We start from the raw sequence: 115,343 nt of genomic DNA, 5'->3' as shown, positions 1-115,343 counted from the left end.
GCACCGGTGAGTGGAGCTACACCCTGGCCGATAACGCCCTGGTCGATGCCCTCGCCCAAGGCGAGACCCATGAGGAGACCTTCCTGGTCACCGTCACCGACGAGCACGGTGCCTACAGCACCCAGCTGGTCACGGTCACCGTTACCGGTACCAACGATATTCCGGTCATCACCTCGAACATTGAAGCCGCCACCGGTAGCGTACTGGAAGCGGGCGTCATGGATGGTGGTAACGTGCCTGAGCCTGGCAGCCTGGTCACCGGCGGCACCTTAACCGCAGCAGATGTGGACAACGGCGCCAGCTGGACCTGGAGCGGTGTGCCTCAGGTCAGCGATTACGGTACCTTCAGCATCAACGCCAGCACCGGTGAGTGGAGCTACACCCTGGCCGATAACGCCCTGGTCAATGCCCTCGCCCAAGGCGAGACCCATGAGGAGACCTTCCTGGTCACCGTCACCGACGAGCACGGTGCCTACAGCACCCAGCTGGTCACGGTCACCGTTACCGGTACCAACGATATTCCGGTCATCACCTCAAACATTGAAGCCGCCACCGGTAGCGTACTGGAAGCCGGCGTCATGGATGGTGGTAACGTGCCTGAGCCTGGCAGCCTGGTCACCGGCGGCACCTTAACCGCAGCAGATGTGGACAACGGCGCCAGCTGGACCTGGAGCGGTGTGCCTCAGGTCAGCGACTACGGTACCTTCAGCATCAACGCCAGCACCGGGGAGTGGAGCTACACCCTGGCCGATAACGCCCTGGTCAATGCCCTCGCCCAAGGCGAGACCCATGAAGAGACCTTCCTGGTCACCGTCACCGACGAGCACGGTGCCTACAGCACCCAGCTGGTCACGGTCACCGTTACCGGTACCAACGATATTCCGGTCATCACCTCGAACATTGAAGCCGCCACCGGTAGCGTACTGGAAGCGGGCGTCATGGATGGTGGTAACGTGCCTGAGCCTGGCAGCCTGGTCACCGGCGGCACCTTAACCGCAGCAGATGTGGACAACGGCGCCAGCTGGACCTGGAGCGGTGTGCCTCAGGTCAGCGACTACGGTACCTTCAGCATCAACGCCAGCACCGGGGAGTGGAGCTACACCCTGGCCGATAACGCCCTGGTCAATGCCCTCGCCCAAGGCGAAACCCATGAGGAGACCTTCCTGGTCACCGTCACCGACGAGCACGGTGCCTACAGCACCCAGCTGGTCACGGTCACCGTTACCGGTACCAACGATATTCCGGTCATCACCTCGAACATTGAAGCCGCCACCGGTAGCGTACTGGAAGCGGGCGTCATGGATGGTGGTAACGTGCCTGAGCCTGGCAGCCTGGTCACCGGCGGCACCTTAACCGCAGCAGATGTGGACAACGGCGCCAGCTGGACCTGGAGCGGTGTGCCTCAGGTCAGCGACTACGGTACCTTCAGCATCAACGCCAGCACCGGGGAGTGGAGCTACACCCTGGCCGATAACGCCCTGGTCAATGCCCTCGCCCAAGGCGAGACCCATGAAGAGACCTTCCTGGTCACCGTCACCGACGAGCACGGTGCCTACAGCACCCAGCTGGTCACGGTCACCGTTACCGGTACCAACGATATTCCGGTCATCACCTCGAACATTGAAGCCGCCACCGGTAGCGTACTGGAAGCGGGCGTCATGGATGGTGGTAACGTGCCTGAGCCTGGCAGCCTGGTCACCGGCGGCACCTTAACCGCAGCAGATGTGGACAACGGCGCCAGCTGGACCTGGAGCGGTGTGCCTCAGGTCAGCGATTACGGTACCTTCAGCATCAACGCCAGCACCGGTGAGTGGAGCTACACCCTGGCCGATAACGCCCTGGTCAATGCCCTCGCCCAAGGCGAAACCCATGAGGAGACCTTCCTGGTCACCGTCACCGACGAGCACGGTGCCTACAGCACCCAGCTGGTCACGGTCACCGTTACCGGTACCAACGATATTCCGGTCATCACCTCGAACATTGAAGCCGCCACCGGTAGCGTACTGGAAGCGGGCGTCATGGATGGTGGTAACGTGCCTGAGCCTGGCAGCCTGGTCACCGGCGGCACCTTAACCGCAGCAGATGTGGACAACGGCGCCAGCTGGACCTGGAGCGGTGTGCCTCAGGTCAGCGACTACGGTACCTTCAGCATCAACGCCAGCACCGGGGAGTGGAGCTACACCCTGGCCGATAACGCCCTGGTCAATGCCCTCGCCCAAGGCGAGACCCATGAAGAGACCTTCCTGGTCACCGTCACCGACGAGCACGGTGCCTACAGCACCCAGCTGGTCACGGTCACCGTTACCGGTACCAACGATATTCCGGTCATCACCTCGAACATTGAAGCCGCCACCGGTAGCGTACTGGAAGCGGGCGTCATGGATGGTGGTAACGTGCCTGAGCCTGGCAGCCTGGTCACCGGCGGCACCTTAACCGCAGCAGATGTGGACAACGGCGCCAGCTGGACCTGGAGCGGTGTGCCTCAGGTCAGCGATTACGGTACCTTCAGCATCAACGCCAGCACCGGTGAGTGGAGCTACACCCTGGCCGATAACGCCCTGGTCAATGCCCTCGCCCAAGGCGAAACCCATGAGGAGACCTTCCTGGTCACCGTCACCGACGAGCACGGTGCCTACAGCACCCAGCTGGTCACGGTCACCGTTACCGGTACCAACGATATTCCGGTGCTTACGATTGATAAGACAAGTGGCTTGGTCACCGAAGATGACTCAGACCCAATGTTGACCGATACAGGAACGTTAAGTTTTACAGATGTAGACGATGAGTATTTACCAGAATATGTAGGCCATGATCTGTCTGCTAGTTATGTCGCTAACAGCTTAATGTGGAGTGGAGGCGATATAACAGACGTCCTGAGCGCCGATCAAATTCAAGCGCTCATCGACGGATTTAGCGTTTATCAAGATCATTGGGATTACTCAATTCTCAACTCACTAGTGCAGTTCCTAGCAGCCAATGAAACCATTACTCTTAGCTTCGATGTCACAGTGACAGACAAGCATGGGGCTTACGATACCCAAACGGTCACTATCACCATTAATGGTAATAATGATCCGATTGAGGGTGAGTTTGCTAAAGAGATCTGGGTACCCGCCTCACTTGCAGAAATAGCCATACCTTATCTAGATGGTTATCCGCTTGGTATCGATGTGCCAACGGATCAGGACTATAACGATGTCATTACCATTACTGGATTAAGTCTATCCTTCGTTGATCCCGACGAAACAGCCGACATAGGTGAGATCTGGTACGTCGATGACGATACGGGCGTATTAACCCTGTATGACTTCGATAATCCAGTCGTGCTTTCTGCTTCAGAGCTAGGTAGCCTGGTGTATGTCCCAGGAGATAATGCAGGCATTGAAGATCAACTGGATATCAATCTAACCTTCACGGTCAACTCAGGTTCCGACAGCGTCGATGGCAACTTTGTCATACATACGGTTCCAGCAAATAGCCTGGGCGGAAATACCGTACTAATCGGTGATGGCTCATCACCATTGACGTCAGGTAATGACCAAGATGCTTATCTGACTGTCAGCAGTGCATTTGCCAGCGCCATTAACTTAGATCCAAGCAGCGGTGCTTTAGACCTATTTACCGATTTCCAAAAATCACCTTTCGACATCCCAATTCCTAACGGCGAGATTGGTGGACAGACTGGCATTGAAAGGGAGGAAGAAGTATCTGTAAGGCTGACCATTAACGGTATCACCTTTATTGTGATAGCGGCAGCAAATGGCGTAACGGATTGGTTTTATGACGCTAATTCCGGTTTGATGAGTGCTCACATATCTTATACAAACATTCTAATGGAATCTGACAATAGCATCACCCTGGCCGATTATCTCGGTGCCAATCCTGTCGATCCAGGTGATGTTTGGACCATTACTTACTTGGATAATGATGGCGGCTCTTATCAGGCACGCTTTGTTCAGGCAACCTTTACCCATGAATTGCTCCCTGATACCGCAGTTACGGTCACAGGAACTGATAATGTAGATAACCTCATTTTCGGTACTACAGAAGGAGACTCATTAACTGGGGCAAACCTTGATGACGAAATTTATGGTCGAGAAGGTAACGACTCCATATTCGGATTGGAAGGCGACGATCAACTCATCGGTGGCTCTGGTGACGATCTGATCGAAGGCGGAAGTGGTAATGACATCATCTTAGGAGGCCTAGGAAACGACACTATCGATGGCGGCATAGGCGCCGATATACTCATTGGTGGTGCGGGCAGCGACACCATAAATGCAGGTATAGATAGCGATATAGATACCTTTGTTTGGGATGTTGGGTCCGATGACAACAGCATAGATACTGTGCTCAACTTCGATATCAGTATGGATAAGCTAGATTTGTCTGCCATATTGGTTGATGAAGAGAGTGGTGTATATGCTTTAGATCAATACTTAGCGTTCAATTTCAGTGGTGGTAACACTGAGATCTCTGTTGATGCCAACCATGATGGAGTGGTGGATCTCACTATAGTATTGAACAATGTTGACTTAACCAATAACAACACCTTAAGTGATGCTCAGATCATCAACAACCTACTCGGTAACGAAAATTTGGTAATTGATACAATTCCATAACAGCTGACATTATCGCGACACCCTGTAAGGCCAAGCCCTAACAATTAGTGGTTTGGCCTTTTTATTTGTCAATCTTAAGCATTACAAACTGAGAGTATGCCTTAGCTTTAGCATTATTTGTGCGTCAAAAAATTGACCACTGTACAGACTATTGATAACATTCGATACTTGGCGAAAAAACGCGCTAACAGTTGCAACATCAAAAATCAAGTTGTGTCATTTAATTCTGCGGGGGCAGGTATGAAATCGTTAGTTACAACCAAAAATGGACAAGTAATAGATGTGAAAGGAAAGGTTTCTTTAGTCACAGAAACCGAGCAAAAAGAAGTAACTATCGGTGAAATGATTCCCGAAGGAAGCACTATTCTCATTGCTGAACAAGCTGATTTAGAACTAGCGTTTGCCGATGGCACCTCATTTACAAGCCAAAGTCTCAATGAAACTTCGGCCGCTGAAGCTGATGCATTAAATGAAATAGAACAACTTCAAGCGCTCATCGCCTCTGGAGAAGATCCAACAGCTGAATTACCAGAAACCGCAGCCGGCAACACTGCCGCCAGTGAAGGCGACTCTGGCTTTATATCGGTAAGCAGAACTGGCGCCCAAACACTCGCTGGCGCCGGATATACTACATCTGGATTTTCTGTCGAACAGCCAACCGTCCAAGCGTTTACCGTTAGCAGTGATGACGCCCCTACCATTACCGCTAATGACACAAATACCATCGCAGAAGATGGCGTGGCAACTGGCAACGTTTTAGACAATGATGTTGATTTCGATACCGAATTGTCAGTCGTTACCTTTACTGTCGACGGTCAAACCGTCACTGCGGGCACTACAGTCGAAGTGGAAGGCGGCAGCCTGGTGATCAACGCCGATGGCTCTTACACCTTTACGCCAAACGACAACTGGAACGGCAGCGTACCGGTTATCACCTACACCACCAATACTGGGGAAAGTGCGACGCTAACCATCAACGTCACCCCGGTAGATGACCCATCGATACTGGCCAACGACAGCAACACGATTGCAGAGGACACCGTCGCCACCGGCAACGTATTAGAAAACGACAGCGATATCGACAGCGAGCTATCAGTTGTGAGCTTCAGCGTCGACGGTCAAACCGTCACTGCGGGCACTACAGTTGAAGTGGAAGGCGGCAGCCTGGTGATCAACGCCGATGGCTCTTACACCTTTACGCCAAACCAAGATTGGAACGGCAGCGTACCGGTCATCACCTACACCACCAATACCGGTGAGAGTGCGACCCTGACCATTAACGTCACCCCGGTAGATGACCCATCGATACTGGCCAACGACAGCAACACGGTTGCTGAGGACACAATCGCTACCGGCAACGTACTCGACAACGATAGCGATATCGACAGCGAACTATCAGTCGTGAGCTTCAGCGTCGACGGTCAAACCGTCACCGCGGGCACTACAGTTGAAGTGGAAGGCGGCAGCCTGGTGATCAACGCCGATGGCTCTTACACCTTTACGCCAAACGACAACTGGAACGGCAGCGTACCGGTCATCACCTACACCACCAATACTGGTGAAAGTGCAACCCTGACCATCAACGTCACCCCGGTAGATGATACCACCAACGCCGTCAACGACTTCAACACAGTGGCCGAAGATACGATTGCCAGCGGCAACGTTCTCGACAACGACAGTGATGTGGATGACACGCTGTCTGTGGTCAGCTTCGAAATCGATGGCAATAGCTATATCGCTGGCAACGTCGCCACGCTCGACGGCGGTATTTTCTTCCTTAACGCCGACGGCTCGTACAGCTTCGTTCCGAACGAAAACTGGAACGGCAACGTGCCCGTAGTGACCTATATTACCAATACAGGTGCCACCGCCACTCTGACCATCGTCGTTACCCCAGTGGACGATGCCACAAGTGCCGTGGATGACTACATCAACGTACCTGAAGATACCGTGGCCAGCGGTAACGTACTTGACAACGACAGTGATGTAGATGACGAACTGTCCGTGGTCAGCTTCGAAGTGAATGGAAACAGCTATACAGCAGGTAGCAGCGTCGTACTCGACGGTGGCACTCTGGTGCTTAATGCTGATGGTTCTTACAGCTTTACTCCCAATGCCGACTGGAATGGCTACGTACCTGAGGTGACCTATACTACTAACACCGGTGCCACCGCTATCCTGACTATCTACGTTGACCCTGTGGACGATGCCACCAACGCCGTCAACGACTTCAACACAGTGGCCGAAGATACGATTGCCAGCGGCAACGTTCTCGACAACGACAGTGATGTGGATGACACGCTGTCTGTGGTCAGCTTCGAAATCGATGGCAATAGCTATATCGCTGGCAACGTCGCCACGCTCGACGGCGGTATTTTCTTCCTTAACGCCGACGGCTCGTACAGCTTCGTTCCGAACGAAAACTGGAACGGCAACGTGCCCGTAGTGACCTATATTACCAATACAGGTGCCACCGCCACTCTGACCATCGTCGTTACCCCAGTGGACGATGCCACAAGTGCCGTGGATGACTACATCAACGTACCTGAAGATACCGTGGCCAGCGGTAACGTACTTGACAACGACAGTGATGTAGATGACGAACTGTCCGTGGTCAGCTTCGAAGTGAATGGAAACAGCTATACAGCAGGTAGCAGCGTCGTACTCGACGGTGGCACTCTGGTGCTTAATGCTGATGGTTCTTACAGCTTTACTCCCAATGCCGACTGGAATGGCTACGTACCTGAGGTGACCTATACTACTAACACCGGTGCCACCGCTATCCTGACTATCTACGTTGACCCTGTGGACGATGCCACCAACGCCGTCAACGACTTCAACACAGTGGCCGAAGATACGATTGCCAGCGGCAACGTTCTCGACAACGACAGTGATGTGGATGACACGCTGTCTGTGGTCAGCTTCGAAATCGATGGCAATAGCTATATCGCTGGCAACGTCGCCACGCTCGACGGCGGTATTTTCTTCCTTAACGCCGACGGCTCGTACAGCTTCGTTCCGAACGAAAACTGGAACGGCAACGTGCCCGTAGTGACCTATATTACCAATACAGGTGCCACCGCCACTCTGACCATCGTCGTTACCCCAGTGGACGATGCCACAAACGCGGTCAATGACTTTAACACCATAGCCGAGGACACTGTTGCTAGCGGCAACGTACTAGATAACGACAGCGATATCGACAACGAACTGTCAGTAGCCACTTTCACTGTCGACGGTGAAGACACCGTCTACAACGCTGGTGAAAGTGTGGAGCTCGAAGGTGGTATCCTGGTACTAAACGCCGACGGCTCTTACACATTTACGCCAAACGACAACTGGAACGGCAGCGTACCTGTCGTCACCTACACCACTAATACTGGTGATAGTGCGACTCTGACCATTAATGTCACCCCGGTCAACGATGACTTCACCGATGACAACGAAGTCATTAACGTCAATGAAGACAGCGGCGCCACCACAGGTAATGTGATTGATGGCACCAGCGTCGATGGCGAGCTGAGCGTGCAGAGCTTCAGCATCGACGGCGTTGACGGCCCATTCACCCTGGGTCAGGCGGTTAACATCAATGGCGTCGGCAGCTTCACCCTGAACGCTGACGGCAGCTACAGCTTTACCCCGGCCGCCAACTACAACGGTCCGGTACCAGTGATCACCTATGTGCTCACCGACGGCTCAAGCACCGACACCTCAACCCTGACCATCACGGTTGATCCGGTCAACGATGACTTCACCGATGACAACGAAGTCATTAACGTCAATGAAGACAGCGGCGCCACCACAGGTAATGTGATTGATGGCACCAGCGTCGATGGCGAGCTGAGCGTGCAGAGCTTCAGCATCGACGGCGTTACCGGCCCATTCACCCTGGGTCAGGCGGTTAACATCAATGGCGTCGGCAGCTTCACCCTGAACGCTGACGGCAGCTACAGCTTTACCCCGGCCGCCAACTACAACGGTCCGGTACCAGTGATCACCTATGTGCTCACCGACGGCTCAAGCACCGACACCTCAACCCTGACCATCACGGTTGATCCGGTCAACGATGACTTCACCGATGACAACGAAGTCATTAACGTCAATGAAGACAGCGGCGCCACCACAGGTAATGTGATTGATGGCACCAGCGTCGATGGCGAGCTGAGCGTGCAGAGCTTCAGCATCGACGGCGTTACCGGCCCATTCACCCTGGGTCAGGCGGTTAACATCAATGGCGTCGGCAGCTTCACCCTGAACGCTGACGGCAGCTACAGCTTTACCCCGGCCGCCAACTACAACGGTCCGGTACCAGTGATCACCTATGTGCTCACCGACGGCTCAAGCACCGACACCTCAACCCTGACCATCACGGTTGATCCGGTCAACGATGACTTCACCGATGACAACGAAGTCATTAACGTCAATGAAGACAGCGGCGCCACCACAGGTAATGTGATTGATGGCACCAGCGTCGATGGCGAGCTGAGCGTGCAGAGCTTCAGCATCGACGGCGTTGACGGCCCATTCACCCTGGGTCAGGCGGTTAACATCAATGGCGTCGGCAGCTTCACTCTGAATGCTGACGGCAGCTACAGCTTTACCCCGGCCGCCAACTACAACGGTCCGGTACCAGTGATCACCTATGTGCTCACCGACGGCTCAAGCACCGACACCTCAACCCTGACCATCACGGTTGATCCGGTCAACGATGACTTCACCGATGACAACGAAGTCATTAACGTCAATGAAGACAGCGGCGCCACCACAGGTAATGTGATTGATGGCACCAGCGTCGATGGCGAGCTGAGCGTGCAGAGCTTCAGCATCGACGGCGTTGACGGCCCATTCACCCTGGGTCAGGCGGTTAACATCAATGGCGTCGGCAGCTTCACCCTGAACGCTGACGGCAGCTACAGCTTTACCCCGGCCGCCAACTACAACGGTCCGGTACCAGTGATCACCTATGTGCTCACCGACGGCTCAAGCACCGACACCTCAACCCTGACCATCACGGTTGATCCGGTCAACGATGACTTCACCGATGACAACGAAGTCATTAACGTCAATGAAGACAGCGGTGCCACCACAGGTAATGTGATTGATGGCACCAGCGTCGATGGCGAGCTGAGCGTGCAGAGCTTCAGCATCGACGGCGTTACCGGCCCATTCACCCTGGGTCAGGCGGTTAACATCAATGGCGTCGGCAGCTTCACCCTGAACGCTGACGGCAGCTACAGCTTTACCCCGGCCGCCAACTACAACGGTCCGGTACCAGTGATCACCTATGTGCTCACCGACGGCTCAAGCACCGACACCTCAACCCTGACCATCACGGTTGATCCGGTCAACGATGACTTCACCGATGACAACGAAGTCATTAACGTCAATGAAGACAGCGGTGCCACCACAGGTAATGTGATTGATGGCACCAGCGTCGATGGCGAGCTGAGCGTGCAGAGCTTCAGCATCGACGGCGTTACCGGCCCATTCACCCTGGGTCAGGCGGTTAACATCAATGGCGTCGGCAGCTTCACCCTGAACGCTGACGGCAGCTACAGCTTTACCCCGGCCGCCAACTACAACGGTCCGGTACCAGTGATCACCTATGTGCTCACCGACGGCTCAAGCACCGACACCTCAACCCTGACCATCACGGTTGATCCGGTCAACGATGACTTCACCGATGACAACGAAGTCATTAACGTCAATGAAGACAGCGGCGCCACCACAGGTAATGTGATTGATGGCACCAGCGTCGATGGCGAGCTGAGCGTGCAGAGCTTCAGCATCGACGGCGTTACCGGCCCATTCACCCTGGGTCAGGCGGTTAACATCAATGGCGTCGGCAGCTTCACCCTGAACGCTGACGGCAGCTACAGCTTTACCCCGGCCGCCAACTACAACGGTCCGGTACCAGTGATCACCTATGTGCTCACCGACGGCTCAAGCACCGACACCTCAACCCTGACCATCACGGTTGATCCGGTCAACGATGACTTCACCGATGACAACGAAGTCATTAACGTCAATGAAGACAGCGGTGCCACCACAGGTAATGTGATTGATGGCACCAGCGTCGATGGCGAGCTGAGCGTGCAGAGCTTCAGCATCGACGGCGTTACCGGCCCATTCACCCTGGGTCAGGCGGTTAACATCAATGGCGTCGGCAGCTTCACTTTGAACGCTGACGGCAGCTACAGCTTTACCCCGGCCGCCAACTACAACGGTCCGGTACCAGTGATCACCTATGTGCTCACCGACGGCTCAAGCACCGACACCTCAACCCTGACCATCACGGTTGATCCGGTCAACGATGACTTCACCGATGACAACGAAGTCATTAACGTCAATGAAGACAGCGGTGCCACCACAGGTAATGTGATTGATGGCACCAGCGTCGATGGCGAGCTGAGCGTGCAGAGCTTCAGCATCGACGGCGTTACCGGCCCATTCACCCTGGGTCAGGCGGTTAACATCAATGGTGTCGGCAGCTTCACTCTGAATGCTGACGGCAGCTACAGCTTTACCCCGGCCGCCAACTACAACGGTCCGGTACCAGTGATCACCTATGTGCTCACCGACGGCTCAAGCACCGACACCTCAACCCTGACCATCACGGTTGATCCGGTCAACGATGACTTCACTGATGACAACGAAGTCATTAACGTCAATGAAGACAGCGGCGCCACCACAGGTAATGTGATTGATGGCACCAGCGTCGATGGCGAGCTGAGCGTGCAGAGCTTCAGCATCGATGGCGTTACCGGCCCATTCACCCTGGGTCAGGCGGTTAACATCAATGGCGTCGGCAGCTTCACCCTGAACGCTGACGGCAGCTACAGCTTTACCCCGGCCGCCAACTACAACGGTCCGGTACCAGTGATCACCTATGTGCTCACCGACGGCTCAAGCACCGACACCTCAACCCTGACCATCACGGTTGATCCGGTCAACGATGACTTCACCGATGACAACGAAGTCATTAACGTCAATGAAGACAGCGGCGCCACCACAGGTAATGTGATTGATGGCACCAGCGTCGATGGCGAGCTGAGCGTGCAGAGCTTCAGCATCGACGGCGTTACCGGCCCATTCACCCTGGGTCAGGCGGTTAACATCAATGGCGTCGGCAGCTTCACCCTGAACGCTGACGGCAGCTACAGCTTTACCCCGGCCGCCAACTACAACGGTCCGGTACCAGTGATCACCTATGTGCTCACCGACGGCTCAAGCACCGACACCTCAACCCTGACCATCACGGTTGATCCGGTCAACGATGACTTCACCGATGACAACGAAGTCATTAACGTCAATGAAGACAGCGGCGCCACCACAGGTAATGTGATTGATGGCACCAGCGTCGATGGCGAGCTGAGCGTGCAGAGCTTCAGCATCGATGGCGTTACCGGCCCATTCACCCTGGGTCAGGCGGTTAACATCAATGGCGTCGGCAGCTTCACCCTGAACGCTGACGGCAGCTACAGCTTTACCCCGGCCGCCAACTACAACGGTCCGGTACCAGTGATCACCTATGTGCTCACCGACGGCTCAAGCACCGACACCTCAACCCTGACCATCACGGTCACCCCAGACAACACCGATGTGGCCAACGATGCGATCACCGTGGCAGAAGACACTGTTGCCAGCGGCAATGTGCTGAGCAACGATGAGGCCGGTAACACCAGCGTGGTCAGCTTCACCCTCGACACCGACGGCAACGGCTCACAAGAGAGCTTCACAGCCGGTGACAGCGTCACCCTGGCGGGCGGCGTACTGATGGTTAACAGCAATGGTAGCTACAGCTTCACGCCAAACCAAGATTGGAACGGCAGCGTACCGGTTGTCACCTACACCACCAACACCGGTGAGACGGCGACCCTGACCATCACGGTCACCCCAGACAACACCGATGTGGCCAACGATGCGATCACCGTGGCAGAAGACACGGTTGCCAGCGGCAACGTGCTGAGCAACGATGAGGCCGGTAACACCAGCGTGGTCAGCATCACCCTCGATACCGACGGCAACGGCTCACAAGAGAGCTTCACTGCCGGTGACAGCGTCACCCTGGCGGGTGGTGTACTGGTGGTTAACAGCAATGGTAGCTACAGCTTCACGCCAAACCAGGATTGGAACGGCAGCGTACCGGTTGTCACCTACACCACCAACACCGGTGAGACGGCGACCCTGACCATCACGGTCACCCCAGACAACACCGATGTGGCCAACGATGCGATCACCGTGGCAGAAGACACTGTTGCCAGCGGCAACGTGCTGAGCAACGATGAGGCCGGCAACACCAGCGTGGTCAGCTTCACCCTCGACACCGACGGCAACGGCTCACAAGAGAGCTTCACTGCCGGTGACAGCGTCACCCTGGCGGGCGGCGTACTGGTGGTTAACAGCAATGGTAGCTACAGCTTCACACCAAACCAGGATTGGAACGGCAGCGTACCGGTTGTCACCTACACCACCAACACCGGTGAGACGGCGACCCTGACTATCACGGTCACCCCAGGTGTCGACGGCGGCAGCAATGTTGACCTTATAGTCGATGATGCCAACACCCAAGGCACTGCAACCGACAGCGACAGCGCAGGTTTGAGCTTCACTGCAGGTGCTTATGATGTAACAGGTTTTGCTTTTGGAAACATTGGCGATATCAATGTCAGCGGCCTTGATGCAAACATTAGCTGGAGCCTAGATAGCTCGGGTAACCTGATCGGCAAAATCGATGGCAATGCGGTACTTCAACTTAGCCTATCGGGTAGTAACATCAGCGCAGGCGCAACAGGTACTGTTACCGTCTCAGTGACTCTGCTAGACAACTTACCGCATGGAACCAGTGTTGATGAACTTGTGATTAACGGCATTACAGTCGTTGCGACTGATGCCGCCAATGACACAGCTACAGGCACAGTATCAGTGAAGGTTATCGATGATGGCGTCACGGTCAATCCAATAGACCTTGCCGGCGATAACGCCGCAGGTATCTATGATGGTGTGATAAATGTAGACGGCGCAGATCAAGGCTTTAGCGCCGATCTCTCAGGCAACATTTCGGGGGCAGGCACCTTCTCTGACTCAGGCATTACGGCAGGTGGATTAACCGTGTTCTACTATGTAGATCCGGCCAACCCAAGCATGCTCATTGCCTATTCGGATACCAGTGGTACTCCTTCGGCATATGATTCGGGCAATAGCGCACAATCGGTGATCTTTACTCTATCTATCGATCCTAATGGCGGTACCTATCAGCTAGACCTGAAACATGCCATCGATGAACTCAGCACAGTTACCGTTGCCAACATGAGTGGCGGTAAGGGCGGTAATACGCCTGCTGTGTATGTCACTTTCGACGGTACTAACTACATCATCGACAACGACATCAATGACGTAGATCCAAATAACGCTATGGTGTTCTCGCTCACATCGACTGTTGGCAATATCTCCAGTACGGTAAACGGCAACACCAACGGATTCGGTGTAGCGAATGCCTTCGTCGATCAGGGTGAAAATCTGATTATTGACTATGCCAATGATGTGGCTTCGGCTTCAGTCAGCTTTGACGGCGCCACCTATATTCATTTCAAGGCCTATGATGCCGATGGCAATCTGCTTGGTGAAGGCGATATAACCAACGGGCAGACCATTGGAAACCTTGGTGAAATCAGTTATATCGAGATCTCTACCAGCTCGTTGGACAATCATTCCAACTTCCAGTTTACTGGTACTTCGGCGGAAAACATCGTCAGCTCAACCGTGGATGTAGATCTCGACTTTGTGGTCGATGTAACCGACAGCGACGGTGATACCTCAACAGGTTCTATCCATGTCGATCTTGATGCACCAGGCAGCACGACTACGGCTCCAACGGCGCTGACTTCAAATGCTGTATCTATGCTGAGCGAAGCCGATCTTTACAAAGATGGCACCGAGTCAGACTCACAGTCGCTGCGCTTCAAGTCTGGCAGTGAGTCGATTACGGCATTCCAGTTTGGCGATACGGATAACATTCATGTTTCTGGCGTCAATGCGAAGATTAGCTGGTCATTTAACGATGAAGGACAGCTCATCGGCACCTTCATGGGTAAAGAGGCTATCCGTCTCACCTTAAATGGTGACCGTATCGAAAGTGGTGAAGAGGGAAGCGTTAGCGTTACTGCCGAACTTTTGGCCTCCTTCCCACATAATGTGTCGACCGAGAATCTAGTGATTAGCGGCATCAACATTGTCGGCGTCGATGCTCTGGGGCAGAAGGCTGTTTCCACTATCACCGTCTCTGTCAGTGACTATGCAGAAGCGGTAAATGATAGTGTTCGCGGAACAGAAGATCATGACCTATCAGGTAATCTGCTCACCAATGATATCGATCCTGATGACGAGTTATCTATCGTTAGCTTTAAGCTATCAGGAAATACATATCAGGCAGATGGCAGCGCCATTAACCTTGCTGAAGGCAAACTGAGTATCCACGCAGATGGTCGCTTTACGTTCGAACCAAACCTGCATTGGAGTGGCACGCTGCCACAGATTGAATATCTCACCAATACGGGTGACACGGCTATTCTCGATCTGAATGTCGTAGCCGTCGCCGATGCACCTATACTGAGCGCAAGTACTGGTGACGTAGTCCAAGGCGAAGTCGCCCTGGATATAAACGTGGCACTCGTCGACAGAGATGGTAGTGAGTCACTGACAGACGTAACCATTCAAGGCGTTCCAAGTGGCGTCTCGCTATCCGCCGGCACACTCAACGCTGATGGCAGCTGGACAGTCGCAGTTAACCAACTGGGCAACCTCAGCATCAAGGCGGACGATAGCTACAATGGCGATCTGGAATTCACCTTGGCCATTAAGGCGAGCTCAGTTGAACAAAGCAACTCTGATAGCGCGTCTAGCCAGACTACTCTGGATGTTTCGCTGAGAAACTACCACTATGACAACGGCACCGATGGCGACAACGTGATCAATGGTGGCGAAGATAATGATGTCATCGTCAGTGACACAACTGGCATACAGGTAGTACAGGGCGAAAACTACAATGTTGCGTTTATCCTGGATTCGTCAGGAAGTATGGGCTCGAACCGAATTGAGTCGGCTAAAGACCAACTACTGCAGGTCTTCAATACCCTGAAGGCCAGCGTTGGCGCTGCGACTTCCGGTACAGTGAACGTATTACTTGTCGACTTCAATAGCGGCACTAAGGCACATGTGGCCGTTAATCTAGCCGATTCAGATGCTATTTCTAAGTTAGAGAGCGTATTGAAGGAAATCAGCAGCGACAATGGCAGAACCAACTATGAGGCGGCATTTGAGACGGTTATTGATTGGTTTAGCCATGGCTCGGCCGCATCGAATACAGGCACAAACCTCACCTACTTCATCACAGACGGTGAAACCAACAACTACAACGTTGATGCCGATCCTGAAGATGTGTGGGTTTATTATACCGATAATTACAGAAGCGGAGACGATAGAACCCTATCAGATCTTCTTAATGATTATATTCCAGGAAAAGAGTTAACTTATCGCGGAAAAGTGATAATTGACGAATACGGCAACATCAACTATTGGTCGGGCTATTCAAGATACGATATGGATGGTCGCCAAATTGGCTCTATCAGAGTAGACGAAAATGGCGACTACTATGTCGCGAAGATCGCCTCTGGATACAGTAATGGTAATGGTACAGACGTCACGGCAGAGTCTGAAGCATTGGCTGCCTTCCAAGTGCTAAATACGCTGTCTAACGTGGAAGCTATTGGCATAGGCAGCGGTATCAGTCTAAACAAGCTTACCCCTTATGATTCAGATGGTAACGTAGCCACCAATATCAATGTGAGTGACCTGGCGAGCATAATCTTAGGTTCTAAGGAGATGCTACTTCAGGGTGATGACACTGTTAACGCTGGTGAAGGTAATGACATCGTCTTTGGCGATCTCGTACAGTTTGATGGCATCGACGGTCAGGGCTACGCAGCACTGCAAAAATATGTAGCATTGCAGCTGGGTGAAGATGCTTCAACCGTTACAATCCAAGATGTTCACGAGTTCGTAGCAGCCAACCCTGCGCTATTCGACACCTCACGCGACCATGACGGCGACGACATTCTTGCCGGCAACCAAGGAGATGATATCCTCTTCGGTCAAGGCGGTGATGATGAGCTTCATGGCGGTAGCGGCGATGATATGCTGCTTGGCGGTCACGGCAGCGACATGCTGATCGGCGGCGCCGGCGAAGATATCCTCATCGGCGGCCTGGGCGATGACACTCTAACCGGTGGCACAGGTAAGGCCGATGGCGAAGCTGATACCTTCGTTTGGCAGCAAGGTGATACGGGTACCGACCACATTACCGATTTCGATATCAACCAGGACAAACTGGATCTGAGCGATCTGCTCCAGGGAGAGAATGGCGGTAACTTGGAAGACTACCTGCACTTCACCGTTGATAATGGTTCAACCACCATCGAGATTGATGCCAATAATGATGGTCATGTGGATCAGACGATCGTCCTCGACGGCGTCGACCTGAGCCATCTTGGCACAACCGATGGTCAAATCATCAACGGTTTATTGGGCTCAGAGGGGAACGGTGCATTAATCGTAGATAATGCCAACGTGAACCAGGCGGCTTCGAGCTTTGCAGTACCGACAACCCAAGACGATGATGGTCAGATCCAGCATCTAGTACCTTAATAAAGGTCAGTAACAAATGGCACCAACTAGTTTCGGCTAATTGGTGTCATTTTTACTTTGGTGATGTTTTGGTATTACTTCTATAATTGTTCTACGATAATTTTATAATAAAATCTTAAGGATAAGCTTTTAAGGTGCAAGCTTCAGCGTCTCCCAAAACTGAACAATGGACAGTTTCAGCCTCCCAAAGAGTGACTGTCGATCCCTTGTTAGACAGTTTAGTGTTATTGACAGAATACTTCGGCAGCCCCTGCTCCAGCGAGTCATTAGCCGCTGGCCTACCGCTGTCGGGGAGCATTTTGACACCAGAACTTGTGCCTCAGGCTGCCGGTCGAGCCGGTTTAGCAGCCAAGCTCACCCGTAAGGGACTGGATCAGATCTCGCCTATTCTTCTGCCTTGTATCTTGCTCCTCAAAGATAAGAATGCCTGTCTATTAAGAGAGATCGACATTGACAAAGACAGGGCCGTCATTCAGCTACCGGAAACCGGTGGTGAGGAAGAGCTCAGCATAGAGGCGCTCGAGGCCATGTATGTCGGCTATCTGTTCCTCGTGAAGCAGCAATACCGTGGCGACATGGGCTTAGATCTGCATCTACACGACAGTCGCACTCACTGGCTTATTCAGACCCTGAAAGATTCGGCGCCCATCTACCGCGACGCCCTAATCGCCTCAGTGCTGGTCAACCTTTTCGCCCTGGTGTCACCGCTGTTTATCATGAATGTGTATGACAAGGTGGTGCCTAACCTCGCCTTCGAGTCCCTATGGGTGCTCGCCATTGGCGCCGGCATCGCCTATATCTTCGACTTAGTCATGCGGCAACTCAGGGCCTACCTGATCGACGTCGCTGGCAAGAAAGTCGATATCATAGTGTCATCGCGGCTTTTCGCTAAGGCTATCGGCATTCCGCTAGAGAAGCGTTCCCCCAGCATAGGCGGCATGGCGCGGCAACTAGGCGAGTTCGACAGCATACGCGAGATCTTAACCTCGGCAACCATCACCACCTTGGTCGATCTGCCGTTCGCGCTATTTTTCATGTTGATCATCTATATCGTCGCCGGCGACCTGGCCATCATTCCTGTGATCGGCGGCTGTATCATTATCGGCTATACCCTATTGATGCAACCCAGGCTTAAGGCGGCCATCGAAGAGAGCAACAAGTTCTCCAGCCTGAAACACGGCCATCTTATCGAATCCCTGGCCTCCATCGAGTCGATTAAATCCAGTGGCGCCGAAGGCTTAGTGCAGAAGAGCTGGCAGCAGATGATAGGTCATACCGCCAACTGGCAGTTGAAGGTAAAGAAGATCTCTACCTCAGTCACTAACGTAGCCAATTTTACCGTGCAGCTTTCTGTGGTCTGCGTGGTGATCTTAGGGGTCTATCGTGTCGCCGATAACGATATCTCCATGGGCGGCATTATCGCCGCGGTTATCCTGTCGAGCAGGGCTATCTCACCCATGGCGCAGTTGGCAGGCCTAATGACCCGAGGCAACCATACCGCCAGCGCCCTCAGACAGCTTGATCAGATCATGACCCAAGAGGACGAGTTTGAAAATAAAGGCCATCTAGTCAGCAAACATCGCCTTAAAGGGCAGATCAATGCCGATCATGTCAGCTTTAATTATCCAGGCTCAGAGCGACCCGTGCTACACCCCATGTCGCTGTCGATCGCCCCGGGTGAGCGCATCGCCATCATAGGACGCAACGGCTCGGGCAAGAGTACCCTGGCCAAGCTACTGGTAGGCCTATATCAACCGACCAAAGGTAGCCTGCGCTATGACGGATTGGATTCGGCACAGATCCATCCGACGGATCTGCGTAGAAACTTCGGTTACCTGCCACAGGACATCACACTGTTCCACGGCACGATTCGCGACAACATACTGTTCGGTACCCGTCAGGTCACCGAGCATCAGCTGATCCGTGCGGTGCAGCTCTCTGGCGTCAACCAGTTTACCGATATCGAGACCGAAGGCTTAGATCAACAGGTCGGCGAGGGTGGACAATCCCTCTCCCGCGGTCAACGCCAAACCATCGCGCTGGCGCGGGCCACCTTGAATGACCCACCGGTACTCCTGATGGATGAGCCGACCGCCAGCCTGGATGCCCGCGCCGAGAAGCAGTTTATCCGCGCCATGAGAAATGTCTCTAAGGAGCGAACCCTGCTGCTGATCACCCATAAGATGCACCTGCTCAACTTGGTGGACCGCATCCTGGTATTAGATCGTGGCCATCTGGTGGCCGACGGTCCGAAGGAGCAGGTGCTCAACCAGCTCGCCAAAGGGCTGTTATCGGGAGGGCCGAAGAGTGAGTAAGCACTTAACTACTCAAGACCTCGAGATGGTCGATGACGTCTATGGCGCTATGATGACAGATGCGCCCACCAGTCACAGGCTGATCATCTGGGCCCTGGCCGCCCTCGCCTTCAGCTTCCTGGTGTGGGCCTACTTTGCCGAGCTCGACCGGGTGACCACAGGCACAGGTAAGGTGATCCCCTCGTCTCAGGTGCAGGTGATTCAGAGTCTGGATGGCGGCATTATGAAAGAGCTCTATGTCCGCGAAGGCATGACGGTCACCAAGGGCCAACCCTTGGTTCGCATAGATGACACCCGTTTCCGCTCAGACTTCGCTCAGCAGGAGCAGGAGGTCTACAGCCTGCAGGCCAACGTTATTCGTCTGCGCGCCGAGCTTAACAGCATCACCATCTCAGATGTCGCCGCCGACTGGCGCGAGCAGGTAAAGATCGCCAAGCAGCCGCTACAGTTCCCACCAGAACTGATCGAGAGTGAACACGACTTAATCGAGCGTCAGCGCGACGAGTACTCGGGCAGACTTGACAACCTGAGCAACCAGCTGGAGATCCTGGCACGCCAGATCCAGCAGAAACAACAGGAAACCGAAGAGCTGGCCTCTAAGATCAACACCCTGACAACCAGCTTCCAGCTGGTAACCCGCGAGCTCGAGCTAACCCGCCCGCTGGCCGACAAAGGGATTGTGCCCGAAGTTGAACTACTTAAGCTTGAACGTAACGTCAACGACATTCGCGGCGAGCTGAGTTCTCTCAGGCTACTCAGGCCTAAGCTCAAGGCATCACAGGATGAAGCGATCCTGAAGCGCCGCGAGGCCGTGTTCGTCTACGCCGCCGAGGCCCGCACCCAGCTCAATGAGATGCAGACACGTCTGTCGCGCATCAACGAGGCCCAGGTGGGCGCACGTGATAAGGTGAGCAAGGCCGAGATAGTGTCGCCGGTAAATGGCACCATTAAGACAGTTCATATCAACACATTAGGTGGTGTTGTACAACCTGGCATCGACATCATAGAGATAGTGCCATCGGAAGATCAGCTGCTGATCGAAACCAAGATCATTCCGAAAGATATCGCATTTTTACATCCTGGCTTACCCGCCGTTGTTAAAGTTACCGCCTACGATTTCACGCGTTACGGTGGCCTCAATGGCGTTGTGGAGCACATCAGTGCCGATACAACACAGGACGAAGAGGGAAACAGTTTCTATCTTGTAAGGGTTAGAACTGAACTATCAAGTTTGACGAAAGACGACGGCACCCTGATGCCCATCATACCTGGCATGTTAACCACGGTAGATGTCATCACTGGGCAAAGATCCGTTCTGGAGTACATACTTAATCCAATTTTGAGAGCAAGAGACACTGCTCTGCGTGAACGTTAAGTTCACAACAATAACCAGGGGGGTTAACCAAATGAGTAAGCAAACCATGCATCAACTAAAGCGCAGTGCCATGGCACTCGCCATTAGTGCGATGTTGATACCGGGCGCAGCCTCTAGCCAAACGCTAGAACAGGCTGTGGCCCATACGCTGGATACCAATCCAGATATTCGCATCGCATTTAATCGCTTCAAGGCGCGTGAAGAGCAGGTCAATCAGGCTATCGCCGGTTACATGCCTACTGTTGATATCAGTGGTGGCTATGGCTGGGAACAGACAAACAGTCCATCTACCCGACGCCGTGCAGGCCAGGGCGATGTTGACAAGGATGGCGTCATCGAATTGATGCGTGGTGAAGTCGGTTTTAGCATCAAGCAGATGCTATTCGATGGTTTCTACACCTCGAGCGAAGTGGATCGCTTCAGCTTCGAAGCCAGCGCCGACCAATGGGCCCTGTTTGCCGCGGCCGAAGATATCGCGCTAGATGTGGCCAAGGTCTACGTTAACTATATCCGCAGTGAGCAGGTTCTGACTTTGGCAGAGAAAAACCTGCAGAGTCACAAAGACATCTACGATCAGATTAAGCAGCGTACCGATTCAGGCCTAGGCTCAGTCGCCGACCTGTCTCAGATCACCGGTCGTCTGGCACGTGCCAACGCCAACGTAATCGCGGCAAAGAATAACTTCTTCGATGCCAAGGCGCAGTTTATCCGTATCGTCGAGAAAGAGCCGGAAAACCTAATCGTCCCGGTACCCGATGACGATATGCTGCCGACCAACCTCACCGACGGTCTCAAGGTTGCCCAGGAAAACCATCCTATCCTGAAATCGGCCGCGAGTGATATCTCGGCGGCAGAGAACGAGCGTTCATCTGCCCAGTCCAACTACTATCCTAAGCTGTCGCTAGAGTTAGGTGGTAACTGGAACGATAACCTGGATGGTGAAGATGGCTACTCGGCCTTCGCCTCACAAAATGTTGGCGGTCATAACAATGACCTTATCGCTATGGTACGAGTGAAGTACAACCTGTTCGCCGGTGGTAAAGACTTAGCCCGCGAGAAGGAAGCAGCCTACAAGATCGGCGAGGCGAAAGAGATTCGTCAACGTGCCTACCGTCAGGTCGTCGAAGGGGTCAACCTGGCCTGGAACGCCTACGAGATGCTTGAGCCGCAGAAGCTGTATATCCGCGATCACGTCATCGCCGCCAAGGATACTCAAGTCGCCTATAGCCAACAGTTTAACTTGGGCCAGCGCACCTTATTGGATTTGCTGGATACCGAAAACGAACTGTTTGAAGCGCGTAAGGATTACCTCGATGCCGAATACGACGAGATCATCTCCGAATATCGCATCCTTAACGCTACGGGTAGACTACTGGAATCGCTTCGTGTGACTCGCCCAGAGGTTTGGAAGGGTGAGCGCGAATACGAAGGGGGAGTTAAATAATGAAAGCCTTACTGATTATTCTAAGCGTCGCCTTACTGGGCGGCTGCGCTTCACGCGACATAGTAACCATGGATACCCCGACCAATCAGGTATTCGATCTTAACGACAAAGATAAAGATGGCGTCATCGTCGCCCGTGAACGCTGTAACGACACAGTGCTAGGTGCCACCATAGACAACTACGGCTGTGGTAAGATTAAGCCTATCAATGAGCGTCAGGAACTTAAGATATTGTTTGCCAACGATTCTTACTACATAGATCCTCAGTACTATGATCAGGTAGAAGTGGTTGCGACTTTCATGAGACAGTACCCAAACACTAAGGTGACCATCGAAGGTCACTGTAGTAAGACGGGTAGTTATGAGCACAACCTAACGCTGTCGCAAAACCGCGCCGACGCCGTGACCTCGCTGTTGTCAGAGCGATTCGGTATCGCCAGCGATCGTCTGACCGCCATAGGCTACAGCTACGACAGACCGGTAGATCCTACTCATACCAAGATGGCACACACCCGTAACCGCCGCGTGATCGCAGAGGTTACGGGTGAAGATACCAAGGCCGATATGAAGTGGACCATCTACACAGTTGATGAACAAGTAAAATAAAAAATAGTCGGAGAAGATGAAAGCCAAAATTGGCAGGCAAAAACGCTTTCAAAGGGTCTGCCAACTTTGCGTTGTGGCAACGGCCCTGGGGTTTTCTTGCCTATACGCTTCTCCGACGCAAACACTCGACGCCAACTACATTAAGTCCACCCTAGAAGCCCGATACGGTGAGCGCGCAGGTATGCGCGTCGCCGCCTGGTTTAAGGTACTGGATGAATCGCAGGGCCTGAGTGAACAAGAGAAGATCACCAAGGTAAATAACTTTTTTAATCTGTTTAGGTTTGTCGACGACATCAAGTTGTGGGGCGTCAGTAACTACTGGGCCACACCGATGGAGTTTATCGGGGTAAATGGTGGCGATTGTGAAGATTTCTCCATCGCCAAATATTTCACCCTGCTGCAGCTGGGGGTGCCCGATGACAAGCTGCGGATCACTATGGTTAAGGCCACCTCCGTCAATCAGTACCATATGGTGTTGGCCTACTATGACACGCCCGGCTCCATCCCCTTGGTATTGGATAACCTGGACAGACAGATTAAACCAGCCACCCAGAGACAAGATCTGATCCCCGTATACAGCTTTAACGGTCGTCAGTTGTGGCTAAACAAAGAAAAAGGTCGCGGTGTGCTGGCAGGCTCATCGGAACGCCTTGAAAAATGGAATGATCTCAAAAATAGATTAGGTGTTGAGCGACTCAAAATGCCTAAGTTAAGATTGGAGTAGCGAAAACAATGACACTGTTTCGACAGATATACTCACTGCTTTTTGGCCTGTTCTTGGTCGTTGTCATCAGCCTGGCTTATGTCCAATTTACCGAGACCCAAAGCTTTCTGACCAAGCAGATGGAGTCCGATCTCAATAACACCAGCCACAGCCTCGGGATCATGCTGGTTCCCGATCTGGAAGCGGGTGACATTGTCGGCGCCGAGACGCTGATCAACGTCATCTTCGAAGGCGGCTATTACCAACAGGTGAAGCTCACCTGGCTGGTCGACGGCAAACAACAGGTGTGGGAAAACGACGTTAAGATCGAGGGCGTTCCCCAATGGTTTATCGACCTGGGATTCTTCGAAACCATTAAACGCGAAAGTACCATCACCTCGGGTTGGATCCAGTTAGCCAACCTAGAGATCACCGCCCACCCAGGCTTTGGTTACAACGAGCTATGGCGCACCCTAACCAACGCCATCATAGTCATCTCTATCCTGTTTTTACTCGCCATCATGCTGGCACGCTTCGGGCTAACCTGGATCCTGAGACCACTGCATGAAATAGCCGAGCACGCGGCCGAGATCGCCCAGCGCAAGTTTGGCCCTGACATGGCGATCCCTAAGACCTCGGAGCTCAAGTCAGTGGTCGAGGCCTTTAACAGCATGTCTCATCAGCTCAAGCAGATCTTCAGCTCACTAGACGAAGAGGTGACTGAGCTGCGCAAAAAGAACCTGGTGGATCAGGTCTCTAAGTTGCCGAATAGACAGTATATGATGGGCCGCCTCAACAGCTGGTTAAGCGAACCCAACAATGGCTCGCTGATGATGGCCAAGTTCGACTGGCTCGAAGAGGTACACAGCAAGTATGGTTATCAGGTACGTGATGAGACCATACGCCTGCTGTCCGAGAAGATGCAGGAGCAACTGGACGAGATCGCTCCGTCTGTCATCGCCCGTATCGCCGCCTACGAATTTGCCTTCCTGATCACCAGCGCCGAACAGGAGCAGAGCAGCAAGTATCTGCATACCCTGATCAGAACCGTGAATCAGGAGATCTCTAAGGCGGGCTGTAAGCCTAACGAGCAGTTTGCCATAGGTATCGCCCAGCGCACCGACAACATGACGGTATCGGACATCCTGGCGCAGACAGATAATGCATTGCAGAAGGCGATCGCCGACAACAAGGTGTTCCACTGGTTCGAGAGCAACGAGAAGCAGCTCTACACCCGTGAGCAGTGGCGAGAGCATTTGAGTGCCGCCATCAGCAGCAAGCAGTTCCAGTTCAAATGGCAGCCTGTCTATCACACCAATAAGGATGAGGTGGTGCAGCGCGAGCTCTACTGTCAGCTCACCATTGGCGATAAAGAGATCCACGCAGGCCAGTTTATGCCCTATGTGGAGCTGCTCTCACTGGGCTCTATGCTGGACAGATGCCTGATCGAGACCATAGTGGATAACGGCCTGCTTGAGCGTAACTATGAGCCTATCGCCATCAACCTGACCTTCAACAGTCTGAGCGATACGACCTTCCATCAGTGGCTCAACAAGTTCCTGCGCAATACGCCGCTCGCCCAGCGAATCGTGTTCGACATCCCTGAAGCCGGCGTCTATAGCGATCCCGATGCCTGCCAGGCGCTGTGCAACATCATTCGCGACAATGGCGCTCACTTCGGTATCGACCACTTCGGCCGTCAGTTTGGCTCTATGTCTTACCTGCAAAATCTAAGACCTAGCTACGTCAAGCTGGATCAGTCCTTCGCCTACTATGACGAGAATGAGCACAACAGCGAGCTATGCCGCGCCCTGGTGAACGTCGCCAGAGGCCTGGATATCCAGATCATCGTCACCGGCATTCAGGAGCAGCCGCAGTTGGCACGCTTCGAGCCTCTCAAGGCCAACGCCTACATGGGTTATATCTACCCACCCACCCGCGTCGAGCTATAAACGACAAAGCTGCCCACAGGGGCAGCTTTTTTTTACCTTGATGGCGCGTCTTATTCGGTAAAGACAAACATTAGGAAATAACAGACGGGCAAAGAAAAAGCCCCTCGATGACTCGAGGGGCTTATCTAGGATTGGTCGGTGATAGAGGATTCGAACCTCTGACCCTCTGGTCCCAAACCAGATGCGCTACCGGACTGCGCTAATCACCGAAAATCTTTTTTATCAGCCAGCGATGCTTGATACATCACTCACTTGGAAACTGGTCGGTGATAGAGGATTCGAACCTCTGACCCTCTGGTCCCAAACCAGATGCGCTACCGGACTGCGCTAATCACCGAAACAAGGGATATTTTACGAGGTGCCGCCTCGCTTCACTATATCAAGGAAAAGAATGACTCGTGAAGTCTATTGCAAGAAGAAGTGGGGTGACTGATGGGACTTGAACCCACGACAACCGGAATCACAATCCGGGGCTCTACCAACTGAGCTACAATCACCACTGATATTGACTTCTTAACGCTAACTTGACCCTCATCCAACTGGTGCACCCAGAAGGATTCGAACCCTCGGCCTCACCCTCCGGAGGGGTGCGCTCTATCCAGCTGAGCTATGGGTGCCTGCCTTGTTAGCGCCGCATATAGTATGGATTATTTTACTGCGCGTCTATAGCAAACACGTATTTTTTTACGCGTTTGCTCAAGTTTTAGCATATTTAAGGTGATATTAAGCTGACAACGTCAAAATAATGACTTGGTGGTGCTGCTTTTTTATGCTATCAATAACCATTACCCCAAATCCTAGCGAAAAAATATAACTACTTGTGATTGGCGGAACCATGTTTAGGGATAAAACAGACCAGCATTCACCCCGTGAAGTTGGGCGTTTATATAAAAGGATATCTCGCTTAAAGAGCCTGGCTCGGAAGTACAAGCGTTCTGAGATCGTCCAAAATACGCTATTGGATATCTCCAATCTTGCCGCTCGAGTCGAGCGCGCCGAAGACTTCTATGCTGGTATCCAAACCAATCTCAATCGCCTGCTCCCCGCAGACAACTTCTTCATCGCCATCCTCAACAGAGAAACCAACAAATTAGGCGTGCCTTTCTTCGTCGATGAGAAGGACCAGCACCCAAGCCAGCTATACCCCAGTGAAGAGTTATCTACCACACTCAACAGCGGCCTCACCGGCTATGTGCTGCGCAGCCAGCAACCCCTGCTGTGTGATGACGACAAGTTTGAGCAGCTGCTCGCCAGCGGCGAGATAGTCAGTCGGGGATCCAGCTGCCACCAGTGGCTAGGGGTCCCAATTTTCAGCAGCGATCAGACCATAGGGGTGATCGCGGTGCAGAGCTACGATGCCAATATCACCTATGGCGAGATAGAGGTCGAGCTGATGACCTTCATCAGCCAACATATCTCGGGCGTTATCGAGCGGGTACAGTACCAACACAATCTCGAGGCCGCAATTGAGCACAGAACCAAGGAACTGAGCGTCGCCTACGATAAGCTCAAGCAGGAGGTCACAGAGCGGCGACGGGCGGAAAACCTGCAGAAGTCGCTGTTTGAGATAGCCGAGCTATCCAATGCGACCATAGACCACCAGAGCTTCTATCGCGAGCTACACAGGGTGATCAGCCACCTACTACCGGCCAACAACTGTTATATCGCCCTGCTGGAAGACAATGGCCGTGAGCTGCATTTTCCCTTTTATGTCTCTCAGCTCAACGTAGGCGCGCCGCAAAGGCGCCCTCTGGCCGATGGCCTGACAGAGTTTATTCTCAAACATAAGCGCCCTTTGCTGCTCGATGGCAGCGACATCAAGGCGCTGATCAAGGCGGGGCAGCTCTACGCCAAGGCGCCGCAGCTCAACTATGCCGAGACCATACATCAGTGGATAGGTGTGCCCCTGTTTATCCAGGGCATAGTCAAAGGCGCGCTCACCATCTACAGCTTCACCCCGTCGCAGACCTACCAGGAGAAAGATCTGGATCTGCTTACCTTCGTCTCGCAGCATATCGCCGCGGCGATCGAGCGTAAGCTATCGGCGGAGTCCCTGAAACAGAGCTATGAACAGCTGGAAGAGAAAGTCGCCCAACGCACCCGCGCCCTGGCGATGCTCAACCAGGATCTCGAAAAGGAGATCGCCCAGCGCCGCAAGGTCGAGCAGCAGCTGGTGCACGATGCCAGCCACGACACACTGACAGGCCTGCCCAATCGTGCCATGTTCATGGAGCGCCTGGCCCAGGCGGTGAAGCATGTCAGGCGCCACGCCAGAGACAGGTTTGCCCTGCTGTTTATCGACCTCGACCGCTTTAAGCTGATCAACGATACCCTGGGCCATCTACAGGGTGACCGTTTCCTGATCGAAACCGCCCGTCGCCTCAACCTCTGCATCAGGAGTAACGACACCTTAGGGCGTATCGGCGGCGATGAGTTTGTGATCCTGCTAGACAGCATCAACACCAATAGCGACGCCATCGAGGTGGCCGAGCGTATCTTAGGCGAGTTGAGCGAGCCTTATCAGCTATCGAATCAGAGCTTCACCTCGGGCGCCAGTATCGGCATCGCCTTCAGCGGCCACAGCAGCGGCGACACCAGCGAGTCGCTGTTGAAGGACGCCGATGCCGCCATGTATCAGGCCAAGTCCAACGGCAAGGGTTGCTTCGTCATCTTCGATCACAACACCAGCCATCAGCAGAGCCATGACATCACCCTGGAGATAGAGCTCAGAGAGGCGATCGCCAAACAAGAGTTGGCGCTGCAGTATTTCCCCGTGATGGCTTTGGCGACCCAGGAGGTTCTCGCCCTCGAACCTAGGCTCTACTGGCAGCATGAACAGCTGGGCAAGATCAAACAGGATCAGCTCAGCAATATCGCCGAGCACTGCAACCTGACCAAGGAGCTGGATCTCTATCTCTTCGATCAGCTCAACAGCGACTTTGACAAGGTGATGCAGCAGGTCGACGGCAAGGTGCAGCTGCACATCAAACTCGCCAGTCAGCACCTCAAACATAAACATGCGGTGCGCAAGCTGAAAAATCGCATCAAGCAGAGCTACTATAAAGCTGGCGATATCTGGGTATTCTTCAACGAGAAGGCCTTTGTCGCCGACAGCGACAGCCATATTCAGGCGTTCGACCTCCTGGCTAAACTGGCCATTAACTTAGGCCTGTGCGCCTACGGTAGCGCCCACACGGCACTGAGCAGCCTCAGCTTCCTGCCCTTGAGCGGCCTGAAACTAGACCCTAGCTATATCAGTCATCTGAATAATCCGCAGCAAAAACGCCTGCTTAAGGCGCATCAGCTGACCGCCTCGGCGCTCGAGCTGACGCTATTTGTGGAAGGGGTTAAGACAGATCTGCATAGGCAGCAGCTGGTCAGCCTAGGCTTCGATCAGGGTCAGGGCCAGGCCTTGGGTGAGTCTATCGATCCCAGCAAGCTGCCCGAGCCCAGAAAGCGGCCGAGCGGCTGCATCTCCGCCTAATCACCATAGGTGAGCGCCGCCTTAGCAATTTACTTCTTCAGCATATCCCGAATGTTGGCGATGTTGGCCCGGCCCGACTGCACTCTTTGCTGCTCGGACTGAGGCGGCTTGCGATTTTCCCAGATCAGATCGTCCTGAGGCAGCTCCATCAGGAAACGGCTGGGTTCACAGCGCATCACCTCACCAAACTGACGCCGCTCGCGGCAAATCATGAACCACAGCTCCCTCTGCGCCCGGGTGATCCCCACATAGGCCAGGCGGCGCTCCTCCTCGACGTTGTCTTCATCTATGCTGGTCTGGTGCGGCAAGATGCGCTCCTCCACTCCCACCATGAAGACATAGGGGAACTCCAGGCCCTTAGAGGCGTGCAGCGTCATCAGTTGCACCTGATCCCCCGCCTCATCCTCGCTGTTGCGCTCCATCATGTCTCTCAGAGTCAGACGGGTCACCACTTCCGGCAGTGTCATCCCTTCGTCCAGTTCATCGCCCTCGAGCATCTCGGTCACCCAGCGATAGAGCTCGGAGATGTTCTTCATCCGCATCTCGGCGGCCTTGGCACTGGTACTGGTCTCGTACAGATAGTCTTCGTAGTTGATGTGGCGGATCAGCTGTTTCACCGCCTCAACCGGTTCGCCGCGGGTCGCCGCCTCGCCGGTATCGACGATAAACTTGCCAAACTGATACAGGGCCGACATGGCCGCCGGCGGCAGATGGTGATTAAGCTCGCTCTGGAATATCGCCTCGAACATGGAGATATGCTGCTCGTTGGCATAGTTACCCAAGCGCTCAAGGGTTGCAGGACCGATGCCGCGTTTGGGCAGGTTAACTACCCGCAGAAAGGCGTTATCGTCGTCGGGATTCACCACCAGACGCAGGTAGGCCATGATGTCTTTAATCTCGGCGCGGCCGAAGAAAGAGGTGCCGCCGCTGAGCTTATAGGGGATGCGGTTGGTCATCAGGGCGCGCTCGAGCAGGCGCGACTGATGGTTGCCCCGATAGAGGATGGCATAATCGCCAAACTGGGTCTTGCCGACAAACTTGTGGCGGATCATCTCGGCCACCACACGCTCGGCCTCCTGTTCCTCGTTGGCGGCGATCAGCACCCGCAGCGGCTCACCATAGGCCAACTCGCTGAACAGTGACTTGTCGTAGACGTGGGGGTTATTGGCGATCAATATGTTAGCCGCCCGCAAAATACGCTGACTGGAGCGGTAGTTCTGTTCGAGTTTAATCAACTTAAGATTGGGAAAGTCCTTCCCCAAAAGCACCAGGTTCTGCGGCTTGGCCCCACGCCAGGAGTAGATAGATTGATCGTCATCCCCTACCACGGTAAAGCGGGCGCGCTCACCCACCAGCAGCTTAACCAACTCATACTGGCTGGTGTTGGTATCCTGATACTCATCCACCAGCAGGTATTGAATGCGTTTCTGCCAGCGCTCGCGTACCTCCTGCTTGTGCCGCAGCAGCAAGGTAGGCAGCAGGATAAGATCGTCGAAATCCAGCGCGTTATAGGCCTTCATATGCTGAGCATATCGCTGGTAAAGCAAGGCAAATAACTGTGACTGCTCGTCTCTGGCGGTTTTGATGGCGCCGTCTGGCGTCATCAGGTCGCCCTTCCAGTTGGAGATGGCCGTCATCAGCATGCGCAGCAGATCTTTATCGCCGTCAAACTCCTTCTCGGTCAGCTCTTTCAGCAGCGCCAGGGTATCTTGGTCGTCAAACAGGGAGAAGCCGGGCTTAAGGCCGACCACCTTATATTCGCGCTTGATGATCTCAAGCCCCAGGGTGTGGAAGGTTGAGATCCACAGCCCTCTGGCTTCTTTGCGTCCCATCGACTGGGCCACACGCTCCTTCATCTCCCGCGCCGCCTTATTGGTAAAGGTCACAGCGGCGATGTTGCGCGCCTGATAACCACACTTCTGTACCAGATAGGCAATTTTATTGATGATCACACGCGTCTTACCACTGCCCGCGCCGGCAAGCACCAGACAGGGACCAGAGACATAGTGAACAGCATCATTTTGACCGGGATTGAGCTTCATTGACTAACGGCTACCAACTAGAGAATTCGTGAGATCGGCCAGGGATCATACCAGAATCTTCGCCATAGCTCAGACAAAAATATCCAGGTGGTCATCTAAGCTTAAGCGCGTGCGACCGATAAGCTACCGACGTGAGCCTGCCCTCAACCTGGTGTCAGGCGACCGGTTTTTAGTTGTCATCCCAGTAGGCTTAGGTACAATTCGGGCATAGCATTAAATGGCCAATGGCGGACAGAAAAGATGATTAACCCCAAAAAGATCGAAGAAGTAGCTAAGCAGCTAAGCGATAACCTCCCCAGCGGGCTTAAGCAGTTTGCCGGTGAGTTTGAAGAGAAGAGCAAACAGGTTCTGCAAAACCAGCTGATGAAGCTAGATCTTGTCTCGCGCGAAGAGTTCGATGTGCAGCAGCACGTGCTGTTGAAGACCCGCGAGAAGCTCGAAGCCCTACAGGCTCAGGTCGATGCCCTGGAAGCCAAACTCAGACAGCAAGACGAGGCTTAAATCGCACTAAGCCGCGTAAGCGACCTCCATCCATGAAAAAGAGCGCCCGGCGCTCTTTTTTGTTGGCTGTTTTATTCTCTTCTTATCACTCGCCTATCACCTCATACAACATCGGCAATTGCCCCCGTTTTGCCACAATTGGTCATCGCTATGCCCGCCTGTTTGGCGCGACTTGTGATGTAATGGCGCAATACACCAAGACCGTCATTGAGAGGGATTTTTATGTTAAGTCGGTTACCCCTGGCCAACAGCCCACTGAGCAAGAAACTGATCTTCATCGCCATCCTTACCCTAGTGGCTATGATCCCCTTGGGTCTCATCGAGAGCCTCACCTCTGACAGGCAGCATCTGTATCACGGCGTGGTCAACGAGATAGGCCGCTCCTGGGGCGAGCAGCAGACCATTGCCGGACCTGCGCTGGTGATCCCCTACACCTACGAGGTGGTGCAGGAGAGCATCAGCGACACGGGCAAGATGACCAAGGCGAGGCACACCTACGACAGCGAACTCATTGTGCTGCCGGAGCAGCTCAACCTCGCCGTCTCGCTCAAACATAGCTTCCTCTCCCGCGGCATCTTCCGCTCTCTGGTCTATCAGTCTCAGGTCACCGGCTCGGCGCAGTTTCGCCTCGAAGCTTACACCTTACCCAACCTGGTCAGCCTGCATCCCGACCAGGCCAGGCTGGTGTTTGGCATCTCCGCCAACCAAGCCATCGACAAGATCAACCGCTTCACAGCCAAGGCCGACCAGCAAGCGGCCGCACCGCAAAGACTCATGCCCGGCACCAGACTTGAGCAGCTCAGGGGGCTCGACCGCGGCTTTCATCAGCCGATCGCCCTGAGTCCCGACAGTGAGCAACTCACGGTCAACTTCGACATAAGCCTACGGGGCTCTCAAGGTATCTCAGTGCTGCCCATAGGACAGCAGACTGAGGTTACCCTGTCGGCAGACTGGCCGCATCCAAGCTTTCACGGTCTGCTACCGACCGAGCGACAGATCACCGCCCAGGGCTTCAGCGCCCAATGGGACGTGAGCCACCTGACCCGCAACTATCCTCAGGTATTTACCAAGACCCAGGAGGTCAATCTGCAGGAGATCGCAGCCCAGGCCACCCTGTTTGAGCCTGTAACCCACTACGGCAAGATAGAGCGCGCGGTCAAATATGGTCTGCTGTTTATCATGCTCACCAGCATCATGCTGCTGATCTTCGAGCTGGGGCAACAACAGGTCTTAAGCTCGATTCAGTATCTGCTGGTCGCCAGCGCCATGTCGCTCTTCTATCTGCTGCTCCTCTCCCTGTCGGAGCATATCAGCTTCGGTTATGCCTACCTGCTGGCGGCATCTGTGCCACTACTGTCTGTCTCGGCCTATATTGCCAGCGTGACCGCCAGTCGCAGGCGCGGAGCCTTCATGGCAATCATCTTGCTGGCGCTCTACAGCGTGCTTTACTCCATCCTGAAGCTGGAAGACTATGCGCTGCTGATGGGCTCTGGCCTGCTGATGATGGTGCTGCTGATCCTCATGTACCTGACTCGCCACCAGCTCGAAGCGCCTTCAACCCCACGGCAAGAGTAAATAACACCTCAGGCGCTGGCCAGACTAGCCAGCGCCGCCTAAGCGGGTTAGCCTAGCGCTTTTCAATAACCGTATTTTTCAAAGCCCGGTTTTTCAAAGACTCATTTTTCAAACTGGCAGGTTTAAGAGCACATCTATGAGATCGAATCCCCCCACCAATCTCTATTTTTCCGTGGTGTTACTCTGGAGCGGTCTGACACTGATCCCCGCCGCGATCTACTTAGGCGAACTAAGCCTGTTTCCCTGGCTCGAGCTCAGCTCCGCCGAGGCGCAGATACTCTACGGCCTAACCAGCTCGGGGACGGCGCCCTATGGTGTGCTCACCGTGCTGGCCCTGCTGCTCGCCTGCTATCTGTTGCTGCCACGCAAACAGCTTGCGCCACTGCTGTTTAGCGTCTGCCTCGCCATGGGGCTCAGCCTAGGGCTAAATCACTTTCTCAAGCCGTACTTCGGCCACCCCAGACCCAATGTGCAATTCTTGGCAGAGACCCAAGGGCTCTCGCTTAGCGGTTTCTATCAGGCCAGTCAGCCGACGCGACGCGCCTTGATGGCACAGGAGATTGCCAAGCTATCTCTGGAGATCAAGCTATCACAGGAAACCAAGCTATCCCTCTCCCCCAAGATAGCCCAGCACTGGCAAGATGAAGTGGGCTACTCGTTTCCCTCGGGTCACACTCTGTTTGCGGTGACGCTCGCCCTAGTCGTCGGCTATTTTTTGTTAGCGGCGCAAAGGTTTTTAGTCGCCGCTCTGTTATGCTTATGGGCGCTGGCCATGGGGTTTAGCCGCATGTTACTGGGCATGCACTGGCCTCAAGATGTCTTGGCGGCATCCTTACTCGGCGGCCTTATCGCCCTGCTCGCCTTGCTGATCACCGAGAAATGGCGCGCCATCGGCCAAGGCTAGTGCCTAACTGGGCTAACGTTTTACTGAGCTAATGTTTTACTGAGCTAATGTTTTACTGAAACAGTATTATACTTCCACAAGGGTTTACTCTTACCCGGCGACTGACATGACAAGACTACAACTCGACAAGACCGACATTCAGATCCTCAAGTTACTGCAGGCCCAGGGACGCATGGCCAACCAAGATCTGGCCGCAAGCGTCGGCCTGTCGCCCTCCCCTTGCTCGCGCCGGGTCAAGGCGATGGAGGAGGCGGGCATCATCGCCGGATACGCCGCCCTAGTGGATGCCCCCTACTTTCAGTTAACCCTGACCGCCTACGTGCAGGTGCGGCTGGAAAAACACACCCAAGCGATACTCGATGCGTTCGAGCAGGCCATCGACGGCTATGACGAGGTACTCGAATGCGCCCTGCTGACAGGCAGTGACGCCGATTACCAGCTCAAGGTTTTGGTCAGAGACATGGATGCCTTCAAACATTTCCTGTTGGAGAAGCTCACCAGCAATCTACATATCGCTGGCATACGCTCAAGCTTCGTGCTCAAACAGGTCAAGAGCCGCACCGCCATTCCCCTACCTGAACTCGGCACTCAAGACGATAAAGCTTGATAAATCACACAGATTCTCATTTTTTCAGCCGCGCAATCCTATCGCGTCGACGCCAGTCTCAATGCGACCATCGCAATAATTTCGCCAATAAAGTCAGAAAGCGAAATTAGTTTTCAATAAATAATAGCATGCTGCAATAACAACAAAGCCTTAACCTTAATCCACGCCATTTACCACCCTTGACCGACTATAATAAAGGACTATGATGCGCCCTCTTTAACACTGAGGTAAGGAATAGATGAGCGCAAAAGATTTAGGGCATTTCAGCTCACGCATAGGCTTTATCATGGCGGCTGCTGGCTCGGCCGTCGGTGTCGGTAACATCTGGGGATTTCCCACTCAAGCGGCAACCCATGGTGGCGGCGCCTTCCTCTTGGTGTATCTGGTGCTCATCTTCCTGCTGGGTTATCCCATGCTGGTCGCCGAACTCATGATTGGCCGCCACGGCCAGACCAACCCTGCCGACGCCATGGCCAAGCTGGGCAGCAGCAAGCTGAGTCGCAACCTGGGCAAGACCATAGGTTTCGCCTCTATCATTACCGCCACCCTGATCTGCACCTTCTACAGCATCCTATCTGGCTGGTTTGTCAGCTTCACCCTGGCTCCAATCGCCAGGCTAGCGGGAATGCAAGAGATTGCGCTCTGGTTAACCAGCTTCTCGCTGGAGCGTAACCTACTCTTTACCCTAATCTTTATCCTCATGGTGGTCTTAGTGATCCGCCAGGGGGTACAGCAGGGGATCGAGGCTTGGTCCAAGCGACTGATGCCGCTGCTGTTGGCAATCTTGATACTGGGCGTGGCCTATATTCTGACTCAACCCGGTGCAAGCCAGGGGCTAAACGCCCTGCTGGTGCCGGATTTCAGCCGCATTTGGGAACCTCAGGTGCTTATCGGCGCCTTGGGCCAGACCTTCTTCTCACTCACCGTGGGTACAGGCGCCATGATGGTCTACGGCGCCTACCTGAATCGGCAGGAAAACCTGGCCAAGCTGACTGCATACGTCACCCTGACCGACACCAGCGTCGCCTTCCTCGCCGCCCTGATGATCATTCCCGCCATGTATGTAGCCCAGCATAACGGCGTTCAGATCTTCGCCGCCGATGGCAGCCTGCTCAATGCAGATACCTTGGTGTTCACCGTACTGCCGGCGCTGTTCGATAGCTTGGACGGCTTAGCTGGGCAGCTGATCGCCATCGTCTTCTTCATCCTGATGACCATAGCCGGGCTGACATCGGCCATCTCGATCGTGGAAGTGCCCACCAGCTATATGGTAGAGAAGACAGAGATTCAGCGTCACAGCGCCACCTATCTGGTGGGCGGTGGCATCGCCCTGCTGGCGACTATCATGGTGTTTAATTTCGATGCCCTATTCGGGTTAGTTATTACCCTGACCACGGAGCGTGCCCAGCCCTTTATCGCCTTAGGTATCGCCCTTTACACTGGCTGGGTATGGCATAGAAACAGCCTGCTCAAGGCGATCGCCGCCCAGGAAGGCGCCAAGCTCGACGGCCTCTTCTGGCGCATCTGGCCTGTATACGTGAAATATGTTTGCCCAGTGCTGATCCTCGCCATCATATTGCAGCTGCTGACCGCCTGAGGCTTAGCGAGTAAGTCGACCTGAGGAGAGCATAAAAGGTCGGTCTAAAGCTCAGATACACAAAAGCCTAGTCATTGGGATATGACTAGGCTTTCTATTTGGGCAAACACCAATGGCTGGGGGCTAGCCCTAGGTATATTGCTTGATGATCATCTCGACCACAGTTTGGGTGATCTCATCGAGCTTGGCCTGGCTAGGCAGAGGCTCACCCTGGATCAACTGAGGCCAGAAGCAGTAGGCCTTGATCACCGCGGTAAACTGAACCACTAGGATCTCGCTATCCTTCGCCTTCAACGCACCGGCGGCGATCGCCTGATTGAACCAGTTCGCCAGTGGCGACTCCTGCTTACTGAACTCCGACATGGCGTCTTGAATCAGCTCCGGCTTGTGGATCGCCTCGGCGATAATCACCCTGGCCGTATCGATAAACCCCTTAGCACTTAACAGCTTAATCTCGTGCTGTACCAATTGGGTCAACTGTGAGGCCAGGCTCTCCTCGGCGCTGAAGGGTAAAGATTCGAAGGCACACAGCATCTCCATCATCTCGAGCATGATGGCACTAAACAACGCCTCTTTGCTGGGGAAATGGTTGTACACGGTGCGCTTGGACACATCGGCACGTTTGGCAATGTCATCCATACTCGCCAGGCTAAATCCCTTATTTTGAAACTCCACACTGGCTGCCTCGACGATGGCCGCACGTTTCAGCTCCGAGCGAGTTAATTTTTTCTCTATCATTTTAAATAACTTATTAGGTTTACCTTGGCGAATTGCAATTATTTTACACTTATTAGTTTACTTTTTAAACTAAGATCATCTAAACTACACTGACTAGTTTACATTTGGTGATTGCAATGAAACGCAAATATCTCATCTCACTTGGCATTATACTCGGAGGCGGCATGCTGACATCTAACCTAATCAACTCCTCTTCGGCGCCGCAAGCCCTGGCCTCAGGTGATCAACTTGCCAGCAGAGAGTCTGCCGCACACCACAGGTCAGATGGCGGCTTTCAAAATACCGCCGCCAATCTCACTCAGAACAGCGGCATGGGCGCCATCCTGATACGTTACCTCACAGAGACGCGAGTCGATGCCAGTCCTTCGAAGGCAATCCCCTTGATGCCACTGACCCGCGATGGCATCGCCGCGCTGCCTGACTCTCAAGACAGCGTGATCCGCCTGGGCCACTCGAGCATCTTACTCAAGATAGCGGGCCAAACCTGGTTGATCGATCCCGTTTTTAGCGACCGGGCCTCGCCCTTTACCTTTATCGGCCCTAAACGCTTCCATCAACCACCGATTACCCTCGAGCAGCTTCCCGAGATCGATGGCGTGTTGATCAGTCACGACCATTACGATCACCTGGACGAAGAGAGCATCAAGCGACTCCACCACAAGGTGAAACGTTTCATCGTCCCTCTGGGTGTGGAGCAACATCTGCTTCGTTGGGGCGTCGCCAAAGATAAGGTGCAACCGCTGGACTGGTGGCAGAGCCTGACGCTTGGCGAACTCAGCATCACGGCAACGCCGACACAGCACTTTTCCGGCCGGGGACTTTTCGACAAGAATCAGACCCTCTGGGCCAGCTATGTCATTCAATCTGACAGGAGCAAGCTGTACTTCAGCGGCGACTCGGGATACTTCGACGGCTTCAAGGCCATAGGCGAGCGGTTCGGTCCCTTCGACCTCACCATGATAGAGACGGGCGCCTATGACAAAGACTGGCCCAGCATCCATATGACACCAGAGCAGAGCCTGCAGGCCCATCTGGATCTGGGCGGACGTCAGATGATGCCGATCCACAACGGTACCTTCGACCTGGCCTTTCACAGCTGGTACGAGCCACTGGAACGCATCGCCGCCCTGGCCGCCGATGCAAATACACAGCTCATCACGCCAATCGTGGGACAGGTACTGGATATTCATAACACGCCAGAGAGTGTTGCCTGGTGGCGGGAACTCGCCGAGTGGCCTGCTCTGGCTCTCAATCTGCAAAGTAACTAATAGAAAAGGCGCCCAACTGGGCGCCTTTGATTCACATTCGATTGACTTGCTATAGCTGTTAACACACCTCACTTGCTACTCATGAAAGTCGACTTTCACCTTCTTAGCATCTTGCTGCAACTCGGCAGGTTTTGGCACATGAATGGCGAGCACGCCCTTCTTGTACTTAGCGGTGATCTGGTCGGCGTCAATGTTGAAACCTAAAGGGATCTGCCGCTGGAATGAGCCGAATGAGCGCTCTCTCAGGTGATAGCCTTTCTCATCTTTCTCCTGCTCATGACGCTTCTCACCGCTGATGGTGAGATAATTACCGCGGATGTCGACGTCGATGTCCTTCTCTTCCATATCGGGCAATTCAGCCTTGATCTCGACATATTCGGCACATTCTTTGACATCAATGGCAGGCATCACGCCCAACTCGGCGCGAGTGTTAGGCCAAGTGGTTAGCCAGTCTTTAGCAAAATCATCGAATACATTGTCTAGCCGCGAATGCAGAGCGGTTCGCGGATCATCTTTATGAAAGATTGAGGGGAAGAAAGATCGCATAACAAGCTCCTTTGTTGGTTGAATCTCCATAAGGCAAGATTCAGAGGATTTACGAACAGCCCAAAGCGCAAGCCCTCCGGGCTCCTTACTTTAATTTTAGTCCCTTAGTCCCGCTTTTTACGGACCGCAAGGGGCTATCTAGCGCTAGGTTAATCCAGATCAAATCGAGGCGAAAAATCACTTGTCTTGGCAGTGTTCAGGCACAAAATATGCCCTTGCTTCCATGTAAAAACGCCTTCAGTTCAATGCAAAACAAAGGCAATATTATTATGAGGTTATAGCAGTTTTAACCATGTCTGAGTCGGCCACATTTTTAAAGACAGCGGGCAGAGACTTAGGTATGCTCTGAATGACACTATTTATCGAAAGGAATCGTTCATGGACACTGCATCCATCGACAGCGCGCCAGCGCCGACACCAACAACACAGGCGCCTGCCCAAGCTAGCCCGCAGGAGCCCACCCAACCCGCTATCCAGCCAGAGTTTAAACACTCGGGCCTGGGCATCGCCGCCTTTACCCTGAGTATCATCGCAACCCTGTTAATCTTTGGCATAGTCACAGTGGCGGGCGTCATGGAGGCCACCACACCCGGTGGCATAGATGAGACATCGCCCGAGGCAATCGTCGTCGGCATGCTGATCTTTGCCTTCATCGGCCTGGCCTTGGTAGCCCTAGGGCTGGGAATTGGCGGCCTGGTGCAGAAACAACGCAAGAAGATCTTCGCCATACTCGGCACCATATTCTCCTCGGTCGCCATTCTGGCCACCCTGGCACTCATCGCTTATGGCACCACGATAGACTAAATCAAAGGTTTTTCCTCTAAACAGGGAGGCGCTAACAACAAAAAAGGGGCCTAAGCCCCTTTTTTAGATTTGCAGTTGGTTTAACGCAGCACTTCCTCTAACGCTCTTAGGCAGAGGGCCACATTCTCGCGCCGAGCACCGAAGCCCATCAGGCCGATACGCCAAGCCTTACCTGCCAAAGCACCCAGACCGGCACCTATCTCCAGGTTATAGTTTTCGAGCAATTGCTTACGCACGGCGCCATCGTCTACTCCCTCAGGAATATAAACTGCGTTGAGCTGTGGCAGACGCGAGCCCTCCGCAACCACAAACTTAAGCCCCAGATTTTCCAGTCCGTCACGCAGTAATGCGTGCATAGACTGATGGCGGGCCCAGGCATTTTCAAGCCCCTCTTCGGCCAGCAGGCGTAGCGACTCATGTAGGGCATACAGGGCATTGACCGGCGCCGTATGGTGATAGCTGCGCTTACCGCCCGCCCCCTGATCGCCACTCCAGTAACCCATGACCAGGCTCTGATCCAGGAACCAGCTCTGCACCGGCGTCTTACGCGCCTTGAGCTTCTCTACCGCCGCAGGCGAGAAAGAGACAGGCGACAGCCCCGGCACACAGGAGAGACACTTCTGGCTACCCGAATAGATGGCATCTATGCCCCACTCATCGACCCTGAGCTCCACGCCGCCGAGGGAAGTCACCGCATCGACGATCGACAGACAGTCATGGGCCTTGGCCAGCTGACACAGCCCCTTGGCGTCCGACAGCGCACCGGTTGAGGTCTCGGCATGCACGAAGGCGAGAAACTTGGCATCGGGATGAGCCTTTAGCGCCGCCTCGACATCGCTCAGTGATACCGGCGTGCCCCACTCGTTGTCCACCACCACGGCAGTCGCGCCAACACGCTCGACATTCTGGCGCATGCGCTCGCCAAATACGCCGTTACGGCAGACGATCACCTTCTCACCCGGCTCCACCAGGTTAACGAAACAGGTTTCCATGCCGGCACTGCCAGGCGCCGAGACCGCCAGCGTCATGGCATTTTCGGTCTGAAACGCATATTGAATAAGCGACTTAAGCTCATCCATCATGCCGACAAACAGGGGATCCAGGTGGCCTATGGTCGGCCTTGCCTGCGCCGCCAGAACCTCGGGATAGACATCCGACGGGCCCGGGCCCATCAAGACTCGGCGTGGGGGATTAAAAGGAGTAACTTTGGGTGCTGCTAACATCTCATGTCCTCTATCAAGCCTTAGCTTGAGAAGTTAGGGTTAAGGCTAACTGTCGTTTTGTTTTGATGACGAAGGCTTTACGCTCCATCATCACCCTACGGATGAACAGTTACTTTCGTGCCATAATACCAATCGTAGTAAATAACTGATCATGCTAGCTTGTTAAAACGTCCGATAACGGCGTTACTATTTTTGATTGTAGAATAACTACTTATCGAAAAATTCTGCCTTGTTCTCGACCGTTTTTCCTGTGCTATTTCTGATCACTTACTTACCGTGATTGGTATAACTGGCATCTTATTGCTTTGAATCTGTTGCAAGATAACATAAAAAAAGGCGCCATCGCGCCCCTTTAACGTTAAAGTTTGTCTCCACTCGCGAAAGCAAAAAACATTAGTCGCGATTATCCAGAAACAGCTTATAGGCCGGGCTTTGGGTCTCTTCTTGATAGACGAAGCCCAGCTCGGTAAGAAACTGCTGGAAGGCGACGCTATCGCTCTCGGGCACCTCGAAACCGGCCAACACCCGCCCGTAGGCCGCGCCATGGTTGCGGTAGTGAAACAGGCTGATGTTCCACTTGCTGCGCAGGGTAGTGAGAAACTTAAACAGGGCGCCAGGATGCTCGGGAAACTCGAAGCTAAACAGACGCTCCTGCAGCGGCTCGGGCGGCAGACCGCCGACCATGTAGCGCACGTGCAGCTTGGCCGTCTCGTCGTGAGACAGATCCTGCACCTCGAAGCCGTCGCCCTCGAGCCGCGCCACTATCTCATCAAGCTCCGCCTGACCGTGAGACAGGCGAATACCGGCAAACACCACCGCCTTCTCGCGGCTGGAAAAGCGATAGTTAAACTCTGTCATGGCGCGCTTTTCAAGCAGCTCACAGAAGCGCAAGAAGATCCCCGGACGCTCCGGCACCTTCACCGCCAGAATCGCCTCCTTCTGTTCACCCAATTCGCAACGCTCGGACACATAACGCAGGCTATGGAAGTTGACATTGGCGCCGCTAAGAATGGCCGCCACCTTCTGCCCCTTGCCCTCGTCGCCGATATATTTCTTTAGCCCCGCCAGTGACAACGCCCCCGCCGGTTCGGCAATGGCGCGGGTGTCCTCGAAGATATCCTTCACCGCGGCGCAGATCTCATCTGAGGTGACGGTCACCACCTGATCCACATACTCGCGGGCCAACCTGAAGGGCTCGGCGCCGATCTGCTTTACCGCCACGCCGTCGGCAAACAAGCCCACCTGAGACAGCACCACCCGCTCGTCAGCCTCCAGAGCCGCCTTGAGGCAGGCCGAGTCTTCTGGCTCGACGCCGATGATCTTCACCTGTGGCATCACCGCCTTATAGTAGGCCGCGATCCCGGCGATCAGGCCGCCACCGCCCACAGGCACAAACACCATCTCGAGATCTCGCTGCTGTTGCAGCATCTCCTGGGCGACCGTGCCTTGTCCGGCAATCACCGCCTCATCGTCAAACGGTGCCACATAGATACGTCCCTCATCGCGGGCAAGCTGCTGAGCATGCTCGTTGGCCATGTCGAAGGACTGGCCATGTAGCACCACAGTGCCACCGAGGCGACGCACCGCATCCACCTTGATATCCGGCGTAGTCTGGGGCATGACGATCACCGCGCTCACCCCGCGCGCCGAGGCCGACATGGCGACCCCCTGGGCATGGTTTCCCGCCGAGGCGCACACCACGCCCCGCTGACACTCCTCCTGACTCAGCTCGGCGATACGGTTGTAGGCGCCGCGCAGCTTAAAGGAGTGTACCGGCTGCATATCTTCACGCTTGAGAAATACCTGACAGCCGAGGCGTGCCGACAGCTTATTGAGGCTGGAAAGCGGCGTCACCTTGGCGACATCATAAACCGACGACAGCAAGATCTTCTGCAGATAATAGTGAGCGAGATCCAGCTGAGACTGAGAGGCAAGGGCCAACATACTAATCCTCCAGCTTACTGACGTCGCGCACCGCGCCCTTATCGGCACTGGTGGCGAGCATGGCATAGGCTTTCAGCGCCAGCGACACGCTGCGCTCACGATTAACCGGCTTCCAGGCCTGCTTGCCACGGGCCTGCATGGCTTGGCGACGAGTCTCGAGCACCTCGTCGCTCACCGCCAGGGTGATAGAGCGTGCAGGGATATCGATCTCGATACGATCGCCGGTTTCCACCAATGCGATAGTGCCTCCGGCCGCGGCCTCAGGCGATACATGGCCGATGGACAAACCTGAGGTACCACCTGAGAAGCGCCCATCGGTGATCAGGGCACAAGAGGTGCCCAGCCCTTTAGATTTCAGGTAACTGGTGGGATAGAGCATCTCCTGCATGCCGGGACCGCCTTTAGGGCCTTCGTAACGGATCACTACCACATCACCGGCAACCACCTCGCCACCTAAGATCCCAGCCACGGCGTCGTCCTGGCTCTCATACACGCGGGCATGGCCGACGAAGGTATGGTTAGCCTCATCGACCCCGGCAGTCTTCACGATACAGCCATCGGCCGCGATGTTGCCGGACAGTACCGCCAGGCCGCCCTCCTGGCTGAAGGCAAATTCACGGGTGCGGATACAGCCCTCCTGGCGATCCACATCCAGGCTCGGCCAGCGACAGCTCTGGCTGAAGGCCTTAGTTGTGGGGATGCCGGCAGGGCCGGCGGCATAAAACTGCTGTACCGCCTCATCCTGGGTCTGGACCAGGTCATACTGGGCCAGCACCGCCTTGAGGTTCTCGCCGGCCACATGGCTGACATCCGTATGCAGCAGGCCTGCTCTGTCCAGCTCACCTAAGATGCCCATCACGCCACCGGCGCGGTGCACATCTTCCATATGATATTTAGGGGTCGACGGCGCCACCTTACACAGATGTGGCACCTGGCGGGACAGGCGGTCGATATCGGCCATGGTGAAGTCCACCTTGGCCTCTTGGGCCGCGGCCAAAAGGTGTAACACGGTATTGGACGAGCCGCCCATGGCGATATCCAGTGCCATGGCATTCTCGAACGCCTTGAAGCTGGCGATATTGCGTGGCAGCACCGACTCGTCATCATCGCGGTAGTAACGGTTGGCCAGCGCCATCACCCGGCGACCGGCCTCTAAGAAGAGTTCGCGGCGATCGCTGTGGGTCGCCAGCAGCGAGCCATTGCCCGGCAGCGACAAGCCTAAGGCCTCGGTCAGGCAGTTCATCGAGTTGGCGGTAAACATACCTGAGCAGGAACCACAGGTCGGGCAGGCACTACGCTCTATCTTCTCGCTGTCTTCGTCCGAGACGCGATCATCGGCCGCGGCCACCATGGCATCCACCAGATCCAGTTTTATCAGCTTGTCCGACAGCTTAGTCTTACCCGCCTCCATGGGGCCGCCTGAGACAAACACCACGGGGATGTTGAGTCTGAGCGCCGCCATCAGCATGCCTGGGGTGATCTTGTCGCAGTTGGAGATACACACCAGGGCGTCGGCGCAGTGGGCATTGACCATATACTCGACGCTGTCGGCGATCAGCTCACGCGATGGCAGAGAGTAGAGCATACCGCCGTGGCCCATGGCGATGCCGTCATCCACGGCGATAGTATTGAATTCTTTGGCGATACCGCCCGCCTCTTCGATGGCACCAGCCACCAGCGAGCCCATGTCCTTGAGGTGCACGTGCCCCGGCACAAACTGGGTAAAGGAGTTGGCAATGGCGACAATCGGCTTACCAAAATCACTGTCTTTTACCCCGGTCGCCCGCCAGAGGGCACGGGCTCCGGCCATGTTGCGCCCTTGAGTACTGGTAGCTGAACGTAGTTTTGCCATGACACTTTCCTTCTGTTGCGTTGGCGGCCTGGCCACCTGAGCTAAATTGGAGCCTCGACGGCAAATCCACCGCCGAGGTTTTAATCTTATCTTAATTGCTGTGGTTTGCGCCTTAAAGCGGCTCTAACCAACCCCACTTATCCCGAGTCTCACCATTAAACAGGCCAAAGAAGCTCGCCTGCAAGGCCTGGGTCACTGGGCCGCGGCCACCGGCGCCCACCTCGATGCGATCGACGCTGCGCACCGGCACTATCTCGGCGGCGGTTCCCGTCATAAAGATCTCGTCTGCCAGGTAGAGAAACTCGCGCGACATAGGCTCTTCGACCACCTCATACCCCAGGTCTCTCGCCAGAGTAATGATGGTGTCTCGGGTGATCCCCAGCAAGATGGCGGCCGTGGCTGGCGGGGTATAGAGCTTGTTCTTCTTCACCACAAACAGGTTGGCACCGGCGCCTTCGCTCACCAGGCCGTTGACGTCCAGGGCGATCCCCTCATCGAAGCCGTTACGCTTGGCCTCGGTAGAGATCTGTAACGAGGAGAGATAGTTACCGCCCGCCTTGGCACCGGTAGGAATGGTATTCGGCGCCAGACGGTTCCAGGAGGTCACGGCCACATCGACGCCGCGCTCCATGCTGCCCTCACCCAGGTAGGCACCCCAAGAGAAGGCGGCCACCATGAGATCGCACTTCGCATCCTTAGGCGGAGTGATCCCCATGCCTACGTCGCCAAAAAACACCAGGGGACGAATGTAGGCGGCGTCTAGCTTGTTGCTCTTTACTATGTCGCGGCAGGCCTGCATGGTCTCATCGAAACGATAGGGCACTGGCATGCGATAGATCTTGGCCGAGTCATACAGGCGCTGCACGTGGTCGGTTAGGCGAAATCCCGCCGGTCCCTGTGGCGTGTCGTAGACGCGGATCCCCTCGAACACCGAGGTGCCGTAATGCAAGGCGTGCGACATCACGTGTACCTTGGCATCCCCCCAAGGCATGATCTCTCCATTAAACCAAATCAACTCTGCTGTTTTTGCGGCCATCTTCTCTCACCTGTCTGTTTCGCGTCTTAGGCGCTTGCGTGTTGGGGGTATCTTGTCGCGGCGGGCTTGGCCGAAAGGACCTCGCACTCGGTGACATCGATCAGTTTGTTCAGCTGATGGCTCAGAAGCTCGAGCGCGCGCTCGCTCTCCACCACCATGCCGAGCCGGGTGGTACCATTGTCACCCAGGTGCATAGCCATCTCGGTGACCTTAAATCCACGGTGACGAGTGACTCGCAGGACACGTTCTACCACCTCGGGTTGCTGGGCTAGGGTTAAGGCTAGGTTATAGATCATGTCTGCTTCTCCATCTCATCCATCATGTCGCGGTTACTGGCGCCGGGCGGCACCAAAGGCCAAACGTTGTGGGCTTCGTCGATTCTTACGTGCAGTAAGAAGGGCCCCTTTGCATCGAGCATCTCATCGAGCGCCGACTCCACCTCACCCGCCTGGGTAATGGTGCGTCCCGGGATATCGAAGGCCGAGGCCATGGTGACAAAGTCCGGGTTGTCGGAAAGGTCTGTCTCGCTGAAACGCTCTTCGAAAAATAGCTGTTGCCACTGCTTCACCATCCCCAGTTTCTGGTTATCGATCAGCAGGATCTTGAGCGGGATTTGACGTCGCTTGATGGTGGTCAGCTCCTGCACATTCATCATGAAAGAACCATCGCCTGAGACGGCCACCACACAGGCGTCGGGTCTGGCGACCTTGGCGCCGATCGCCGCCGGCAGACCAAACCCCATGGTACCCAGACCTGCGCTTGAAAGGTGATCTTCCGGGCGTCTGAACCACATATGCTGGGCGACCCACATCTGATGCTGGCCGACGTCGCAGGCCACCACGCTATCCTCGGGCAATTTAGCCGCCAGACGGTTGAGCAGCTTAGGCGCGAAGATCAGCTCGCCGGGTCTGTCGTAGCTCCAGGCATGCTGGGCTTTCAATCTGGCCACCTCGGCCAGCCAAGGCGCTATATCCAGCGGCTGCGCCAACGCTGGCAAGATCTCACGCAGATCCCCTGCGATGGCCACATCCGGGCGTCTAAGCTTACCCAGCTCGGCAATATCGATATCCAGGTGCACCACCTTGGCATGCTCGGCAAAGCTAGCCAGACGACCGGTGACCCTGTCGTCGAAACGGGCGCCGACCACCAGCAGCAGATCGCACTCCTGCACCGCCAGGTTGGCCGCCTTACCACCGTGCATGCCCAACATGCCCAGATAACCTGGGTGGTCATGGGCTATACTGCCGAGTCCCTTGAGGGTCGCGACCGAGGGCATGCCGCTCTGTTTGATGAAGTCGCGCAGCTGCTCGACCGCGCCCGCCATGCCGACACCACCGCCCACGTAGAGCATGGGGCGCTGGGCCTGGGCGATCAAATTCTTAGCAGACTCGATCAGGCTAGGGTCGACTTGGGGTTCGGGCTGTATCGCTTGGAGCGGCGCCTTGTAGTCCAGCAGGGCGATCTGGATATCTTTGGGTATGTCCACCAGCACAGGGCCGGGGCGGCCAGAGGCGGCGATTTCGAAGGCGCGGTACAGGGTAGGCACTAGCTCCTCGACATCTGTCACCATGAAGCTGTGTTTGGTGCAGGAGAGCGACATGCCCAGCACGTCGATCTCCTGAAAGGCATCGGTACCGATCACCGCAGTAGAGACCTGGCCCGTGATGGCTACCAAGGGCACGGAATCGAGAAGGGCATCGGCCAGGGCGGTCACCAGATTGGTCGCTCCTGGGCCCGAGGTCGCGAAGCAGACACCCGTCTTACCGCTGGCTCTGGCATATCCTACGGCGGCGAAGGCGGCACCCTGTTCATGACGACTGAGCAGATGTTCAACCGGCGCACCGACCAGGGCATCGTAGATGGGCATGATGGCGCCACCTGGATAACCAAATACCGTGGTCACGCCGTGCGCGGCCAATGCCTTGATGACGGCGTCTGCGCCTCTGATCTTCTGCCCTTGTTCCATCTGCCCTATCCTGCGTAATTAAGTGTTTTTCTGGGTTAAGCAAGTCATGAGTGCTAAAAACAAAAAACCCCCGGTCCTTTCGGAGCGGGGGTTCTTGTTGCAATCTTGACCTGATTAGGTGTGTCGACGCGCCATGCGATGCCCCCGCTGTGATTTAATAATCACTACGGTAATAATCTCAATAATGAGGAGGGCAGCTTGGTTAAACATGGTGTCTTTCTGTTTCCTAATCTTTGTTTGCTTAAATTCTGTATCTCGGTCGACTCAATTTAGCCGACCTTTTAATCAATACCACAAAGCCAACGAATAACACAACCAAAACCTGCGACTATCTGTAAAAAGCCTGTTCACAGGCGTCTTGGGCAGCGCTAGCAAGCCAATCAAGACCAGATATTTCCCTACTCATGTGACTCTTGGGTTTGACTCTTGGGCCGGCCCAGGTCCGACAATTCGAAACTGAGAAAACACGGCCCAACCACTACAAATCCGTAGATTAATGTATTGATAATTAAGCTTCTTCTACGATGCGCTTCATCTCGGTCATGTAACCGCGAAGCTCGGCGCCTATGTACTCAACCGCAGTGTGACGGATAGCATCGTTCACCTCGATCAGACGCAGGTTGTCGACGCCGTTGCCGCTTTCTTTCAGGCCGCCGCCCAGGTACTCGGGAGACATCTGATTCACATAATCACGCAGCAATGGTACGGCGGCGTGGTTAAACAGGTAACAGCCATATTCGGCGGTATCTGAGATCACCACGTTCATCTCGTAAAGACGCTTACGGGCGATGGTGTTGGCGATAAGCGGTGTCTCATGCAGCGACTCATAGTAGGCCGACTCTTCGACGATACCGGCTGAAACCATGGTATCGAAGGCCAGCTCCACACCCGCCTTGATCATGGCGACCAGGAAGATCCCCTTATCGAAGTAGGTCTGCTCGTCGATCGCCTCATCGCATGCTGGGGCATTCTCGAAGCCGGTCTCGTTGGTCTCGGCGCGCCATCTCAGCAAGTTGGCATCGTCGTTGGCCCAGTCTTCCATCATGGTCTTAGAGAACTCACCGCTGATGATGTCGTCCATGTGCTTCTCAAACAGTGGCTGCAGAATCGCTTTGAGCTCCTCAGCCATCTCGAATGCCTTGATCTTGGCAGGGTTTGAGAGGCGATCCATCATGTGAGTGATACCACCATGCTTAAGCGCTTCGGTAGTGGTCTCCCAACCTTGCTGGATAAGTTTGGCGGCGTAGCCTGGCTCGATACCGTCGGCCACCATCTTCTCATAGCCCAGAATGGCACCGGTTTGCAGCATGCCACACAAGATGGTCTGCTCGCCCATCAGATCCGACTTCACCTCGGCGATGAAAGAGGAGTGCAGCACGCCGGCGCGATCGCCACCGGTAGCGCTGGCATAGGCCTTGGCCACTTCCAGGCCATCGCCCTTAGGATCGTTTTCAGGGTGCACGGCGATCAGGGTAGGTACACCGAAACCACGCTTGTATTCCTCACGCACCTCCGTACCCGGGCACTTAGGTGCCACCATGATGACTGTGATGTCGGGACGCACCTGCATTCCCTCTTCCACTATGTTGAAACCGTGAGAGTAAGAGAGTACCGCGCCCTGCTTCATCAGCGGCATCACGGCGTTTACGGCATCCGTGTGTTGCTTATCTGGGGTCAGGTTAAGCACCAAATCCGCATCAGGGATCAGCTCTTCGAAGGTGCCAACACGGAAACCGTTGCCAGTGGCTTTCTGGTAGGAAGGACGCTGCTCGGCAATCGCCTGCTCGCGCAGGGCAAAGGAGATATTCAGGCCCGAATCGCGCATGTTAAGGCCCTGGTTAAGGCCTTGGGCGCCACAGCCCAAGATGACGATATTCCAGCCCTTGATAAAGTCACAGCCTTGACTAAATTCGCTGCGGTCCATAAAACGACACTGGCCAAGCTGCTCTAATTGTTGGCGTAAATTCAGAGAGTTAAAGTAATTAGCCATCAGATTCCCTACCTTTAAACGAAACCGTTGAAAATGGGCTCAACCGCCTTGGCCAAGCTGTGAATGAGATCAACTATAGCCCATGTCTTTTATTGCTTAAAATGATATATTCGAAACATCACGTTGCACTTTTTGCAATACAACAAGGGTCGGTTTCACTCTCGAATCAAGCTGAAAAAGTAAGGCGACGCCATGGATATTCGTACCATCAAACTCTATCTGCACCTGAGCAACAGTCTGCACTTTGCCCGCACCGCCCAGCAGATGCATGTCAGCCCCTCTACCCTGAGCCGCGCCATGCAGCGCCTGGAGGAAGAAGTAGGTGCCAAGCTGTTCGAGCGCGACAATCGCAGTGTGACCCTCACCAATGCCGGGGTGGAGTATCGCCACTTTGCCGAGCAGACTCTGGATAACTGGAGCAAACTGAAACACAGGCTGGATCCCAAACAGGATCTACTGCGCGGCCGCCTCAACATCTACTGTTCGGTCACCGCCGCCTATAGTCATCTGCCGGCGCTGCTGGATCGCTTTCGTAACGAACATCCCCTGGTGGAGATCGCCCTCACCACGGGAGATGCCGCCAATGCGGTAGAGATGGTGCGGCAGAACCGCGCCGACATCAGCATCGCCGCCAAGCCCGAGTCCCTGCCGGAATCCTTGCATTTCATCAAGATAGATAATGTGCCCCTGGTGATCATCGCCCCCACCTTCAAATGCGCCGTGCAGGAGCTGCTGACCGAGCCCTATATTCCCTGGGATCGCCTGCCCTTCATCCTGCCGGAACATGGCCCTGGGCGACTGAGAATCGAGAACTGGTTCAAGCAGCTGGGGCTCAGTGCCAATGTCTATGCCCAGGTCTCGGGACAGGAGGCGATCGCCTCCATGGTGGCACTGGGCTGTGGGGTGAGCATCACCCCCGAGGTGGTGATTCAAAACAGCCCGGTGAAAGACAGGATCCAGCAACTTAGCTCGCCGGTCGCCATTCCCCCCTTCGAGCTGGGCTGTTGCAGCAAGAAAAGCCGTGAAGATGAGCCGGTGATCGCCGCCTTCGTCAAAGAACTCAATGCGGTCAACTAGCAAAAAACTTGCTTAAAGCAGGCCTCTGCTATACTGATTTCATCGAAGAATTTTCAAGAGGTTAGCTATGGTGTCATGGGGACGCTTGGCCACTCGCTTATGCTGTGGCTTCGCCTTGTTATTCTCGGCCCTTCCCGCCCTGGCCACGGCCTCTGTCACCATATGCGTCGAAAACACCGAGTTTCCTCCCTTCAACTATTTCGACCGTAACCAGAGCGTGGAGCCCCGCAGCATTGGCTACGACATCGACATACTCAACCTTACCTTCGGTCAGAGCGTGCTGAGCCATAAGGTGATCGCCCTGCCCTGGAATCGTTGCCTCAAGGAGGTCAAACAGGGCACGGTCGATGCGGCCATGAGCGCGTCGCTTAACAGCGAGCGTCGCCGTGACTATCTGATCTCCGCCCCCTACTATTATCTGACCCCCAGCTACTACTACCTCAAGTCAGACTTTCCCAAGGGGGTAGAAGTGCAGCGCCTCGAAGAGCTCAACCACTACGGCAGCGTGTGCGGTATCAAGAACTTCAACTATGAAAACTTCGGCCTCAAGCCCGACTTTCACCTGTTTCAGATCCGCAGTCTGGCTCACCTGCCCGAGATGCTCACCAAGAAGCGCTGCCAGTTCTTCCTCGCCCGTAAGGAGACACTCAGCGGCACCTTGGCCATCAACAAAATGGAAGACTTCTACACCCGACTTGCCGGCATCACAGCCCCCAACGCCAAGCCAGAACCCTTCTATATGCTGATCTCTAAAAACTCGCCGCACAAAGAGACCATCAAGCAGCTGTTCGATGCCAAGGTCGACAGCCTCAACAAACAGGGCAAGTTACGTCCCCTGCTTGAGCATCACCTGCAGCTACTGAGTCAAACCTATTGAGCCAAACCTTTTGAGTCACGCCTACAGTGCCAAACCTATAGCACTAAATTTATTGCCTCGGCGATGAGATAAACCGGGCGGCCACCTACCTTGTAGCCAACTTAGCCTATACTTAATACCGACATCTCAGCCACAAGACTTTCAAGCAGTTGGCGAACCCGACGTGACCTTTACTCCAAAACTAAGTCGACACGTCCATGCCAAGGAATGACACACTCAACGCCAATGCGCCGAAAGGGGGAGACATGACCGCCTTTGCCATTTTTATCGTATTGATCGGTTTGATGGGACTGCTCGCATCACTCATTCCTACCTATCAGATCTGCCAGCTGAAACCGCCACAGACCCAAGGCTGGCACCTGCTGCTATTTATGATTGGCATGTTTATTTTCGGCTACCTGGGATTTCTGTGGATGCTACTCAATCGGGAAACCGGCCCGCTGGAAACCGTGGTGTCTCTGGTGTTTTCCGCCGGCGGCGCCTTCGTCTGGTTGGTGGTCAAGATGAGCATGAAGACCATAGTCAAGCTGCAAGACACGCTGGAAGATAAACACTATCAGGCCTATCACGATTCGTTGACCGATCTGCCCAACCGCCACATGCTGTATGAAACCATGGAGCGGCTGATCAAGGAAAACGGTTCTCCCTTCGGCTTCATCATGATGGATCTCAACGACTTCAAGATGATCAACGATAACCTGGGCCACGATGCCGGTGACAAGGTGCTGGAGATCATCGCCTACCGTATCGAGCGCATCATGCCGCCCCAGGCACTACCGGTGCGATTGGGCGGCGATGAGTTTGCGGTGCTCTTGCCCAAGAGCGAGCTTGGCCAGGCGCAGCGTCTGGCTAAGCAGATACAAAAGGCGGTGATAGAGGATATCCACTGCGAGGGCCATCTGCTCGCCGTCGGCATCAGCATAGGCATAGCCCTCTATCCCCAGGATGGCGATGACAGGAAGACCCTGATGAAGCATGCCGACATCGCCATGTATCGCAGTAAACAGAATAACAGTGACTATGAGACCTTCTCACAGGTAAGCGACATACCTGCGCCTCTGGGGCAGTTCAGCCCCTGAGATTGTCTAGCAGCTGTCACACGGCTTATTACTGCTCGACTGCCGCCACTAGGGGCGCGTCGCCTCGGCGGGGATGCGCGTCACCAGCAGCTGGTCCACCTTATAGGCATCGATATCCACCACCTCAAACTTGTAGCCACCGAAATTCACAAAATCGGTGCGCTTGGGGATCTTACGCAGCATGAACATCATGAAGCCGGCGATAGTCTCGTAGTTCTGACTCTGGGGGAAGGCCTCGATACCGAAGGCGCGCATCACATCGGTAATGGGCGTCACACCATCCACCAGCCAGGAATCTTTATCCCGGGCGATGATCTGCTCCTCGCTCTCATGGAGTGACCAGGCGCCCATCACGGCGCTCTGTAGATCATTGGTGGTGACTATGCCGACCACCAGGGCATATTCGTTCATCACCACGGCAAAATCGGCCCTGTGATTCTTAAAATATTCCATCGATTCCGACAGGCTCAGGCTGTCTGGGATGATCAGACAGTTGTGTACCAGGGTACTGTCCTTGAGGGTGATGCTCTGGCCATTGATCACCCGAATCAACAACTCTTTGGCGTCGACAACCCCCTTGATGATGTCCAGCTGACCATCGCACACCAAAAACTTGGTATGGGGATCTTCGGCGATCTTACGTTTGATCACCTCCTCATCGTCCTGCAGCAGGAAGTAGACCAGGCTCTCCCGCGCCGTCATGGCCGCCGTGACAGGTACCGTCTGCATCTCGAACACGTTCTCGATCATCTGCTGCTCATCCTTGTCCAGCACGCCCGCCTCGGCGCCGGCATCCATCACAGCATAGATGTCGTCAGAGGTCACCTGGTCGTTACGGGCCGTGGGGATCTGCAGCAGACGAAAGATGGCATTGGCCAGACCGTTGAACACCCACACCAGGGGCGTCAACAGGCGGATACAGAAGGTCATGGGCCCCACCAGCACCAGCGCCACCCGCTCGGGCATCGCCATGGCCGCTCGCTTAGGCATCAGGTCGGCGATCAGGATAAACAGGCTGGTCACTATGATGAATGACAACACGAAGCTGAGCTGGCTGAGCCAGGGATCGGCCACCCAGGACTCTAGCCCCGCCCTGATATAAGGGGTAAAGGCCGACTCACCGACGATACCGCCCATGATCGCCACCGCGTTTAGCCCTATCTGCACCACGGTAAAGAAGCTGCCGGGATGGGCCTGCAGCTGCAACACCCTTTCCGCGCGAGGATCTCCCTCGTCGGCCAGCTGACGCAGACGGATCTTACGTGCCGCCGCCAGGGCGATCTCCGACATGGAGAAAAAACAACTGGTGCCGATTAACAGCAAAATAATCAACATGTTATCTAGTAGACTCATTTTAAACCTAACCTAAAGCTCAGACAGGCCTGCAACGGCCAAGCGCTCCCCAGGGATGGGGACTAAGAGACATTAACCCTAAATGATGTATGCAGTGTGAAGACGCCGACAATTATAGTGACTTACGCCTTCATAAGACGTGATTGAGATACCACCTCAAGATGCCGAATTGGGGGAAAAGTGCCGCAATAAGAGACGGCTGAGAATATGGAGCACCTTTTATCAGAAATTGGCCAATAGGCAACTAAATTTTGTACAGAACGCCTAAAAAACGTATTCCTGCTACACTTTCTTTCAGGTTTAATAACAAAAACAAAAGGATTTGTTTATGGCCATCGCCTGCGTCACCACGCGCGCCAGCCTGGGCGTGGCAGCTCCCGAAGTCACGGTCGAAGTGCATCTCAGCAATGGCCTGCCCGCCTTCAGCCTGGTGGGACTCCCTGAAACCTCGGTCAAGGAAGCCAAGGAGCGGGTGCGCAGCGCCCTGATCAATGCCGGGTTTGAATTTCCTCAACGCAGAATAACCGTCAATCTGGCTCCTGCGGATCTGCCCAAACAGGGGGGCCGCTACGATCTCCCCATCGCCATCGGTATACTGGCCGCCTCCAAGCAGGTGCCCGATACCCATTTGGCGGATCATGAGTTCATCGGCGAGTTGGCCCTCTCCGGGCAGATAAGACCCTGCAGCGGCATCTTGCCGGTGATTATCGACGCCCGTAAACAGGACAAGACCTTAGTCCTCCCCTTGGAGAATCGAGGCGACGCCGAGCTGGTCGGTTATCGAAAGTGCTTCTTCGCCGCCCACCTGCAAGGCTTAGCCCAGTACCTGCACGGTCAGACTTCGCTGCCCGGCCTGACCCAAGATCTGCAGTGGCTGGATACTCAGGCTGACACCGACCACAAGTGCCTCAGCGATGTGATCGGCCAGTACCAGGCCAAACGCGCACTGGAGATCGCCGCCGCCGGCAATCATAACCTGTTGTTTCTCGGCCCTCCTGGGACGGGCAAGACGATGCTGGCCAGCCGGATGATGCAGCTGCTGCCGCCACTGGACTATGACGAGGCGTTAGAGGTCGCCGCCATTCACTCGGTAGCGGGGCTCAGCATTCCCATGCAGGCCTTTTATCGGCGCCCCTTTCGCAGCCCTCACCACACCAGCTCGGCCATCTCACTGGTGGGTGGTGGCAGCCATCCCAAGCCGGGCGAGATCTCCCTGGCCCATCGGGGCGTGCTCTTCCTCGACGAGGTGGCCGAGTTTCCCCGCAAGGTACTCGACTGCCTGCGAGAGCCGATGGAGACAGGCGAGGTAGTGATCTCCCGCGCCGCCGCCAAGCTCACCTTCGCCAGCCGCTTTCAGCTGATCGCCGCCATGAACCCCAGCCCCTGTGGCGACAGTGCCAACGCCAGAGCCACCCCGGATCAGATCCAGCGCTATCTCGCCAGACTCTCGGGCCCCTTCATCGATCGCTTCGATCTCACCATAGAGGTGCCCCGCCTGCCCCAAGGCACACTCACCAGCAGCAAGCAGGGGGAAACCAGCCGAGACGTTGCCCAGCGGGTGCATCAGGCCAGGGAGCGCCAGCTAAGCCGCGCCGGGGTACTCAACGCCGAGCTGAGCGGTAAACAGCTCACGCAAACCGCGGGCTTCAGCCAGCAGGATCTCGAGTTTCTCGAGCAGAGTGTCAACCAGCTCGGGCTCTCGGTGCGTAGCTATCACAGGCTGCAGAGGGTCGCCCGTACCATAGCGGATCTTGAGCAAAGCAGAGATGTCGCTCGCCACCATATCGCCCAAGCGCTTGGCTATCGCGCCATGGATCGTCTGCTCAATAGCCTGAAAACGCCTTACTGAGGCCAATTATACCCTTAATTAAAACAGGGTTATCTCGGCAAGATGAACAGGATAAGATTGAGCTAATGGGCTCAGGCGAGTAACATAGGTCTCCGAATTTTTTATGGGGGCTTTAATGGGCGCGGCGCTATCACTAATAAGAGGCAGCTTGGCATTTAGCTGTTATGTCATCAACACCCTTTTCTGGGTAATACCTATCTTATTGGTAAGTATAATAAAACTTATCCCGATCACGCCGCTACGTACCCTGTGTAGCTACCTGTTGGATCACTGCGCGACCGCCTGGATCAGCGTCAACACCTTAATCGAACGTCTGTTCCATCGGGTGGATGTTCAGGTTGAAGGCGACAGCGACCTCTCCCCCAAGGAGTGGTACATGGTGATCGCCAACCATCAATCCTGGGTCGATATCTTGGTCCTGCAGCGTATCTTCAATCATAAGATCCCTTTCCTGAAGTTCTTCCTGAAGCAGGAGCTGCTCTACGTGCCTGTGCTAGGCCTCGCCTGGTGGGCGCTAGACTTCCCCTTCATGCGCCGCTACAGCAGTGCCCAGCTACGCAAGAATCCGAAACTCAGGGGCAAAGATATCGAGATCACCCGTAAGGCCTGCGCCAAGTTTAAGACTAAGCCGGTCAGCGTGATGAACTTTGTCGAGGGCACCCGCTTCAGACCCGAAAAACACAAGAAGCAAAATTCAGAGTTTAACCATCTGCTCAAGCCGAAAGCCGGCGGCATGGCCTTCGCCCTGTCGGCGATGGGCGATCAGATCCACAAGCTAGTCGATGTCACCATCTATTATCCGGACAAGACCCCTAGCTTCTGGGACTTCATCTCGGGGCAGGTCAAACAGATCCGGGTACACATCAAGGTCAGCGATATCGCTCCCGAGATGCGCGGCGACTACCTTAACGATCGTGCCTACAAGATCAGTTTCCAGGAACAACTCAATCGCATCTGGCAAGAGAAGGATGCCATGTTAACCCAAATGGCTGAGCAATAACCGCAGAGAAGGTGTTTTAGAAAGATGCTAAATTTTTTACCCGGCCCGCTATTATTCGTGCTCAGCCTGACGCTATTGATCATCAACACCGTCATCTGGAGCAGCATCATCTGCATCGGCGGTTTGATTAAGCTGCTGTTGCCGATCACACCTCTGAGAACCGGCCTTTCGCACCTGATGAATCGCTGCATGTGGAGCTGGGCCTGCATCAACGGTGGCATATTGTTCTTGATCGCCAAGATAGAGTGGGACATCGAAGGCCTGGAAGGACTGAAGAAAGATGGCTGGTACCTGTTGATCAGCAACCACCTCAGCGGATTCGACATCGCAGCCCTCACCTATGTGCTGCGCAACAACATCCCCATGCTCAAGTTCTTCCTGAAGAAAGAGCTGCTCTATGTGCCTTTCCTCGGCCTCGGCTGCTGGGCACTGGATATGCCTTTCATGAATCGCACCAGCGCCAAGCAACTGCGTAAGAATCCGAAGCTCAAGGGCAAGGACTTAGAGACCACCCGCCGCTCCTGCGAGAAGTTTAAGACTGTCCCTACCTCTATCATCAACTATGTGGAAGGTAGTCGCTTCACCCCAGAGAAGAAAGCACGTCAGCGCTCTCCATACCGCTACCTGCTGCGCCCCAAGGCGGGCGGTATCGCCTTTACCATCTCGGCCATGGGCGAACAGTTTACCAGCCTGCTTAACGTCACCCTGGTCTATCCCGACTCGGCTGACAACACCCTATCCGAGGTGATGCACGGCAAGGTGAAACGTATCGTGGTGCGCATCGAATCTATGCCGGTGCCTGAGGTGGACGATCAGCAATATTTCAACGACGCCGAGTGTCGTGCCCAGTTCCAGCGTTGGCTCAACGGCGTCTGGCAGCAGAAAGATGAGCAGATCCACCAGATCTTGACCCGCTACAACTCAGATCAGCTGGTTAGCGAAGAGACCCGCTCCCTGGCCGAGAGCCGCTAGCCTTAGCCCCATTCGCCGCCCTCCCAGGTGGCGAATTCCTCAAGTTGTCAACAAAATCAACTAACCAAACCTGCCAAGCTTCAGTAACTCACAGAAATAACGGTTAAGAACTTGCGTTAGACTTAAGTTTTAGCCATGGATTGTTGACAATCTATGCTTGCCGCACTAATTTCATGACTCATCCAATCCCTTAATGAGCAAGCCAATGGCGTTAGATGCCTTATCCACATTAGACACAGAGACGCCCGCACTCACCCTGGCGGATAAGGCCTTACAGGCGATCCAGACCAGTATCATCAAGGGAGAGCTGGCCCCCGGCAGTAAGATCAACGAGCAGATGCTTGCCCAACGCTACGGCATCAGCCGCGGTCCCACCCGGGAAGCCCTGCTAACCCTGGAGCGTCGCCGCCTCATCGTCAGAATCCCCCATGTCGGCGCCCGTGTCGCACAGCTGTCGATAGATGAACTCAACGACCTCTACCGTCTGCGCAGCGTGTTGGAAGGCATGGCCTGCGAGCTGGCCGCAAAACACATTACGCCGACGGCACTGATGCAGCTGCAACGCCTGATGGATAGTCAGGAAGCGGCGCTGGCCAAGGGCGACACCTATTTTCAGCAAGATGGCGATGTGGATTTCCACTACCGCATCATACGCGCCAGCGGCAGTCGCCACCTGCAGGAAACGCTGATTGGTAACCTCTACCACCTGCTGCGCATGTATCGTTATCAATGCACCAGCGAGAGCCGGCCGACCAGGGCGATCGCCGAACACAGACGCATAGTCGAAGCCATTGCCGCTGGCGATGGCGAATTGGCCAGCCTATTGATGCGCCGTCATATCGAACAGGGGCGAATCAACACAGAGAAACGACTTAAGGCGCTACAGGCAGAGTAGCGCTAACCGGGTTCATGCCAGCGAACACGCGTTGGCATCGACTTGAAAAGGCCTTGCCCCTCCCTTCCGGCAAGGCCTTTTCTCTTTAAAATCAGATGTCACTCACTCTTCACGCCAAATTATTGTAAATGTCATAAAATTGACTACAAATTTTAACTAAATGTTAATATACTTGCCTGCCTGAATGACCAAACTAAATGCATAGATATGCATTGGCAGAGAGTAGTCGCTGTGAATCCAGTTCATTTTATCGCTAGACAAAAACCGTCATCGCTTTTCCGCTTACTTGCGCTATTAACCTTACCCCTATTTGTCTCAGCCTGTCAGAGCAATCTCATCGCTCAGCCAGAGAGAGACTATCTAGAGGTCACTCCAGCGCAGCTAAGCAAGTATTGGGTTATCCAAAACAACACCCTGAATTGGCAGGGATTGATCGAACAAAAACAGAAACTCAATATCAGCTTTGGCATCAATCCTTCGGGGCAGTTAGTGGATCTCGAACTCGACGATCTATCCATCTCACCCGAGCAAAAAGAAGCTCTGCTAGCTAAATTTAGCGAGCAGAGATTTAACGCCACGGTCGACAATAAGTCTGCCCAGCCGGTACGGGTCTCCGCCACCGTGATGTTCAATTAAAAAAGGCGCCTGGTAGGCGCCTTTTTCATATCAGATTCAAGAGTTAAGGCGCAACGCGCTCAACCTTTTGCATCCAGCCTTCAGGGCCCTGACACTTACCCTTCTGGATATCCGTCAGCACCTGATAGATGCGGCGGGTATGCTCGCCCACCTGACCATCGCCGACCGTCAATACTCTATGGTCTTCGAAAATATAGGAGCCCACAGGCGACACCACGGCGGCGGTACCAAAGCCACCGGCCTCGACGATCTCACCAGACTCGATATCGGCAATAAACTGGTCCAGCATGACCGTCTCTTGGCGCACCTCACAGCCGAGCGCTTCTCCCAGCTCCATGATGGATTGCGAGGTAATAGACTTCAAAATGGTGTCGGTAAATTTAGGTATGATGATGGTGCCATCTTTAAGCACGTGGAAGTGGTTCATTGCACCCACCTCTTCGATCTGCTTGTTGTTGGCATCGAGATACAATACCTGGGCCGCACCATATTCCGCCGCAGCCTTACCCGCCCTGAGCGAAGCAGCATAGTTACCCGCCGCCTTTGAGGCGCCCGTACCACCCGATACCGCGCGGTGGAATCGCTCGGTGATCAGCAGGCGAATCGCCTTATCGAAGCCATCGGCATAATAGGCGCCACTCGGGCTCAACATGACACAGAAGGTGTACTGCTGGCTCGGGCTCACCGAGAGTCTGTCTTCGGTGGCAAACACGAAGGGACGAATATAGAGACAGGCCCCATCCTGCATCGGAAACCACAGCCTGTCGACGTCGATCAGGGCATTGATACCCGCCAGCTGCATCGCCTCGGGAACAGGAGGAATACAGACCACCTCGCCACTCAGGTTGAGACGCTCGGCATTCTTGTTTAAACGGAAGGTATAGATCTCACCATCGTCGTGCATGAAGGCCTTAGCCCCCTCGAAGATGGATTGCCCATAGTGCAGTGCCATGGCACCCGGTGCCATCTCGAATGGTCCGTAAGGGACTACCCTAGGATCCCGCCACTCCCCATCACGGTAATCCATCAAAAACATATGGTCAGTTCTAAGATTGCCAAAGCCAACATTGGTCTCGGGCTTAAACTGCTGTGTTCGGCGTTCAGACGCAGGTTTTAAATTATAATTTATTTGCATTGCATACCACCTTGAATACTGATCTAGCAGACTATGGACGCCCTGCTTTAAAGTCAAGCCATAAGCGGTCTGGCACGAAATTCTTCATCCTAGTCAGAGTACAGATTTTAAGACAGCAAAAGGCAAGTCGAGCAGACAAGTCACCGGGTACCTGAGTCGCTTTCGAAAAGCCCTAGGGCTCGATATCCTTAAAACTCTCTTTCTCGCCAATCTTAGCAAAGCTAAAGGTATTGGGGGCGATATAGCGCTCTAGCTGAATATCCAGCATCAGGGTCTCGTCGGCGCCAAACAGCTGGGTTAACTGCTCGGGCTCACAGCGAAACTCGGCGCTCTTGTAATGGCAAAAACCCTCGCCTGGCCTTGGGATCAGCTTAAGCCCCAGCTTGCCAGCGCGTATCTTGGAGAGCTTGTTAGCATCCAGGTAGAAGGTGATCACGTTACCGTTGACGCTGTTGCGCTGCTTATCCAGCACCATGGCGCGGGGTAACTTGGAGGCGTGATACTCATCACCCGCGAGCAGATAGCAGTCGAAGTCGGTCACCCTGTGACCCAGATTATCGAACACCCGCACCACCAGCATGCAGTAGCGCGGCGGCTTCCGGCTCGCCTCGGACGCCTCTGCCACCTGCTCTCTGAGTCGGCGATAGCTCTCTCGATCAGTAACCGCCAGGCAGTCCAGGATGTCGCCAACCACGGGCTTATTGGCGGCATTTCGCTGGGTCACAGAGTTCATGATCCCCATCTTGCGATTGCTATGACTCGCCTTAGGCACAATCCCTAAGACGCAAGGCTCAACGGCCTGGGTGAGCTCCGTTAGCGCCAGAGTTTCAGGGCACTCGCCATCGAAGCTCTCGCACAGAAGCCCGGCTTGCTGCTCCAACTTGGCGTAGACAAAGTTCATGTTGGCGGCGCACACCCGTACCACACCATCTGAGCCTACCTCGCCAGTGTAACTGTTCATATAATCGTAAAGCGCACCATCTATGGTTTCTCCGGTGAGCACGAAGGGATAGACGCCGGCGCCTAGCCAATCCTTTTGCTGCCAGCTCAGGTTGAGTTCGTGCTGTCCGTCGCTACCCAGCTCCAACCAATCCAGCACGCGCTGACCCGGCTCGACACCATCGAACCAGGCTTTGAGCCGGCTCACCCTGGATTTACCCAGCTGTGCCAATGCCGAGCCATGATTGGCAGGCGCCAGCATGATCAGGTGTTGCAGCGGCGCCGATTCAGCCTCTTTGTAGTAGCGACACAGCCAGTGGCGCATCAGGGGGCCACCGGTAGAGTGCGTTATCACAGAGAAGGGCTCATCGCCCAGCTCGGCGCGGCGGGCGGCCTCGAAGGCGATGCTGAGATCCTCAAGCGTCACCGCGTCGTTGAAGCTGATATAACGCCCTAAATAGATGTGCTGAATATCCAGGGCCAAGGCCTCGGGGGCCAGCTTAAGCAGCGCCTGGGGCAACTCGCCATAGGTCTGGGTAGTGGTGACACTCCATCCATGTACAAACACCAATTTCATGGTTTCACTCCTTTATCAAACGGCCCACTCACAGGAGTAGCCCGCTCATTTCGTCACACAAGCAATCCACCTATCGGCAAGACAAATAGAAACTAACTTGCAGATCTCATTCAGTTTTGGTTCAGCAAGGCTAACTTACTATGCCCTCAACGAAAACAACACCACCTTTTAAAAGAGAGCATATTATGACTAAGAAGACATTAGCAGTAGCCGCAGTCATCACCGCAGCATTGTCAGCGCCAACTATGGCAGCAGATTGGTTCATCGGTGGCGGTATCGGTTCACAAGAGAACAACTACAAGGCAGAGATCACCGAAGCGGTCGATCCTGGCTTCAGCAAGGGCACCTTCAAAGATTCAGATAGCGACATGATCTATGAACTACGTGGCGGTGTTTACCTCAATGACAACAACCGCGTATACGGCACTTACTCTTACAACTCAGATGACTTCGCTAAGCAGCAGAGCTTCTTGATGTCTTACGACTACCTGGTCGGCCTGGATGCGAACAACAAGTTCAACTGGTTTATCGGTGCGACAGCCGGTGTGAACCATGTGAGCCCAGACGCAGACATGCTGGAATCTAAGAACCGCTTCGTATGGGGTGGTCAAACAGGCTTCATGTACAAGATCAACGACAGCCTGAGCACAGAGATCGGCTACCGTTACCTGAAGCAAGACTATGAGAGAAGCTTCGCGTCAGACGCTGGCGACAAGGCATCATTCTCACTGGATGACAGTCAACAGGTTTACCTGTCTGTAGACTACCGCTTCTAAGCCGAGTCTTTACGAGAAAGCCCCGCAAGGGGCTTTTTTATTGGGTGATATTTATCTGTTTCTGCCACTCAATCCGCTTCCTCGACCAGCAGCCAATCACCCACGGCCTGCAAGGGGATATGATCTTGTTCGATCCAGGCCACCCAGGCCAAACGCTTAGGCGCATTATCTGCCTTAACGAGCGGCTCAATGCGCCCGCTAAAGGTGACGGTCTGTTTGTCCCAACTCTGTCCAGCCGAGCCCTGTTCAACTGATGCCTGTTTAACTGATGCCTGTTCAAGCAAGGCCTGGTCATTTAGGGGCTGGCAAGCTAACGCCGAATAACGCCTGTGGCTCAAGACCACGAAGTCTTCCACCAGGTGTTTGCCGCGGTTCTCTCCCCTACCCACTCGAGTCGTCAGCCCGCTGCCCAGCAGGGCAAGGTGCAGGGTGAGCCCTTGATTGCTGGGCAACCGGCTGTCGAAGCTGGCAGTGAACTCTTGCCCCGTTATGGTCAGGCTTAATCTGCCCACTATCGCTCGCTTATCGGACTCATCTGGCAGCAGCGCCTGCCTTCCTGCTCGCCACTCGCGGCCATTGATCACCAGCTGCGGGGTATAGACCTGGGAAATGCCCTTGTGATTGAGGTAATCATACTGGCGTTGACTGAAGGCGCGTTTAGCGAAGGGATCTTTCCAGCCGAGGTAGTTCCAGTAGGTCACATGAAACGCCAGCGGGAAATAATAGTGCCAGAGGCCGGTCTCTTGTTTGAATCCCGAGAGCCATCGCTCCATGGGCGGACAGCTGCTACAGCCTTGGGAGGTAAACAGCTCGACCACCAGAGGTTGCTGCTCACCACTGCGCTTATGAAACTGCGTCAGTGTCTGAGTCGCAAAAGTGGGATGAGCCAACAGGCTCAGCATTAACAAGAGGGCGACTTTACTCAAGCTGGCTTCTCCTCCAAGATGATATGGGTCTACTCAATAGACCCGGCGCCGCGCCATTTACGTTCATGGACGCGCGCTTTAACCTAAGGAAATCCTATGCAACCCTACCGCATCATAGACTGTCATGTTCACGACCACCTGGAGCTGGCCTGCATCAGGGGTTATCAGCTGTTAATAGAGACCTCGACAGGGGAGATTAGGGCCACCGCCATCACACTCACCACCCAGGCGGATAAGAGCGAGTATCTGACCGTGAGAAACGAGGCGGGCGAGCAGGCGATCCGCCTGGATCATATTCAGGCCATCACCCCCTTAACCCAGGGCGCGGCATTCGATCGTGTGGTGATCGCACCGGCAGACAAGTCACAAGTAGATTAACGGCAGAGCTCGCCGACGGGTCGGCTACAGGCCCTTTAAGGTAGGATGCTCGCCGCGCCGACGAAATAAACAATGTTTAATCCATATATAGATGGATTTTTAGACATTTAGCACGAATTAGCTATTCACTCAGATAGCCGCACTGATAGAATCGAAGCACCATCCAGAAACTATTAGGACCTCCCCATGAGCCTTGAACTACTGTCCAAGCTGGAGACAAAAATCCAAGCGGCACTCGAAACCATTGAGCTACTGAAAATGGAGCTTGAAGAAGAGAAGCAGAAGAACCATACCCTTAACGAACAGAACCAACAGTTGAGCCAAGATCTCACCTCTTGGAACGAGAAAGTCACCGGGCTTGTGGGTCTGCTGAACGACGAAGTTAGCGAATAACCTTAGCGAATAACCTTAGCGAATAACTTCAGAAGAGAGGCGCTTACACAAGGAGCCTAAGGCTCTATTGATAAGCGCGTTCGATGCGCGAAGACCTAAGCCGTCTTCGCCTCATTATGTTGGTGCTCAATCATTTCATTCAATTCCATGATGGCGCGTTTTACCTGAGGCAGGCTCTGACGCGGCAGCAAAAATTTTCCTTTCTCGAACTCTAATCGCCCCAGGTCTTTCACCCAGATCACCCCAGAAACAAAGATTCGGGCATGTTTGACAATCAATTTCGGCGCGTAGACAGGAAAAACTCTCATGAGACCTCCAAGCAAGACTCTGCGTTCTTATTTTTATACTTAGATTCGACAGGTCTTTTACCATGTTAGTTTCAATTTTCTGAGCATTTTTTTCGCGAAATTTGACCCGCGCGCCATAGTGCTAAAAATTTACCTTGTCTATCAGACTAATAGACTAGGTGAAATAAAAATTGGCACTTGCCAAATTTTTGACACACTGGTAGATTGGAGCAGTTACTCAGGGTAAATAGAGCTTTTTAGCTCAATAACCGTATTTCCACAGCGACCGGAAATACGGTTTTTTTTATTCTGGACAATAAAAAAGGGGCCTAAGCCCCTTTCGATAACCGACTGCCGATTACTTCAAGCTAGTCAGGTAGTATGCGATCTGTAGCAGCTCGTCGTAAGACTTAATCGCACCAGTCTCGACACGGTACTTGCCGTTAACGACCAGGGCAGGTACGCCAGACAGCTTGGCATTCTCAGTGGCACGCTTCATCTGCGCCATCTGCGCACTCACCATGAAAGAGTTCGCGGCGGCATCGAAATCTTTGCCATCTACGCCATTGGCGATGAACAGCTGACGGATATCGTCACGGCTAACGAAACGTTGCTTCTTATCATGGATAGCGGCAAATAGCGCGTGTTCCATCTTGTCTTCAACCTTCAGCTGATTCGCTACGGCGAAGGCACGAGACATCTCTGGGCCCATTTCACGACCGATAAATTCAACATGGTTCTGCTTAAACACCACGCCTTCTGGCAGGTTAGCCTTGATCTTAGGCACCTGAGTCTTGGCAAAGTTGTAGCAATGTGGGCAGTAGAAAGAGAAAAACTCGGCGATCTCAGGCTTAGCCGTAGCTGGGCCATCGTTGATCACTGTGTAATGAACTCCCTCTTTGTAGTCGGCGGCCAGTGCCGCCATAGGCGCAACTAAGAGTGCCAGTGCTACCAATAACGCTTTCTTCATTATGCTTCCTTAACAGTGCCTCAGCACCACTATGACAAAAAGATTGACCATACCTTAAAGTGGTTTGGAGTCCACCTCAAGCGGATAAGTTCATTTTTCTGTTACAAATTACAGCCAAATTAGCCCCGACTAATAGGGGATCAGGGTGATCGGCGGCTCATCTAACTTGGCCAGCTGCTCCTTGAAGGCCAGGATCTGCTGCTCCCAATATTTCTCCTCGCCATACCAAGGGAAATGCATCGGAAAGGCGGGGTCCTGCCAGCGGCGGCTCAACCAGGCGTTGTAATGCAGCATGCGCATCGCCCGCAGCGACTCGATAAGATGCAGCTGGCGATTATCGAAATCGCAAAACTCCTCGTAGGCCTCGAGCAACACCTCAAGCTGTAGGGTCTGGTGCGAGCGCTCGCCCGAGAGCATCATCCAGATATCCTGCACCGCGGGCCCCATCTTGGCATCATCCAGGTCCACGAAGCCCGGACCATCCGGGGTCCAGAGGATGTTACTGGGGTGCAGATCCCCATGCAGGCGTATCGCCTCGGTGGGATATTGATGCCAGATGGCTTTCGCCTTCTCCAGCACCTGCTCCACTATGGTGAAATAGGCAGTCTCAAGGCTGGGCGGCACATGATCTGAGCCCTTGAGCCACGCCAGAGACTCATCGCCCAGCAGCTTAGGGGTCAGTGTCTGACGATGCACAAAAGGGCGCCGCTTGGCCATCTGGTGAATACGGCCAATAAAGTGCCCCACCTCCTCGAGCTGCTCCAGGTTATCCACCTCGAAGGCGCGCCCACCCATGGAGGGAAACAGCGCGAAGCGATAGCCCTGATATTCCTGCAGTGAGCGTCCCTCGATGATCACCGGCGCCGCCACGGGGATCTCTTCCTCCACCAGCTCGGCGCAGAAGTCGTGCTCCTCCTGGATCTGCTCATTACTCCAACGCTCGGGGCGATAAAACTTCACCACATAGCGTCGCCCCAGATCGCAGCGAAACTGATAGACGCGGTTCTCATAGCTGTTCAGCGCCAGCAGGCCTGTCTCTGGGTAGATACCCACAGATTCGATGGCATCCAGGATGAGATCAGGCGTCAACGCCTGAAAATGAAACCCTGCCCCTTGCATCGACGTTGTCATAACTGTGACTCCAATAGGCTGGCCAGATAGACGAGCACCTCGACCTCATCGTCACGCTCCACCGACAGCCAGCAGACATCGCCATAAAACTCATAATTTAGCTGCAACAGGCTGCCCTCGAACTCCAGCAGCCACTGATGCCTGTCCGCGCCCCAGTGACGCTCTATCACCCGGCAATCCAGCGCCTTAACGAGCGCCTCGGCAAAAGGATCGAAGCGGTCAAAATCCACATCGGCCAGAATCGACAGGCTCTTGGCCTGGGGCTCGACTTTAATGGCGCTGATCTTCAACTCTTGATTCATAACTTACTCAGGGGTTTCCCTGCCTCTTCAAACTGATTCTTTTTGGCCCACGCGCGGTTATCTCGGCCGGCTAGCTGCTACAGGACATGATAAGTCCCTGTCCCCACTCGGGTGGGCGCTTGGCGTAGGCTTCCTTCTCTGGCTGCTCGTCGTAGGGGCGTGTCAGCAACTGGTGCAGATCGGCCAGTGGCTGGGTATTACCCTCTTCACAGGCGATAATCGCCTCCTGGGCCAGATAGTTGCGCAGCACATACTTTGGATTCACCTGTGCCCGCGCCGCCTGCCAGCCGGCCACATCACTCACCTGCCCCAGGCGCTCGCGATAGGCCTGATACCAGGTATCGAAACCGGCGAGATCGATAAAATCATCCCTGAGGGAGGAGTGTTGGCTATTCGGATCCAGCTGGGCAAAGCGGCGCCAGGTGTTGGTGTGATCCAGACGGTTAGCCTCCATCAGCTGGGTAAAGCCGCCGATCAGCTGCAGGTCCACCTCATCTTGCTCACTGCCTGCCGACTCAACCAACTTGATGCCCAGCTTATCGCGCATCAAGACCAGATAGGCCTGCACCAGGTGATGCTGGTAGGTATTGAGGGCGGCGATTAGATCGTCCGAGGCGATAATCGGCACTAAAGCCTGGGCCAGACGCTGCAGGTTCCACAGGCCGACGCCCGGCTGCTGACCGAAGGCATAGCGACCATTGGGATCCGAATGGTTACAGATAAAGTCCTCCTCGAAGGTATCGAGGAAGGCGAAGGGACCGAAATCGAAGCTGTCGCCGAGGATCGACATGTTGTCTGTGTTCATCACCCCATGGGCGAAGCCGACGGCCTGCCAGTGGGCGATCAACTTGGCGGTATCGGCCACCACACGGTTAAACCAGGCGATGTAACCGGCCTGATCACGGCTCAACTCGGGATAGTGCTGACTCAGGGTAAAGTCGAGCAGCTGCTTGAGCTTATCCTTGCTGCCCTGCTCGCTGTGGCAGAAGAACTCGAAATGACCGAAGCGGATATGGCTCTTGGCCAGACGCACGGTAATGGCCGCCGTCTCCTGAGTCTCACGCCACACGGGCAAGTCGGATCCGATCACCGCCAGGGCCCGTGTCGTGGGGATATTGAGATGATGCAGCGCCTCGGAAACCAGAAACTCGCGCACCGCGCTGCGCAATACGGCGCGGCCGTCGCCATGACGGGAATAGGGAGTCATGCCTGCTCCTTTTAGCGCCACATCCCAGTAGCCCTGTGGGCCCTCGGCCTCACCAAGAATGATGGAGCGGCCGTCGCCAAGCTGAGGCGAGTAGCCGCCAAACTGATGGCCGCTATAGACCTGGGCATAATAGCTGGCACCCGGGATAGCCTGATTGCCCGCCAGCCCCTGCAGCAACTCATCATCGGGCTGCTTAAGCCCAATTAGCGCGGCGGCATCTTCACTCCATGCCAGCCACTGAGGGCGCGGCAGCCCCTGAGGGGTCACCTGGGAATAAAACCCGCTCAGCTGGTCGAAATAATCTTGCTTAAACTTCATTGGCTAACCCTTATGCTTCACTGGCTTGCCAGAGTTTCCAGGCGTTGACACTTAAGCGCGCCCGCCTCATTGCGCTGACATAGTTCACCGCACAGATAACTGCCGCTACCCGTCTGACTCAGCTTCACCATACCGGCGCCCTTTGCCAGGCACTGATCCAGCTGCTGATAGTAGCCGCTTATGTGCTGATCCAGCTCACCTTGACTCGCCAGCACCTCGGCGGATTCACCCGGCGCCGCATCGGGATAATAGAAGAGGGTCCATTGTGGCACCTGAGTGCAAGCCGTCATAGTTAATAGTAACGCCGCGAAAGCCATCATGCTGCGCATTTTAATCTCCTGTTACCACAGATTGTCCAACCTAAACCAAGGCCAATATGGCCCTGCGACCAGAGACATAAATGTTCCGGACATAACGTCATTTTCTTTCCATCCCCGGGACTCTTACCAGTCATCCTGCGGATAGGGCATAAATGTTCCGGACATAAAAAAGGCGACACTCAGATCGCCTCTTTAGTATTGCTTGACTAGTTTACACGGCTATTCGCCGCGATGCAGTAGATTACTGCCGGGGCTAAGATCAGGCCTGCGCCTTCGCCTTGGCCTTCTCGATGCGAGTGATACGTCCCTCGAAACCGGTAACCGTACCGTCTGAGAGGCCATAACCTATAGCCGCCTGGCAGATTGCGATGGCACCATCGAAGTCACCACAGTCGTTAAGCAGGGTGGCCAGGTGCATGAAGCCGACACCCTTCTCCTTGGTAGGGGCTGGCAGTGCCGCAAACAGCGATTGATAATATGGCGACAGCGCTGCGCCATATTCGCGGTACTCTTCCTGCTTACGCTGCTTGTAACACTCGGCGATCGCCTGTAGCAGCGCCACATGCTTACCTTCGGCCTCTGGTTCGGCACGACATTGGGCTAAAGACGCGCTCAGCTTGTCATTCGCCCATGACTCGTCGGTCACCGCCAGCATCTTGAAGGCTGGCTCTGGCTCTGGCTCTGGCTCTGGCTCTGGCTCTGGCTCTGGCTCTGGCTCTTCAGCAAGCTGCTCGGGAGCTTGTTCAACCTCAAGTACTGCCTCGGTCGGTTTCTTCTCTTCGACAACTTCTACGACAGTCTCTTCGACGGCAGCTGTCTCAACAGCCTTTGTCTCAACGGGCTCGACAGGTTCGAAGGTCACGCCCTCATCGGCTGGGGTCGAAACCACCTTTTCCGCTTCTTGGTCCATTTCTTGGCTAGGCACATTCACGGCCTCGCCTGATACCACCTTCTCAACCGGTTTCTGGGTTGCTTGTTGCTCTTCCTGTGCCAGTCGCTGCGCTCGTTTGTACAGGTAAACGCCCACCGCTACCAGCAAAATAATGGCTATATATTTCATTATCATCCACCGTTGATTAATCGCGCCCAGTATCAGGCATTTTCATATCGCAAATATGTCTAGATATTAACCGATATTATTAGTCGATTCTCTTGCTATAAATCAAATATTTATACCTCTTTTTCGCTCGGGTATCAAAAACAGCCGTGAAAATCATGCTTAGGGGGTAAAAATGGCCTTTTCTGCCGTGATTTTCAGCGGCGGACGGCACCGACTAAAAGTGCCATTTTGTGCGCATCTTCATAATTTCGCCGCTTGCTTTTGTGTTCCCGTTCGCCTCGGGCTAGGCTAGCTATAACCCAGTAAAGAAGTCGGATATATCATGAGCCAAGAGATCCTAAGTGGTAAGCTGCTGCGAGAGTTTAAGACCATCGCCGCCATGGTACATATCTATTGCAAAGACCACTGCCAGGCCAAGGGCGATGTGGCCAACTGCCCAGAATGCAGCGAGTTTCTCGAGTATGCCCACACCAGGCTGGACCGCTGCCCCTATGGTCAGGACAAACCCACCTGCAACAAGTGCCCTGTGCATTGCTACAAGCCTGAGCCGAAGGCCAAGGCAAGAGAGATAATGATCTATTCCGGCCCGCGCATGCTGCTGCCCCACCCCATCATGGCGATACGTCACCTGTGGGCCGAACGCGGCCCTGTACCGGGCAAGCCCCCCGCGGCGGCGTCTAACCGTCACCTGCGTCTGGCCAAGGAGCAGAAACCCTCCTCTTAGATCTGGGTTGATTCCAGCTGAATCGGCCCGGCGTTTAGCCGCGCCAATAACGCCCAATATTCACCTTGGGTTAACCCGTTATTTCCAAGCTGAGATCAGCGCCTTAACCCTTGATGGCATTTCGAGACGAAATCCCACCTCACGCTTGCCTCGCCGGCCATTTTGCGTCAACAATGAGCACTATGGATACGCACTCTCACGGCTTGTTATTCGAAGGATACTGGTGGCTCTCATTGCTGGGTGGCCTGCACTGTATCGGCCTGGGACTCTACCTCAGATATCTGTATCGTGACCGCAACGACAACCACAAACTGCTAGGCGCCATCTTCAGCCTGCTGGCCCTCTACTTCCTCACCGGCCTGCTCAACAGAGACAACTCACCCCTGCCGCTGCAACAGCTGTTTATCCTACTGATCCCGGCCTATTTCCTGCTGATGCCCATGCTGTATCTCTATTGCTATCGCAGCCTGCACGACATCAAGGGTTCTATCGGCCTGTCACGCCACTTCATCCCCGCCATCGCCCTGGTGCTGGTGATAGGCCTCAGCGCGCTGCTGAGCGGTGAGATGCGCCAGCTGGTCTCGACCAGCAGAGTGACCCAGTTTAACCATGTCACCCTGCTGGGTACTGTGCTACCCCTGCTGCTGGTGCTGCAGACCGGTCTCTATTTCTACGCCATCTGGCGCCTGCTGCGCCGCTTCAAGGGACGCGCTCACCGCGCCCATCAGGACAGTCTCAAGGATATCAAGTTCAGATGGCTGCTGGCGCTGACGCTGGCCATGTTGACCAACTGGCTGGTGCGTATGGGATTAGTCATACTGCCCTACCTGCTGGGGGATAAGGTGAGCCTGGCGGCTCAGGCGAGCACCCGACTGTTTCTGCTCCTCAGCCTTTACCTGCTGGCCCTCTACGGCCTCAAGCAGATCACCATGTCTGCCTATCTCAGGGGCCGCCTCTTCCCAGACCTGCAAACCCAGGCGCGTCCAAACAGCAGCCGTCAGCTGCTGAACGCCGAAGAGCTCAATTATCTGCAACAACTGCTGCAATCCGACAAAAAATAATTAACTCAATTTATACCTAAGCGGTTTTGCGTTAATGTATCCGGGCTTAACCACCTCAATTAACAAGAATTACGCAAGCAATCACTAGAGAAGGGATCAAGATGGGAAGGGGATATCAACTCACCGCGTTGGCGGCGATCTGTGCGGTCGCCATGGGACTGAGCAGCGGCGTATTGGCCGCCGAGCGCACTCACCAGATCACCACGGATGACTTTTTCACCATAGGCAACATGGGCAATGTTCAGCTCAGCCCAGATGGCAAACATGCACTCTGGCTAGAATCCCGCTGGGACAAGGAGCTGGACAAGGCGCAGAAAGATCTCTGGCTTATCGATACCAAGTCACGCAAGACCAACCGCCTCACCTTCACCAACGAGAGCGAGTCCAGCCCTCAGTGGAGCCCGGACGGCAGCACCATCTACTATCTGGTCAAGCAGAGCCGCGAAGACAACAAGGCCCCCTACAACGGCAAGGCTCAGGTGTTCAGAATCAACCTGGGCAGCACAGAAGCCGTCCCTGTCACCAAGGAAGCCGAGGGAGTAAAACAGTTCCAGCTCAGCCAAGATGGCAAGAGCCTCTACTTCCTCGCCAACAAGAGCACTACAGACAAAGATATCTGGGCCAAGGTAAGAGCCAAACACGGCGCGCCTAAGTATGGTCACGGCAAGGTCACCACCAACCCCCTCTACAAGCTAGATCTCGACCACTACCAACAGAGCCTGGTGCTGGACGATGACAAGGTGGTGTGGAACTTCAGCGTCAACCAAGACGCCAGCCAGATCGCCCGTATCACCACTCAGGACAACGAACTGGTTAACCTGGAAGGCTGGTCAAACATAGAGGTATTCAACACCCAGTCACAGCAGAACAAGGTGCTGGAAGACAGCGCCTGGCGCGAACAGGCGCCCTCGCCTTACGGCTGGCTACTGGGCCTGGCCTGGCATGAAGACAACCAACGCCTGGCGTTTCGTATCGACTTCGACGGCCACCCGGGCAAGTTGTTTGTGGCCAAGCCACAGGACGACAAGGCCAAGCTAATTCAGGTGAAGACAGAGGCTGATGTCACCTTCAACTCCGGCGACATCCACTGGCGACCTGGCAGCGACGAGCTCTGTTACCGCGGCTACGACCACGCCAGGGTCAAACTCTTCTGTAGCGAGGTAGATAACCAGGGGCAAGGGGACACCCGTACCGTGCTGGCAGGCGATCTGGTAATGGGCAGCTATAGCTTCACCCACAATGGCAAGAAACTGGCCTTCAGCCACAACGGCCTGGATCATTTCAGCGACCTCTTCATCGCCGATGCCGCCAGCAAGAAGGCCAAGTACAAGCGCCTGACCAACATCAACCCTCAGGTCGACAGCTGGATCCTGCCAGAGATCTCGATAGTGAAATGGACCGCGCCGGACGGCAGCCAGGTGGAGGGGATCCTGGATCTGCCCGCAGGTTATAAGAAGAGTGACGGCCCGCTGCCGCTGATCGTGCAGATCCACGGCGGTCCGACCTCGGCCACCCCCTATGCGCTGCAACACAGATCCTACGGCCGCGCCACCTTCACCGCCAACGGCTGGGCGCTACTCTCGCCTAACTACCGCGGCTCTACCGGCTATGGCGACAAGTTCCTCACGGACCTGGTGGGCCAGGAGCATGAGATCGAGGTGGCCGACATCATGGCCGGTGTCGATCATCTGATCAAACAGGGCATAGCCGACGGTGACAAGATGGCGGTGATGGGCTGGAGTAACGGCGGCTACCTCACCAACGCCCTCATCAGCACCACCAACCGCTTCAAGGCCGCCAGCTCGGGGGCCGGCGTATTCGACCAGCGTCTGCAGTGGATGCTGGAGGACACCCCAGGCCATGTGATCAACTTCATGCAGGGCCTGCCCTGGGAGAAGCCAGAGGCCTACACCCACGGCTCGTCGCTGACCCATGCCGACAAGATCAAGACACCGACCCTGATCCACATAGGCGAAAATGATCAGCGCGTACCACTGGGTCATGCCCAGGGTCTCTACCGCGCCCTGAAGCACTACCTGAATGTACCGGTCGAGTTGGTGGTGTATCCGGGTGAGGGCCATGGTCTGAGCAAGTACCAGCACAGACAGGCCAAGATGGACTGGGACAAGCAGTGGTTCGAGCACTATGTGCTGGGTAAGCAGATGGACGAAGCTAAGTAAAAGCCTATTTGTTAGCTGAACCCGAGCTGACATCAATCGAAAAAGCGCCAGTTCTGGCGCTTTTTTCATCAATGGCCGTTTTCATTCTTAATCAGTCGAACTATGCTAAAACCATCCAAATCGATGGAGGTCATCATGCATAAGTATCTGTCTACCCTAATTCTAAGCTGTTGTGTGGCATTGGGATTATTGACGTCCCCCATGACGCTCGCCGCCGACAGCTACAGCGAAGCGATCGCCAACTTCAAGAAAGCCCCAGACACCCAGAAGTTTTTCAACTCCGCCTATGGCTACGCCATCTTTCCCACCGTCGGCAAGGGCGGCATAGGCATAGGTGCCGCCTACGGTAAGGGCCGTGTCTACAAGGGCGGTGCCCACACCGGCGACTCCAGCCTGACCCAGCTGTCCATAGGCTTCCAGCTCGGCGGACAGGCCTACAGCGAGATCATCTTCTTCAAAGATGCCAAAGCTTATCAAGAGTTTACCAGCGGCAGCTTCGAGTTTGGTGCTACCGCCTCGGCAGTCGCCATCAATGTCGGCGCCAATGCCCAGGTGGGCACCACAGGTAACTCCGCAGGCGCAGGCCACTCGGGTGCCAACAAGGCCGCCAGCGCCGCCTACATCAACGGCATGGCAATTTTCACCGCCGCCAAGGGTGGCCTGATGTATGAGGCCGCACTGGCCGGACAGTCTTTTACCTTTGAACCCAAATAAGGGGCATCTGTGGGGGAGTCAGATGGCTCCCTCCTTTCTTCCAACCTCTGGGACATCTTCGATAGTCGGCTTGATAGTGGATCAGATCGGTTCTCTAGGGGGGGATGTTCGACCTACTTAGGGATTTATAAATGGGATTTGAAGCCATAGCTTCATGGTGAACTTATTGCCTGCGGCAGGTGCAGCACTAGACTATCTAGCTGCATTTCATCGAAAAGCTTATTAACTGAGCATCAAACTCATTTTGATATTTGGAAGGTTAACATTGAACCATGGCTTCATGGTGTATAAATTGCCTGCGGCAGGCTTATGTGCAAACACATTTGTGACACGCTACGAGCACCTCCATGTGAGCTCTACCTCGGCATCCATGCCTCGGAAGGTCACAAATGTGTTTACACCTAGTTATCTGTCTCTTCGATTTAGCCGCTTTTGAACCTGACAGGAAAGTCAAAAGCAAAATCATTTTTGAACATTTCTGAGTTACGAGTTATCACAGTTGGGCACCAACAATTATTAGATCAATACTGTAACGACATGATTTGTTGTACATTGATGGCATATGCACTTGTATGCTATTTAAGGGAACTCTTATGTACATTAGAAAGGTAACGATCAACAACTATCGCAGCTTTCGCTTTTTCGAAGCACAGCTTCAACAGCTAACAGTTGTCATTGGTGAAAACGATACTGGTAAGACGAACTTTTTCACCGCACTTTCGTTACCGTTAAGCGGCAACCTAATAGACTTCAACCAGAAGCGTTTGAGTGTTTCTGATATCAACAAAGATTCCGTTATTGATTTTCTAACGTCCGTTGTCAATGATGACACCGAAGAGAATCAGCTTAAAAAGATCCCTAAAGTATCAGTAACCGTAGAGTTCGCTGATCCGAAAGATGCTTATGAAACAGCACTGTTAGCTAAGTGGATTGTTGCAGATGGAGATAACGAAACTTACAAAATCAGATACGACTTTAAGCCTAAAGACGACAAAGATTTGCTTGAGGTCGTGAAGAAATCGCTCGCTGGTAAGACTTTAGATGATATTAACTGGTTTACTCTACCCGTTGAGCTATACGACTACCAAGTCGTCTCTGTGAACAACGAAAAGCCTATCGCATACAGTGATTTAAAACACGTCAGTCTCCATAGCATCAATGCAGAGCGAGATGACTTCTCAGAAAGCAGTTCAATGAAGTCCAATAGCATTTTCACCAAATTGCTTATGAACACTCTCAACGATGACGACAAAGGTCAGATCAATACCGCCTACTCTGAGTTTTTTAGTGCTATTGAAAAGACTGAAACATTCGACAAAGTCATTGGAACTAATGACGATTTTGAGAATTACGACAGTATTATCAAACAGCTTGAGTGCACTCCTAACCTGCCCAACTTGAAGAACATCTTATCGAATATCACTTTGAAATACGGGAATGAATTTCTGTACCAAAAAGGCTTAGGACAACGAAATCTTATCTACATACTCATCCTGTTTGCTTACTACAAGTCATGTGGTGATACATTCAACTTGTGCTGTATAGAAGAACCAGAAGCACACTTGAGCGTTAACAACCTTCGTTTAGTAAGAGACTTCATTGAGAAAAGCTCAAGCAACAGTGGCTCGCTTGTACAAACTATCATTTCGACCCATAACCCATCGATCATCAACAAGCTAAAGATCTCTAATGTGTTGGCGTTTACTGGCGAGAAAGCAATTAGTCTGTCTGATACTCCAACTAAGCTAGTTGACTATCTAAGAAAGAGACCTAACTTCGACATCTTAAAGCTGCTGTTTGCAAACAAAGTCATTCTCGTAGAGGGTCCGACTGAAGAAATGCTAATCAGCACTTATCTGTCTAAACAACCAGCCCTCAACGACATTGATATTATTCCAATTGGTCAACGTGGTTACGCCACTTTCTTAGATATATGGCTAGCCTTGAACAAAGATAACCAGAACAAGAAAATTGGTGTTGTACGTGATTATGACAATTCAGATGCGGCTAAAGCCAAACATGATGCCTATGACACAGCGCATGCGAATGTCACTGTAAGAACAACAACAAACTACACACTTGAAATTGATTTAGTAGAAGCAGAAGACAACCTAGCTTTACTAAATGGTTTATTCGAAATGAAAGGCGACCTCGACGCAGTATCCAAACACATGATTAATGGTAAGACAGCAAGAATGCTTGATGTATGTGATGCGATGGTTGATGAAGAGAATCCACTGGATATCAAGTTACCAGCTCACATCGCTGAGGTTATCGAGGCTGTATCATGATAGAAGTACAGATTGCTGGTGCAGGTGCTGGAAAAACTTATGGCTTAGCAAAGACTTTGATAGAGCACATCGAAGCTTGTACTAGTCACAAAAAGACATTTGCACTGACGTACACAAACTCTGCAACAGCGAAGATAGAGCAAGAGATAATCAAACAACATGGCTTTATTCCGTCGAATCTCTGTATACAGACCGTACATAGCTTCTTGTTAAACGAAATAATCTACCCATTCTCGTCATTCACTCTCGGAGATGTGTATAACGACGCATCAATAATGATGTTACCGAGCGATGCTAGATTCAAAAACTGGCACTTAAAGCGATTAAAAGATAAAAACATCATTCATGCCGAGAGCGTCTACAACATCGCTAAACAAATTGTTGATGAAACCACCAGCAAGCACAACAACAGAGCGAAGAAAGATAAAGTCCGCAGACTTTTGGCTATTCTAGGAAGCTGTTTTGACAAGATATTCATCGACGAAGTCCAAGACTTAGATAAAGATGCACTTCGCTTTTTCGAAGTTCTAGGCAGCAACGATATTGACATATACATGATCGGAGATCCAAAACAAGCAATCAAGTTTCCCCAAGATCTTGATGCTTTCGTTCAAAAATTAGCTCAAAAAAAATACGCGACCATACTACCGATCAACAATCAAACTAGGCGAGTCCCCAGAGAGATACTAACTGTCTCAAACAGCTTCTGTTATGAAAATCAGCAACAAGAGTCACTATCAGAAATGGTTGGTGAACTCATGTACATTGAATCGACGGACGGGCGATATGACGATCTACTAACGAACTACTTAGATACAAAACAACTTGTTTGTATCGACAAAAAGAATGGTCGCTATACAACTTCATCTAAACACAAACACTCATTCCCACGAGAGATCGAGGAAATGATTCGTGATTCTAACCACAAGAAAGACAAAGCTTTGTTTGTTAAAGCAGCTTTTTCTGACTTTATGGACGATGCGATCAATGAAGATAATAAGAAAGCCATAAGTAAACTCATTGCTCGGCATTCATTGGCTCTTAATAAACAGCACTTCGCCCAATTACATGAGCTATGCAATTCATGCACTAAAAATGATGTTCAATTCAAAGTCCAAAGTATCGAATCTATCAAGGGATTGGATGCTGATGTGTGTGTAATCATACTTAGCCCTAATACCCTGAAATACTTAACTCAAAATGGTATTAGCAAAGCAAATCAATTTAATAAAGAATGGAAAAAAATCTATGTCGCTCTAACTCGTGCCAAAAAGAGGCTGGTGTTAGCTTTAGATCACGAGTTGCTCGCTAAAGAAGATATGGCGGCTGTTAGGAATGTGTTAGGTGAATTAGGGTTTGTTAATCACATCTAGTACACATCTGTCCATTAATACAGGTGGAGTCCAATAGAAGTCAGATTCAATCAATGTGTCAGATTTAATTGGCTCTATGTAAATAATCTTCTTTAATGCAGCTTGTAACTTATTTTGGGGCAGAAATAAGTTAACGCTTTACTCCCTTACCTCCTCAACGCCGCCAAATCGAAGAGACGTTTAGATACAGGTGTAAGCACGCTTTTGGCTCTCGGCGGCATGGACGCCGCCGTGAAGCCCACATGGAAGTGCTCGTGGTGTGCCAAAAGAGTGCTTGCACATAAGCCTGCCGCAGGCAATTGATGAAGGTGAAGGTACGAGCTTCAATTTGCCTTCACAAGTAACAACATCCCTGTGATCACGACATTCACACATCCATATACAGCACCCGCCGGTGCAGGCGCTAAGTATCTGAGAAGGTTCGACCTTCAAAACCCGATCAAATACCAACTCGGCCAGGCTCCAAACAAAATGCCCAGCCTTCATTGCAAGGCTACTCGTGGCCCCATGGAGTAGGCGGCAAGGCAACCGGCTTGGTCAGATCAAACGTCACCTTAAAGTCACGATTCTCCCGGGTGAGGCGATAGATAAACTGGCTTTCGGTGATCCCCATGTGCCACACATTGGTGACCGATTGGGTCAGTCCATTTTGTTTGAAGTTGTCGATAGAGTAGGCATCGACCGGGAAGGATTGCAGCTCGGCCCTGCCGCCATCTTGGGTGTCGCCGCCATACATGGTGACCTTGTCTTCGCTGCCATCTTGATGTCTGTGGTCATGCTTGAGGCGCAGCCCTGTGTCTGTCTTGGTGATCACCCAGGTACGGGAGTGATCCTCACCCACATGAAACGGCACCTTGAGCTCGCTGTCGCTACACTCGCGCACATGCATCACCAGACGCTTGCCACTGAAGGCCGAGTCGGCGCTGTTGCCCGCCGTCACCTTGCCCTCGAAGGCCTGGCCGCAATGGGCGGCAATCGCATCGAAAAATTGACTCTGCTCGGTCGTGGTCGCCATTGCAGGGGCGGCTAACAATAGGGCGGCGCTAACACCAAGTGATTTGGCGCCAAGAGATAGTGATAGGGATTTAGTCATCTTGTTTTTATGCTCCATCAAATTGAACCTTCACACTAGCACGAACAGATAAATTGAAGCTGAATAAAAAAAGCCCCCGAAGCCGAGGCGACGGGGAAAGGTTTACAGGATAACTATGTTTAGAAAAGCTATGGTTAAAACTATGCTTGGTTAATGATTCGATTCAAGGATTAGGCTTTCTCCACCCGCACCGGAATACCGTGACGGCAGTTGGCTCCAGTCCAGTAATCGTTGAGCATACTGGCGGCGCCGTTGCGGGTCGGATCCGCCGGGATCATCTGGTTAACCGCCGTGCCGCCGGCGCGATTGGCGATTCCCGCTAACTTCTCGCCGTTGATGATGCGATCGTCACCGCCGAAGCCCTCGCTATGACCAAAGCCGTGAGAGACACAGACAGCCCCCTTGGCGACCCCCACATCCGTCTGCAGGGTGCCGACGCAGGGCTTGCCATTGGCGGTTACTATGCGCACGCTATCGCCATCCTTTAGCCCCTGGGCCTTGGCGGTATCTGTGTGCATATAGACGAAGTTGGTGGGACTGATCTCACCGATCCGCTTGAAGGCCACCGCATAGTTAGAGCGCACCGTCGCCTTGTAGCTGGAGAACAGCAGCGGATATTCGCTCTGGGGCCAATGGCTCTCCCAGGTATCGCCGTTCCAGAACTTATGTTCCTGCAGGGTCGGCGTGCCTGGGTAAAACTCACCCGAGTAGGCATGACGCAGCTGCGCTACCTCCTGATGATAGATCTGCAGACATTTAGGCCCGGCGCCCTTGATGAAGTCGCCTTCATAACGGTCATCCTCCTGATAGTAGCCACCGCGTGACAGCAGGGCCTCGACCTTGGCGGCCTCGTCGGCGGTAAGTCTTGGCTTGAGCGGCTTCATGGCATAATCCAGCCCGGCCCACAGGCGATCTTCCTCGGTCACCTTAGGTAGCTGTTCACACTGCGCCGCCACGTTGGCCAGGTATCTGGCGTGCCAATCCTCGAAGGTTAACAGGTCCACCTTACGGCCATCGCTGGTCGCCAGGGCGCCCTTACCGAAGCCAGGCAAATCGAGTTTGAGGGCGATATCGATCAGCAACTGCTCCATGCAAATATGCTCACCCGCCTCATTTTTCTCGGTTCTCGGAGTCACCACAGGCGATGCCGCCACCACGCCCAGTTTATGGGCGCCCCACATGCGATCCGCCGCATATTCTTCAAGCATGGAACGGTCCGGGATCAGGTAATCGGCGTAGCGGTTGGTCTCGTTCATGTGACAGTCGATCCCCACCACCAGCGGCAAGCGCTTAGGATCGGCGATGCTGGCCACCACCTCCTGACTGATCGACGCCGCGCTGTAGAGGAAGTTGTTGCGCCAGTTGAACAACACCTTAGCGCTGTAGGGGTCGCCGTTGGCATGGCTGGTCCACTGCTCGGCCGCATTCATGGCGGGCAGCACCTCGTGCCAAGGGGTACTGGCGGGATAAGGGTTCTTGCCCTGCTCCACCTTAAGACGATATTCGGTCGAGGCCTCGTAGGCACCATCGCGACAGGCGTTGACGATACCATCCAGCGACACGCCACCTTCTATGTTGGCCAGATCATACAGACCTTCCATGCCGCCGATAGGGCCATTGCCATAGATGGCGCCGCCCTTAGCATCGTGGGAACCCGCCAGGGTATTAAGCGTCGCCCAGATCCAGCCCATCACAAAACCGTCAGATGAGTTGGTGCCGCCGTTGCCTGCCACACAGGCCTTGCGGCCATAGTGCGCCAGGTCTTTCGCTACCTGACGCATCTCTTTGATCGCAATGCCACTGCGCTTGGCATACTCCTCCATACTGGTACGTTGCGCCTCGGCCCGTAGCAGATAGAGAGAAGACATCAGCGTCACCTTACGGCCACGGCTGTCGGTGACACGTTTGCTGACAAACAGCTCGGCCTTGTCGCCTGACTCCGCCGACGCTAAGGTCTGAGTGCCCGCCTTGATGATCAGTGCCTCGTCACCACCCAAACCGAAATCTTTTGCCTTGGCAAACTTGCGATACTCTGGATGCTTAGGATCCATCACCACCAGATGACCGGCGTTGGTGTAGTTAAGCTCACCCGCGGCCTCGGCCGCCTTCTGGCTCGGATTTTCCAGGTGCGACTTGTTAAACCACTGCTCCTCGAGCATGGTACGGATCACCCCAAAGGAGAATGCCGCATCCTGACCGGGTTTGACCGGTAGCCAGGTGGCATTGGTATCGGCGGCGACCGTGGTACGCAGCAGGGGGTCGACACACACATATTTAAAGCCACGGTCCACACGGCTGCTGGCAAGACCTCGACCGACGCGGTTCAGGCTGACACCCGATGAACCAGGGCTGGTGCCCATAAACAGGCCATACTCGACGTTTTCCCAGTCGACATCGTTGAGCCATTCTTCGAATCCGGCCGCCATCCCCAGGCTATAACCCGTTGCCTGGGCGGCGCCGCAGTAGGCGTGTTTAGTCCCCAGGTTAACCGTGCCCCATGACTGCATCATGAAGCGAGAATAGAAGCTTCCGCGCAAATAATCTTCTGCGCAGAAGGTGGCAAATAGCTGATTCGCCTTGCTGCCAAATTCGCTATGGCCCGGCTTCACCTCCTGATCCAGCTGGCGAATGGCGCGCAGCCCATCCACATGGCCTTCGCCGAAGAGATCGCCCCCCTCGATGATCTCGGCAAGTGCCTGTTCATAGCTGATGGTGACCCACTCACCACCGCCGCGCTTACCCGCGCGTTTCAGCACCCGAGTCACCCGGCGCTCATCGTCAACCGAGTCGACGCAGCTGGCCCCCTTGGCACAGGTGGTGGCGCGATTCTTCAGCCCCGCCTCACCCGCCAAGGCGATAAAGCTCTGCTTCACCTCTGTGCTCAGCGGCAGTGGTGAGCCAGAGTTGTTCTCACAATAGGGGTTGCCCCCCACCTTCAAGACTCTGTCTGTCTTCTCATCCACACGCACCCTGAGGCCGCAGATGTTGTAACAACTAAAGCAGCGGGAATAGACGGTGCGCACCCCCTCAGTCTTTTGCCATTTGCCCTCGCCATCGAAGCCCCCTTCGGCAGCTACGGGATGACCGAAGCGTGAAATGTCCTGGGTCTTCTGAGGCTCAGACTCGGCATCGACTCGACTGCAGGCGGCACCTGTGATGGTCGCGGCAGATACCAGACCGGCTTGAGTTAAAAACTTACGTCTATCCATCTTTGACTCCTAGCGCTGCCAATCGAGATAATTGAGATTCAAAATGGCTTGATCATCGGTCGATGTCGGTAAGCCAATGTAGAAGATGTTGGGCGAGGTGCCAGCCTCGGACAGCATGGCGTAGACCTTGTTGTCCCGCACCAGCTTAGAGACCTGGCTGTCGGGATCGTTGAGGTCGCCAAAGGTACGGGCGCCGCCGATACAGGTCTCGACGCAGGCAGGCAACAGCCCCTGAGTGACGCGGTGAATACAGAAATTACACTTCTCGGGCGGGTTATCCAGGCTCTCATCTTTGCGGCGTGCGCCATAAGGACAGGCATCGACACACAGCTGGCAGTGAATGCACTCTTCGTGGTCGATCACCACTATGCCATCTTCCTTACGCTTGTAGGTCGCCTCCACCGGACAGACCTGAGTGCAGACAGGATTATCACACTGGTTACATTGGTTCGGCACCGCAAGGGTGGCGATGCGCTCACCTAAGCTCAGGCTAGCCTGATTGACGCGGGTACGGCATCGACCCGCATCGGTTTGATTTTCAACGGAACATGAAACGGTACAAGAGAGACAGCCGGTACAACGTCTGACGTCAAACACCATGGCATAGCGTTTTCCAAGGGTTTTCGCTTGTAGCGTGCTGGCGGGCACCAGTGAGAGCAGAGCTCCACCTGCCGCCATTTTTAATATCGAGCGCCGATCTAACATAACGAGATCCTTAACTATGTTTTTCTAAAATAAAAACATGACTTCTGGAAGGTTTCTTATTATTTAAAATACACACGCAATAATAAAACTTGCAACAGACAATAAAGCTATAAACTGAAAACTAAATAGAGATCACGATTCAAATAAAAATATAAATCCAATGAAATTATTTATAGAGAGCGGGTATAATAGAAGCGATAAAAAGACGAACATCTCATATTAAAAATAAATTTAAATTTGATGAAATAAAATCGAAAGTTCACAAATCGAACAGTTATCCCGCCCAAACAGTAGCTTAGGCGCGCCCTAGAGATAGCAAGGCCTAGCCTATAGCCCGCCTACAAGTTGTTCGTTCGTACCAGTTAGCCTGAAAGATATATAAATCCTGCAAATTTTAAATATCGCATTTTGCAAAATGCAGATATTAAAACATGAGAAGTAATGCAAACTTTAAATAATGGCCATATTAAAAGTGTGACTTTCAACACTGAACGTGTGTAGATATATATAGATGATAATAACTCAATATATTTACCCAGTTCACAACCATGAATAAGATTGACCAACTTAATTACAATCAATTAAAAGTGTTCATCGCCGTCTATGAACACGGGCAGAGTCATCAGGCTGCCAATGAACTGGGTATTACGCCTTCAGGTGTGAGCCGCACCCTAAAGATCTTAAGAGACATATTTAAAGACTCGCTCTTTATTCGTCGCTGTTCCGGTTTCGTCGCGACAGAGAAGACCCACCAGCTGATCCCTATGGCCAGAGAATTGGTGGCCCACTATCAAAAGCTCGAGATGCAACACTCGGTATTTACCCCGGCTGAATCGGGCGGCCAATATGTTATTCACGCCTACGATGAGTTCATCTACCCAGTACAACAGGTGATCCGCAACGAGATCCTCACCGAGGCGCCCAACATGAAGTTTGATGTCAGGGTGTTGACCCAAGACTGCAGCAGCGATCTCGCCAATGGCGATGTCGATTTCGTGGTGGTCTATGAAGGCTTCAACGGTAAGAACCTCAACGCCGAGATGTTTTCCGCCACCGATAATCTCTACATCCTGGCGCGCAGCGGCCATCCGATCCTCAAGCAGGAACTCACCCTGGACAACATCACCCAATATGCCTGCCTAGAGATAGACAACTATGACGACCTGAGTTGCCCGCTGCTGGTGAACCTCTGCCGCGAAGAGGAGCTGTGCATGGAGGTCGACGGCTATACCGACAGCGTGGCCACCGCCATGCGCCTACTGAGCGAATCTGATGCCATCACCTTAGTTTGCAACGAATTTACCCGCCAGTTCGTCGACATGTTACCCGCAGTGCAGTGGGTCAAGCTGCCCGAAGAGCTGGCCAAGCGTTGCCGCATTCGTCGCCGGGAAAACCGCGAGATAGGCAATTACCTCTTATATGGCAACGTCAATCAGTCGGCCGCCTTCAACTGGGTGAAGTCAAAGCTCATCTGCGGCCTGGAAAGCGCCTGGCGCAGGGCGGCAGAACGCTGACAAGGATTTTGATGGCGAGACCGACAAGCTACCTGAGGCACTCTTGCATACCCCTTTCGCAGCTGGTCTTGCCATCTTTTTAAATCGAAAAACGATAACAAAACAGGTATGCAGCGAGTCTTTGACTCACAAACATTTGAGCAATGTCTGTAAAAAGCGTCTTAAGACGCATCAAGATGGGGAACACTTATGAAAATGAACAGACGCACCTTCTTGCAAGGTGTCGGAGCCAGCTCCGTCGTCGGCTCGCTATCCGGTCTTATGCCCGGCATAGCCAGTGCAGGCGAAAAAGGCGGCGCGCCCGACAAACTCTTGAAACGCCAAGGAGAAATTAAGTACCACACCTGCCAACGTAACTGCGCCGACCGCTGTCTGTTGAAGTTCACGGTACAAAACGGCCGCATGACCTACGTGGAAGGCGCTTCAGAACTGAAGAAGATGGGCACCTCTCCCTGCGTGAAGGGCCATGCCTATGTGCAATACACCTATGCCGCCGACCGTATCCTGCACCCGATGGAGCGCGCGGGCAAGAAGGGCGAAGGCAAATGGCGCCGCATCTCCTGGGATGAGGCCTATGACAAAATAGCCAGCCGTCTGCAGCAGATCATCAAAGATCACGGCGCCGACTCTATCCTGCCCTACAGCTACTCGGGCCACGAAGGGGTTATCGGTAAATACGGCGGACCTAGCCGCTTCTTCAACGCCGTAGGTGCCCGCAAGCTCGACCGTAAGGTGTGTGTGTTCGCCGCCTATGAAGGCTTGAAGTCGGTAACTGGTACCTACCAGGGCCCGGATCCATACGACAACATCTACACCAACTGCTACATCTCTTGGGGCCAAAACGAGACGGCCACCAACGTACACGGCATCAAGTTCATCAACCAGGCTCGTGACCGAGGTGCCAAGCTGTTGGTGGTTAACCCTGTGCGCACCCCTATCGCCTCTCAGGCCGATATCTGGTTGCAGCCTAAGCCGAGTACCGACACCCACCTGGCGACAGGTATCATGAAGTACCTGATAGAGCATGACCTAGCGGATCTCGAGTTCATCAAGGCCAACACCCTTGGCTACGACCAGCTGCTCGAGCGCCTCAACACCATGAGCTACGAAGAGATCGAGCGTGTCACCGGCGTGCCTAAGGCCAAAATGTTCGAATTCGCCCGCGTCTATGGCGAGTCAGAGCTTTCTGTACTGCGCCTGGGTTACGGTATGCAGCGTAACTACAACGGCGCCCGTATGTCTCGTGCCATCGCCATGATGCACGCGGTTGCCGGCCAGTACGGCAAGATAGGTAACGGCTTCATCTATGACAACACCCAGGCCGATGACAGCCTGAACTACAGCAAGGGCCGTGCGGATCATATCCACCCGAACCCAGACACAGTTGGCCACGTCAACATGACGGAGATCGCCAAGGCGCTCGACCCAGAGAATCCAATGGCCTATGGCAAGCCGATCAAACCGATTAAGGCGGTGATCAACTACAACGGTAACTTCGTCTCGGTTGCTCCCGACTCGAATGCCTGTCGCCGCGGCGCGATGCGTGATGACCTCTTCCTGGTGGTTCACGACTTCTTGATGACAGATACCGCAGAGCTGGCAGACATTATCGTACCGGCAGCGACCCAGTTCGAGTTCCCAGACATGGGTACCGACTACAACTGCTACCACATGCAGACCTCTGAGAAGGTGATCGAGCCCCTCGGCGAGTCTAAAGACAACTGGATCTTCTTCAAGGAGCTGGGCGCCCGCATGGGACTAGACCGCTTCCCTGAGATGCGTGTGGACTATGAGCAGATCCTGCGTGACTTCCTCGACACGGAAGAGCCTGCCTTCAGACATAACAACATCACCTATGAGCAGATCATTCGCGACAAGTTTGTCACCGTCTATGACCAACGTCCTTACTTCGGCGACGGCAAATATAAGACGCCAAGCGGCAAGATCGAATTCTACTCAGAAATGATGAAAGAAGCCGGCTACCACCCGGTTATCGACTTCGGCCTGCCGGAAGATGAGATGGTACAGGAAGAGAAGACACTGCCGTTCCGTCTGCTGTCTCCTGCCATTCCGCAGCGTGCCAACAGCTCTTTCTACAACGTGAAGTACATTCGTAATTTCCCGGCCTACTTCGCCAAGATCAACGCCGAAGATGCTAAAGAGTTAGGCATTCAGAACAACGACAGGGTAAGGCTCAGCAACCAACGTGGTGAGGCCCACTTTATCGCTCAGGTCTCTACCCAGGTGGTCAGAGGGACTGTCATGGCGCCGAAGAATAACTGGCGTCGTATGGACCCACAGGGCAAAGACAGCTGTACCAACAACCTCACCACCGACACCTTGACCGATATGGGTGGATGCTCTGCGTATCATTCCACTCGCGTCGCGATTGCCAAAGCCTAAGGAGTAAACGATGTCGTTAAATAAGAAAGTGGGCTTTGTGTTCAGACAAGAAAACTGTGTCGGTTGCGGTGCCTGTACCGTTGCCTGCCAGATCCACAATGAACTGCCCGAGAACCATAGATTCCGTAAAGTCGATCGCTATGAAGTGAAGCGTGACGATGGCGCCATCGATGTCTGGCTATCTCACGCCTGCATGCACTGCGAAAACCCAGCCTGCCTCATGGTCTGTCCAGCGAAAGCCTACCATGTGCGCGATGACGGTATCGTGGTACTGGACCGTGAGAAGTGCACGGGTTGTGGCCTGTGTGCCAGCGCCTGTCCTTACGCGGCTGTCAGTATCCGCGAGGACGACGGCAAGGCAGACAAGTGCAACATGTGTGTGGAACTGCTGGACCGCGGCATGAAACCCGCGTGTGTGAGTGGCTGCCCGGTAGAGTGCCTGGATGTCGGCAATCTGCAAGAGGTGCTCAAGCGTCCATCGGCAAGCAAACAAGGCATAGGCTATGGCGATTGCATCACCAAACCTAACCTAGTGATCATTAAGGAACGCGCATAATGACAGCAGAATATGGCCCAACGGCAATGGCTTACCATGCCTTCAAATCTATGATGTTCGCGCCCTCGGATACTCAGGCTCTCGCAGGCTTAATCGCCTACCTGGAGCAGGAGTCGCCAGACAGCCCGCTACTCATAGAGGCACGCAAGTTCAGTGACGACGCATCCGAATTGGAGTTTGATTTTAATCGCATGTGTATCGGGCCATACAAGCTGTTAGTCGCCCCCTATGAATCGGTTTACCTCAGTGGCAATCATCAGATCTTCACCGAGGAAACCGTCAGGGTGGCCGAGTTCTACCAACAAATTGGTCTGGTCATCGACGATAGCTTCAACGAGCCGGCCGACTTTATCGGTAACGAACTCGAGTTCCTTTACTGCCTGCACGCCATGGCCGCCGAGCAACAAGCGCTGGAAAACAGCGAACATGTCGAGGCGCTCAATGAACTCGCGGCGGAGTTTATCCAAACCCATCTCGGGCGTTGGATCACTCCATTCTGTGAGGGCATTGCCAAACATGCGAAACAGCCTTTCTGGCCGCTGTTGGCTCACGAGCTACTGCAGTTTATCAATCAACAACTTCAAGCGGCGCCCAGCCTAGACGGCGCCGAATGATCGACGAGTCTGCCTGGCGACAGGCAGATTCCAACGCGACAAGCGATGTCGCAAGGAGTTTTCAATGAGTAAAGCAATAAGATGGTTAAGCCTTATTGTGCTCGGTCTGTTTGCATCCAGTTATGCACTGGCCGAAGAGACCGCCACCCTGCAGCCGCAGCAGTGGCAAACCATTCAGGAGCACGCCATCTCTGGTGATATTCCTGAGATCCGTGGCCTACCGACTCAGCCTGAGCTGCTGATGCCAGCGTCGATTCCACAGCAAGCCGACGAGTCGCTGCTGGGCTACCTGGGCGCGACCGATACCATCGCCTTCGCCCTGTTTGCCAGCTTGTTTGGCGTAACCGCCCTCTTCATCCTATTCGTGGTGGTGAACGGCGTCTCTAAACTGGACCATGGCTTCTCGGGTAAGCTGATCAAGCGTTGGTCAGGCCTTAGCGTCAGTGTGCACTGGCTGGGTGCCATCCCTTGCATCCTGCTGATCCTCACCGGCCTGGTGCTCGGCGGCGGCCGCTTCTACTTCGAGCCTGGCATGAACGCGGGTTCCTGGTCGGCCCTGGTGGGCCTATCCAGCAGCCTACATGAGTTGATGGCCTTCCCCTTCATCCTCGGCTATGTGCTGATGGTACTGATGTGGGCGCCTAAGCAGTTCCCCGCAAGCTATGACCTGAAATGGTTTGCCGTACTGGGCGGCTACATCAACTTCGGCAAGAAGCAGCACCCCGATGCAGGCTTTGCCAACGCGGGTGAGAAGCTGTGGTTCTGGGTATTCGCCCTGTTCGGTGGTGTCATGGTGGTCTCTGGCCTGGCGATGATGTTCCCCGAGACCTATGGCGTCACCAAGAACACGGCCAATCTGATGCTGGTATTGCATATTGCCTCAACCGTCATCATCAGCGCCTTCTCTGTGGTGCATATCTTCATGGCGACCGTGATGTCCGAAGGCGGCATGTCAAACATGACCTCTGGCTACTGTGACGAAAACTGGGCAAAACAGCATCACAACCTCTGGTTCGCCGACCTGAAGAAGGCAGGCAAGGTTTAACCAAAACCCGGCCCATGGCAGATGTCATGGGCCTATTAACTCCCTTTTTTTAAACGCCTGCGGCGCCCCTATCCTCCATCGACCTGATGGCAGGAGGGAGACTCGCATGCCTAAGAAAACCAATTGAAGGCAGAAAGCCATGAAAAACCATAAGATTATTTTTCGCACCTCAATGATCGCCGCCGCAATGGCACTCGCTTCTACTCAGGCTTATGCCGCCGAGCAGCCCTTGAGTGAACAGGTCGAGGCACTCAACCAGCGCATCGCCCAACTAGAGGCTCAGGCCGCACCATCACAGTTCAAGAATAGCGAAGTCAGCCTCTACGGCTCTATCCGTCCGACACTCAGCTACCTCGACGACAGTACAGATGAAACCTGGGATGTGAGAGACGCTCTCTCTCGGGTCGGCATCAAGGCCAGCACTGAGTTTGCCGACGGCTGGCGCGCCATCGCTCAGGGGGAATGGAGCGTCGATATCGCCAACTCAGGCAACTTCGGCAAGGCGAGACAGGCCTATGTTGCCATCGCATCCCCCTACGGCCAGCTGGGCATAGGTAAACAACGTCCGGCCCAATACAGCCTGATCGCCGAATACGTGGATATTTTCAACCACGGCAACAGCCCTTACGCCTACGACCATGAAAGTCCCTTCTTCGTCGACAACTTCGTCACCTACAAGCTGGTCACTGGCGGCTTCACCTGGATGGCCGGCGCCCAGTTTGACGGCGATAAGGGCGACACAGGCGCGGATCTGGTCAACATAGGCGTAGGTTACGATGTCGGAGCCCTGCATCTTGGCCTGGGTTATGTTACCCAAGACAGTTTGGAGAACGGCCAGGTAAACGGCGACAACCAGACTCTGGGCGGTGTGGTGGCCTATACCTTCGATAACGGCCTCTACCTGGCGGCGAGCTACCAGGACAAGCAATACAACTTCGATAATCAGGTGCAACATGGCGATCGCAGCGGCAGCACCTTAGATACCGCCCTGGCCTATCCACTGAGCAACGAGTACAAGATCAAGCTGGGCTACTTCCAGTTTAAAGACGGTATCGAGGATATCAGCTCTATGGACTATGACGGTTTCAACACCACGCTGGAATGGAACCCGCTGGCCAACGTGCGCGTACACCTGGAGTACCTGGATAAGAACTACGACAACCTAAACGACGATCGCGCCGTTACCGTCGGCTTCCGCTATGACTTCAACTTAAACTGGAAAGGCTAACCTCCCGACCAGGCTCCCTCCAGAAGAGGCCATCTCTGGCCTCTTCTATTCCACACCTCATGGAGTTAGTAATTGATGGGATTCAAGAAATCACTCGTGGCCTCCATGGTCACCCTAGTCGCCCTCTGCCTGTTGATCTCGAACTGGCTCTCCTACGTCCAGATTAAAGAGGCCACCATCGCCAGGGTTAACGACAAACTCACCGGCGTCACCCGTAACGAGTCGGCCAAGGTTGCCACCTGGTTTGGCGCCAAGGCCCAGGCAATGGATGAACTGGCCCGCCACTACCGTTTGGGGAGTTACCAGGACAACTATGTCAACACCGCGCGTCTCGCCACAGATCTCTCCGGGGTCGCCCGCATCTATTTCGGCTTCGATGACGGCAGCGCCTACTCCACCGAAACCGGCGACAAGTGGCTAAACGGCAAGGCGATCCCCGGCAAGTACGATCCCAGAACTCGCCCCTGGTATCAGCAGGGTAAGGCCACAACTCAGCTGGACGTCACCGACATCTACATAGACGACGGTACGGGCCACAAGGTGATCTCCATCCTGAAGAATCTGGGCGACGGCGTGGTCTTGGGTGACATAGAACTCACCTATCTTCATGATGTTGTCAGCGCCATAGATTATCCTGGGGCGGTCGCTCTCATCACAGATCAAACCGGCAAGGTATTGGCGTCAGAGTCCCCTACCCTGGTCAGTGGCAGCCGCTTCAGCGACTTCGGTCTGCCTCAGGTGCAGCAGAAGATCATCGGCAGCGACGAGGTGATGCAGGAATATCGCATCGACGGCGTCGATAAGCTGGGCTTCTCGAAAGCCATCCCCCTGGTTAATGGCAAGCAGTGGTTCCTCTTCATTGGCCTGGATAAGTCGAACGCCTATGCCGTGGTAGATAAGGCCCTTACCAGCGCCCTCGTTTCTTCCGCCGTCATGTTGCTGTGCGCCATCAGCATCTTGCTTGGGGTCCTGTACCTCCTCTATCGCCCTATCTTGTCGCTCAAGGCCATGGTTACCGAACTGTCTAAGGGCAACGGCGATCTCACCAAACGACTCGAGATACATAGCGAGGACGATCTGGGGCAGATCTCCATGGGGATCAATCAGTTTATAGCCAACCTGCAGGCCATGATGCGCGAGGTGCTACAGGCCTCGGCCCATATCTCTGGCAGTGTCGAGCGACTCAATGGAGAAACCGAGACCAATCGCCATATCTTGTCGGCTCACACCAAAGAGACAGAGCAGATCGTCGCCGCGGTGGAAGAGATGAGCGCCACCGCCAACGACGTCGCCCAAAATGGCAGCGAGACCGCCTCCTTTACCCAACTCACCAACGAACAGGCGCTGGCATCGAAGCAGGTAGTGGCTCAGGCCACAGAGACGGTTAACCGTCTGGTTAGGGAGGTGGAACACACCGCCGACAAGATAGGTCAGATCGATCGTGACACCATCAATATCACCCAGGTGCTCAAGGTGATTGGTGACATCGCCGACCAAACCAACCTACTGGCCCTCAACGCCGCCATCGAGGCCGCTCGAGCCGGCGAGCAGGGACGGGGATTTGCCGTGGTGGCCGACGAGGTGCGGGCCCTTGCCGCGCGCACCCAGGACAGCACGGCGGAAATTGAGGAGACACTAAGCAATCTCAGAGACGCCTCTAACAGCGCGATCCACTCGATGGAGGTCACCAAGCAGACTTGTCTGGAAACCGCCAGCACCACAGAGAGAGTCGCCACGGATCTCGACGCCATCGGCAGTTCGGTTAATCAGATCAACGATCTGAACACCCAGATCGCCACCGCCGCCGAAGAGCAAAGCTCTGTCTCGGCCGAGATCACCCGCAACATGAGCGCCATCTGCGACATGGCCAACGAACTGGCTCGCAGCGGCGAGTCGAGCCGCAACGAAACCGTTAACCTGGCCACCGCCAATCAGCAGCTGGAACAGATAGTGGGACAGTTCAAACTCGACTAAGTCTCAAGCATTAACCACTCACCGGGGCCTTCTGTCTGAAGGCCTCTTTCAACCTCTCCACTACTAAATGCAACGCAAGGGGCAACTGTTGCTGGTAGGCATGAATGGCAAACACGTCTCGCGACGGGCCGCTGTGTTCGGGTAGCACCCGCTGTAGCTTGCCCTGGGCAAGCTCAGTCTCGATAAAGATAGAGGGCACCAGGGCAATGCCGACACCTGCCATGGCGCTGTTGATGGCGCTGATGGAGGTGTTGACCTTGATCTCCTTAACCGCCTCGAAGGCCAGACCACTAGGGCCTTGCAATACCAGAGGCCGCTGCCAGGGCAAGACGATCAGGCTGTGGCCCTGCAGACTCTCCGCCGTGATGGCGGCGCTGCGGTTGATATAGCCAGGGGCGGCCACCAGGACGCTGTCGAGTCGGCCGATAGGAATCGCATGATAGCCGCTGTCTTTCTGTGGCCCGACGGAGATCGCCATGTCTAGGTTGTGCTGCAAGATATCCAGCCTCGCATCGTCATAGTGCATCTCAGGCAGCAGCTGCGGAAACTCGCGGCAGAGGTCGGCAATGATGGGAGTGAGCAGCGGCGCCTCGAAGGCCAGAGGCGCGGTAATCGCCATGCGCCCACCGGGCACCGCCTGCTGATCATGGGCCGCCTCCAGAGTTTCGGTCAGCAGGCGCCACAGCTGACGACTGCGCTGAGCCATCGCCTCCCCTTGAGTAGTGAGATGCAGCTGGCGGGTACTGCGGGTCAGCAGCTTGATGCCGAGATCTTGCTCCAGCTGACTCACATACTGGCTCACCGCCGACTTGGTATGACCGAGCGCCTCCGCCGCGGCGGTGAAGGAGCCCTGATTGACCACCTCATCGAAGACCAGCATCTGATATGCCAGCCGCTTTTGTTCGTTTTTTCTGAACATTCTTATCAACCGAGACCTAAATATCACAATAAAAAATAACAATAGACTGGCGCCTCAACAGTTTCAAGCGACTAGTCCTAACAACTAGTTCCAACGACTAATTCGAGTAGCTAATGAGGAGCCAACATGAGTCAATCTATCCGCCAAGCCGTCATGCAAGCCAGCCAAGCCTGGATTGCCGATTTCAACCGTCAGGCCTTTGCCGACTGCATCGCCCGCTATCTGCCAGAGGCGAAGATGCAGGTCTCCCCCTTCGGCCGTTTCGATGGCATTGAGGCGATCAGCCAGTTCTGGCTCGGCTTCGCCCAGCAAAATCCAGGGGAGCTGGTCTACCGCAATGTAGAGATCAAGGTGCTCAGCGACAGGCAGGCGATACTGTCGGCCAACTGGCGCATGAATATCGCCAGCGGTTTCATCAGCAAGGAGTTATGGACCCTGGCCGATGATGGCCACTGGTATCTGGAAGAGGATGATTTCAGCGTGCTGACCCAGCTGAGCGAGCCCCTGGCGCCACAGATGCGCAGCGCCCTGGTGCTGGTGGACCTGCAAAACGACTATTTTAAGGGTGGCCGCTTCGCGCTGGATAACTGCGAACAGGCGGCAGCCAACGCGGCCAAACTGCTACATCATTTTCGTGCCAATCAACTGCCGGTGATCCATGTGCAGCATATCTTCAAGGATCCCGAGGCGAGCTTCTTCAAGGCAGGCACCCAGGGCGTGGAGATCGCCGACATGGTCGCGCCCAAGGGCAATGAGCCCGTCATCATCAAACACCATGTGGACAGCTTCATCGACACTGCCCTCTCTCAGACATTGATCGAGATGGGCATAGACAAACTAGTGGTCGTCGGCGCCATGGCCCAGGCCTGTGTGCAGACTCTGTGTCGCAGCGCCGTCAAGGCAGGCTTCGAGTGCGAGGTGATAAGTGATGCCATTGCCGCCCCGAGTCTCTCTTGGGAGAGTCAGGATCTAAGCGGCGAGCAGCTGGTGGCGGCGAATCTCATCTCCCTGAGTTTTGGTGGCGCCAAGGCGGTCAGCCTAGATGACTGGCTGATCCAGGCGCGGCTGGCGGGCTAATGCAATTTAACAATCAATCTAGCTGACAATCGAAGCGTTAGTCGAACCAGGCCGAGCGCTTCTCGGCCGCCTGACGCTTCACGCTGTCATCGATATACATGCTGACCATGGCCAGCGCCGCGGCCAGGGCGCCGAGATCGTCGGAGAATCCCACCACGGGAGTGAGATCCGGTATGGCGTCCAGCGGCGTGATGAAATAAGCCAGGGCGCCGAAGATCACCGTCTTGGCCCACTTGGGCGTGTCCGGCCTTTGCGCCGCATAGTAGAGGCACAGGGCATTGTCGATCACCTCGCGCCCAGCCTGCTTGGCAAACTGCTTAACCTTGTGCCAAAAGCCCTCGTCGCTGTAGCCTTCGACTCCAGCCTCACCATTTTGGCCGCGATGTGAGTCACTCATTGGAAGCTCCTGTGCAATAAAAAAGGGAAGTGGTTAGATACTCCCCTTTTTTCATCGTTTTGACCAGCGATGCTTTAGCGTTGATGCTTAGGCGTAGTGCCCCAGGCGTTCTTCACCGGACGCTTGCCAGGCTTACCACTTGAGCCAGCCTTGCCTGCACTTGCTTTGCCCGCGCTTCCCTTACCAGAAGCGGCCTTGCCTGCCGCCTGTCCCTGAGACTTGCCCTTGCCTTGGCTCTTACCTTGAGCATTACCTTGGCCATTGCCCTTACGCTCATCGAACTGGTTAGCACTGAAACGGGTCACCGCCTTCTTACCCACAGGTGTGTTAGCTGTCTTGGCACGATAGCCCTGACGTTCCTGGCGGGTCTCCGCCGGCACCAGACAGTTCACCCCGCCGCCGATCAGATGTTCCTTACCCATCTTAATCAGGGCTTCGCGGATCATAGGCCAACCGGCCGGGTCGTGATAACGCAGCAGCGCCTTGTGCAGCTTACGCTGACGCCCGCCCTTTGGTACCTCGACAGTCTCACTGCTGTGCTTGACGTTTTTAAGCGAATTCAGCTCGGTATGATAAATCGTCGTGGCGTTCGCCATGGGTGATGGATAGAAGTTCTGTACCTGATCCAGCTTAAACTTCTCGCCCTTGAGCCAGAGCGCCAGATTCACCATATCCTCATCCGTGGTGCCCGGGTGGGCCGCGATGAAATAAGGGATCAGATACTGCTTCTTGCCCGCCTCGGCAGAGTACTTGTCGAACAGCTCCTTGAACTTATCATAGGTGCCCATGCCCGGCTTCATCATCTTGTTCAGCGGGCCCTCTTCGGTATGCTCTGGGGCGATCTTCAGGTAGCCACCCACATGGTGACTGGCCAGCTCCTTCACATAGCGCGGGTCTTCCGTGGCCAGGTCGTAACGCACGCCTGAGGCGATAAGCACCTTCTTGATACCCGGCACGTCGCGGGCCGCGCGGTAGAGATCGATTGTCGCCTGATGGTCGGTATCCAGGTGGCCGCAGATAGAGGGGAACACGCAGGAGAGTCGACGACAGGTACTCTCGGCCTTCACCGAGGTACAGCCCAGGCGATACATGTTGGCGGTCGGGCCGCCGAGATCTGAGATCACCCCGGTGAAACCTGGCACCTTGTCTTGAATGTCCTTGATCTCTTTGATGATCGAATCCTGCGAGCGGCTCTGGATGATGCGGCCCTCATGCTCGGTAATAGAGCAGAAGGAACAACCGCCGAAGCAGCCACGCATGATGTTGATCGAGGTCTTGATCATGTCATAGGCAGGGATCTTCTCCTTGCCATAAACGGGATGCGGCACACGCTTGTAGGCCAGGTCGAACACACCGTCCATCTCGTCGGTATTCAGCGGCCAGGCCGGTGGATTGACCCAGATGGCACGCTCGCCGTGGGGCTGGAACAGGGCGCGGGCACAGCCCGGGTTCTGCTCCTGGTGCAAAATGCGCGAGGCGTGGGCATAGAGATACTTGTCGCCGGCGACCTTCTCATAGCTTGGCAGCAAGACATAGGTCTTCTCCCAAGGCTTAGGTCGTGGCGGCTGCACCGAAATAGGCTTAGGCGCGTCGTTATCGAACACCTTGACGTCGCTTGGGCCGGAGAGATTCTGACAGCCCACGTCGTCGGCGCCATAAGGGTTAGGAATAGGGTCTATCTTGTGCAGCTGATCCAGCTTACGCGAGTCCATCCCCTTCCAGCCATACAGGGGCTCTTTACGGATCACTGTGGTGCCGCGCACATCATGGATGTCACCGATGCTCTCACCGGCGGCGAGACGATGGGACAGCTCCACCAGCGGGCGCTCGGCATTACCGTAAACCAAGATATCGGCCTTGGCGTCTAAGATCACCGAGCGGCGCACCTTATCTGACCAATAATCATAGTGGGCGATGCGGCGCAGGCTGGCCTCGATGCCGCCGATCACCACGGGCACCTGCTTGTAGGCTTCTTTACAGCGCTGGGTATAGACGGTCACGGCGCGATCCGGACGCTTGCCACCCACGTTACCGGCCGTGTAGGCATCGTCATGACGCAGACGGCGCTCGGCGGTGTAACGGTTGATCATCGAATCCATGTTACCCGCGGTCACACCGAAGTAGAGGTTGGGCTTACCCAACTTCATGAAATCCTCTTTGCTCGACCAATCTGGCTGAGAGATGATGCCGACCCTGAAGCCCTGAGCCTCCAGCATACGGCCGATCACCGCCATCCCGAAGCTGGGATGATCTACATAGGCGTCACCCGTGACTATGATGATGTCACAGCTATCCCAGCCCAGCTTGGCCATCTCCTTGCGCGACATAGGCAAGAAGGGCGCCGGCTTTTCATTGCGGCCCAGATACTTGGGATAGGTAAAGAGTGTGGATTCGACCTGCATGTATGATACTGCCTAACTTTCAAACCAAAGAGTAAGTGTAGTCGCCAAGCGGCGACCACTAAAAGGAGGCGGAGTATAACAGCGAAACCTGCTTAAGTGTGAACAAAAAAGCAGCAATAATGGCGATTTTCTATGCCAATATGAAATAAAACAGATTCACCACCGCCAGGGCCAGTATCACCAGCCAGCTGAGCAGCACGCCCCAGAAACGGCCGAAGTGATAGCCGCCACGTCCCTGGGTCAGACCTATGGCGTGTAAGATGCGCGCCACCAGCCAAACGGTGCCTGCCGCATGCAGATAGACGGGTGCCAAGCCGTTAAGCTCGGCGAGTAGCAACAATAGCAGCGCCATCGGGGCGTTCTCGATAAGGTTGGCATGTACCCGGTTGGCGAGGCGTAGCTCTTCGCTGCCACCTGAGCCCAGGCCTATCTTGAGTCCGCGCCTGAGGCGCACCACGCGATAGGTAAAAAACACCGCCATGATGGCCGTGAGAGCAATATAAAATCCCGAAACGCTTACCGACATATCTCTATCCTTAATGACACCAATTTAATTCACGCCAGGCTGCACCCCTGGCAAATAACAGCCTTTAGCTCTATTAGCTGAAAGCTTGGACAGGCCAGCGAAAAGTGCCTTGAAATCCTGCCCTTGGCTAACTTAACCCGAATTTAAAAAAATTCCCAAGCCATTAACCTTTTTGGTACAAGATAGGTTAAGATGCGCTCGCTTGAGCACCACCCCCAGATTTCACCATCATGGACTGTACAATTGGATAACGCAGAGTTTCTTGAAAAACGCAGATTTATCATAAAATTAGGTAAAGCCCTGCACAAGTTTGGTACCCCTGCCTACCGTCTAGAGGCCCATCTGCAATCGATCTCTAAAGTCTTAGGTATCGAGGGTTACTTTCTGATCTCGCCAACCTCCATGACCTTTGTGTTGCAACACGATACGGATCAGGAATACAACCATATGGCGCGCGTTAAGCCTGGCGAGCTGGATCTAGGCTCCCTGGCCCGTACCGACGAGTTGGTGGAAGAGGTTCTGTCTGGCAAGCGCACCCTGACCGAGGCACTAGAGCGACTCGAAGAGATCGCCAACAAGCCTAATCCCTATGGTCCGCTATTGACACTGCTGGCCTTCGGCACCTCTGCCGGTGCTTTTGCCATGTTGATGGGCACCAGCTGGAACGACGTCTTCTGGTCGGCGCTGCTCGGCTTCATGGTCTATGGCTTGGTTTACCGCGCCGAACATTCCAAGCGCATGGCCGAGACCCTTGAGCCCTTGGCCGCCATCTTGTGCGCCATCGCCGCCTGCGGCATCGCCTACTTCGACCCTTATATCAATATCCCCGTGGTGATCCTCTCGGGCATCATAGTCTTTATCCCCGGGTTGGCACTGACACTGGGACTGGCCGAGCTGGCGGCGCGGGATCTGATCTCGGGCACGGCGCGTATCATGGACGCCTCCATGTTACTGTTTAAGCTCTATTTCGGCGCCATTTTCGGCATGGTGATAGGCAACGCCATCTTTGGTGAGGCAATCTATTTCGAGCCAGAACCTCTGCCGCGCTGGGCCATCTGGTCTGCCGTGCCGCTGCTCTCCGCCGCGCTGGTGATCATCTTTAAGGCTAGGCTGAAAGACTCTCCCTGGGGGATATTCGCCGGTATCGTCGCCTTCTTCTCCGCCATGCTGGCCGGGATCTATCTGGGGGAATCTATCGGTATCTTCTTCGGCGCCCTGGCGGTGGGGATCTACTCTAACCTCTATGCCCGCTGGATGAAGTCGCCCGCCTCCATCGCCCTGCTACAGGGGATAGTGATCTTGGTGCCCGGCAGTAAGACCTATATCGGCCTCAACACTCTTATCCTCGGTGAGACCATGCTCAACCAGTCCCACATAGGCACGCAGATCTTCCTGATCTTCATGTCGCTCATCGCCGGACTCATCTTTGCCAACGTCGCCGTACCGCCGCGTCGTACCCTCTAATTGACCAGCCAAGTCCTGATGCGGCCTAGACGCCTGCATCAGGATTTGCGCAAGTAAAATCATCAGCTTATTTTATCTTCGCCGCTTGACTATTTAGCGTTGCGGGTGTGTTATTAAATTGTGTCTAACTTATAACCCCCTGAGTTCTCCTTAACGATAAAAGCAAAGATAAGGATGATCGCTATGCTGACTGGTGCGCGCTACTCTCTGCTGTTTGGCTGCCTATTGGCGAGCGGCCTGTGCGCGGCCGAGCCGCAGCAAGCAAGCGCATCAGATAAAGCGGTAGCCGCAGATGCATCGACTCAGCAGCTCAACTCGAACGGCAGCCCCGCCGACGAGGCGCAGCTCAATCAGAAGAAGTCGATCAACAAGATAGTGGTGGTCAGCAACGCCATCTTCGACGAATCGGATCCCGACGCCTTCTTTATCCATCGTTGGGCCAACTACCTGCATATCAACACGCGGGAGTCGACCATACTCAACAAACTCAGCTTCAACGATAAGGATAAGGTGTCGCAGAAGGATCTCGATGAGGCCCAGCGCATCCTGCGTTATGAGCCCTACATTCGCGATGCGAGGATCAACTTTGCCCAGCGCGATCCAGATGCCGGTGCAGAGGAGACAGGCGAAGGCGAGACCATATTGGTGGAAACCTGGGACAACTGGTCGCTGCTACCCACCTTCAGCGCTGGTCACAGCGGCGGCGAGAGCAAGTTTTCCGTCGGCATCAAAGAGGATAACCTGCTGGGGCTAGGGGTACGTACCCGCCTGAAATATAAGTCGACCGCAGATCGCACCGGCTACCAGCTGGCCTTTCGCGTGCCCACCGACTGGCTGGTGAAGCACTCGACCCTCACCGCCAACTTTTACGACAACAGCGACGGTCAGGCCACCATCTTAGACTTCACTAAGCCCTTCTATCGTCTGGATACCAAAGACATGTATTCGGGCCACTTTATCGATGATCTGCGCACCGACACCATCAGGCAGAACGGCTTCGACGTGAACGAGTTTGAACATAAGGTAGAGTACGCCAACGCCCAATATGGCTGGCGTCTGAACAAGGTGGACGACTGGCGCTCGCGCATCATAGTCGGGGTAACCCAGGACAAGCATAGCTTCGCCAATATCCCGCAGTTCCCCACCAGCGAGCTACCCCAGGACAGGGACTTCCTCTACCCCTGGGTCGCCTATCAGTTTATCGAAGACGACTATAAGGTGCTCAACAACGTCTATCTGATCAACTATAACGAAGACTTCAACCTGGGCTGGCAACACTATGTCAAACTCGGCCTGGAAACCCAGGACACGGCCGGCAGCCCCCCCCTGGGCTATCACGTCAACTGGTACTCCTCCCGTGGCTATAAGGGCGACGATCAGCTGATCTTGCTCAGAATGGATGGCGAAGGGGTATTCGCCACCAGCCAGCCCGACTACTTCAAGGTCAACGCCACCGCCGAGTACTTCTATCAGATCAATCCCAAGTGGACCGCCTACTCCAAGGTGCGCCTAAGCACCTCGAAAAACAACTACTTGGACGCCCCCTTCGCCATGGGTGACAACACAGGCGTGCGCGGCTACCCCAACGACTACCAGCATGGTGACAACCAATGGTTACTGAGCGCCGAGATTAGAAACTACCCCAACATCAACCTATATCAACTGGCCGAACTCGGCTGGGCGGTCTTTACCGATGTCGGCCAGGCCAGCGGCGGCCCGGATCAAGACAATGAAACCTCGGGCCCCATCGGCAGCGTCGGCATAGGTGCCCGCATCTACTCCTCCCGCTCCAGCTATGGCAACGTAGCCCACATAGATCTCACCCTCCCCTTTACCAGCGGCGCCGAGGTGAACAGCTGGGAATGGCGCTTCCAGGTAAAGACCCATTTTTAGCCCCAGCGCAGATCCCTGCCCAGCGACTAAACTGATAGATGTCGTGGCCATAAAGGTAGAACGCGCATCATGATCTCGCCAAAACTCAGAATATTGTTATTGATCATGCTTTTGCAGCTGCCGCTTTCGTCATGGGCCGTGGCAAGCGATCTCAATATCGTCTATCACGACTTCGCTCCCTTTAGCTATGAGGACAATCGAGGCCGGGCCCAGGGTATCTTGGTGGAACTGACCCAGGCGGTCTGCCTGCAGTGGCCTGGACGTTGCAACATCTCGATTCGTCCCTACCGCAGGGCGATGCACATGTTTTCCAGCGGCGAGGCTAAGGGGATCTTTCTCGGCTGGAACCGGGAGCGGGCCGAGTCCATGTGGTTCTCCCTGCCGCTGGTGCAGACGGAATACGGCTTCTACACCTTAAATGACTTTCCGATCACCGACCTGAGTCAGCTGGCAGGTAAGGTGATTGGCGTCTATGGCCCCTCCAACACCTACACCTCGCTCATGCGCCAACAAGAGAAACTTAAACGCCTGTCGCTGCCGCCCCTGCTCACCGACATCTATCCCCAGGGCGATGCCTTGCCGGTTCGCATGCTGCAGAAACGCAGGTTCGACGCCTACTATGTCAACAAGGATGTGGGCCGTTTCTACGCCGGACAGGTTGGCTTGAGCCAGCTGCATTATCTCAGCGCCGAAAGGGCAATTCTGTACTGTGTCGCCTTCAACAAGGCCTTCACCGACAGCGAGACGGTGCGCCAGTTTAACCACCTGTTTCTCAGGCTGTTACAGGAAGGACGCCTGGATAAGATCTACCAGAAATATCAGATGCAGCCGATCCGCTTGCCACAAACAGATTTTACACCCAAGAGCATGCCTTATTAATATTGTGAGAGAGCGGCTACGGGAAATGGGCCGTAAAAAAGAAAAGGCCCGTCTGTCATAAACAAACGGGCCTTACTAATGTGTTGAGTTGGCCGATAAGCCGGGTCCTGTCGTGGACAGTTATTCATCTAGGCCTGCAATCGCTCACAGGCTCAAGCGACCTACCCGGTTCCAACGCGAGCCACGCATTAATTCCTAAGAATAGTGGAACCCTATTTGGTCTTGCTTCGGGTAGAGTTTACCTTGCTACGGACTGTTACCAGCCGCACGGTGCGCTCTTACCGCACCCTTTCACCCTTACCAATCCGAAGATTGGCGGTCTTCTCTCTGCTGCACTTGTCGTCGGTTCACACCGCCCAGGCGTTACCTGGTACCCTGCTCTATGAAGCCCGGACTTTCCTCCCCGCTCTATTGAGCGCGGCAACTGTCTGGCCAACTCGGCGCGGATTATAGCCTAATGCGACGCGGCGCACCACCATATATTGGCGTAGTGCCTTTCGACTAGAGATCCAGCTCTAGGCCCAGCTTATAGAGGGCGTTCTTCTTCAGCCCATGGATCTGCGCCGCCAGCGCCGATGCCTTCTTCAGCGGCAATTCCTGACTCAGTAGCTTAAGCGTCTCCAGCGCCTGGGCAGGCACGCCGGCATCTTCATCTGTGCGGTGGCCGTGGCACATGAGCACGATTTCACCCTTCTGCTGGTTGGGATCCTCACTCACTTTTTCCAGCACTTCGGCGGCAGGGCCAGAGAGGAAGGTCTCGAAGGTCTTGGTGATTTCACGGGCCATCACCACCTGACGATCGCCGCCAAGCGCCGCCACGATAGAGGTTAGGCTGTGAACGATGCGATGTGGCGACTCGTAGAAGATCAGGGTACGAGGATCTTCTTTCAGCTCGGTCAGCTTATCGAGACGTCCCTTCTCCTTGGCAGGCAGAAAGCCCTCGAACGAGAAGCGATCCGACGGCAGCCCAGAGGCGCTCAGCGCCGTGATGGCCGCACAGGGGCCCGGCAGGGGCACCACCTTGAAACCGGCTTCACGCACCTGTGACACCAGATGATAGCCTGGGTCGGAGATCAGCGGCGTACCGGCATCGGAGATCAGCGCCACAGACTCACCATTGGCCAGCTTCTGGATGATCCCCTGAGCCCGGTCGCGTTCGTTGTGATCATGCAGCGCCGTCTTGCGGGTCTCTATGCCGAAATGGCTCAGCAATTTACCGCTATGGCGGGTGTCCTCACAGGCGATAAGGGAGACCTGATTCAATACCTCCAGGGCGCGGCTGCTGATGTCTCCAAGGTTACCGATTGGAGTAGGAACTATGTAAAGTGCGACCGACAGGTCCATATCTACCTCTGTAATGATTGTCACAAGACTTTCGTCAGGCGTAAGAGAAGGTTAAACTACAGCCAGCATCTTACCAGAGTGAAGTCCTGTGTTAAAAAGACTGAATACAACTAAATTAATCTCCGCCGCTGTGTTGGTCACAGTATTATTCGGTTGTGCCACGGCGCCAACCCCAGTGAAAGAAACCAGCACCCAAGTTTCTTTGGTGAATGCCACCCAAAGCCCTGCAGAGTACCTGGCGGATGCCAAGCAGGCTACCGATGCCGAGCAGAAGAATCGTCTGATGCTGCTCGCCGCCCACGCCTTTATCAATCAAGGCGACACGGGCAATGCCAGCAAGACGCTAGCGGCCGTAAAACCTAGCCTGGTCAACAAACCAGAGATCCTGGCCGAGCACAGATACCTGAGCGCCAGAGTGCTGGAGCAGACGGCCAACTATGATCAGGCCCTGGCTCAACTCAATTATCCCAGCAAGTGGCGACTCGCCAACTGGCAGATGGTCTCCTACCATCAACTCAAGGCGCGTCTGTTTCAGCTGAGCAAATCGCCAATCGAGCAAGCAAAAGAACTCACCCTGCTTGCGACTTATCTGCCGAGCACCGAGGCGAGTGAAGTCAACGACGAGATCTGGGGCATATTGCAGCCCCTGCACGAGCAGACACTGCTGGCATTCAGTCAGGATAGCAGCAACCCCATCTTTGCCGGCTGGTTGCAGCTGGCCTATATCGCCAAGCATTATGCCATAGACCCTCAGCAATTGGTGCAGCAACTGGGTAACTGGCAGCAGGACAACCCAGGCCATCCGGGCGCCAAGAAGCTGCCGACGGATCTCGAGCGCGCGCTGAATACCAAGCCTTACAAGCCGAAGAAGATTGCCGTCTTGCTGCCGCTCACCGGCCCGAGAGCCGCCATCGCCGACACGGTCAAGCAGGGGATCATCTCCAGCTACCTGACCAATCCGGACGACTCGGTATCGGTTAACTTCTTCGACACGGCCCAAGGCGCCGAGCTTGCGCAGCAGCAGGCGATTGCCGCCGGAGCCGATTTCATCATAGGCCCACTGCTACAGTCTGAGGTGGAGAGTCTGATGCAGGCGGAGGCGAAAGCCAGCCAGCAGGCCAATGGACAAATACAGCCTGGCTCTCAGGCTCAGGCTCAGGCTCAAGTACAGCCTAAGGTGCCCCAGCTGTTCCTCAACCATGTGGACAGCTTCACGCCATCGAACGACCAGTTCTTCTTCGCGCTCTCACCCACCGACGAGGCGGTAGATGCCGCGCAGAAGCTCTATAACGACGGCATAGAGAAGCCGCTGCTACTCGCCAGCGACGACGCCGTAGGCCGCCGCATGGCCGAGGCCTTTAACGGTAAGTGGCAGGAGCTCACCCATGAAGAAGCCGAGATCCACTACTACAAGCGCGGCGACGAGATGAAGGTCACTGTGCAGAAGTCTCTAGGGGTGATCGACAGTAAGGAGCGTATCGCCCGCATCAAGACGCTGCTGGGCAATAAGATCGAGGCCGACTTTAGATCCCGCCGCGATATCGACGCCATCTATATGATCGCCAGCAGCCAAGATCTGCCGCTGCTCAAACCCTTTATCGACGTGAATTTCAGCGTGTTTGCCGAGCCTGTGCCGCTATACACCACCAGCCGCAGCCGTATCGAGAGCCAATCACGCACCGCCGCCCAGGAGCTGAATAACCTGACCATCAGCGATATTCCCTGGTTGATCGAGACTAACGCCGAAACCGCCGAGGTCGCCCGTCTCTGGCCGACCTGGGGTAACAGCCAGAAACGTCTGTATGTGATGGGATTCGATGCCCTGCAACTGGTGAGTAAGCTGGCGCAGATGCGCGCTTTGCCCGGCTACCAGTACTCGGGTCGCAGCGGCCTGCTTTCCGTGTCGCCCGATGGTACGATTAACCGTCAGCTCAGCTGGGGACGTTACCAGCGAGGCAATTTGAGACCCCTATGACGAATGCCGAGCACCTCACCAAGGGTCAGCAGGCGGAAGATCGCGCGCTGGCCTATCTGGAACAACAGGGGCTCAAACTGGTCGAACGAAACGTACGCTACCCATTTGGCGAAATTGACCTCATAATGCGCCAAGGTCACAAATGGATTTTTATTGAGGTAAAATACCGCCAATCGAAACAGTTTGGCGGTGCGATACAGGCAGTTAGCCGAGGCAAGATAGCAAGGCTTAATCGAGCGGCAAGCCATTATATGCAGCTCAATCAGATAGATGCGCAGTGTCGCTTCGATCTTCTGGCCATAGATGGCGATGACATTCAGTGGATCACCAACGCCTTTTAGTGCTCCACTCAGCCACCACTATGCAAGTGAAGGCTTGTTAAACAGTTTTATTTTTGAAGGATAATTCCATGTTAGAACGTATTAAAGACAGTTTTACCCACTCTATCCAGACCAAGATCGATGCGGCTGAGGCACTCCCTGAGTCTATTGAGAAAGCGGCCGAGATGATGGTGCAGTGTCTGCTTGGCGGCAACAAGATCTTAGCCTGTGGTAACGGTGGCAGCGCCGGCGATGCCCAGCATTTCTCTGCTGAGCTGCTGAACCGCTACGAGATCGAGCGTCCGCCACTACCGGCCATCGCCCTGACAACCGACACCTCGACCATCACCGCGATTGGTAACGACTACAGCTATGACGAGATCTTCTCTAAGCAGATCCTGGCACTGGGTCAACCTGGCGACATCTTGCTGGCCATCTCGACCAGTGGTAACTCGGGTAACGTGATCAAGGCGATGGAAGCGGCGCTGAGCCGTGACATGACAATCGTGGCCCTCACGGGTAAGGATGGCGGCGCCATGGCCGGCCTGATGGGCACAAACGACGTAGAGGTGCGCGTGCCTTCAAACGTCACCGCGCGTATTCAAGAAGTACATCTGTTAGTGATCCACTGCCTGTGCGACAACATCGACCGCACCCTCTTCCCCCAGGATGACCAGGCATGAGAGCTCTGCTCCCAATCCTAGCCGTACTCTTGCTGTTACAAGGCTGCGCCGGGGCCGTGATGGTCGGCGCAGTGGGTGGGGCCATGATGGCCAACGATGAACGCAGCTTCTCGACCCAGCTGGACGACACCAACGCCGACTTTCAGATCGCCAGTGCCCTGGCGGCACACGAAGATATTAAGAACCAAACCAATATCACAGGTGTGGCGATGAACGGCAACGTGCTGATGATAGGCCAGGCACCCAGCTCAATGCTGCGTGACAAGGCGATCAACACAGTGCAAAAACTTAACCTGGGCGGCAAGATCCATAATCAGATCCGCATAGGTAACCCGACCTCCTTTACCACCCGCAGCAACGACACCTGGATCACCACCAAGGTGAAGACGCGTATGCTCAACGACAAAGATCTGGATGTCACCCGCATCAAGGTGATCACCGAAAATGGCGAGGTCTTCCTCCTGGGTGTCGTGAGTCGCGATCAGGCCGATCTGGCGGTGGATATCGCCCGTAACACGGCCGGTGTACGCAAGGTCATCAAGGTCTTCGATACGCCAAACAGCTAGCACGCCGGGCGCTTGCTGCGCCTAGGCGAGCCTGGCTTTCCTCACCTTACGCCATCTTCGCGTCAGCACTGGCAAGAGTATGGTCGGCAACACGATCAGGGCGGCGCCCAGCCAGCCTAAAGGATCCAGCCACTCGTCGAACCAGAGCCAGCCAAACAGCACACAGAACAGCAAGCCGCTGTATTCGGCAACGGCGATCTCGCCCGCCTGGGCCTTACGATAGGCCAGCACGCTAAAGAGCTGGTAGGCGAGCAGGAAAATGTTGCTCAGCACTGCGATACCCAATACCGGCCAACTAAAGCCCGCGAATCCCTGCCAGGCGGCGAATCCTATCACTAAGGGCAGGCTCAATAGGTTGTAGCAGATCACCGTGACGCTCGCCGCCTCGCTGCTGGGCAGCCATCTCAGCATCAGCTGATTAGCCGCAAAGACGATGGCCGACACTAATACCGCCAGCGCCGCCAGGTTCATCTCGCTTGGCCTGAGTATGATGAGAATGCCGATGAAACCGAGCACTGTCGCTAAGATCTGCTGACCACTGAGTCGCTCCTTGAGGAACAGCATGCCCATGACGATGATCATCAAGGGCGCTGAATAGAACAGCGAGCTAACTGTCGCCAGGGGCAAGGAGATCAAGCCGAGGATCAGCAAGAGTCCACCGACCGCGCCGCTATTGGCCCGAATCATGTGGAGCTTCAAGAAAGCGGTTCTCGGCCTGCCAGCGTACAACCAGAGCGGCAACATCATCACAATCGCCGTCACCTGACGTAGCAGCAGAAACATGGTGGCATCGCTCTGCGCTGGCAGCCACTTGATCGATACATCATAGAGGGCGCTAAACACATTCCCCAGCAGCAAGAGGCTGAGGCCTAACATCAGATTGCGCTGCATCACAACCTCCATCATCAATATTCATCTGGTTGCATGATAGCGAGCAAGATACTGTAGCTAAAATGATGATTTCTTATCATAGATGAATTAAATTCATCTATTGAGACTGGTATAGGAGACGGTAGATGAGAAAGATCCCCCCACTCAGGGCGCTGCAGGTGTTCGAGGCCGCCGCCCGTTTGCAGCACTTCTCCCGGGCCGCGCAGGAGCTGTGCATTACCCAGAGTGCGGTGTCTCATCAGGTTCGTCTGCTGGAGGAGCACTTCGCCCTGCCCCTGTTCAGGCGCGAGGGCCGCAGCCTAAGACTCACCGACAAGGGTGAGCAGCTGTTTCAGGAGACGGCGAGGATCTTCAACGAGCTGGGAGAGCTAAACCTCAGGTTACTGGGCGAGAAGCCAGAGGCCCTGCGCCTGGCGGTTTACAGCTCCTTCGCGGTAAAATGGTTGATCCCCAGGCTCAGCGGGTTTCGCCGCCTACATCCAGGCATTCAGGTGCGCCTGGATATGATCACCGAAGACCCTGTGCTGTCCCACAGCAGCGCCGACATGTTTATCACGGGCCAGCAAGATCAGAAGGGCTACTGGCAACAGCTGCTGCACGCCGAACGCTTGATTCCCGTCTGCAGCCCGGAGCTTATCAGCAGCGGCGACAAGCTGGATCTAGACTGGCTCAGCACCCAGCAACTGCTCACCGTAGATGAGGGACCGCTGGGGCTGGACTGGCAACGCTGGTGTGAACATAACCAGCTACCAGACCCCAAGGAACACCAGCAACAGCTCTTCAGTCATGTGTTGATGGCGATCGAGGCAGCGATTGCCGGTCAGGGGGTGGCCTTGGCCTCAGACTTCATGGTGCTGGATGATATCGCCAAGCAGCGCCTGGTGGCCCTGCCCTTTGCTGGTATCGATACCGGCTTCGAGTTTAACTTCCTCTGCAAGCAGCGCCGACTGCAGGAGCCCGCCATCGCCGCCTTCGTCCACTGGTTGACCCAGCAGCACTAGCGAGTCCTCCTTAATATTTATCCATTAAAAAAGCCGGCTGATGCCGGCTGTTTTTATTTGCTCGATTAGAGCAGTAGACCAATCTTTTCGTAGACCTTCTTCAGGGTCACCTCGGCGCGGGCCTGAGCCTTCTCGGCACCTTCGTGCATCACCTGATTCAGGAAGCTCTGATCGGCTCTGTACTCCTTGAAGCGCTCCTGCAGCGGCTCAAGCATGCCGACAACCGCTTCACCGGCAGCCACTTTAAGATGACCGTACATCTTACCTTCGAACTCAGCTTCCAAACTCGCAATGCTCTGACCGGTAACCCCCGACATCAGGCTCAGCAGGTTAGAGACGCCTGGCTTGTTCTCGACATCGAAACGCACTACTGGCGGCTCGTCGCTGTCTGTCATCGCCTTCTTCAGCTTCTTCATGACCGCCTTAGGATCTTCCAACAGGCCGATCACATTGTTGCGGTTGTCGTCAGACTTAGACATCTTCTTCAATGGATCCTGCAGCGACATCACCTTGGCACCCAGCTCAGGTATGAAAGGCTCGGGAATGGTGAAGGTCTCGCCGTAGGCATTGTTGAAGCGTGTCGCGATATCACGAGTGAGTTCAAGATGTTGCTTCTGATCTTGACCCACAGGGATCTCGTTTGCCTGGTACAGCAGGATATCAGCCGCCATCAATACCGGATAGCCGAACAGGCCGACGTTGATGTTGTTGGCATGCTTCTGCGACTTGTCCTTAAACTGGGTCATGCGGCTCAGCTCTCCCATCTGGGTGTAGCAGTTCAGCGCCCAACCCAGCTGAGTGTGCTGAGGTACCTGCGACTGGATGAAGACGGTACTCTTCTTAGGATCGACACCACAGGCCAGGTATAGGGCCAGCGTATCTAAGCAGGCATCACGCAGCTTCTGCGGATCTTGGCGTACGGTAATGGCATGCAGATCGACCACACAATATAGGCAATCATGACTATCTTGCATCGCAACCCACTGACGTAGTGCACCCATGTAGTTACCAATGGTCAATTCACCTGACGGTTGGGCACCGCTAAGCACAATAGGTTTAGTCATAAAATTTATTGCTCCAATGCTATTTGGCTGTCTGTTATCTGCGCCAATACTTCGCTAAATGTGTTACAAACGGCCGTCGGGCCGCTGAGCCCAATATCTTCACCGTAGTTGTACCCGTAGGTCAAGCCGATCGAGGAAATACCCGCCGCTTTCGCCGCTAAAATATCGTTTCGGGAGTCGCCCACCATCAAAAGCTGCTCATCTTCGAGCTGCCATGCCTGTTTGAGGTGAGTCAGCGGCAAGGGATCCGGCTTCATCTTCTCCAGCGAATCGCCCCCCAACACCTGATTGAACAGGTGAGCTATGCCAAAGGCCTCCAGCAGAGGCACGGTGAAGCGGTAGGGCTTATTGGTGACAATCGCCAGTTGGTAACCCAGCGACACCAGCTGCTCGAGTACAGACTTAACGCCATCATAGAGGCGGCTGTGCTGCTGCAGGTTTGCCTCGTAATGCTTGCTAAATAGCGGCATGGCGGCATCGATTTCGTCCTGTGTTGCCGCCTCACCTCGGGCAAAGGTCAGCGCACGCTCCACCAGCTTGGCGGCGCCATTGCCCACCCAGCTTCGCACCTGATCCTCGTCGCACAAGGGCAAGGCCAGATCGGCGAGCATGCCTTGAGTGGCGGCGGCCAGATCCGGCACGCTGTCGATAAGCGTGCCGTCGAGATCGAAGGCGATCGCCTTAATAGATTGGGCTTTCATACTCAAGCATCGACCTTAGCCAGCTCGCTGCGCATCTCGTCGATCACCGCCTTGTAGTCTGGCTTATTGAAAATCGCCGAACCGGCCACGAACATGTCGGCACCCGCCGCCGCTATTTCGGCGATATTGTCGACCTTAACGCCACCATCGACTTCTAAGCGAATATCGAAACCGCTGGCATCGATACGCTCACGTACCTGACGCAGTTTATCCAGTGTCGACGGGATAAAGGATTGGCCACCGAAACCTGGGTTAACCGACATCAACAGAATCACGTCCAGCTTGTCCATCACATGATCCAGATAGTGCAGCGAGGTCGCCGGGTTAAATACCAGGCCAGCCTTACAGCCAGATTCCTTGATCAGCTGCAGGGTGCGATCGATATGCTCAGAGGCCTCTGGGTGGAAGGTGATGATAGAGGCGCCGGCGTCAACGAAATCGGGAATGATGCGATCCACAGGCTTCACCATGAGGTGCACGTCGATATCGGCGGTCACGCCATAGTCGCGCAGCGCCTTACACACCATAGGGCCTATGGTCAGGTTAGGCACATAATGGTTATCCATCACGTCGAAGTGAACCACATCGGCACCGGCCTTGAGTACGGCCTCGACATCTTCCCCGAGACGGGCAAAGTCGGCAGATAAGATAGAGGGAGCAATTAGAAATGGACGCATGATAAACTCACTAATCTGAATAAGAATTACGCTATTCTACCTTATAGCCAAGCCTAGCCTCTATAGGCGATGCTGGATTAAACGTGTTCTGGTTCAGAATTGAGTAAATTTCACTGGCGGCAAATCGTCTCACCGAAAAATTATGTTCAAAATATAAACGCCTTTGCTATAATGCTCTGATTAGGGGTTTCCATGTTCACAGGATGTAGAGATGAGAGATAAGGCCAAAGCTTCAGCCAAGATGAAATCGGCAACGGTATTGACCGTCACCGCCGCTGTTGTTGGCTTTACCGCCATTGGCGTTCAGAGTCTCAGTGAAGATGAGGCCAATCTGGCCTGCGTGTGCGATAGCAACGCCAGCTACAACTCCTCACTTCCCGCCAGCCACCCAAATAACCGCTGCGCCCAGCAGGCAGATAATGTCAGTTGGAGTAATTGGTTAACGGGTCGAAGCCGCTCTAATCAATTGCACTTTGTCGATCTGCTCGAGCTGCTCCATGGTCATCAAGACAGCCCCATGGACGATGTGACTCCCACCAGCAAACAACGCCTCTAGGCCCTCTCTTGCTGCAACTCTTTCTTAGCACCCTGGCCGCCTTCTTTGGCGTGCAGACAGAGCAAAACCGCGTTCGCGACTTTCAGTCCCGCTCGCCGGTGCCCTTTATAGTGATGGGGATTCTATTGGCCATCGCACTGGTCGCTTCACTCATCTTTATCGTGAAACTTGTGCTGGCCTAGCCTCGATTAACCGCCTTAACTAATACCTTAGCTAATGCCTTAACTAATGCCTTAGCCTCAGCTTAATCGTTTTCGCTATGATAACTGTCATCATACAGTGCCATCAGCTCATCGACCTTCTTACGACTACTGCCGTTTTGGCTGATATTGCGCTGCACCTGAATGGTGTCGAATCTGGCGCCATGATACAGCTCCCGCGTAAGGGGAATATCATGGTTACTGATGAGCACAGGGATACCTCTATCGATCGCCGTATGACGCGACTTGCGAGCCAGCAACGCTTGGTCGTCCAGGCTAAAGCCCGAGCCCACATAGGTGGTAAAGCTGGCCGTGGTTGACAGTGGTGCATAAGGTGGGTCGCAATAGACCACATCGCCTGGCTGAGTCAGATCGAAGGCCTCTTCGTAACCTATGCATTTAAACTCGGCCACCTGCGCCTTGTCGGCAAAGGCCTTGATCTCTTCTTCGGGAAAATAAGGCTTCTTGTATGAACCAAAGGGCACGTTGAAGCCGCCCTTGGAATTGTAACGACACAGACCGTTAAACCCATGGCGGTTCATATAGAGAAAATAGACAGAGCGCAGGAAGGGATTTTGAGTCTGATTGAATTCACTGCGCACCTGATAATAGGCTTCTTTATCATTCTTAGCTTCGACAAACATCGCCTTCGCCTCGGTGATATATTTTTCCGGCGTGGATTGCACTATCTGATAGAGATTGATCAGATCCTGATTGATGTCGCACAAGAGATAGCGCTTGTATTGGGTATTAAGAAATACCGAGCCTGCGCCGACAAAGGGCTCCACCAATCTGTCGCCTTCGGGGAGGTGCTGGGTGAGCGCATCAACCAGTTTAAATTTTCCGCCGGCCCATTTTAAGAAGGCTCTCTGTTTTTTAATCATCTAAATCGATTGAGTGCACAATGAAAACAAGTTGTCGATTGTACTCTGTTTATTAATGAATTTCACGGCTCACAGCCCCTTGTTGCAGCTCATAACCGGATAAATCTACCCAGGCTCTCAACCATGGTGACGGTAACTGAGCCGTCTGGGCTAAATCGAGCGCTGCCTGCTTACCCGCCTGCCTGTCTGTGTATTGGCCATAGAGGAGCACCCAGTAGCTTTTATAGCGAGCGATCTGCACCTGATTAGCATCGGGCAGCTTGGCAATGGTGGCATCGAGGGACTCCAGACGTTTCACCGTCGCCAGCTGTAGCGTATAGCCTGTCGGATGTGGCATTGACGCAGTCGATGCTCCCAGATTGCGAGATTCATTCGGCTCGCTCACTGGCTCAACGGCAAAGGTTTCCACTTGCTTATCAAGCGCCGTGGCATCGCTTGGTGCCTGACTCCATTGCGCCTGCTGCGTTTGTGCTTGAGTATCTTGCTGTGATGAAAGCGCTTGTTCGGCTTGGTGCTCATCCTGATGGGCTAGCACTTCATCTTGAGATGACGCTCCTTCTATCTCACTTTCTATCTCACTTTCTAGCTCATCTTCTGGCTGAGTCTTTGACTGAGTAGCCAACTCGGTTGAATCGACGGCGACATCTGCAGACTCTTGAGCTCTCTTGCTCAAGCGCCCACGTTGTTCAAAATAGCCACTCAGCAGAATCTGCCCATAGCCTTGATTAAAAGCATCCGCCCGCACCGCCGCAACCGTCTGCACCTTAGGTTTGGCCACCACATCTTCAGGCTCTCCCCAAAACCAATAGAGACCTGCGAGCAGAAACGCCATGCAGGCTCCTATGGCCAAATAGACAGGCCATGGCCTTTTATTAGGAGTGGTTGGCTCGCCATGCAATGCCAGATAGAGCAGATTCACCACTTCGGCCGGTGCCCCCTGCTGACGCTGAAGTTGATCTTTGACTATCTCCCGCGGTGTGAAAGGAGTCTCCTCGCTGCGATGCAACAGGGTGTAATACAGCCCCTCACGTTCCGGCATGGTTAACGGCGAAATAGCAACGGGCAATAAAAGCGGACGCTGGGTATCGGGCAGCTGGGCCAAGATCTGGTTGAAGTAGTCTGCCGGGGCGGTCATTGTTAGCGAAAGCTTTCTGCCCGCTAAGCTCAACTGACTCAGTACGATACATTCCGCCCACAGCTCTAGGGGCAGGTATTGGGCATCATCGAGCACGATATGGCTGTGTGAGGGTAAAGTATCACCGAGGCGCAGCAGGGTTTCAGGCAGAGGGACTTCGTCGTCGAAAACCGGCTCGGTCAACAACTGGACCAGTATCTTACGGCGGATCTCCGCACTATCGACATGCTGAGGACACACCACCAAGGCCGAACTGACATCATCTAAGGTGTCCACCAGCGCCGTGGTGAGTGTGGTCTTGCCGGCACCGGCGTCGCCCGTCAACACAGTCAACTGCTGTCCATAGAGCACCACGTGCTGCAGCCTATGTAGCAGAGATTCCTGACTGGGTAAGAGAATAGCGGTTTGAAACGTCACTTAATCACCACACAAACTAGGCGCGGCTAATGACCTCTTGCAGAAGGGACTCGGAAACCTCGCCATACACCTCTGCCTGGCCTATGGCCTTTGGCAGAACCAGTCTGAGTTTTCCATTCAGCACTTTCTTGTCACGCCGCATATGCTTGATGAACTGTTCGAAGTTCATCGCCTCTGGAGCCTGCGTTGGTAGGTCAAATGCCTCGAATATCGCTTCAATTCGACAAACAATTGACTCATCAACCAGCCCCATCTTAGATGCAGTTTGTGCAGCAAGTACTGTGCCAGCCGCCACGGCTTCGCCATGGAGCCAGACGCCATAACCCATCTCCGCCTCTATGGCATGGCCAAAGGTATGCCCAAGATTCAACAGGGCGCGTACGCCTTGCTCCGTCTCATCTTGCGCCACGACGTCAGCCTTGATTTGACAGCATTT

87 protein-coding genes, 4 tRNA genes and 1 other RNA gene (2 of these 92 only partly in view) are annotated in these 115,343 nt (G+C 54.4%); 51 read left to right on the top strand and 41 right to left on the bottom strand.

The features are described from left to right. The 8 genes from K0H80_RS01580 to K0H80_RS01545 form a co-directional block, all read left to right on the top strand. Window positions 1-4,622, top strand: the end of a protein-coding gene (locus tag K0H80_RS01580) for a retention module-containing protein (RefSeq protein ID WP_220072855.1). The gene continues 6,154 nt to the left of window position 1, outside the view; the window shows 4,622 of its 10,776 coding nt (coding positions 6,155-10,776); its start codon lies beyond the left edge, outside the window; the stop codon is at window positions 4,620-4,622. A 240-nt stretch (window positions 4,623-4,862) separates the two neighbouring features. Then, window positions 4,863-17,324 carry a retention module-containing protein gene (locus K0H80_RS01575; RefSeq protein WP_258406151.1) on the top strand — a complete coding sequence of 4,154 codons (12,462 nt, stop codon included), beginning with the start codon at window positions 4,863-4,865 and terminating at the stop codon, window positions 17,322-17,324. Window positions 17,325-17,458: 134 nt separating this feature from the next. Next, window positions 17,459-19,639 carry a type I secretion system permease/ATPase gene (locus tag K0H80_RS01570; protein WP_220072853.1) on the top strand — a complete coding sequence of 727 codons (2,181 nt, stop codon included), beginning with the start codon at window positions 17,459-17,461 and terminating at the stop codon, window positions 19,637-19,639. Further along, window positions 19,632-21,014: an HlyD family type I secretion periplasmic adaptor subunit gene (locus K0H80_RS01565; protein ID WP_220072852.1), complete on the top strand. Its 1,383-nt coding sequence runs from the start codon at window positions 19,632-19,634 to the stop codon at window positions 21,012-21,014. Before K0H80_RS01570 ends, K0H80_RS01565 begins: the two co-directional genes overlap by 8 nt. 31 nt (window positions 21,015-21,045) lie before the next feature. Further along, window positions 21,046-22,458, top strand: coding sequence for a TolC family outer membrane protein (locus K0H80_RS01560; RefSeq protein ID WP_011864116.1), 1,413 nt, complete (start codon window positions 21,046-21,048; stop codon window positions 22,456-22,458). Next, the gene (locus tag K0H80_RS01555; RefSeq protein ID WP_220043971.1) at window positions 22,458-23,063 is read left to right on the top strand and encodes an OmpA family protein; all 606 of its coding nucleotides are present in this window, start codon (window positions 22,458-22,460) and stop codon (window positions 23,061-23,063) included. Before K0H80_RS01560 ends, K0H80_RS01555 begins: the two co-directional genes overlap by 1 nt. Window positions 23,064-23,079: 16 nt before the next feature. Then, a complete protein-coding gene (locus K0H80_RS01550) occupies window positions 23,080-23,787 on the top strand; it encodes a transglutaminase-like cysteine peptidase (RefSeq protein WP_011864114.1) in 708 nt (235 codons plus the stop codon). A gap of 8 nt (window positions 23,788-23,795) precedes the next feature. Next, window positions 23,796-25,718 (top strand): bifunctional diguanylate cyclase/phosphodiesterase, encoded by a 1,923-nt coding sequence (locus tag K0H80_RS01545; RefSeq protein WP_011864113.1) that lies wholly within the window; start codon window positions 23,796-23,798, stop codon window positions 25,716-25,718. A 132-nt stretch (window positions 25,719-25,850) separates the two neighbouring features. Here K0H80_RS01545 and K0H80_RS01540 read toward each other — a convergent pair. The 4 genes from K0H80_RS01540 to K0H80_RS01525 all read right to left on the bottom strand — a co-directional run bounded on the left by K0H80_RS01540 (window position 25,851) and on the right by K0H80_RS01525 (window position 26,335). Next, window positions 25,851-25,927 (bottom strand) — tRNA-Pro (locus K0H80_RS01540). Between the two features lie 51 nt (window positions 25,928-25,978). Then, window positions 25,979-26,055: transfer RNA gene (locus K0H80_RS01535), tRNA-Pro, on the bottom strand. 84 nt (window positions 26,056-26,139) lie between these two features. Next, a tRNA-His gene (locus K0H80_RS01530) sits at window positions 26,140-26,215 on the bottom strand. A gap of 43 nt (window positions 26,216-26,258) precedes the next feature. After that, window positions 26,259-26,335, bottom strand: a tRNA-Arg gene (locus K0H80_RS01525). A gap of 218 nt (window positions 26,336-26,553) precedes the next feature. On the opposite strand from K0H80_RS01525, the gene K0H80_RS01520 reads away from it, so the two are divergent. After that, window positions 26,554-29,202, top strand: a complete 2,649-nt coding sequence (locus K0H80_RS01520; protein ID WP_220072851.1) for a sensor domain-containing diguanylate cyclase — start codon at window positions 26,554-26,556, stop codon at window positions 29,200-29,202. A 29-nt stretch (window positions 29,203-29,231) separates the two neighbouring features. Here K0H80_RS01520 and rep read toward each other — a convergent pair whose 3' ends face one another. After that, window positions 29,232-31,244 (bottom strand): DNA helicase Rep, encoded by a 2,013-nt coding sequence (gene rep, locus K0H80_RS01515; RefSeq protein WP_144203838.1) that lies wholly within the window; start codon window positions 31,242-31,244, stop codon window positions 29,232-29,234. Window positions 31,245-31,484: 240 nt separating this feature from the next. On the opposite strand from rep, the gene ubiK reads away from it, so the two are divergent. The 5 genes from ubiK to K0H80_RS01490 all read left to right on the top strand — a co-directional run bounded on the left by ubiK (window position 31,485) and on the right by K0H80_RS01490 (window position 36,428). Next, on the top strand, window positions 31,485-31,745 hold the full coding sequence (ubiK, locus tag K0H80_RS01510; protein WP_011864110.1) for a ubiquinone biosynthesis accessory factor UbiK: 261 nt from the start codon (window positions 31,485-31,487) through the stop codon (window positions 31,743-31,745). A 222-nt stretch (window positions 31,746-31,967) separates the two neighbouring features. After that, entirely contained in the window at window positions 31,968-33,320 is a 1,353-nt protein-coding gene (gene creD / locus K0H80_RS01505; protein ID WP_220072850.1) for a cell envelope integrity protein CreD, read from the top strand. A gap of 136 nt (window positions 33,321-33,456) precedes the next feature. Then, window positions 33,457-34,224, top strand: coding sequence for a phosphatase PAP2 family protein (locus K0H80_RS01500; RefSeq protein WP_220072849.1), 768 nt, complete (start codon window positions 33,457-33,459; stop codon window positions 34,222-34,224). A gap of 106 nt (window positions 34,225-34,330) precedes the next feature. Further along, complete coding sequence (locus K0H80_RS01495) at window positions 34,331-34,831, top strand: Lrp/AsnC family transcriptional regulator (RefSeq protein ID WP_220072848.1); 501 nt, start codon at window positions 34,331-34,333, stop codon at window positions 34,829-34,831. Window positions 34,832-35,069: 238 nt separating this feature from the next. Beyond that, on the top strand, window positions 35,070-36,428 hold the full coding sequence (locus K0H80_RS01490) for a sodium-dependent transporter (protein WP_220072847.1): 1,359 nt from the start codon (window positions 35,070-35,072) through the stop codon (window positions 36,426-36,428). 129 nt (window positions 36,429-36,557) lie between these two features. Here the strand turns inward: K0H80_RS01490 and K0H80_RS01485 are convergent, their stop codons facing one another. After that, the gene (locus tag K0H80_RS01485; protein WP_011864105.1) at window positions 36,558-37,166 is read right to left on the bottom strand and encodes a TetR/AcrR family transcriptional regulator; all 609 of its coding nucleotides are present in this window, start codon (window positions 37,164-37,166) and stop codon (window positions 36,558-36,560) included. A 164-nt stretch (window positions 37,167-37,330) separates the two neighbouring features. Between K0H80_RS01485 and K0H80_RS01480 the strand changes: the two genes are divergently transcribed. Continuing rightward, entirely contained in the window at window positions 37,331-38,434 is a 1,104-nt protein-coding gene (locus K0H80_RS01480; protein ID WP_220072846.1) for an MBL fold metallo-hydrolase, read from the top strand. Between the two features lie 75 nt (window positions 38,435-38,509). Here K0H80_RS01480 and K0H80_RS01475 read toward each other — a convergent pair whose 3' ends face one another. Further along, window positions 38,510-38,980, bottom strand: coding sequence for an Hsp20/alpha crystallin family protein (locus K0H80_RS01475; RefSeq protein ID WP_011864102.1), 471 nt, complete (start codon window positions 38,978-38,980; stop codon window positions 38,510-38,512). A gap of 378 nt (window positions 38,981-39,358) precedes the next feature. Between K0H80_RS01475 and K0H80_RS01470 the strand changes: the two genes are divergently transcribed. Further along, complete coding sequence (locus K0H80_RS01470; protein ID WP_220072845.1) at window positions 39,359-39,784, top strand: hypothetical protein; 426 nt, start codon at window positions 39,359-39,361, stop codon at window positions 39,782-39,784. An 80-nt stretch (window positions 39,785-39,864) separates the two neighbouring features. Here the strand turns inward: K0H80_RS01470 and K0H80_RS01465 are convergent, their stop codons facing one another. The 7 genes from K0H80_RS01465 to ilvC all read right to left on the bottom strand — a co-directional run bounded on the left by K0H80_RS01465 (window position 39,865) and on the right by ilvC (window position 49,795). Further along, window positions 39,865-41,007 (bottom strand): pyridoxal-phosphate-dependent aminotransferase family protein, encoded by a 1,143-nt coding sequence (locus K0H80_RS01465; RefSeq protein WP_220072844.1) that lies wholly within the window; start codon window positions 41,005-41,007, stop codon window positions 39,865-39,867. A 393-nt stretch (window positions 41,008-41,400) separates the two neighbouring features. Further along, window positions 41,401-42,951 (bottom strand): threonine ammonia-lyase, biosynthetic, encoded by a 1,551-nt coding sequence (gene ilvA / locus K0H80_RS01460; protein ID WP_220072843.1) that lies wholly within the window; start codon window positions 42,949-42,951, stop codon window positions 41,401-41,403. A gap of 1 nt (window position 42,952) precedes the next feature. Next, a complete protein-coding gene (gene ilvD, locus K0H80_RS01455) occupies window positions 42,953-44,803 on the bottom strand; it encodes a dihydroxy-acid dehydratase (RefSeq protein ID WP_220072842.1) in 1,851 nt (616 codons plus the stop codon). A 112-nt stretch (window positions 44,804-44,915) separates the two neighbouring features. Then, window positions 44,916-45,839 carry a branched-chain amino acid transaminase gene (locus K0H80_RS01450; protein WP_220072841.1) on the bottom strand — a complete coding sequence of 308 codons (924 nt, stop codon included), beginning with the start codon at window positions 45,837-45,839 and terminating at the stop codon, window positions 44,916-44,918. A gap of 26 nt (window positions 45,840-45,865) precedes the next feature. Further along, the gene (ilvM, locus tag K0H80_RS01445; RefSeq protein WP_220072840.1) at window positions 45,866-46,135 is read right to left on the bottom strand and encodes an acetolactate synthase 2 small subunit; all 270 of its coding nucleotides are present in this window, start codon (window positions 46,133-46,135) and stop codon (window positions 45,866-45,868) included. Continuing rightward, window positions 46,132-47,805, bottom strand: coding sequence for an acetolactate synthase 2 catalytic subunit (ilvG, locus tag K0H80_RS01440; RefSeq protein ID WP_220072839.1), 1,674 nt, complete (start codon window positions 47,803-47,805; stop codon window positions 46,132-46,134). The genes ilvM and ilvG overlap by 4 nt, the downstream gene beginning before the upstream one ends. A gap of 508 nt (window positions 47,806-48,313) precedes the next feature. Beyond that, on the bottom strand, window positions 48,314-49,795 hold the full coding sequence (gene ilvC, locus K0H80_RS01435; protein ID WP_220072838.1) for a ketol-acid reductoisomerase: 1,482 nt from the start codon (window positions 49,793-49,795) through the stop codon (window positions 48,314-48,316). A gap of 192 nt (window positions 49,796-49,987) precedes the next feature. Between ilvC and ilvY the strand changes: the two genes are divergently transcribed. From ilvY to K0H80_RS01420, 3 genes are all read left to right on the top strand, one after another. Then, window positions 49,988-50,872, top strand: coding sequence for an HTH-type transcriptional activator IlvY (ilvY, locus tag K0H80_RS01430; RefSeq protein ID WP_011864093.1), 885 nt, complete (start codon window positions 49,988-49,990; stop codon window positions 50,870-50,872). A gap of 85 nt (window positions 50,873-50,957) precedes the next feature. Next, complete coding sequence (locus K0H80_RS01425; protein WP_258406150.1) at window positions 50,958-51,749, top strand: substrate-binding periplasmic protein; 792 nt, start codon at window positions 50,958-50,960, stop codon at window positions 51,747-51,749. A 197-nt stretch (window positions 51,750-51,946) separates the two neighbouring features. Then, window positions 51,947-52,828, top strand: coding sequence for a diguanylate cyclase domain-containing protein (locus K0H80_RS01420; protein ID WP_220072836.1), 882 nt, complete (start codon window positions 51,947-51,949; stop codon window positions 52,826-52,828). A 48-nt stretch (window positions 52,829-52,876) separates the two neighbouring features. On the opposite strand, the gene paeA is transcribed toward K0H80_RS01420, so the two are convergent. Continuing rightward, window positions 52,877-54,181, bottom strand: a complete 1,305-nt coding sequence (paeA, locus tag K0H80_RS01415) for a polyamine export protein PaeA (protein WP_220072835.1) — start codon at window positions 54,179-54,181, stop codon at window positions 52,877-52,879. Window positions 54,182-54,509: 328 nt separating this feature from the next. On the opposite strand from paeA, the gene K0H80_RS01410 reads away from it, so the two are divergent. The 5 genes from K0H80_RS01410 to K0H80_RS01390 all read left to right on the top strand — a co-directional run bounded on the left by K0H80_RS01410 (window position 54,510) and on the right by K0H80_RS01390 (window position 59,533). Next, window positions 54,510-56,030: a YifB family Mg chelatase-like AAA ATPase gene (locus K0H80_RS01410; protein ID WP_220072834.1), complete on the top strand. Its 1,521-nt coding sequence runs from the start codon at window positions 54,510-54,512 to the stop codon at window positions 56,028-56,030. A gap of 115 nt (window positions 56,031-56,145) precedes the next feature. Further along, complete coding sequence (gene yihG, locus K0H80_RS01405) at window positions 56,146-57,030, top strand: 1-acylglycerol-3-phosphate O-acyltransferase, YihG family (RefSeq protein ID WP_220072833.1); 885 nt, start codon at window positions 56,146-56,148, stop codon at window positions 57,028-57,030. Between the two features lie 24 nt (window positions 57,031-57,054). Continuing rightward, window positions 57,055-58,002 carry a 1-acylglycerol-3-phosphate O-acyltransferase, YihG family gene (gene yihG, locus K0H80_RS01400; protein ID WP_220072832.1) on the top strand — a complete coding sequence of 316 codons (948 nt, stop codon included), beginning with the start codon at window positions 57,055-57,057 and terminating at the stop codon, window positions 58,000-58,002. A 205-nt stretch (window positions 58,003-58,207) separates the two neighbouring features. Next, a complete protein-coding gene (locus tag K0H80_RS01395) occupies window positions 58,208-58,897 on the top strand; it encodes a GntR family transcriptional regulator (protein ID WP_434086632.1) in 690 nt (229 codons plus the stop codon). A 231-nt stretch (window positions 58,898-59,128) separates the two neighbouring features. Then, window positions 59,129-59,533 carry a hypothetical protein gene (locus K0H80_RS01390; protein ID WP_220072830.1) on the top strand — a complete coding sequence of 135 codons (405 nt, stop codon included), beginning with the start codon at window positions 59,129-59,131 and terminating at the stop codon, window positions 59,531-59,533. A gap of 43 nt (window positions 59,534-59,576) precedes the next feature. Here K0H80_RS01390 and K0H80_RS01385 read toward each other — a convergent pair whose 3' ends face one another. Both K0H80_RS01385 and K0H80_RS01380 read right to left on the bottom strand, forming a co-directional pair. Next, window positions 59,577-60,668 (bottom strand): branched-chain amino acid aminotransferase, encoded by a 1,092-nt coding sequence (locus K0H80_RS01385; RefSeq protein WP_220072829.1) that lies wholly within the window; start codon window positions 60,666-60,668, stop codon window positions 59,577-59,579. Window positions 60,669-60,840: 172 nt separating this feature from the next. Beyond that, window positions 60,841-62,184 (bottom strand): esterase/lipase family protein, encoded by a 1,344-nt coding sequence (locus K0H80_RS01380; RefSeq protein ID WP_220072828.1) that lies wholly within the window; start codon window positions 62,182-62,184, stop codon window positions 60,841-60,843. A gap of 185 nt (window positions 62,185-62,369) precedes the next feature. On the opposite strand from K0H80_RS01380, the gene K0H80_RS01375 reads away from it, so the two are divergent. Continuing rightward, window positions 62,370-62,960, top strand: coding sequence for an outer membrane beta-barrel protein (locus tag K0H80_RS01375; RefSeq protein WP_220072827.1), 591 nt, complete (start codon window positions 62,370-62,372; stop codon window positions 62,958-62,960). Between the two features lie 68 nt (window positions 62,961-63,028). Here the strand turns inward: K0H80_RS01375 and K0H80_RS01370 are convergent, their stop codons facing one another. Then, window positions 63,029-63,886: a DUF1223 domain-containing protein gene (locus tag K0H80_RS01370; RefSeq protein ID WP_258406149.1), complete on the bottom strand. Its 858-nt coding sequence runs from the start codon at window positions 63,884-63,886 to the stop codon at window positions 63,029-63,031. Between the two features lie 96 nt (window positions 63,887-63,982). Here K0H80_RS01370 and K0H80_RS01365 point away from each other — a divergent pair, with 96 nt between their 5' ends. Beyond that, the gene (locus tag K0H80_RS01365; protein WP_220043942.1) at window positions 63,983-64,264 is read left to right on the top strand and encodes a Rho-binding antiterminator; all 282 of its coding nucleotides are present in this window, start codon (window positions 63,983-63,985) and stop codon (window positions 64,262-64,264) included. 186 nt (window positions 64,265-64,450) lie between these two features. Continuing rightward, window positions 64,451-64,657: a cell division protein ZapB gene (locus tag K0H80_RS01360; RefSeq protein WP_011864073.1), complete on the top strand. Its 207-nt coding sequence runs from the start codon at window positions 64,451-64,453 to the stop codon at window positions 64,655-64,657. A 95-nt stretch (window positions 64,658-64,752) separates the two neighbouring features. Here K0H80_RS01360 and K0H80_RS01355 read toward each other — a convergent pair whose 3' ends face one another. From K0H80_RS01355 to K0H80_RS01325, 7 genes are all read right to left on the bottom strand, one after another. After that, a complete protein-coding gene (locus tag K0H80_RS01355; protein ID WP_011864072.1) occupies window positions 64,753-64,965 on the bottom strand; it encodes a DUF1107 domain-containing protein in 213 nt (70 codons plus the stop codon). 337 nt (window positions 64,966-65,302) lie between these two features. Beyond that, window positions 65,303-65,914, bottom strand: coding sequence for a thiol:disulfide interchange protein DsbA/DsbL (locus K0H80_RS01350; RefSeq protein ID WP_011864071.1), 612 nt, complete (start codon window positions 65,912-65,914; stop codon window positions 65,303-65,305). A 129-nt stretch (window positions 65,915-66,043) separates the two neighbouring features. Continuing rightward, window positions 66,044-67,045: a serine/threonine protein kinase gene (locus tag K0H80_RS01345; RefSeq protein ID WP_286670253.1), complete on the bottom strand. Its 1,002-nt coding sequence runs from the start codon at window positions 67,043-67,045 to the stop codon at window positions 66,044-66,046. Continuing rightward, window positions 67,042-67,347, bottom strand: coding sequence for a DUF3630 family protein (locus K0H80_RS01340; RefSeq protein WP_144203871.1), 306 nt, complete (start codon window positions 67,345-67,347; stop codon window positions 67,042-67,044). Before K0H80_RS01340 ends, K0H80_RS01345 begins: the two co-directional genes overlap by 4 nt. Before the next feature lie 70 nt (window positions 67,348-67,417). Beyond that, a complete protein-coding gene (locus tag K0H80_RS01335) occupies window positions 67,418-68,872 on the bottom strand; it encodes a protein adenylyltransferase SelO (RefSeq protein WP_220072826.1) in 1,455 nt (484 codons plus the stop codon). A 17-nt stretch (window positions 68,873-68,889) separates the two neighbouring features. After that, on the bottom strand, window positions 68,890-69,201 hold the full coding sequence (locus K0H80_RS01330) for a hypothetical protein (RefSeq protein WP_220072825.1): 312 nt from the start codon (window positions 69,199-69,201) through the stop codon (window positions 68,890-68,892). 250 nt (window positions 69,202-69,451) lie between these two features. After that, complete coding sequence (locus K0H80_RS01325; protein ID WP_220072824.1) at window positions 69,452-70,252, bottom strand: hypothetical protein; 801 nt, start codon at window positions 70,250-70,252, stop codon at window positions 69,452-69,454. Window positions 70,253-70,574: 322 nt separating this feature from the next. Between K0H80_RS01325 and K0H80_RS01320 the strand changes: the two genes are divergently transcribed. The 6 genes from K0H80_RS01320 to K0H80_RS01295 all read left to right on the top strand — a co-directional run bounded on the left by K0H80_RS01320 (window position 70,575) and on the right by K0H80_RS01295 (window position 78,595). Next, window positions 70,575-70,976, top strand: coding sequence for a nitrous oxide-stimulated promoter family protein (locus K0H80_RS01320; RefSeq protein WP_011864065.1), 402 nt, complete (start codon window positions 70,575-70,577; stop codon window positions 70,974-70,976). 173 nt (window positions 70,977-71,149) lie between these two features. Next, complete coding sequence (locus K0H80_RS01315; protein ID WP_220072823.1) at window positions 71,150-72,037, top strand: hypothetical protein; 888 nt, start codon at window positions 71,150-71,152, stop codon at window positions 72,035-72,037. 101 nt (window positions 72,038-72,138) lie between these two features. Further along, window positions 72,139-74,217 (top strand): S9 family peptidase, encoded by a 2,079-nt coding sequence (locus tag K0H80_RS01310; RefSeq protein ID WP_220072822.1) that lies wholly within the window; start codon window positions 72,139-72,141, stop codon window positions 74,215-74,217. Window positions 74,218-74,352: 135 nt separating this feature from the next. Then, entirely contained in the window at window positions 74,353-74,931 is a 579-nt protein-coding gene (locus K0H80_RS01305; protein WP_011864062.1) for a lipid-binding SYLF domain-containing protein, read from the top strand. 593 nt (window positions 74,932-75,524) lie between these two features. Continuing rightward, entirely contained in the window at window positions 75,525-77,222 is a 1,698-nt protein-coding gene (locus tag K0H80_RS01300; RefSeq protein WP_220072821.1) for an ATP-dependent nuclease, read from the top strand. Further along, window positions 77,219-78,595: a UvrD-helicase domain-containing protein gene (locus K0H80_RS01295; RefSeq protein WP_220072820.1), complete on the top strand. Its 1,377-nt coding sequence runs from the start codon at window positions 77,219-77,221 to the stop codon at window positions 78,593-78,595. The genes K0H80_RS01300 and K0H80_RS01295 overlap by 4 nt, the downstream gene beginning before the upstream one ends. Window positions 78,596-79,088: 493 nt before the next feature. Here the strand turns inward: K0H80_RS01295 and K0H80_RS01290 are convergent, their stop codons facing one another. The 3 genes from K0H80_RS01290 to K0H80_RS01280 form a co-directional block, all read right to left on the bottom strand. Then, entirely contained in the window at window positions 79,089-79,688 is a 600-nt protein-coding gene (locus K0H80_RS01290; RefSeq protein ID WP_220072819.1) for a hypothetical protein, read from the bottom strand. A 170-nt stretch (window positions 79,689-79,858) separates the two neighbouring features. Next, window positions 79,859-82,897 (bottom strand): molybdopterin dinucleotide binding domain-containing protein, encoded by a 3,039-nt coding sequence (locus tag K0H80_RS01285; RefSeq protein WP_220072818.1) that lies wholly within the window; start codon window positions 82,895-82,897, stop codon window positions 79,859-79,861. Between the two features lie 9 nt (window positions 82,898-82,906). Next, a complete protein-coding gene (locus tag K0H80_RS01280) occupies window positions 82,907-83,602 on the bottom strand; it encodes a 4Fe-4S dicluster domain-containing protein (RefSeq protein WP_011864051.1) in 696 nt (231 codons plus the stop codon). 548 nt (window positions 83,603-84,150) lie between these two features. On the opposite strand from K0H80_RS01280, the gene K0H80_RS01275 reads away from it, so the two are divergent. From K0H80_RS01275 to K0H80_RS01245, 7 genes are all read left to right on the top strand, one after another. Beyond that, window positions 84,151-85,116 carry a LysR family transcriptional regulator gene (locus K0H80_RS01275; protein ID WP_144203881.1) on the top strand — a complete coding sequence of 322 codons (966 nt, stop codon included), beginning with the start codon at window positions 84,151-84,153 and terminating at the stop codon, window positions 85,114-85,116. 189 nt (window positions 85,117-85,305) lie between these two features. Next, window positions 85,306-87,519, top strand: coding sequence for a molybdopterin-dependent oxidoreductase (locus tag K0H80_RS01270; protein WP_220072817.1), 2,214 nt, complete (start codon window positions 85,306-85,308; stop codon window positions 87,517-87,519). A gap of 10 nt (window positions 87,520-87,529) precedes the next feature. Beyond that, window positions 87,530-88,075, top strand: a complete 546-nt coding sequence (locus K0H80_RS01265; protein WP_041511798.1) for a 4Fe-4S dicluster domain-containing protein — start codon at window positions 87,530-87,532, stop codon at window positions 88,073-88,075. Then, complete coding sequence (locus K0H80_RS01260) at window positions 88,075-88,689, top strand: TorD/DmsD family molecular chaperone (protein WP_011864047.1); 615 nt, start codon at window positions 88,075-88,077, stop codon at window positions 88,687-88,689. The genes K0H80_RS01265 and K0H80_RS01260 overlap by 1 nt, the downstream gene beginning before the upstream one ends. A 64-nt stretch (window positions 88,690-88,753) precedes the next feature. Beyond that, on the top strand, window positions 88,754-89,734 hold the full coding sequence (locus tag K0H80_RS01255; protein WP_011864046.1) for a formate dehydrogenase subunit gamma: 981 nt from the start codon (window positions 88,754-88,756) through the stop codon (window positions 89,732-89,734). A 139-nt stretch (window positions 89,735-89,873) separates the two neighbouring features. Then, a complete protein-coding gene (locus tag K0H80_RS01250) occupies window positions 89,874-90,962 on the top strand; it encodes a porin (RefSeq protein WP_220072816.1) in 1,089 nt (362 codons plus the stop codon). A 75-nt stretch (window positions 90,963-91,037) separates the two neighbouring features. Continuing rightward, complete coding sequence (locus tag K0H80_RS01245; protein WP_220072815.1) at window positions 91,038-92,936, top strand: methyl-accepting chemotaxis protein; 1,899 nt, start codon at window positions 91,038-91,040, stop codon at window positions 92,934-92,936. A 10-nt stretch (window positions 92,937-92,946) separates the two neighbouring features. Here the strand turns inward: K0H80_RS01245 and K0H80_RS01240 are convergent, their stop codons facing one another. Further along, window positions 92,947-93,855 (bottom strand): LysR family transcriptional regulator, encoded by a 909-nt coding sequence (locus tag K0H80_RS01240; RefSeq protein WP_258406148.1) that lies wholly within the window; start codon window positions 93,853-93,855, stop codon window positions 92,947-92,949. Window positions 93,856-93,981: 126 nt separating this feature from the next. Between K0H80_RS01240 and K0H80_RS01235 the strand changes: the two genes are divergently transcribed. Then, the gene (locus K0H80_RS01235; RefSeq protein ID WP_220072813.1) at window positions 93,982-94,932 is read left to right on the top strand and encodes a cysteine hydrolase family protein; all 951 of its coding nucleotides are present in this window, start codon (window positions 93,982-93,984) and stop codon (window positions 94,930-94,932) included. Window positions 94,933-94,969: 37 nt separating this feature from the next. Here K0H80_RS01235 and K0H80_RS01230 read toward each other — a convergent pair whose 3' ends face one another. The 3 genes from K0H80_RS01230 to K0H80_RS01220 form a co-directional block, all read right to left on the bottom strand. Then, a complete protein-coding gene (locus K0H80_RS01230) occupies window positions 94,970-95,329 on the bottom strand; it encodes a YkvA family protein (RefSeq protein WP_220072812.1) in 360 nt (119 codons plus the stop codon). Window positions 95,330-95,403: 74 nt separating this feature from the next. Next, window positions 95,404-97,731, bottom strand: a complete 2,328-nt coding sequence (locus tag K0H80_RS01225; protein ID WP_220072811.1) for a YgiQ family radical SAM protein — start codon at window positions 97,729-97,731, stop codon at window positions 95,404-95,406. A 130-nt stretch (window positions 97,732-97,861) separates the two neighbouring features. Continuing rightward, the gene (locus K0H80_RS01220) at window positions 97,862-98,257 is read right to left on the bottom strand and encodes an MAPEG family protein (protein WP_011864039.1); all 396 of its coding nucleotides are present in this window, start codon (window positions 98,255-98,257) and stop codon (window positions 97,862-97,864) included. A gap of 243 nt (window positions 98,258-98,500) precedes the next feature. Here K0H80_RS01220 and K0H80_RS01215 point away from each other — a divergent pair, with 243 nt between their 5' ends. The 3 genes from K0H80_RS01215 (at window position 98,501) to K0H80_RS01205 (ending at window position 102,493) form a co-directional block, all read left to right on the top strand. After that, window positions 98,501-99,721, top strand: a complete 1,221-nt coding sequence (locus K0H80_RS01215; protein WP_041406264.1) for a threonine/serine exporter family protein — start codon at window positions 98,501-98,503, stop codon at window positions 99,719-99,721. 183 nt (window positions 99,722-99,904) lie between these two features. Then, on the top strand, window positions 99,905-101,614 hold the full coding sequence (locus K0H80_RS01210) for a ShlB/FhaC/HecB family hemolysin secretion/activation protein (protein WP_220072810.1): 1,710 nt from the start codon (window positions 99,905-99,907) through the stop codon (window positions 101,612-101,614). Window positions 101,615-101,683: 69 nt separating this feature from the next. After that, on the top strand, window positions 101,684-102,493 hold the full coding sequence (locus tag K0H80_RS01205; protein ID WP_220072809.1) for a substrate-binding periplasmic protein: 810 nt from the start codon (window positions 101,684-101,686) through the stop codon (window positions 102,491-102,493). Between the two features lie 80 nt (window positions 102,494-102,573). On the opposite strand, the gene rnpB is transcribed toward K0H80_RS01205, so the two are convergent. Both rnpB and rsmI read right to left on the bottom strand, forming a co-directional pair. Then, an RNA gene (rnpB, locus tag K0H80_RS01200) (RNase P RNA component class A) lies at window positions 102,574-102,933 on the bottom strand. A gap of 61 nt (window positions 102,934-102,994) precedes the next feature. After that, entirely contained in the window at window positions 102,995-103,837 is an 843-nt protein-coding gene (gene rsmI / locus K0H80_RS01195) for a 16S rRNA (cytidine(1402)-2'-O)-methyltransferase (protein ID WP_220073892.1), read from the bottom strand. Window positions 103,838-103,925: 88 nt separating this feature from the next. Here rsmI and K0H80_RS01190 point away from each other — a divergent pair, with 88 nt between their 5' ends. The 4 genes from K0H80_RS01190 (at window position 103,926) to dolP (ending at window position 107,381) form a co-directional block, all read left to right on the top strand. Continuing rightward, complete coding sequence (locus K0H80_RS01190) at window positions 103,926-105,812, top strand: penicillin-binding protein activator (RefSeq protein ID WP_220072808.1); 1,887 nt, start codon at window positions 103,926-103,928, stop codon at window positions 105,810-105,812. Continuing rightward, the gene (locus tag K0H80_RS01185; protein ID WP_220072807.1) at window positions 105,809-106,153 is read left to right on the top strand and encodes a YraN family protein; all 345 of its coding nucleotides are present in this window, start codon (window positions 105,809-105,811) and stop codon (window positions 106,151-106,153) included. The genes K0H80_RS01190 and K0H80_RS01185 overlap by 4 nt, the downstream gene beginning before the upstream one ends. 68 nt (window positions 106,154-106,221) lie before the next feature. Beyond that, window positions 106,222-106,815, top strand: coding sequence for a phosphoheptose isomerase (locus K0H80_RS01180; protein ID WP_011864032.1), 594 nt, complete (start codon window positions 106,222-106,224; stop codon window positions 106,813-106,815). Continuing rightward, a complete protein-coding gene (gene dolP, locus K0H80_RS01175; RefSeq protein ID WP_011864031.1) occupies window positions 106,812-107,381 on the top strand; it encodes a division/outer membrane stress-associated lipid-binding lipoprotein in 570 nt (189 codons plus the stop codon). Before K0H80_RS01180 ends, dolP begins: the two co-directional genes overlap by 4 nt. Window positions 107,382-107,402: 21 nt before the next feature. Here the strand turns inward: dolP and K0H80_RS01170 are convergent, their stop codons facing one another. After that, window positions 107,403-108,272, bottom strand: a complete 870-nt coding sequence (locus K0H80_RS01170; RefSeq protein ID WP_220072806.1) for a DMT family transporter — start codon at window positions 108,270-108,272, stop codon at window positions 107,403-107,405. Window positions 108,273-108,397: 125 nt separating this feature from the next. Here K0H80_RS01170 and K0H80_RS01165 point away from each other — a divergent pair, with 125 nt between their 5' ends. Beyond that, entirely contained in the window at window positions 108,398-109,273 is an 876-nt protein-coding gene (locus K0H80_RS01165) for a LysR substrate-binding domain-containing protein (RefSeq protein WP_220072805.1), read from the top strand. Window positions 109,274-109,338: 65 nt separating this feature from the next. On the opposite strand, the gene trpS is transcribed toward K0H80_RS01165, so the two are convergent. From trpS to rpe, 3 genes are read right to left on the bottom strand one after another with little or no spacing between them, the layout of a single operon-like run. Continuing rightward, complete coding sequence (gene trpS, locus K0H80_RS01160) at window positions 109,339-110,337, bottom strand: tryptophan--tRNA ligase (protein WP_011864028.1); 999 nt, start codon at window positions 110,335-110,337, stop codon at window positions 109,339-109,341. Between the two features lie 5 nt (window positions 110,338-110,342). Beyond that, on the bottom strand, window positions 110,343-111,038 hold the full coding sequence (locus K0H80_RS01155) for a phosphoglycolate phosphatase (protein ID WP_220072804.1): 696 nt from the start codon (window positions 111,036-111,038) through the stop codon (window positions 110,343-110,345). Window positions 111,039-111,040: 2 nt separating this feature from the next. Next, window positions 111,041-111,715, bottom strand: a complete 675-nt coding sequence (rpe, locus tag K0H80_RS01150) for a ribulose-phosphate 3-epimerase (protein ID WP_220043911.1) — start codon at window positions 111,713-111,715, stop codon at window positions 111,041-111,043. A gap of 211 nt (window positions 111,716-111,926) precedes the next feature. Between rpe and K0H80_RS01145 the strand changes: the two genes are divergently transcribed. Both K0H80_RS01145 and K0H80_RS01140 read left to right on the top strand, forming a co-directional pair. Beyond that, complete coding sequence (locus K0H80_RS01145; RefSeq protein WP_220072803.1) at window positions 111,927-112,271, top strand: hypothetical protein; 345 nt, start codon at window positions 111,927-111,929, stop codon at window positions 112,269-112,271. Window positions 112,272-112,279: 8 nt separating this feature from the next. Further along, entirely contained in the window at window positions 112,280-112,453 is a 174-nt protein-coding gene (locus K0H80_RS01140; RefSeq protein WP_011864024.1) for a DUF2970 domain-containing protein, read from the top strand. Window positions 112,454-112,515: 62 nt separating this feature from the next. On the opposite strand, the gene K0H80_RS01135 is transcribed toward K0H80_RS01140, so the two are convergent. The 3 genes in view from K0H80_RS01135 to aroB are tightly spaced (at most 52 nt apart) and all read right to left on the bottom strand, a layout consistent with a single transcriptional unit that may run on beyond the window. Further along, a complete protein-coding gene (locus tag K0H80_RS01135; RefSeq protein ID WP_220072802.1) occupies window positions 112,516-113,355 on the bottom strand; it encodes a Dam family site-specific DNA-(adenine-N6)-methyltransferase in 840 nt (279 codons plus the stop codon). 52 nt (window positions 113,356-113,407) lie between these two features. Continuing rightward, a complete protein-coding gene (locus K0H80_RS01130; protein ID WP_220072801.1) occupies window positions 113,408-114,907 on the bottom strand; it encodes an AAA family ATPase in 1,500 nt (499 codons plus the stop codon). Between the two features lie 16 nt (window positions 114,908-114,923). Continuing rightward, window positions 114,924-115,343, bottom strand: partial view of a 3-dehydroquinate synthase gene (aroB, locus tag K0H80_RS01125; protein ID WP_220043907.1) — the 3' portion only. Its footprint extends 657 nt past the window's final position; 420 of the gene's 1,077 nt are visible here — the last part of the coding sequence; the start codon falls outside the window, past its right edge; the stop codon is at window positions 114,924-114,926.

The sequence above is a fragment of the Shewanella aegiceratis genome, assembly GCF_019457495.1.
GTDB lineage: Bacteria > Pseudomonadota > Gammaproteobacteria > Enterobacterales > Shewanellaceae > Shewanella > Shewanella loihica.
Note: the sequence above shows the minus strand (reverse complement) of the source record. Positions and strands in the feature narration are given on the sequence as shown.

What these genes read in the sequence shown, in the direction of transcription:
- K0H80_RS01575 (WP_258406151.1), top strand. Translation starts at nt 4,863, where the DNA reads ATGAAATCGTTAGTTACAACCAAAAATGGACAAGTAATAGATGTGAAA.
- K0H80_RS01560 (WP_011864116.1), top strand. Translation starts at nt 21,046, where the DNA reads ATGAGTAAGCAAACCATGCATCAACTAAAGCGCAGTGCCATGGCACTC.
- K0H80_RS01555 (WP_220043971.1), top strand. Translation starts at nt 22,458, where the DNA reads ATGAAAGCCTTACTGATTATTCTAAGCGTCGCCTTACTGGGCGGCTGC.
- K0H80_RS01550 (WP_011864114.1), top strand. Translation starts at nt 23,080, where the DNA reads ATGAAAGCCAAAATTGGCAGGCAAAAACGCTTTCAAAGGGTCTGCCAA.
- K0H80_RS01545 (WP_011864113.1), top strand. Translation starts at nt 23,796, where the DNA reads ATGACACTGTTTCGACAGATATACTCACTGCTTTTTGGCCTGTTCTTG.
- K0H80_RS01520 (WP_220072851.1), top strand. Translation starts at nt 26,554, where the DNA reads ATGTTTAGGGATAAAACAGACCAGCATTCACCCCGTGAAGTTGGGCGT.
- rep (WP_144203838.1), bottom strand. Translation starts at nt 31,244, where the DNA reads ATGAAGCTCAATCCCGGTCAAAATGATGCTGTTCACTATGTCTCTGGT.
- ubiK (WP_011864110.1), top strand. Translation starts at nt 31,485, where the DNA reads ATGATTAACCCCAAAAAGATCGAAGAAGTAGCTAAGCAGCTAAGCGAT.
- creD (WP_220072850.1), top strand. Translation starts at nt 31,968, where the DNA reads ATGTTAAGTCGGTTACCCCTGGCCAACAGCCCACTGAGCAAGAAACTG.
- K0H80_RS01500 (WP_220072849.1), top strand. Translation starts at nt 33,457, where the DNA reads ATGAGATCGAATCCCCCCACCAATCTCTATTTTTCCGTGGTGTTACTC.
- K0H80_RS01495 (WP_220072848.1), top strand. Translation starts at nt 34,331, where the DNA reads ATGACAAGACTACAACTCGACAAGACCGACATTCAGATCCTCAAGTTA.
- K0H80_RS01490 (WP_220072847.1), top strand. Translation starts at nt 35,070, where the DNA reads ATGAGCGCAAAAGATTTAGGGCATTTCAGCTCACGCATAGGCTTTATC.
- K0H80_RS01485 (WP_011864105.1), bottom strand. Translation starts at nt 37,166, where the DNA reads ATGATAGAGAAAAAATTAACTCGCTCGGAGCTGAAACGTGCGGCCATC.
- K0H80_RS01480 (WP_220072846.1), top strand. Translation starts at nt 37,331, where the DNA reads ATGCTGACATCTAACCTAATCAACTCCTCTTCGGCGCCGCAAGCCCTG.
- K0H80_RS01475 (WP_011864102.1), bottom strand. Translation starts at nt 38,980, where the DNA reads ATGCGATCTTTCTTCCCCTCAATCTTTCATAAAGATGATCCGCGAACC.
- K0H80_RS01470 (WP_220072845.1), top strand. Translation starts at nt 39,359, where the DNA reads ATGGACACTGCATCCATCGACAGCGCGCCAGCGCCGACACCAACAACA.
- K0H80_RS01465 (WP_220072844.1), bottom strand. Translation starts at nt 41,007, where the DNA reads ATGTTAGCAGCACCCAAAGTTACTCCTTTTAATCCCCCACGCCGAGTC.
- ilvA (WP_220072843.1), bottom strand. Translation starts at nt 42,951, where the DNA reads ATGTTGGCCCTTGCCTCTCAGTCTCAGCTGGATCTCGCTCACTATTAT.
- ilvD (WP_220072842.1), bottom strand. Translation starts at nt 44,803, where the DNA reads ATGGCAAAACTACGTTCAGCTACCAGTACTCAAGGGCGCAACATGGCC.
- K0H80_RS01450 (WP_220072841.1), bottom strand. Translation starts at nt 45,839, where the DNA reads ATGGCCGCAAAAACAGCAGAGTTGATTTGGTTTAATGGAGAGATCATG.
- ilvM (WP_220072840.1), bottom strand. Translation starts at nt 46,135, where the DNA reads ATGATCTATAACCTAGCCTTAACCCTAGCCCAGCAACCCGAGGTGGTA.
- ilvG (WP_220072839.1), bottom strand. Translation starts at nt 47,805, where the DNA reads ATGGAACAAGGGCAGAAGATCAGAGGCGCAGACGCCGTCATCAAGGCA.
- ilvC (WP_220072838.1), bottom strand. Translation starts at nt 49,795, where the DNA reads ATGGCTAATTACTTTAACTCTCTGAATTTACGCCAACAATTAGAGCAG.
- ilvY (WP_011864093.1), top strand. Translation starts at nt 49,988, where the DNA reads ATGGATATTCGTACCATCAAACTCTATCTGCACCTGAGCAACAGTCTG.
- K0H80_RS01420 (WP_220072836.1), top strand. Translation starts at nt 51,947, where the DNA reads ATGCCAAGGAATGACACACTCAACGCCAATGCGCCGAAAGGGGGAGAC.
- paeA (WP_220072835.1), bottom strand. Translation starts at nt 54,181, where the DNA reads ATGAGTCTACTAGATAACATGTTGATTATTTTGCTGTTAATCGGCACC.
- K0H80_RS01410 (WP_220072834.1), top strand. Translation starts at nt 54,510, where the DNA reads ATGGCCATCGCCTGCGTCACCACGCGCGCCAGCCTGGGCGTGGCAGCT.
- yihG (WP_220072833.1), top strand. Translation starts at nt 56,146, where the DNA reads ATGGGCGCGGCGCTATCACTAATAAGAGGCAGCTTGGCATTTAGCTGT.
- yihG (WP_220072832.1), top strand. Translation starts at nt 57,055, where the DNA reads ATGCTAAATTTTTTACCCGGCCCGCTATTATTCGTGCTCAGCCTGACG.
- K0H80_RS01395 (WP_434086632.1), top strand. Translation starts at nt 58,208, where the DNA reads ATGGCGTTAGATGCCTTATCCACATTAGACACAGAGACGCCCGCACTC.
- K0H80_RS01385 (WP_220072829.1), bottom strand. Translation starts at nt 60,668, where the DNA reads ATGCAAATAAATTATAATTTAAAACCTGCGTCTGAACGCCGAACACAG.
- K0H80_RS01380 (WP_220072828.1), bottom strand. Translation starts at nt 62,184, where the DNA reads ATGAAATTGGTGTTTGTACATGGATGGAGTGTCACCACTACCCAGACC.
- K0H80_RS01375 (WP_220072827.1), top strand. Translation starts at nt 62,370, where the DNA reads ATGACTAAGAAGACATTAGCAGTAGCCGCAGTCATCACCGCAGCATTG.
- K0H80_RS01365 (WP_220043942.1), top strand. Translation starts at nt 63,983, where the DNA reads ATGCAACCCTACCGCATCATAGACTGTCATGTTCACGACCACCTGGAG.
- K0H80_RS01360 (WP_011864073.1), top strand. Translation starts at nt 64,451, where the DNA reads ATGAGCCTTGAACTACTGTCCAAGCTGGAGACAAAAATCCAAGCGGCA.
- K0H80_RS01355 (WP_011864072.1), bottom strand. Translation starts at nt 64,965, where the DNA reads ATGAGAGTTTTTCCTGTCTACGCGCCGAAATTGATTGTCAAACATGCC.
- K0H80_RS01350 (WP_011864071.1), bottom strand. Translation starts at nt 65,914, where the DNA reads ATGAAGAAAGCGTTATTGGTAGCACTGGCACTCTTAGTTGCGCCTATG.
- K0H80_RS01345 (WP_286670253.1), bottom strand. Translation starts at nt 67,045, where the DNA reads ATGACAACGTCGATGCAAGGGGCAGGGTTTCATTTTCAGGCGTTGACG.
- K0H80_RS01340 (WP_144203871.1), bottom strand. Translation starts at nt 67,347, where the DNA reads ATGAATCAAGAGTTGAAGATCAGCGCCATTAAAGTCGAGCCCCAGGCC.
- K0H80_RS01335 (WP_220072826.1), bottom strand. Translation starts at nt 68,872, where the DNA reads ATGAAGTTTAAGCAAGATTATTTCGACCAGCTGAGCGGGTTTTATTCC.
- K0H80_RS01330 (WP_220072825.1), bottom strand. Translation starts at nt 69,201, where the DNA reads ATGCGCAGCATGATGGCTTTCGCGGCGTTACTATTAACTATGACGGCT.
- K0H80_RS01325 (WP_220072824.1), bottom strand. Translation starts at nt 70,252, where the DNA reads ATGAAATATATAGCCATTATTTTGCTGGTAGCGGTGGGCGTTTACCTG.
- K0H80_RS01320 (WP_011864065.1), top strand. Translation starts at nt 70,575, where the DNA reads ATGAGCCAAGAGATCCTAAGTGGTAAGCTGCTGCGAGAGTTTAAGACC.
- K0H80_RS01315 (WP_220072823.1), top strand. Translation starts at nt 71,150, where the DNA reads ATGAGCACTATGGATACGCACTCTCACGGCTTGTTATTCGAAGGATAC.
- K0H80_RS01310 (WP_220072822.1), top strand. Translation starts at nt 72,139, where the DNA reads ATGGGAAGGGGATATCAACTCACCGCGTTGGCGGCGATCTGTGCGGTC.
- K0H80_RS01305 (WP_011864062.1), top strand. Translation starts at nt 74,353, where the DNA reads ATGCATAAGTATCTGTCTACCCTAATTCTAAGCTGTTGTGTGGCATTG.
- K0H80_RS01300 (WP_220072821.1), top strand. Translation starts at nt 75,525, where the DNA reads ATGTACATTAGAAAGGTAACGATCAACAACTATCGCAGCTTTCGCTTT.
- K0H80_RS01295 (WP_220072820.1), top strand. Translation starts at nt 77,219, where the DNA reads ATGATAGAAGTACAGATTGCTGGTGCAGGTGCTGGAAAAACTTATGGC.
- K0H80_RS01290 (WP_220072819.1), bottom strand. Translation starts at nt 79,688, where the DNA reads ATGACTAAATCCCTATCACTATCTCTTGGCGCCAAATCACTTGGTGTT.
- K0H80_RS01285 (WP_220072818.1), bottom strand. Translation starts at nt 82,897, where the DNA reads ATGGATAGACGTAAGTTTTTAACTCAAGCCGGTCTGGTATCTGCCGCG.
- K0H80_RS01280 (WP_011864051.1), bottom strand. Translation starts at nt 83,602, where the DNA reads ATGTTAGATCGGCGCTCGATATTAAAAATGGCGGCAGGTGGAGCTCTG.
- K0H80_RS01275 (WP_144203881.1), top strand. Translation starts at nt 84,151, where the DNA reads ATGAATAAGATTGACCAACTTAATTACAATCAATTAAAAGTGTTCATC.
- K0H80_RS01270 (WP_220072817.1), top strand. Translation starts at nt 85,306, where the DNA reads ATGAAAATGAACAGACGCACCTTCTTGCAAGGTGTCGGAGCCAGCTCC.
- K0H80_RS01265 (WP_041511798.1), top strand. Translation starts at nt 87,530, where the DNA reads ATGTCGTTAAATAAGAAAGTGGGCTTTGTGTTCAGACAAGAAAACTGT.
- K0H80_RS01260 (WP_011864047.1), top strand. Translation starts at nt 88,075, where the DNA reads ATGACAGCAGAATATGGCCCAACGGCAATGGCTTACCATGCCTTCAAA.
- K0H80_RS01255 (WP_011864046.1), top strand. Translation starts at nt 88,754, where the DNA reads ATGAGTAAAGCAATAAGATGGTTAAGCCTTATTGTGCTCGGTCTGTTT.
- K0H80_RS01250 (WP_220072816.1), top strand. Translation starts at nt 89,874, where the DNA reads ATGAAAAACCATAAGATTATTTTTCGCACCTCAATGATCGCCGCCGCA.
- K0H80_RS01245 (WP_220072815.1), top strand. Translation starts at nt 91,038, where the DNA reads ATGGGATTCAAGAAATCACTCGTGGCCTCCATGGTCACCCTAGTCGCC.
- K0H80_RS01240 (WP_258406148.1), bottom strand. Translation starts at nt 93,855, where the DNA reads ATGTTCAGAAAAAACGAACAAAAGCGGCTGGCATATCAGATGCTGGTC.
- K0H80_RS01235 (WP_220072813.1), top strand. Translation starts at nt 93,982, where the DNA reads ATGAGTCAATCTATCCGCCAAGCCGTCATGCAAGCCAGCCAAGCCTGG.
- K0H80_RS01230 (WP_220072812.1), bottom strand. Translation starts at nt 95,329, where the DNA reads ATGAGTGACTCACATCGCGGCCAAAATGGTGAGGCTGGAGTCGAAGGC.
- K0H80_RS01225 (WP_220072811.1), bottom strand. Translation starts at nt 97,731, where the DNA reads ATGCAGGTCGAATCCACACTCTTTACCTATCCCAAGTATCTGGGCCGC.
- K0H80_RS01220 (WP_011864039.1), bottom strand. Translation starts at nt 98,257, where the DNA reads ATGTCGGTAAGCGTTTCGGGATTTTATATTGCTCTCACGGCCATCATG.
- K0H80_RS01210 (WP_220072810.1), top strand. Translation starts at nt 99,905, where the DNA reads ATGCTGACTGGTGCGCGCTACTCTCTGCTGTTTGGCTGCCTATTGGCG.
- K0H80_RS01205 (WP_220072809.1), top strand. Translation starts at nt 101,684, where the DNA reads ATGATCTCGCCAAAACTCAGAATATTGTTATTGATCATGCTTTTGCAG.
- rsmI (WP_220073892.1), bottom strand. Translation starts at nt 103,837, where the DNA reads ATGGACCTGTCGGTCGCACTTTACATAGTTCCTACTCCAATCGGTAAC.
- K0H80_RS01185 (WP_220072807.1), top strand. Translation starts at nt 105,809, where the DNA reads ATGACGAATGCCGAGCACCTCACCAAGGGTCAGCAGGCGGAAGATCGC.
- K0H80_RS01180 (WP_011864032.1), top strand. Translation starts at nt 106,222, where the DNA reads ATGTTAGAACGTATTAAAGACAGTTTTACCCACTCTATCCAGACCAAG.
- dolP (WP_011864031.1), top strand. Translation starts at nt 106,812, where the DNA reads ATGAGAGCTCTGCTCCCAATCCTAGCCGTACTCTTGCTGTTACAAGGC.
- K0H80_RS01170 (WP_220072806.1), bottom strand. Translation starts at nt 108,272, where the DNA reads ATGCAGCGCAATCTGATGTTAGGCCTCAGCCTCTTGCTGCTGGGGAAT.
- K0H80_RS01165 (WP_220072805.1), top strand. Translation starts at nt 108,398, where the DNA reads ATGAGAAAGATCCCCCCACTCAGGGCGCTGCAGGTGTTCGAGGCCGCC.
- trpS (WP_011864028.1), bottom strand. Translation starts at nt 110,337, where the DNA reads ATGACTAAACCTATTGTGCTTAGCGGTGCCCAACCGTCAGGTGAATTG.
- K0H80_RS01155 (WP_220072804.1), bottom strand. Translation starts at nt 111,038, where the DNA reads ATGAAAGCCCAATCTATTAAGGCGATCGCCTTCGATCTCGACGGCACG.
- rpe (WP_220043911.1), bottom strand. Translation starts at nt 111,715, where the DNA reads ATGCGTCCATTTCTAATTGCTCCCTCTATCTTATCTGCCGACTTTGCC.
- K0H80_RS01145 (WP_220072803.1), top strand. Translation starts at nt 111,927, where the DNA reads ATGAGAGATAAGGCCAAAGCTTCAGCCAAGATGAAATCGGCAACGGTA.
- K0H80_RS01135 (WP_220072802.1), bottom strand. Translation starts at nt 113,355, where the DNA reads ATGATTAAAAAACAGAGAGCCTTCTTAAAATGGGCCGGCGGAAAATTT.